Genomic DNA, 112513 nt, shown 5'->3' with positions numbered 1-112513 from the left:
CGCGATCAGCTGCTGTTCGATGAAGGAATTGATGATGGCCGCGAGGATGGGGTTCTTGATGCCGAGCGCCTTCTGCGCCGCCGACGAAATGGTGTCGCGCACAGATTCCAGTTCGCCGATGACGGCTTCCTCTACCGCATCGTTGGCGCGGTCGGGATTCGACAGGTCGCGGCGATAGCGCTGCAATGGTGATTCGTAGCGCTGGTCGATGCCCTGCTGCTCTGCCGTCTGAATGCGATCGAGCATCGCGAGACGGTCACGGGCCCGCTGTTCATCCGCCTTAGTATAGCCGTTCTTCGCGGTGATGGCGGCAAGCGAGGCCCGCTCCTCCTCAAAGGCGAGATCCAGCAGACGGCGTTCGATCGCATGGCGCTCCTCGCGCGTGCCGGCGATGTCGCCCTGCGCCTTGAGCAGGTCCTGATCGTTCTTGAGCGTGGCAACGCGAGCGTCGACTGCTTCCTTCGCGAGCTGGATGTCGCGGTCGCGGATGACCTTGGCCTGTTCGAGCGCGGCAGCCTGATCGACCAGGGCGATGATGATGGCTTTCTGGGCTCCGGTGTACCGCTTCTCGCCCTGGACGTCGGCGACCGTTGCGGCGCGCGCCTGTTCGATTCGGTCGCGCTCGATCTGCGCGCGCGCCTCGGCGTCGACGACCTCATCGCCCTTGAGGCGAAGGATCTGATCGTTGAGGGCCGCCTCCTCGCGCGCGAACGCATCCGGATCGAGCGGCGACTTCTTCGCCTTCTTGGGCTTCCCCGTCGGGCTCGTGGAGCCGCCACCGCCGCCGCCATCGCCACGGTTCTGCGCACCCTCAAGGATGCGGATCTGTCGGTTGAACTGCCGCTCCATGTCGGCGGAGGCGACGCGGGAATTGAAGCGGCCGAGAAGGTCGGTCCCGGTGCGCGGCTTGTCGTTCAGGTAGTTGTCGAAATTGCCGGTAACCGCGGCGCCGAGCGCGCCCTGCTTCGCCAGCCATCCCGAAGCCTGGTCGATCGTCAGCAGCAGGTCGCGAATCTGCGCGCGACCGTCACTGAAGATATCGCTGAACTTGATGCCCAGCGCTTCGAAAAGCGAGGAGGCCGTATCGAACATCGGTTCGAAGGCATCGGCCAGGCCTTCGATGGTGCCGCGCACGCTGATGCCGAAATCTTCCGCCTTGCGCTCGAGGTCGGCGAACCCGTCTGCGCCATCGCCCACGAAGTTCGCCAGCGCCGTCGAGAACTCGCCGCCACGATCGAACGCGCCGAACGTGATCACCGCGGCATTCCGGACGCGGGTCATCGCCTGGTCGAAGGTGACGGGAAGCTGCTTGAACTCGGAGTCGATCTGCGCCGTGAAGCGCGTATCGGTGAACGCCTTGGTCAGCGTCTGCGCCGTGAGCTCGCCCGCTTCGGCCATCTTGCGCAGCTGACCGACCGGCACCCCGAGGCTATCGGCAAGCAGGCGCGACAGACGGGGCGCCGCTTCCATGACCGAATTGAACTCGTCACCGCGCAGCACGCCGGATTGCAGCGCCTGGACGAGCTGGCGGGTGGCGCCAGATGCTTCCGCGGTTGAGGCGCCGCTGATCTTGAAGGTCTTCGATACCGTTTCGGTGGCCCGGGCTACCTGATCCTGGGTGATGCCGAGCTGTCGGGCATTCCGCTGGAAATTGCCGTAGAGCCGGCTCGTCTCTTCAAGCCCGCTCCGCGTATCGTCGGCGATGCGGCGAACGTCATCGGTCGCCTGCGCGAACGAGCCCGACGACTGGGTGGCGAGCTTGAGCTGCGCGTCGAGGTTCTTCGCCTCGTCTGCGATCTCCAGAAATGCCCGCGCGGCGGCGATCGCCGAGATGCCAGCCAGCGCGCCGGCCATGACCTTGACCGAGCGCGACACGAACGCCTCGGTCCGGCCCGCGCTCTTTTGGATGTTGGACATGGCGCTGTCGAACTTGCGCTCGGCATTGGCGACGTTCGCGTTGTAGGCGCCGAGCTTCGCCTCGAGCTCGACGATGACGCGATCGGTTACGACGTCTACCATCAGTGCACCCTTGCGATGCCGGCGCGCTCCATGCGGGCGAACGCGGCGTTGACCTCATCGATGTCCGGCGGCGGGCCATCGTCGTCGGCGCTGGCGGCCAGTTCGTGGTGATGGATGAGCGCCAGATATTCGGGCATGGTGAGCCGCTCGGCGTCGGCCAGCGTCAGTCCGATGGTGACGCAGTTGTGGAGGACGAGGCCCCAGTCGATTCGCTGGAGCTCTCCTGATCCTCCTCCGTCACCGGGCTTTTTTTTTGACCCTCGACGGGCTCGTAGCCAACGTAGAGCGCCATGAGCACGGCCTTCGCGGTGATCGCGTGCGGTGCGAGCGGCTTGCCGTCGATATAGGTGTCGACGAGGAGGTTCGCCTTGAGGTCGCTGATCGAGACGTCGACCTTGTTGACCATCCCCCGGCCGCCGCCGATCAGGCCATGGCGGATCGTCTCTACGACGTCGAGCACCGACCATCCGCCGTTGATCAGCCGGTGCTTGACCAGGTCGATCGGGCCCGCCTTGGCTTCGAGCGCCACGATCTGCTTGATCGGCAGGGCGAAGACATATTCACCGTCGGCGAACGGGAGGGGGATGCTGATTTGCATGACGTGCCTGATCAGCTGCCGGAGATGAACTGCACCGCGTCGGCGCCCGAGATGGTGATCGAGATCTGGACGAACTGGCCATTCTCGCCGGTGACGTTGAAGTCGGTGATGATGCCCGGGCCCTGATAATAGCCGTCCACGATCTCGTCGGAGGCGGGTTCATCGAACACGAAGCGGAAATTGGTCGGGTTGCCGGCATCGAATGCGGCCTGCACGTCGGCGAGCAGGCTGCGCGCCAGGAGGCCCGATCCGGTCATCGACCAATCCTTCGCGCCCATGTCGCGGATGGTGATCGGCGAGGCGTCGGGATCGGCGCAGTCCCAGTCGGTCGTGTCGTTGGTGGCGCGGGTCTGCTGGAAACCCTTGGTCGTGATGCCGCACAGCGCGGAGAAGACCTCGGGATCGGCGCCGTCGCCCATCGCGAGATAGACGCGGGTGCTTTTCAGCTTCGACGTGGTATATGCCATTGCCCGGAAACCTCCTTCGATTTCGGGCACGCTATGGCGGCGACCTTGGGTGCTCTACGGACGCCAGCTAGAGCGCCAGCGCCTCGTAGCGCACGACGCCGTGGAAGGCGTCCGCCTCGGCCGGGTCGGGAATGACCTGGGACAGCCGGGCGTGGACGGCGAGATCCGTATCCCCGGTGAGCGCGACGGCATCCATCGCTTCGATGATCCGGACGACATGGCTGTTGATCGTGGCGCAGGTCGCCTCGGGATCGAGGATCGAGCCGCCGCCCTTGACGAAGCAGTGGATCAGGCCGGTCACTTCGCCGCCGGCCCCGCCATCGGCGCGGAAGGGCGAGGAGCTGGCGCCGTCGAGCCGCATGAACGGCCACGTCACCGGATCTGGCTCCTTGGCCGGGTAGATCCTGGCGCCGACGATCGCGACAAGCGGCGCGTCGCCCTTGAGCGCCGCGATCAGCTTACGGCGGACCGGCAGTATCGGGTCCAGCATCGTTGTCATGCAGCATCGCCCACGGACTGATCGCCAGCGCCGGCAGGATCATGACCAGCAGCGTCTCGGCGACGGCTTCCTCGAGGTGCTCGGGGACGTCGAACAGCAGCAGGTCGCTGATGCGGTCCGCCCATATCTCCAGTCCGTTCAGAATGTCCGCTCGCATCGGACACATCGCTATCATCGTCGGCGATCAATGTCGCCCGGCCTTTGGCTTTCGCCCCTTCCCAGACCTCGCGCTTGACCCGGCCGGACCAGCCAGCCTTGAACGCCGTCATGGCGCGGGATGGCCATCGGTGGTCGTAGTCGGCAGTGAAGCGGATCTTCATAGCGCACCTCCTCTGACGACGCGTTTCACAGCTTCGGCGACGAGGCGGCGCGCCTTCGGCCGGGTGCGCTGCGCGGCCGGCGCCATGAAGGGCCGGGCGGCCATCTTCGACGTGCCAGCCTCAAGGGCGACAGCATAGGGTGCGTCGGCCACGCTCAACGCCTTGAGCGGCCCTTCGCGCTCGGTGTGGACGCTTCGGTCCAGAACATGCGTGTCGGCGTTCGGGGGCTCCCCGGGGGCGCTTGGGACGTGATTCTTGCCTGATACCGCGCCGGTCGTGATCGAAATCGCAGCATCGACGGTGAGGATGTCGGCCGCGACATAGATCGCCTTGCCGACCTCGCGGACCATGGCGGGACTGCGCAACCGCTTGAGCCGGGCCGCGTGTGCCTTGGCGCCCACCACCCGGGCCATCAGGCTTTCCGCCCGCGCAGCACATAATGGCTTGCCGCCGCGTCCAGTTCGACGCTCTGGATCAGCCAGGTCGCGCCGCTGACGGTTATCCGCTGCTCGGTGGTGATGGTGCTCGCGAGGCCGGCGGTGAGCACGATGATCCGCATGTCGCCGTCGACGAACCCTTCCGATTGGCGCATCGCCCAGCTCGCGGCATCGATCTGGCATTTGATCGCGATCGGGTCGCCGCCGGCATAGCCGGTGATGTTGCCTTCCCCGTCGTATATGGGCCCGGCGCTGCTGCGAACGAGCTGCCCGTCGAGATAAAGCCCGCCCAGCGCCGCGCCGAAGATCGCCGCGATGCCTCCGCCGAGCAGGCTCACCTGATCGGACCTTCATAACCGTATGGCCAGGTCCCGCAGACCGGGACGCCGGTGCCGGTGACGCGCGGGCCGCCGAGGCAGCTCTTGAGCATCGGGTAGACCCGCTTGCCGTAGCTGGTCGCGCCATATTCGCCCATGGCCGCGTCGGCGCTCGAATCGTCGCGCTCTAGGTCGATCGACCCGGACTTGATCCGCTTGAAGCCGCTCGCCCCCTGCGCGGACGCCACCGCATCGGCGCCTGTGCCGATACCCTGCTGCGTCAGGTAATGGGCGGTCAGCAGCATGCAGGCGAGATCGGCGTCGTCGGCAAGGCACGCCTGAATAGGATCGACGATGCGCCCGGCGCGCGCCGACCAGAACGCATATTGATCGGTCGTCACCGCGGCGAAGGCGGGAAAGAGGCCCGTGAAGGTGGCCTTGTCGGGGACGGTATAGGCCATCAGACGATCAGATAGACCTTGGTCGCGGTCCCGATCGCGGTGATGCGACGCGGCACGAATGGCGGGCAGAACACACCCTTGACCGGAACGGCGGTCCGCGTGACCAGGGCTTTATTCTTGAACGTCACGGTGCCGTCCGCGTCGAGGAAGAAGCCGCGCGTCCCGCTGGGCAGGTCGGTGTCGGCCGGGGTCCATTCGATCACATCCGACCCGAAGGCGGTTATGTCGCTGGCGCGCTTGAGGGGGAAGCTCCTTGACATGGCATGATCCTGCTACCGGGGGTCGGCATGACCATTCCGCCCGGCGCCGCCCGGTCGCTACGGACGCCACGTCAGCCGCCGCAGACGGTCAGCCTGTCGAAGCCCAGCATCCGCGCGAAGGTCGCGACTTCGGCCTTGCTCTCGACGATCGCATCGACCGGGCCGTGCCATTTCTCGGCGGCGGCGGGATAGGCGATCACGCCGTCGAATCGGTCGCGCGCCATGGCCTCGCGCGCCTCGTCCCACACCGCGCGCTTTTGCCCCAGGACGAGACCGTGCCGGCCACCGGTCATGCGGTAATGCTCGCTGACCCAGGCATCGGCGAGTTCGTCCCACGGCTTCACATGACCAGGGTAGAAGCGGATCCGGCCCATCTCGCTATCGCTGGCGCGCGTGACGCCATCGGCGATCGACCATGTCGCCTCGCCAGGACCGAGCGCATAGCCGAGCCACGCCTGATCCGAGCCCACGAACAGGCGGCTCGCCTCCTCGGCTCCGGCCAGGCTGAAATCGTCATAGACGTGCGGCCGGGCGCCCGCGGTCATCAGCAGCATCGAACCGTTGTAGCGCCAGCGCGGTCCCTCCTGGGATGGGCCGCAGATCACGAGGTCCTCGGGCCTGTCGAGGATGGCATCGATGTTGCCAGCGATCACGACGTCGAGGTCCATGCACACGAAGCGCTCGCCGAAGATGCCGGCCGCGTCGCTGCGGAACATGGCGAGGCGGCGGTAGCAGTTCGGCCGCTGCCCGCGCCAACGCCGCGTCTGCAGCCCGACGAACTCGCCGGGCGGTGTGATGATGCGGATCGAGGGATCGATACCGTCGGGCATGTCGGTGACGCACGCGATCTCGATGTCGAGCGTACAATGCCGGCGCACCATCGCCGCCCATATATTGACATGCATGGCGGTAAAGCTGGTCCGGCTCTGCGGCTGCCGCCACAGCCAGGTCAGGATTGTCAGCTTCACAGCACGCGCTCCCACGGGAAGTCGAGGACGGTGATCGTGCCGGCTGCGCCCCGCGCCGCCTTCGCCGCGAGCACGGCCCGCTTCGCGCCCGGCATCCGGCCGTCCTTGCGCGGCAGGGTCGACGTCGATGCATCGGGCATCACGTCGCGCGAATAGCGGACCAGGGCGACATGCTTGAGGAAGCCGCGCCCGGCCGTGTCGAACAGGCGGCTCTTGAACAGGCCATCGGTGCCGTAAATGCCGCAGAAATCCTCGTCATAGCCGCCGACGCGCCAATAGAGGTCTCGCGTCATGACGAAGCTGTTCGGGTGAGGCTTGGGCTGCCCGTCTCGCCCCAGCGTCGGGGTTCCGGTGTCCGCATCGATCCGGTTGAGGAAATAGGCGGTGCCCGCCTCGAGCCGGTGCATGCGGCGGAACAGCGCGTGCGCGGCGTCGGCGGTGAGCACATGATCCATGTCGGTCAGCAGCAGCCATGGCTCTTTCGCGACATGCGCGCCGAGGTTGCGCGCGGCATGCTGATGCCAGGGCCGGTCCTCGGTGACGCGGTAGATCGACAGGGGCGGCAGGCCGGCCGGGCGGGCGACGTCGGCCGCGGGCTCGGGGGAGCCGTCGTCGACGATGACGATCTCGGTCTGCGCCTTCATCTCCGGACCCCATGCGGCCCATGTCGCATAGTGGAGCGCGAGCTGCCCGGGATTGCGGTAATAGGGCATGATCAGGCTAAGCATCGAATGGCCTCCTGGGTGTCGGTGCAGAAGACGGGGATGCCGGCCTCGCGCGCGATCGCGGCGCCCTGCTTCGCGCTGCTTTCGATGAACATCTCGACGCCGAGCCGGCGCGCCTGTTCCGCCTTCCACCCGCCGCGGTTGCCGGCCGCCATGCGTTCCGCCTTGGTGGCATAGGGCATCATCGTCAGGCTCTCGTACTGGACGCCGTGACGCCGCAGCCATGCCTCGGTCTGGGGCCGATAGCGTTCCAGGCGGCCGGTGACGATATGCCCGATCGCGCGCGTCGGCAGGAACAGCGGCTCGGCATTGGCGAGGAAGTCGAGATAGCGCGGCCCGTCGTCATTCTCGACCTTGAGATTGTCGCGGCACAGCACTCCGTCGAAGTCGAAGCCCCAGCGCGGCAGCCGGATATGCTTGGTCCAGTTCCAGGCGAAGACGCGCGGGCCTCCGACCTGTTCGAACCAGATATCGCACACCGTGGCCGGATCGACCTGATAGGGCCCGAAGATGGCGAGGCGGATGACCTTGGTTCCACGGGGAAGCAGCTGGACGGCACGAGCGAAGGCGCGGCCCTTGTTGCAGCTGTCGTCGACCAGCAGGACGCGATCGCCGCGCGCGACCGGTGCGCCGCTGCGCCCATGGACGATGCCGGCGGCATAGCCCGCAGGATCCGCGAGCGGCATTTGCAGGTGGGTGGCGATGATCGACGCCGGCAGCATGCCCGATCGAGGCAATCCCACGACGACGTCGAAGGCGGACCGGTCGATTCGGTGAAGGTTGCGGGCGATCGTAGCGGCCATGTCGCCGACGGTGCGGATATTGATCACGCGCGGCGGCCCCGGAGCCCCATGTTGATGCCGCGGTGCCTTTTCTCTCCCTTGGGCTCCTCGACCGATTCGATATCGACGATGCCGGCGGCGTCGAGGCAGCCGCGCAGATAGGCGGGGGTGAGGATGGCGCGGTGCATCCAGGATGATCCGGCCTCGCCGCGCTTGGCGTAGTTGAGCAGCCGGCCGGCGGCCCATTTGTACGGGTCGCCGAGGTGGAGGTCGCGCTTCCATTCGCCGGGATGGACCTCGATCTCGCCGAGCATGGCGCGCATCATGCGCTCGCCATCGACGGTATGGATTTCGAGGATGCCACCGGGGCGCAGGATCCGCGCCCATTCGACGATCGTCGCCTCGACCTCGAACCATTCGACATGTTCGATGCAGTGCGAGGAATAGACCTCGTCGAAGGTCGCGTCGGGGAAGGGGGGACGGCGGCAATCGCCGATATGGTCGGTGGAGGGCGTGCGGATCAGGTTGAGCGTCTCATAGCCGGGCAGACGCTGCCTACCCGGCCCGATCTCCAGTCGCCTCACGCATCACCCATCCGGCGCCTGAGTTCGGCAACATCCCAGGCCGGAAAGAAGTTCTTGCCCATCTTGGCCTTGTATTCGGCCCGGACCGCTTTCAGCTCGTCGGACGCGGAGGGCGACGTGGAGCCGCCCGGCTCGCCGTCCTTGTCATGATCGAGCTGCGGGAGGTCCTTCGGGGCCTCGGGGAGGTCGACGACATTCCCCTCGTCGTCGACCTCCATCACCCCGGCCGGGATGCTGGCGACCTTCGATCGCTGCGCCTGGGCGGTCTTTCCAGCGTCGACCAGAACATAGCTCCGGTCGATAAGCCGGATCATCCGAGCGCCAGGCGCATCGTTGCGATAGAAGGCCATGTCCGTCTCTCCGGCTTACGACGCGTCGGTCAGGTCGACCGCGGTCTTCGCCTTGGGGATGCGGATCTCGTAGCCGCCGATCGCCATGATCCCCGGAACTTCCCACGAGAACGGGCCTTTCTGCCACGCCGGGAAGAACTGGTGACCGCCGCCGGGCAGGTGGAAGCGGTGAACCTCCATCGTGTTGGCATAGGCGATGATGCGCTTGGAGCCGCCGGCACCGGCCGTCTCGAGGTGCCGCGTCCGCTTGAGCGTGACGGGGCCGAGGACCGAGTTGTCGGCGAGATAACGCAGCACCGAGACGCCGGTGTCGGTCACCCGCTTCGACGCCAGGATGTTCCAGATCGAGGTCGGCAGCGCGAGCGTGTCGGCCCGATAGGTCTCCAGCGTGTTGGTCTCGACCGAGGTCAGCGCGTCGTTGATGACCGCGACGTCATCGTCCGGGTCGGACGAGGCGGTGATCATCAGGCCGGTCGTGGTCGTCATCAGCGGGTCGTTGATGAAGCCGGTCGCGAACTTGAGGCCGTCGCCGGTCATGCCGGTCTTGTGGATGAAGCGCTCGGCCGTCTTGGTCGCCGCGTCCGCCTTGTCAGCGATCACGTTGATGCCGAGCTGCTGGCCTCGCTCCAGGTCGCCACGGTTCCACTTGTAGCCGATGCCGGCGATGTGGTTTTCCTGCAGGAACTGGGTCCGGCTGACATCCGCATAGGGCATGTCGTCCGCCGCCACGTCGAACCATTCCGGCTTGCCGGCGATGTCGCCCGAGTAGAACAGCGAACCCGCCGTCCAGACCGAGCCGGCGGTGTCGACCGGCATGAAGTCGGCATAGTCGGCGGTCGGGTACTTGACCATGTAGACGCCCTGCTCGACGCGCAGGAGCTGCGGGGCGAGGAAGGCCATGGTCTGCTGGGCATCGCCGAAATCGACGCCACGAACGGCGTCGAGCCAGGCCATGCCATGGTCGTTCGCCTCGAGATGCGCGACGGCGGCGACGACCGAGTCGAAGAACACGGCCACCGAGCCGTCTTCGAGGATAGCCATCTGGTCGCGGGTGATATGCTTGGTCATGGAAATGGCCCCCTGTTAGCGGCGGACGATGCGGACGAGGCCCGGCGCGCTGGCCAGGGTGTCCTCGAAGAACCAGCCCGTCGCGGCGGTGTTGCCGCCCGAGGAGCTGGTGACGGCGCCAGCGCTGGTGACATAGACCTGCGCACCATCGGTCGTGGTGGCGGCCGACGTCACCCAGATCTTGCCGCGTTCCTTGATCGGAACGTTGTCGCCCGGCGCGAAGGTGTCGGCGGCGCGGCCGGACGTGACCGGCAGGCCCTTGCGGGCGATCGCGAAGCCCATCAGCGCGGCCGAAACCGTCAGGGTCACGCCCTTGTCCGCCGTGCCCCGGTAGACCGGGCGGCCGAACGCGCAGGCGGTGTCGCCTTCGAGCGTGCGGGTGATGATGTTGCTCAGCTCGCCATCGGCTTCCATACCGGCATAGCCGTAGGGAATGTCCTCGCTGAAGCTGTTCTGAAGTACGGCCATGTCGGGATCTCCTTAGGCGCGGGGCTGGATGCGGTGGGCGTTCGCCTTGTCGGCGAGCCAGCGGCGGCGCTGCGAGTCGACCGCCTTGGCGCCGTTGGCGGGCTGCCGGATGCCGTCGCGGAACACCTCGCGCAGCGGGTCGGCCGGCGCGGCGTCCTTCGACAGGACCGCGAACGAGGCGGCGACCTGGTCGGCGGACCAATCCTTGGCAGCGTCGCCCATCTTGGCGTCGACGACCGCCTTCATGATCGCGTCGGCGTCGGCGTCCTCGGCGAACTGGACGCCGAGCGCCTTCGCCTTGTCGCAGACCAGCGCATAGGCCTTTGCAGCGTCGCGCAGTTGGGCGGCGGTCGGCTTCGCGTCCTTCGCCTGCTGCTCGAGCGTCTGGATCTGCGCGTCCTTGGTGGCGCCCTCGGTGGTGAGGGTGGCGACCTTGGTTTCGAGATCGGTGACCTTGACGTTCGCTGCGTCGCGCGCGGCCAAGATGGTGGTGATGGTCTTCTCCGCCGTATCGGCATTGGAGATGTCGACGGTGAGACCGTCGATGAGCATGGTCTTCACGAGCTTCTCCTTGGTAAGACCGTCGAGGAAATGGGAGGGCAGGGCGTCGCACAGCGCGAAACCATCCTTGATGGCGCAGTCGCCGCCGGCCCGGCCGTATTTGACCAGGGCGACATGGTTGCCGTCGGTGATGCGGGACTGGCGGGCCTGACAAGCGGTGCCGTCTGCGGCCTTGAAATCGCCGAACTCGATATCGGCCACATAGCCGTTCGAAAGCTCACGCTTCCCGGCGTTGACCTTGTCGATGGTCGACTGGTCCATCAGGAGCAGATCGAACGCGAGATATTCGCCATCCCGCATAGCGCCCATGATGGTACCGCGCGCGTGGTCGCGCCAATTGGACGACGTCACGCTCTCGTGGGGATGGTCGTCGGTAACCGGCTTGCCGATGAAGCTCTGAACCGCCGCTGTGTCGAAAACCGTCGCTTCATCGCGCAGGACATTGACCACCGCGGTATCGCGCAGACCGTGCTTGTTGTCGGGGTCCACTTCCCGGCCGGTGTACTGATAGACCCCAGTCCGGGCCGCCTTGGCGCGCACGGCAAGGAAGCCACCCTGGACTTTCTTCGGCGCATCGAGCGTGAGGCGATCGGTGAACAGCATGGGGGATGGATGCCCCGATGCTGGTTAGGCGCTCTACGGACGCCAGATTTTCAATCGATCTCATCCAGCAGCGGAATCCAAGCCTGCGCGCGGCACCCGCAGAACGGCGCCTGCCCAGGCGTATCCCCCGCCGGCTCCCCCAGCTTGAATAGCTTCCCGTCCCGCGCCTTGTGCACGGCTCGCGGGTGGGCCTTGTGGCTGTGCCGCCACCGATATTGGTCAAGGCCCGCCTCCGCCTGACGCTGCAGGTCGAGCGCGGCTGAGAGCTTGGCGTTCTGATCCCCGGCGATTCTCACGGCTCGAGCCCGGCCCATCCCGGTCGCCTCGCGGACCTCCTTCGCCACCTCGCGTGCGGGCGTCCGGTTCTGATACCCCCGAAACACCGCATCGGAGATCCGCGACTGCGCCTGGTCGGAGACGTTGCGGACGAGCGCGACATTGCGAGCGACGAAGGCCTCGACGGTCTCCCGCGTCTCGCCCGCGAGCAATACGGTGGAGAGATCGACGCCAGTCCCGGCCTCTATCGCGGCGGCCCATTTCTCGCGGTGGATCTGTTCGGCTCGCACAGCCCAGCGCCGCAGCGCGGGTGTGATCTCGACGATCAGGCGGGAGAGGAAGTCGCGGGCGGTGCTTTCGATCTCGCTGGCGGCCTGGTCTGGGCTGTCATGGATGGTGGCATCCATGGTTAGCGGGGCGCCATCCATGGCAAGCGGCGTCGGATCATAGGCCGCCATGATCGCCGCAGAGTGATCGCGCCACACCTGCCATGCCGGCGCGTAGACGGCCGCGAGGTCGGTCGCCATCGCTTGCGTCGGGACGATCGGGCGGAGGGTGACGGCGCGGCGCAGACCCTGCCCGCGGGCAATGAGGGGGAGATTGAAGGCCACCGCTATGCCTCGGTGATCTTCCGCTTCCACTCCAGATCAAGCGGCTCGAACAACTCCGGCCCGAACAGCAGCCGCCCCGTGAACGGCTTGACCGTGTCGAGGTCCAGTCCGGCCGGCACCTCATACGACAGCGTCACGTGCGGATGAAAATCCTCGAAATCGTGGCTCCCGCCCGCCGCGACCATATCCCGATGGCGCGATTCGATCTCATAGGACGAGAACAGCAGCACGACGGCACTCTCGCCGAGGCGCTCGACGGCGCGCGGCCCGCCCGGCTTGACGGTGATCTGGCCCTTGTCGTCGCCAGCCCAGCTTTCGCCCATTTTCATCGGATCGACCGCGGTGCGCGAATAGAGGACGGTGACGTGCATGTCGCCGGCCGGGAGCGTCGAGGTGAAGCCGGCCGACTTTGCCCAGGCGATCAGATCGGCTGCGTTGAGCAACTTGCGCTGGACATAGAGCGGGCGCGGCTTCGCATCGGCGAAGAACATGGCCGCATCGTTGGCAGCGCGGCGCGCGCGGGCAGGCGGGTTGGCGCCCGGGGCGTTCGGGTTGGCGCCCGGCACCGGCACGACGCCGAGTTCGGCGGGATCGACCTCGCCCGACAGGCCTTCGCCCGCCGCATCCGCTTCGTCGATCGCATCCTGGAGCCCGGGCCAGCGCTGGCTTTCGATCATCCTGTTCTGTACCGCCTTTGCCAGCGCCGATTCCGGCACCAGCCCGGCATTGGCGTATTTCGTGACGGTGTCGGCTTCCTTGTTCTCGACCTCGGCCTGGTCCTTCTCGGACAGCACCATCAGCGGTGAGAACGACCACGTCAGGTCCGCCTTGAGCCCGGCCGACGGCAGCATAACCGCATCGATCCGCTCCATCATCGGGCGCAACTGCTTCTCCTGCTTCGACCCGACCGACTGGAAATAGTTGGTCAGGTCGCTGTCGCCGGTCGCGTTCATGCCGTCGGGCGACTTCCCGAACAGGCGGGTCGCGGGAATGTCCGCGGCGCCGGCCACGCGGGCGTCATAGGTGACGATCACGTCGCGCACCCCGGTAAGCGCGAGCTGCCGCTGCTCCCACTCGTCTTCCTTGTCGAGGACGACGGCGCGGTGGACCGACTTGCCGGTGTTGGTCATCTCCACGCGCTGCAGCAGCCTGTCTTCGCCGCCGGGTTGCAGGAGCTGTTCAGCCATGCCAGCCAACCGGAACACGTCGATCTTCGCCTCGTCGATCAGGGCGGCGAAGCCCGCGCATGCGGTGGTGGCCTGCTGCACCGCCTCGTCGACCGCCTCCACCACCGACATGCCCCAGAATCGGTCTTCCCAGGTCATGCCCGGGAAGGCCGGAATGGGCAGGCCGCGAAAGCAGACCACGCGCGATGGGTGTATATCGACCTGGCGCGACGTACCGGGCAGGCGATAGAACTTCGGCTGCTTGAACGTGTCGCTCTCGGGGTCGCGGTCCTCTTCGCCGAGATTCAGTTCCCAGCGCGACAGCACCGTGAGATAGCGGATCTGGCCCGGCCGGATCGTGACGGGGAGCGGGTTCGCCGGGTTGTCGCCCAGCCCGATCAGGATGGCACCACCGCCGAGACGACCGAGGAGCAGCGCTTCGAACAACTTCTCCCAATAGCCGAGCCGCTTTTCCTCCGCCTCGATCTTCGCGATCTCGTCATCGGTCGCGTCCCAGTCGCGCCCGGCGCGGGTCATGTCCTCGGCGGGGATGTCGACGATCTTGCGGTGCAGCCACGAGCCGAGATAGGCGAATGAGACCTGTTGGACGTCCTGGAACCGGCGGTACCAGAAATTGCGCACCGTCCGGTCGATCGACGTGCCCCGGCCGGTGAGCACATTGCCCAGGCCGTCGCGCAGCGGGATGACGTTGGGTGGGGCGGGGACGATGGACTGGCCATCGAACATGAAGCCGGGCTTCGGGCGGACGTTTGCGATGCGGCCTGACATGGGAGCGAACCTGTGCCGCACGGCCGATGGCGGCTACGGACGCCAGTTCACAGGACGTCGAAGGCGGTGAGCTTCCTGGAGACCGTGCCCATCGCCATCACGAAGGCGTCGGCCAGATTCGGCGATGGCTTCGCGCCGCCCTTGCGATTGGCCCGGGCGAGATCCTTCTTGCTCTCGACCTTGACCTTGCCCGCATTGTCGAAATCGCGCTTGGGCGTGCACAGTTCGTCGATGAGCAGGGCGAGATTGTCGATCTCGGAAGATATGAAGATGAGATCGGCGGGATCGAACTCTACGCCGCGCTCCACCGCGTTGAAGGTGTTGCGGAACCGGTCGGCGATGTTCCACCACGCCTGCGCCTTGGCGTTGGCGAACATATCCTTGTTGGTTTTCGCAGGGTGCGACCGGGCGTAGATCGCGTCGGGATTGGCGACCGCGCCGCCGGCATTGAAGCCGATATGGCGGATATGGATGCCATCCTCGTTCAACTCGTTGACCTTGGCGCCCACCCCGGCGCCGACGCCGATGCTGTCATAGACCAACTCGGCCTCGCGCTGGACCGCGGCGTCACGGGCGCGGGTCGCGGATTTCAGCAGCTCGTCCTCGCCCGCCTTCCACATGTCGGTCCAGGTGGCGAGCGACCCGGTCGCGGCCACGAGCGCGTTCTTGTCGGCGCCGCTGTCCGCGACGTCGAAGCCGACCCGCCTGGAACCGCTCGGATCGATACCCAGCCCGATATGCGCGTCGATCGCGGCCATCACCCAGGACCGCTTGATGACCACGCTGTCATCGTCGTCGCGCGGGATGCCGAGATAGATATGCTGATATTCGGCCTCGTCCTCCTCCCAAGCCGCCTCGATCACGCGCAGCATCGTGTCGGAGAGGAACGGGTTTTCGAGATAGTTGATCTGGCGGGCGAGCGTCCCGGGCGGCGGATTGAGGACGAAGCGGCGCCAGGCGAAGTCGGTCGACAGGATCGGGTTGAAGATGATCCAGAACTGCGACCCCTGCTTGCGGATCGTCGGCTCGAGCACCTTCCATTGTTCCTCGGTCAGCGCGTGCGCCTCCTCGAGCCAGCATATGTCGATGCCTTCGAGCGACTTGATTTCGGATATGTGCCGCCACAGGCCGTAGAAGATGAACTCCGACCCGGTCCGCTTGTGGATGATCTTGTTGTCGAGGATCCGGAACTGCCGGCGCAGCCCGAACCGCTCGATCTGGGTGACCAGCAGCGAATAGACCGATTCCTCGATCTTGTTCTGGAACTGGCGGGCGCAGAGCACCTTGATCTTGACGTTGCAGGCCAGGAAGACCGCGAACCCGGCGGCGTCCCAGGACTTCGACGAGGCGCGGCCACCATAGAGCACGCGGTTTCGGACCGGCTCCTGGTTGTCGTTGACCGGGGTAAGCCAGAAATCCTGCAGGATCGGATTGAGCGTCGGCCCGCCGTTGTGGCCTATTCCGGCGATCGCCTCAGTCGCCATCGGCCTTCGCGGGCGCGCCGCGGTAGAAGTCGGCGAGGGACGGCGGCGTCATGCTGCCGTCGGACGAGGTGAGGTCGGCGCGAAGTCGCTCCACAAACTTTTCTGGCCGGTGCGCCTTAAGCAATATCTCCATGAGCCGATCGGAACCAGCTATGGCTCTCTGGCGGGCAACCTGCTCAAGATTATCAGCCGCGATCTCCTCGGCGTCTTCCCATCTGGCGGCAAACTTCGGATCGGCGCCACGCCAATCGTAAGCGGTTCGGCGGCCGATTCCAGCCTGTCGCGCTGCCTCGGAAACGTTGCAGGTTTCCTCGAGCACTTGGAGGAATGTTTCGCGCGCGCGATTTGTGCGGGATGTGCGGCGACTAGCCATAATGCCTATGCTCTTCCATGTGACACGGGCGGCAGAGCGTGATGCCGTTATCGACGTTCAATCGCTGCGCTGGATCATCAACCCAGCGGATTATATGATGGGCCTGCAGGTCGTCTGCCTTCCCGCAATTTCGACATTGGTACTCATCTCTCGATAGTACCGACGCGCGCCACCGACGCACTGACGGGTCATCGCGATCAACGACAAACCCTAAGATTTCCTCGCCAACGGTCTCACGCCAATCGACTGAAATTAGGTCGAGGATAAGGATTGCTGCTGATCGCTTCCACGGCGGTGCGCCTGATAGGATTACCTGGATGGCCCATAGGACTTGCAGATCAGATAATTTCGCGCGGTGCGCAGCCGCTTTTTCGGGGGTGATTGGCAACATACCGACATGGCGGCAAATCATGCGCATGGCGTTATACTTGCGGCACATCACCTGATTTATGTGTATGTCGAGCGAGATCGGCCTCACAACAACCGCCTCCGTTCCCGCTTCGACAGAACGGTGACGACGCATCCGTCGCGAACTGCCGCCCGATGCCCCGAACTGAGGATCACGAATGGCGCGCCGATGCGGTCCGCGAGCGCCGCCGTCGGCGAGGACAGCTCGGCACGAATCCGCTCGATGTCGATCCCATAGACCCGCTCCATGTAGCGGACGATCGCGTGATCGGTAACGTGGATGGGGTTGGTCGCCATGGCTATTCCGCCGCGATCAGGTGCGCGGCAACGCCGTGAGTGAACCCCTTGCGCTTGGCTTTCTCGACGATCTCGGCGCCGGTCAGCCGGGTAGCGCCGAAGAAGAAATCCCCGGTGCCAGTCGCAGTGATCAGCCACGCTCCACCTTTCGGGCCCCGCATGAACTCGATCGCTGCGCGAACGGCGGCGCTCGTCTCCTGGATTGGTTCGACCTTCTCGTGTCGTGGTTGGACCGATTTGCGCAGCTTGCGGACCTGGGCGAGGTAGGCCCTGCGCTTCCGCTTTAGCATTTCGCCGCCAGCCTCTTCGACGCAGCGGCGCTCGGTCTGCCAATGCAGGCCGAACTCGGCACGAACCGCTGCCCATCCACCGCGGATGAACACGTCGGCGAAATCGATCGGGCAGACCCGGACCTGGTGCGGCCGGACCGGCGATCGGTTGAACGGGAGATGCTTGCCCATGAAAACCCTATCGTCCCCCCGCCTGCTGCGCCCACCGCGCTTCATCGGCAGCTTGCGCCGCATCCGCAGCCGCCTGTGCCGCCGCATCCCGCCGCAAGCGTTCCGCGGTCCGGTTCAACCGCTGGACCTCGGCATCGTCGTTGGCCAGCTTCTCGCGGATCGCGGCGTCGAATGCCTTGAGCTTGAACGGTCCCCGGCCAGCGTCGATCATCCGCTGCGAGACGGTGCGGACGATCGGGATCACATCCCGGTCGAAGTCGGCACCGGCCGCGAGCCATTCGTCGATGAGCTTCCCGTCATTGGGCGGGGATGTGAACCGGCCCTCCTCCATCACCCGGTGAAGGCGATCGGTGATCGGTGGCGTAGACGGGGCTTTCACGGGGGTAGGGGGTATTGTCCCTGTCCCTGTCCCTGTCTTACGCATCTCTCCCGTGTCTACGGTAGACGGGCATGTAGACGGCTTGGCGTCTACATCGCTGTCTACATGTGCGTCTCCAAGTAGACGCTCAAGCGTCTCAAGCGAGGCGCCCTTGGGAGGCGTTACGCCGCGCTCGCGGAGCAGTTCGGAAAGCTCCTTTTGCCGGGCGCGCCAGCGTTTCTGGCGTTCCGCGCGCGTGTCGTTCTTCTCGTTCCATTCGCCGCGGCGGCCGCCGGCTTCGATGGCTTTTTCCGCGATGACGGGATGATATAGTCGGCCGTCGCTGCACTTCACGAACTTGTGCAGCGCCCATGTTCGGATTTTTTTCCACTCTTTTTGCGCGAAACCATAACCGCAAAGGTGCGCAAGTTCCTCGTCATCGTCCGGAAGACTGGCCGCGGGCACCTGCTGCCAGGCGGCGCACCACAGGATCACAGCCGCGCGAAATGCTTCCGTCGGGGCCTTGGCGGTGAGCGAGCTGTCGCGCACCATTTGGACGTCGAGCGGCATGAACTTGAGCCCGCGCAGGTCGCAGTCGGGCGGTGTCAAGGGCGCGGGGAGATCCGTCATACATTCATGTCCTGATAGAAACGCGAACCACGCACCGCCTGATGAGCGGCGAAATACCAGCATGTCCGCCTGCCGATGCTGCCGTTGCGGCGCTTGGCGGAGATAAGCTCCACGCGGTCGCGCGCCGCATCCATGGATGTTTCCCAGGCCGGATGCTTCTTCATGTCGGACGGGTCCGGCTCGGCGCGCTCGAGATAATATTGCTCGCGGTAGAGGAAGATGACGTTGTCGGCGTCCTGTTCGATATCGCCGGCGTCGCGCAGGTCCGACAGCATCGGCCGCTTGTCCTCGCGCTGCTCGACCTGCCGGTTCAGCTGGGCAAGCATCACGATGTGAACGCCGCATTCCTTTGCGATCTGCTTCACCGTGCGGCTGATCACCGAGACCTGTTCGTAGCGGCTCGCCTTGGGATTATCGGGCTGGATCAAGCCGAGATAATCGATCACGACCACCTTGAGCTGCTGGCCTTTGCCGGCCATGCGGCGCTGATAGCGGCGGATCGTCATCGCGAGGCGCCCGATGCGTAGCGTCGACGGGTCGTAGAATTGCACGGGCCAGTTATCGATCGCGGCGCGGGCATCGGCGATGCGCTGCCGGTCGAAGGCGTTGAACTTGCCCTTCTGGACATGGTCGAAGCTGGCGGATTCGCCGTGCTTGTAGATCAGGTCGGTGATCGCCCGCTTCATCAACTCCTTCTTTTCCATTTCCAGGCTGATGAAGAGGGCTCCCGCGGATGCCTGGCCGGCTCCTAGCGTCACGGCGAGCGATACGGCCGTCTTGCCCATGCTGGGGCGGCCGGCGAGGATAGTGACCTCTCCGCCGCGCATCGGGCCGACGACGTCGTTCCAGTCGGGGAGGCGCTGGATCTCGATGCCTCGCGGCGCGCGGCCGGCGGCCTCGTCCTCGATCTCGCGCATCGTGGCGTCCCATGCCTCGGCGATCGACGCGGCCGTGGCGCTCTCGTTCTTTTGCAGGGCGTCTGCCATGGCACCGTCGAGCCCGTCGATGAGCTCCTCAACCGGCTTGTCGACCTGCGTCATGACGTCGTCGGACAGGAGGCGCATCTGGTCGATCAGGCGGCGGCGCTTGGCCAGGTCGGCGATGCAGCGGGCGAAGTCCTTCGCACCGACGATCGCCGCGCCGGATCCTGTCAGGTTGGTGAGGTAGCCGGGGCCGCCATAGCCTGCGATCTCGGGGTCGTCGACGAACTGGTTGCGCAGCAGAATCGGTGACGGCTGGCGGCCGTTGGCGACCTCGTTCAGCACGGCGGCGAAGATCCTGCCGTGCAACGGGTAATAGAAGTCGGCCGGGGCCACCATCTCACCGATCATGTCGGCCATGCGCGCCTCGAGCATCACAGCGCCGAGGAGCGCCGCCTCGGTGTCGTAGCTGTACAGCGTCTCGGGATAGGGTTCGCCGTCGTTCGACGGCACGGCCTGCAGGTTCCTCATGCGCGCCTCTCGCTGGCCAGGAAGGCGGCGCGCCATTCATCATGGGCGCGGGCCATCGCCTGCATATGATCGCGGTCGATCAGCTTGGTCTGGTCGGACATGATGGCGCGCGCGAGCACGGCGTAGCGCTCCCAAAGCCGGTCGGGATCGGTGGAGGGGAAGAGGGCCACGCGGCTCACAACCGCCCCTCGCGCACGGTCCGCCCGCCGAAGAGATGCGCGTCGCGCCACGGCGGCGAGAGGTTGAGCTGATCGCAGGCATAGGAGAGCCCGCCGATCGCTTCGGCTTCGTCATGCGTGGCCGGCTTGAACCCGAGCTGGCGGCAGCGCTGCATCGACATCAGCTTGAGGTCGGCCGACTTCGTCGCCCGCGGCATCGCGCCGATGAAGAAGCGGCGCCAGACGGTCATGTTGACCGCCTTGACGATCCGGCAGCCCATCGCCTCGCCCCAACTCGCGGCATGCGCGGCGAGGCCGTTCAGCACGCGCAGGCTATCGATATTGGTGTGGCCGCTAAGCACGCGCGCGTCGAGCGGCTCTTCCCAGAAAATGGCCTCGATCCGCCCAAGCGCGTGCAGGTCCGAGAGGTTCTCGTGCAGCTTGCAATAGACGAGCCCGTCGGAGGTGAATTCACTGCCCAGGATCCACGCGCCGGAGACGCACCGGGGATCACCCGGGCCCCAGCACGCGTACCCTGCCGAGCGCTTGGACAGATCGAGGAAGATGGTCCGCATGGGCTATTCAGCCGCCTCGGACACGAGGGGACCAGGCAGCGGGCCGGCGGAATCGACGATCTGCAGCCCGTCGGCGTCGTCACCGAAGCTGTCGATGATCTCCTGGGCGCGGGCCTTGGTGAACCGGCCGCAATCCGCGAAGGCGGACCAGTCCTTGCCGGTCTGGTCGATGTAGAGCTGCGCCTCGGGATCGAACACGACCCAGGCTTCGTCTTCGTCGGCGCTGGCCTTGGGCTCGTCGCCACCGGCGAGGTCGGAATCGTCGATCGGGTGCGCAGTGCCGCCGACGGTCGCCAGCTTCGGGCGCGGCCGCTCGCCGGTCGGGATGACGTCGCCGCCGGTGCTCTTGCCCTCCGCCGCGTCGACCAGGTCTGACGGCATGAAGATCTTGAGCTCGGTCAGGAGGCCGCGCAGGCAGCGCAGATAGTCGTCGCGCTTGCTCTCTTCCATGCCGTCGAGCTTGAACGCGAGCTTGGCCGCCTGGGGCTGGATATGCGCCTGCTTCTTGATCGCCTTGTAGGCGGTCGATTGCTCCTGCGCATATTCGCCCACACGGGCCTGCGCCGGCTTGATGTCCTCGCGGTAGATCTTCACCGCGAGCGCGGGATCGGGCTTGGGCACTTCGCCATTCACCGTTCCGCTCTGCTTCTTCGGTCTCGCCATTTCTGGCTCCTCTGTGATGGTGCCGGCGGTCCCGGCCGGCGCGGGTATCGGTTCGTAGGCCTCAGGCGGCGGCGGGTTCTTCGCGTCATCCTGGTCGTGCAGCCGCGCCTCGCCGATCGAGATGCCGGCGAGGGTCGCGGCTTCCTCGGTCGCGAGGCCGTCGCGGCGCGCGCGCCGGTAGGATCTCAATTGGACGGAGCCGCCGATCATGCGGCAGCCTTTCGGCGCAGGGCGGCGAGCCGGCCCTCACCGGATGCCGTGATCCTGATCATCAGCGGCACCTTGGCGCCGGGCGCGGGATAGCGCTCGACATGGCCCTGGTCCTGCAACCGATCGATCACCGGCTTGAGACGCGGGAACCGTTGCGACCAGTCCGGGCCGCGCGCCAGGCGCTTGAGGATATGGAGTTCGAACCCCTCGTGAGGTGAGATGCCAGTCATCAAGCGGCTACCTCCGGATAATCGCCATCGCGCTCGAGGCGCTTCCGGCATGGCGCTATCCATCTCAGCCGCGTGTCGTCTTCGCCCTCGATCCAGACCAGCCAAGCATAGGCGGTCGCGGTCGATCCCTCAGGCGCGAGCCGTCCCTTGTGCATGACGACGCGCTCACTGAACTGCAGCACGAAGCTTGGCGGGTTCTTCGAGAACAGCGCCTCATAGCGGCCGACCGACTCCAGGAAGGCGGCGCGGACGATGACCGCAACTCCGACTAGGCTTGTTGCGCAGGCGCACTCGATGAACTGTTCGGCCAACCGGAACGGCGGATTGGTGATAGTCCAGTCGACCGGGAAGGCATCCGCACCGGGGAAGAGATAATCTTCGACCGGAAACCCTACGCCATAGTCGTGGACGTCGGCCGCTTCGACATGGCCGAACACTTCTCGCAGCGGCGCCACCATATGCCCCCGGTTCGCCGCCGGCTCGCGGCAGGTCATCCCGGAGAGGTCAAATCCCTGCTCGTCGAGGAACGTGAGTAGCGCGCGCGTTGCCCACGGCGGAGTGGGGAAGTCGTCGAGCGAGTCGTGCGCCTCGTGGCGCTGCTGCATCACGGCGGAGGAGCGGTTCTGGCTCATCAGTACGCCTGCACTTTCCGGCGCGCATCGCGCATGTGCATCTCGATCGTGATGCGATCGACGATCCGGCGCCCCTCTTCTTCGGGCGTGAAGATGCCGAGCTCGGCCTCGATCATCCGCCGCGCTTCGGCCGCGGGGATATGTTTCCATTTGACGAGGCGCATGTACTCGGCGCGCTTCTCGGGCGGGCACCATGAAAGGACAGTTTCGCTGCGCGTGCGACCCGCGCGGGCGCGAGCTTCCGGCGACTGGCTCTTGGCGCGGACGTCGGGCCGGCTGAGAACCGTCGCGTGGATATGCTTGCCATGCTCGACCCGGCTCGCCCGGATCTCCGGCCGCCTGTTGACCTCGCAAAGCCGCGCGATATGCGCCGCGCGATATTCAGGGTCTTCGTACAGCGCGCGGACGCGATCGAGGCGGCGCTGCTCCATCGCCGGGTCGTTGGCGATCCGCATGATCGAACAGCGCCGGCAATGCGTGGTCGGCTTCTTCGCGACGCAGGCGTCGACGTTCTGGCAGTGGGGGCGAGGATTGTCAGGCGTCACGCCGGCAACCCCAATTCCGGACGCAGCGACCGCGCGGCCGCGGCAGCGCGCGATCGCCGCGTCGACCATCCCTCGCGCCGCTTCTCGGCAGCCTGCTCCCGGATGTCGCGGACGGCGCCGTCGGTGAAGCTCCACGATCCGTCGCGCTCGCGGCGGTGGGTGGGCTCGTGGCGGACGATGGGGCCGCTGCGGTGGTGGTCGATGTGGTGGGTCACATGTGCCTCCCGTCGATCTGCGCCAGGCGTTGGCGCCATCCGTCGAAGACCGCGCCAGCGGCCTCGATCCATTCCCGGTCCTCGACCAGCTCGTGGTCCTCGAGCACGCCGTCCTCGAGATTTTCGGCCATCGCGACCTGCGCGCGCATGACGATCGTCATGGCCTTGCGGTCGCAGAGATGCTCACCGTCGAGGGGGACCAGCTTGAGCCCGAGCATCGCGAAGGTGGCGTTGGCGAAGCGGCCATTCCAGCGCTGGCAGCCGCGCAGGAAGGTGGTCATCGACATTTCGGACGTACCGTGGCGATAGGCTTCCGCCATGTCGCCGCTCTTGCCCAGTTCCTCGCCGAGCTCGGCATAGGTCAGGCCATCGGCGGCCTTGATCGCCTTGAGCGATTTGCCGATCGTCTCGATCAGCTTAGATCCGGAAACGCTGCGGTAACGGGGGTGGATGTCCGGTGTGGCCATGGCTTAGGCAGCCTGCCCATGAAGCGAACGATCACCCCATTCCGCGCAGGTCCGGTGCGACAGAAACGGATAGCGGTCCGTGGCGGCGGTCGGCCGGGCGTCCAGCGCGTAGATCGGGATGACGCGCTCGGCTTCCGTGGGCGGCGCGACGGTGGCGCTGGGCAGTGCAGGCGCCGGGCGGAGGACTTCAATGCTGCGAGCCCGGTTCTTTACACGGCGGATGAAGCCGCGCTCCTCAAGGGCGTCAAGCAAGCGAATGGCATTGCTCTTCGCGACCAGGCCCAAGGCGGCAGCCATCTCGCTGCAGCTCGGCGATATCCCGCCATTTCGTTCCTGATAGCCGGCGACGAAGACCAGCAGCTCGCGTTGACGCCGGGTCATTCAATCCTCCTGTCGAACATGGTGAAGCTCGGCCGCCTCGGCGTCGGACAGGCCATCGGCGTCGTCGAAGTGCAGCTCGGTGGCGAAGTTCAGCAGCCAGCAGCATGCGGCACCGAGGATGGTGGCGAGCGCGAAGGCGGCAACGAAGATCCAGGCGAGGGTGGTCATGCGGACAGCCCTCGCCGGCGGCGGGAACTGGAACCCGCCGCCGGTTCGGCTATCGTGTTGGTTGCGACTCCGACACGAAAGGAATGGACATGGCTGCGCCACTGGAACAACGAATGGCACGCGTCGAGGGGCTTGCCCTCGCACACGGCGTCGCGATCCGCGCGCTTGTGTCCCATCTGGTCAGGAACAAGAATAGTCGAGCTGAGATGCGATCTATCGTGTGTGACAGCATCGAAAAGGTCTATTCCGACCGAAGAACCAACGACCTCATTCATCAGGTTCTCCAGACCGCGATTGATGAAGCGGAAAAGCTGTTCGCTTGAGGTTGTCTACGTGGTCGCGCGCATAGTCCGTGATCACGCCGGCCAGTTCTTGGGCCATACGGGCGCCGTGGATAGCCAATGCGGAATGACGCCCGCTGGCGTCGACCTTCGCCACGCCCACACCGTTTTCAGTGATGTCGAGCGCGATGAGCTCGGCGGGAGTGTCGCGCGGGGTGAGCTCCAGGCGCACCCCCTTGCTGTTGATCAGCTCGCGCCACGACCGACGGCCGACATGGCGCGGAAGCCGCGCGAGCCCCGGCTGCTGGCGGAGGATCGGGTGCACGCTCATGCCGCCGCGCCTTGGGCGGGTGCGGCCGCGTTCTGCGCAAGGCGTTCGAAAGAGATCGACTTGCCCTGCTCAGAGGCGATGGCGGCGATATGCACCCAATATTTCGCCGGGATGGATCGGCCCCTAAGGGTCCAGGATCGAACGGTGACATCGGCGACATCAACCGAGCGGGCGCGCATGGCTTCGGCAACGCATTTCGCGCCACCAAGCTCATGAATGATGTTGGAAGTGTCCATAGCGCCGATACGCTATCAAACGTAGCACGCCATAGCAATATGATTTGTAGCGCGGCTTCGTGCGATGTCCTGCACATGAGGATCAACGAATTCGAATCGGCGGGGTCTCGTCTTCGGTGGGCTCGCTTGCAGGCCGGCTATGAAGACGCCGGAGATTTCGCGGATGTCGCGAAAATCAAGCGGGTGACCTACCGTGCATATGAGAACAACCAGAACGGTTTCGCCAAGCATGCCTCGCATTTTGCTGGGCTCTTGGGCATCCCTACCGACTGGTTATTGAGGGGTGGCGTCGCACCGACTGTTCCGAAGCGGAAGGGTGGCCGGGAACCAGACCTCCCTGCAATGATCAATGCTTCACAAGGAGAAACTGCCCCCATAACCTCTCTCGATCTCTCGCTGGCTATGGGGCCAGGTACGCCAATCGAGGACTTCGTCGAAAGCGAGCCGGTCGAATTCGATATAGGACTTCTCCGCTCGATCACTCGCGCCCCATATCATCGGCTCCGGATGGTTCGGGGCATCGGCAGTAGCATGGAGCCGAAGTTCTATACTGGCGACCGCATCTTGGTCGACACCACGGACCGAACATTAAGCCGCATCGACGGCTACTATTGGATTACGCTATATGGTGCTCACGGGCTCAAGAAATTGCGGCCCGCCGGCCGCGATAGGGTGCTTGTGATATCGGAGAATCCGAACGACACACCGATTGAAGTAGATGCCGAAGACATCACGATTGAGGGCAGGGCAATATGGTTCGCAAGGGATTTATAGTTATAGCGGCGCTTTTGTGTTCAGAGGCGTTTGCTAAACCTAAGCCGCGTGCCAATCCCAATATGGCGATCATTGCGGAAGCTAAGGCCGCTTTAGCTGAAACTCTTCTAGATCCAAGCTCAGCCCAATATCGCAACGTTGGTGTCCACCGTAGTCAGATCGGGCCTCTCGTATGCGGAGAGTATAACGCTAAAAATCGGTTTGGAGGCTACGTCGGATTCCAAACTTTTGTTTATGGTGACGGCTCTCTTCTTGACGAAGAGGCGGCAGATTACGGAGAGATTTCGCTTAACTGCTATAGAAAGTAGTTGGCACCGGTCTACTGCCATTCCAAAATATCCTGAACAGTCACGAAAAAGCCATCGCCGGCTTTTCGGCTCAACCACCAATCCAATCGTGAAGCTGGCTCATCCAGCGCAGTCCGCGCTCTGCGCGCTGCCGCGCCCCATGAAGGGATGGTACAAAATATAGCGCCACGCTACATTTGTTGTTGACGCGCTACGAAACATAGCTATTTTCATCCTCAACGCCGATCGATCCAACCCCTTGGGATCGACCGGCGCTCCAGGCGCCGCGACCCATGCCCCCTCGGGTCGCGGCGCCGCATCGAGGATGAGAGATGGCCCACACTCCGAAGACCGCCGCCCCGACAAAGCGCTACGAGCTCGTCAAGGACGACACCGTCAAGACATGGGACGGTCGCACGCTGTTCCGCATCCGCGCACTGGTGGCGATCACCGCGCTCGGTATCGCTGCCGGCGACACCGGCGGCTATGTCGAGAAGGAGGAGAACCTTTCGCAGGTCTCCGGCAACGCGTGGGTCTACGGCAACGCGCGGGTCTACGGCAACGCGTGGGTCGACGGCGACGCGCGGGTCTACGGCGACGCGTGGGTCGACGGCAATGCGCAGGTCTCCGGCAACGCGTGGGTCTACGGCAACGCGCGGGTCTACGGCAACGCGCGGGTCGACGGCGACGCGCGGGTCTACGGCGACGCGCGGGTCTACGGCGACGCGTGGGTCGACGGCAACGCGTGGGTCTACGGCAACGCGTGGGTCGACGGCAACGCGTGGGTCGACGGCGACGCGCGGGTCTACGGCGACGCGTGGGTCTACCGTTGCAACCATCTCGGATGGTTCTCCTGCGTCGGCAGCGAGAACGGCACACTCTGCTGGTTTCTCCAGAAGGACCGGACCGTCATGGTCTCGCGCGGCTGCTTCTCGGGCTCGCTCGAACAGTTCGGTGCTGCGGTACAGGATCGGCACGGCGACAGCCCCGATGGCCAGCAATATCGCCTGCTGATCCAGTTCATCGAGCTTCGTTCGACCGAGGCGCTGAAGGATTATGCGCCGGTCGAGGATGAGTCCGAACACGCTGCCGAGAAGGTGGCCTGATCATGAACGCCCAAACCAAACTGATCGCCGCCGATGGCTGGATCGCCCACCATGGCGGCCCGTGCCCCGAGCCGTGGTCGACCATGGTCTGGGTCCGGTTCGCCGACGGTTCCGAGCCCCAGCACCCCTACGCCGCCGGATGGAGGGCGCAGTTCTGGACGCCCGGTCTCGATAGCGCCGGGCGGCCGCGCAACACGATCGTGGCGTATCGCTATGACGTCCCGCTGACCGACGTCGTCGACATGGGGCCGGGGAGGGTAGCGGCATGAACGCGCCCTTCGCCCTCACCGAGACCGAGCGCGCCCGGCTCAACCTCGCGGCCCACATCGCCGACATCGCGCGGATGGACCGCGAGCTGCTGTCCTGCACGACCGCGAACGATCCGCACGGCTACCGCGGCGCGGCGCTGGAAAACTCGATCCTCGAAGCGCAGGCGATCGTCCTCGCCGAGGAGCGCGAGTTGACCGGCAAGTCGCTGGACCTGATCGCGAAGGCGTGCGGGCTGTGACGCTCGCCCAACTCCCCAGCCTGCTCGTCTCGCTCGGCATCATCTCGCTGTGTCTGTGGGCGGTGCAGATCACCTTGCGCGACCACCGGGCGCGAACTTCCCCGCCGGCCGCTCCGATCAAGCCGAAAACCCCCAGCGTCGTCGCTTCGGAGCGCGACGACGCCAACGGGGCGCAGGGCCGGTGAGCCGCCCCGACCTGATCTACGCCGCGCCCGTCGCGCCCGCCGCGCCCGTCGCCGGCTTCGATCCGGACATGCCGATCGCCGGCTATTACCGCATGCGCTTGCGATCGGGCGCGGTCTGGGTGGCTATTCGGGTCTGGTTCGGCCCGCCGCTCAACCACGAGCATGCGGACGATCCGACGACGGCGCGAGTCCTCGATCGGTCCCACCGCTGGCAGGCAACCGCGAACGGCGAGATCATCCCGCTCGATCGCGTCTGGCCACAGTGCGCCGATGATCCGATCGACAAAGCCGAGGCGCGCCGCCTTGTGGAGTTGCAGCGCTGGGGCGCGGCGGAGGGCCACGACGTGGTCGCCGATCCGACCCGTCGCGCCGATCCCAACCACACCCCGATCCCATTCTGAGGAGAGCCACGATGCTCAAAGTGAAGAACGTCGCCATCGGCACCGAGAAATACGGCGAAGGCTATGAATGCTCCGTCACGTTCCAGATCGGTGACCTGTCGTACAACAACGTCACGGTGAAGCTGACGCCTGAGGCGACCCGCGAGGTCGTCGAAATGGCGATCGCTCGCGCCGCCATCATGCTCGCCGTCGTCGATACCGACGTGGTGATCGCAGGCGAGTTCAAGCCCCTGCCGATGATCGCGCAGCCCGAGCCGCCTGAGTTCGCCGAGGTCGACGAATATGTCGCGCCCGCCGCTGCGCCCGATGGCGACGACACCCTTCCGACCCCCGTTAGCGCAGAGGAGTCAATCTGATGGCCACGAAGTTCGATGATGTGAAGCCCTGGCCGACGAAGCCCGCCGCCCCGCAGGCCGCCGGCAGCGTCCAGGGTCACAACCGCCCGCCGCTCGATATCGAGGCGCGCGCAGCCTTCGACGAGGTGCTCGATCAGCGCGACGGCTTCCGCGACCGGGTCAAGAACCTGATCGCCGCCAGCGATCGCGCCGTCGCCACCGACGAGGTGACCGCCGGCAAGTGCGGCGACCTCGTGAAGCAGATCCGCGCCGCGCAGAAGGTGGTCGACGACGCGCACACGACGACGAAGGCTCCGTACCTCGCCGCCGGCCGCGCGGTGGACGCCGCGAAGAACGAGCAGGCCGGCCCCCTCAGCGCTGCCAAGGCGAAGGTCGAAGCAAAGCAGGCCGCGTTTCTGCGAGAGGAGGACCGGCGCCGGCAGGCTGAGGCTCGCCGGGCGCGCGAGGCGGAAGAGGCGCGCCGCCGCGAGGAATGGGAGCGGCAGAAAGCGGCCGCCGAAGCATCCAGCACCGAGACCGAGGCCGTAAGCGTCACGCCGTTCGAGCCTGCGCCCCCTCCGCCGCCAGCCATAGAGCCCGAGCGCGAAATCATCCGTGGCGACTTCGGCGCGGCCGTGTCGGGCACCAAGGTATGGCTTAGCCAGGTCACGGATTACGAGGTTGCGTTCATCGCCGCCGGCCTCGCCAAGAACGAGAAGGTCCGCGAGGCGATCGACAAGGCCGTCGCCAACCAGGTGCGCGGCGGCGTCCGCGAGATCGAGGGCGTCCGCGTCTGGTCGGACATCAAGGCGAGCAATCGCTGATGGTCAACTTTAGCCTCACCCCCGTCGCGGCAAACCACAAGGTCCGCATCGGCTGCTCCGATCATGACCTGCTCGGCGACATTCCGGCGTGGCTGTCTGAGCACAGTCCGTTGGGCGCCGCGGCTCAGATCGATCGCTGGTATCAGCATGGCGGTGGCTGGCGTGAGTTCAAGGGCTTCGCGGTCGATCTCGACAAGATGACGATCACCTATCCCGGCGACCCCGCCATTCCTGCGATCGCCGAAGCCAGCCTGCGCGAAGAGCGCATCATCATTTTCAACGGGGCTTGGGTCGCCGTGATCCAGCCCGATGGCTCCCATTCAATCGCGAGGATCGACTGATGACCAAGTTCGTAGCCGTCAAGTTCAAGGACACCGACACCCGGTCCTATACCTATTCGTGGGACGGGCCCGACCTGTTCCCCGGCGATCGCGTGAAGGTGCCCGATAATCGCTCGGATGGCTGGAAGCGCGTCACCGTCGTCTCGGTGAGCGACGAAGCGCCGCCCTTCGCCTGCAAGCCGATCATCGGCCGCGTCGAGGATGTCGCCGATCCGGCCGACCTCGGCGCGCTCGGCGACGCGGCGGCGAGCACCAGCGTCGACACCGACGCCATCCCGTACTGACCCCGGAGATATCCATGAACCAGCTTGCCACCCGCCAGCAGCCCGGCGCCGTCGCGCCGCAGCGCATGCCCAACGAATATGACGTCCTGCGCCGATCGCTCACCAACCGGACCGACGACTTCAAGATGGCGCTGCCGGCGCATATCACTCCCGAGAAGTTCCAGCGCACCATCATGACCGCGGCGCAGTCGAATCCCGACCTGCTCAAGGCCGATCGCGGCAGCCTGATCACCAGCTGCATGAAGGCGGCGCAGGACGGCTTGCTTCCCGATGGCCGCGAGGCCGCGATCGTCACGTTCAACACCCGGAAAAAGGATCCGGGCGGCCAATGGATCACCGTCGTCCAGGCGCAATACATGCCGATGGCGTTCGGCCTGCGGAAGAAGATCCTGCAATCGGGCGAGATCAGCTCCCTCGAAACCAACGTCGTCTATCGGCGCGAGGCGGAGGAGGGGGCCTTCATCTTCGAAGCCGGTACCGAGGCGATGCTGCGGCATAGGCCGATGCTCGAGCTTTCGGACGAGGACCTCGCCGACGAGAACATCGTCGCCGCCTATTCGGTCGCGACCATGAAGGACGGCACGAAGTCGTTCGAGGTCATGCGCCGAAGCGAGATCAACAAGGTCCGGCAGGCCAGCCAGACGGGCGCGGTCAACAAGACCACGCGCGATGGCAAGGCTATCCCGCCGAAGGGGCCTTGGGTCGATTGGTTCGGTGAAATGGCCCGCAAGACGGTGATGCGTCGCCATTCGAAGACGCTTCCGATGTCGGGCGATCTGATCGACGTCGAGGCGACCGACGAGAGCATCGCGGCCCGATCGGCGGCGCATGTTCTCAGCGTCCAGCCCGATGCGCCGCAACTCGCCGGCCCGACGCAGCAGGAGATCGATGCGGCCGAAGCCGGTGCCGACCCGCAGACCGGCGAGCTTCCGACCGATGAAGACGACGACCAGGTCCAGCAGGGCCCCGCCGACGACCAGCGCGGCGAAGCGCACACCACCGTCGACGCCGCCGACGACCTGATCGCGGAGATCAACAGCAAGGAGCTGCTCGCCGACCTCGACGCCTTCATGCGCGACACCGACCTTGCGTTGCTCGACGACGACCAGGCCGCGCGGGTGGAAGAGGCTGCGGACCGGCGGTCGGCGGCGCTGCGGAAGGGGAAATGACCCAAGCCTATCCCCTTCACTGGCCGGCAGGCTGGCCGCGCGCCCGCTCGCGCCGTGACGCGGCTTTCAAGGTCACGCCGGTCCAGGCGAAGCTGGAGATGATGGACGAGTTGTCCCGGCTCGGCGCCCGCGAGGTCATCGTGTCGACCGATCAGCCGCTGAACCGAGACGGCTCTCCGTCGATGACCCGACGTTGGGGCGATCCGGGCGTCGCGGTCTATTTCAAACGTAAGGGCAAGCCCGTCGTGCTCGCCTGCGACCAGTTCTACCAGCTGCACGACAACATGCGCGCCATCGGCAAGACGATCGAGGCGATGCGTGGGATCGAGCGCTGGGGCGCCTCCGACATGCTCGATCGGGCCTTCACCGGATTCGAGGCGCTCCCGGCGCCGGAACAGTGGTGGCAGGTGCTGGGCTTGACGGCCGACGCCGATCTCGAAGCGATCGAGTTGGCCTATCGGCGGCTCGCTCCATCCTTCCATCCCGATAGGGGCGGCAGCGACGCGGCGATGGCCCGCCTCAACGCAGCGCGGGACGCGGGGAGGGTGGCTCGTGCGTAATCGCCGCCCCCCGCTCCCGATCGCCTACCGCGCCCGCGACCTGCTGACGCCGCCCCCGGCGATCGACGAGTGCTCGGTGATGCACTGGCGCTGGATCGGGCTGCTTGGGGTGGCGGCGCAGAAATATCGGGAGATGAAGCATGGGTGAGAACAGCAAGATCGAATGGACCGACGCCACCGTCAATTTTTGGTGGGGCTGCACCAAGGTCGGTCCCGGCTGCGATCACTGCTATGCCGAGGCGTGGGCCAAGCGCACTGGCCTGGCGTGGGGCCTCGGGGCCGTGCGCCGGAAGATCAAGGGTGCGGTGAAGCTCCTCTACAAGCTGCACAACGGCTATTCGTGGTGGGCTGCCGATCACCATATCGGCGGGTTCAATGTGACGCCGCGCCGTCGCGTCTTCATCCAGTCCATGTCGGACCTGTTCGACACCGAAGTTCCGATCGACTGGTTTGCCGAGGCGTGGGGCCATATCGTCGCTTGCGACAGGCTTGCCATCCAGATCGTGACGAAGCGGATATCGGTCGTCGAGAAGCGCTTGGCGGCGATCGGCGCCGGCGCGTGGCCGAAGCATGCCGGCCTGATGATTTCCGTCGTGAACCAGGACGAGGCCGATCGCGACATTCCGCGCCTGATCGAGCTCAAGCGCAAACTGGGCATCCCATGGATAGGCCTGTCGATGGAGCCGCTCCTGGGCAGGGTCGTGCTGCGCGACGAATGGCTTTCAGCCTTGGACTGGGTCATCGTCGGAGGCGAGAGCGGTCCCGGCGCGCGGCCGATGCATCCGGATTGGGCGCGGAGCCTGCGCGACCAGTGCGCGGCGGCGGGGGTGCCGTTCCTGTTCAAGCAATGGGGCGAATGGGCGCCGACCGGATCGGTAGATATTTACCGCCATGGACCGGAAAAGCGGGAGCGCCAATTCCCCCGGTCGCGCGGCCTCGGCCTACTCGCAGACGGGCGCATTTGCATGGAGGATTTCAGCGTCGCTGAACACGCCCGCCGCGTGGCAAGCCGCCAAGCGCATAACTCGCGAGCGATTGAGGTCGATCGTGAGGCCCTCGCCGCGTTCCACGCCACCTTGGACGATCCAGATGCGGCGCCGGTGGGGTACCAATGGATGTATCAGATCGGCAAGAAGCGCGCCGGCCGCCTGCTCGATGGCGTCCAGCACGACGGGATCCCGGCATGACGGACCGCCCCATCATCTTCTCGGGCCCGATGGTCCGCGCGCTTCTCGACGGCCGGAAGACGCAGACGCGCCGGCTCGCGTCGTCGCCGCTTCGTCGGTGCGAGGTCGGCGATCGGCTCTATGTGCGGGAGAGTTGGCGCGTATCGCCAGAAGCGGCTCAAGGTTGGGACGAGGCCGACATGCTCGGTTGGATCGACTTTCAGGCCGGCGGATCCGCGCAGGTGGTCGCGCCATCATTCCAAGCGGTCGAAGCTGCCGCGTTCACGAAGCACGATGATCGTGATTGGGATTTCCTCCCCAGCCGCTATCGCCCCTCCATTCATATGCCCCGCTGGGCCTCGCGCCTGACGCTGATCATCGAGGAGGTTCGCTTCCAGCGGCTGCATGACATAGACCAGGTCGACGCGATCGCCGAAGGCATCGAGCCGGTCGACGTGCACGGCGAGCGAGCTTGGAAAAGCTATGAGACCTATGCGGACGGCAAGCCGCATCCGCATGCGTCCGTGCCGAACCGATCGCCCGTCACCAGTTATCGCGAGCTGTGGGACAGCCTCCACCCGGCCGATGGCGAGCGCTGGCAGGACAACCCAGAAATCCTTGCCCTTACCTTCCGTGTCGTCCGCCAGAACATCGATCGGATCGCAGCATGACCGACGAACCCCTCCTCTCCACCAAGGACCGCCCCGGCGAATATGACGCGTTCGAGACGCTCAAGCCGGGCGAGCCGTTCTTTCTCCTTCAGGGCGGCGACAGCCTCACCCCGCCGACGATTCTGCATTGGGCCGATCTCGCCCGACAGGCCGCGCGCCGGGAGAAAAAGCCCGAGCACAGGAAGGCGCTGCTGATGAAGTCGACCCATGCCGAGTGCGTCGCCTGGGCGATGGAGGAATATCAGCGCGGCGGCGACTTCGACGCGCAGCAGCGGCAGCTCGCGCTCGACGAACAGACCATGGCGGTCGACGACAACATCGTCCTCGCGCGCGGCTGCGACCGGCTCAACAACGCGATCGCCGAGGCGCTGGACCTGGCGGACGCGGCGGCCATGGCAGCGCACGTTCCCCAGCGCGGCAAGCTGCGCGAGGCGGCCGAGATCCTGCGCGGCGTGACGCGGGCGATCGAACCGCGGCGGCATATGCAGGGAAGGACCGAAGCATGACTAACCGCCCCTCAGACAACGCGCTTCAGGCTGCGGAGATCGTGCCCGCAGTGGCGAACCTCTATGCCCTGATCTGCCATAGCGATGAACCGCTTGATGCCATGGCTGAAGCGGCTGCGGCAGCCATCGAAGGATGGAAGCGGAACGATGAAAACGCCATCGACAAGGCATTGAGAGGAGCGCTTGAGCGAATAGGTCGCTTTGCATCATCGCATGTGGCCGAAGCCTTTGACCGCTTCGAAGCCGACCTCCGCATCGATACCCAGGCGGCGAAGGTGGGGGATGACGTTGACGATCGAGTTCAACGCATAGCTGCGAGGATGGGCGCTCGGTTCGTGCCGAACGCCCCCACCCCACAACCAGCGGTAGCGGAGGCGGTGGTGGAGCTTCTCAGGAAATATCAGATATTCGCAGGCGAGACGGCCGGGAAGTGTCTTGGCCTCGCTATGTCGACCGATCACCCCGATCCCGATAGCGTCCTTATGGGCATCTTCCACGCATCGCAGGAGCTTGCCGCAGAGGCCGCCGCCATCCGCCAGGGGCAGAGCGCTGGGGAGGGTCGGTGATGGGCGGCTATAGATGCGCTCAATGCGGACAGTTCTCTCCTTATGGAGGCTCTTACCGGCCCTGCTGGCGGCATCGCCTGATCTTTTGGTTGCGGGCTATTGCGGGGAAAAACCATGACCGGTGAAGAGAAGGCGCGGGATCTGCGAAAGCAGATCGGTTCGGCGATAGCTGATCCGGGTGCGACACAGGGCTACAAGGGTGAGCGGACGCTGACCGAGTGGCAAGTCGATGCGGTGATGCCGATCGTTCTCGCCGCCCTGCAAGGCCCTTCCTCCGGTGAGGGGGATAGCTGCGAAAAGTGCGACGACAGCGGCTATATCGAGAGTGTCGGCGGCGGTATCTGGACCGGAGAGAACGTCACGACGACGCGGTCAATCTGCGACTGCGCATGCGGCGATGATGTTCGGCGGGAGCTTGCCGGCCACCCCACCCCAGCAGCCGCGACGGGCGGGGACGAAGGCCAGCTTCGCATCGCGATCTGGAACGTGCTGCGGAAGGAAGGTATGTCCGATACCCGCTGCTATCGACTGATCAACAGCGTGATCGAGAACCTCGCCACCCTCTCCCCTCCAAGCGATCCCGATGTGTGGCAGCCGATCGAGACGGCGCCTTACAAGACCGTTGTTCGCGTCCGCGTCGGCGACATGACGTTCCTCGCTCGGTTGGAGCCGGGCGCCTCGATGAGCGACCTCGATACGTCATGTGATCAATGGCAGGCCGCAGTCGAAGGTCAGCACCCGCCTTGCTGGTCAGGCGGATGCTGCTGGGAATCAAACGAAGATGGGACGATGAGCCTCCAGCCAGAGGCGTGGCAACCCGCCCCTCCCGCCCGAACCGGCAAGGAGGCGTAGGCGATGGGCGCTGTCGACCTTCGACCAATCACGCGTGACGAAGCGCGCAGCTATGTCCGCGAACACCATCGTCACCATGGCTGGCCGGTAGGCTTTCTCTGGCTGCATGGCCTGCATGACGAGACCGGGGACGTTCAAGGCGTGGCAGTGATCGGCCGGCCGGTTGCCCGCGCGCTCGACGACGGGCTTACAATGGAGGTGACGCGGCTCTGCACGCATGGCCATCCGAACGGGTGTTCGATGCTCTACGCAGCGGCACGGCGAGCTGCAATCGCCAAGGGCTACCGACGCGGGATCACCTACATTCTATCGAGCGAAGACGGCGCGTCGCTGCGTGCGGCAGGCTGGTATCACTTGTGGTCGGTCAAGGGGCGCAGCTGGGACACGCCCGGTCGCCCCCGTACCGACAAGCACCCTACCGAGGACAAGGAAGCCTATGGCTGGGGCGCATGGCCGCAGCTTTCGGAGATCGCAGCATGAACCCCATGACCACCGACATCGCGGCCCTGTGTGCCGAGCTGACCGCGTTGCTGGAGAAGAGCACGCCGGGACCATGGGAGGCGTTCAAGGGGATCGTAGAATCTGACGAGCTTCGCTGTGGCATTTCTGCCATGCGTGGAAAGGTTGGGTATCTGGTCGCCACCATTGAAAACGGCGCGCCCGGCGATTTTTGTGAAACAGAATTCTCTAACGCTCTCCTGGTCGCAGCCGCACGCACGCACCTCCCCACGCTCCTGACCGCCCTCACCGCCGCCCAAGAGACTATCCGGCGGCAGGGGGAGGCGTTGGAGGGCATTTCGACAATGTATTCGCGCAAGGGCTACTCTTCCGGAGACCTTTTCATGGAATGCGTGGGGATAGCCCGCGCCGCCCTCGGACCAGCAGGAGATGAGCGGTGAGCAACCCGCTCCTGACCATCCCGCACGCCGACGCCCGCCGCCGCATCCATATCCGCTCCGTCGGCGACCGCGCCAGCTATTCGCTCGGCGTGACGGCCCGGCCCATCATGGCCGACAGCGTCGCCGAAGCGGTCGACCAGGCGCTCGCCGGCATCGGGTACGAAGAGGCTGTGATCATCTATGAGGGGAGGGCATCTTGACCTCGCTACCCGATCTCGTCCGCCGGCTCAGCCGTAAGATCGACCGGCGCAGCGGCATCCAACTCACACCTGAAGACATCGACCTCCTCATCGAGAGCGGCGCTTATGCCGTGCTCACCGAACGCGCCACCGAATATCAGAGGGACCAATGCCGCGCACGAAACGCCCGAAGCCGCTCTACCAACGCGGAGACTTCAAACTCTACGCCCGGCCTGGCCGAAACCATGAAATCGTCTGGTACGATGCCACCGCAGGACGCGAACGAAGCGCTTCAGCGGGTACAGTCGATCTTGGGCAGGCCAAATTAGAGCTCGACCGGCTCTACCTGAAGGACAATGGCCAGCGCTTCTGCGAGACCTGCGGCCGTCCCTTCGATGGCGATACCAGCCCCATGCTGGTCGCTGCGATCGGGGACTATCTGCTGTTGAGCGAGGCGAAGGTAGGCTACAGGGCCACGAGGAACCGCCTCGCGCACGCGGTCGACTATGCCATTGCGACCAACCCGACCGTCACCTGCGCGCAGATCGACCAACGCTGGATCGACGGCTTCCGCAAATGGCTGGCCGACAAGCCGGTCGTTCAAGGGAGCACCACCCGCCCGCGCTCGCTCGGATCGATCGAGGGATGCGTGCTGCAACTCGCCGCGGCGATCAACGCGACGCCGGGCCAGGACGCGCAGTTCTCCAACGAACAGCCGAAGAACGTCGCCGCCTCGCCGACCTATCGGGCCGACGTCGCCACGATCGCGGCCATGTTCCGTTTCTGCCTCGACCCGGTCGGGAAGCACATCCGGAGCCCCAAGGAACGGGAAGTGTATATCGGCTACCGCGCCAACCTGCTGGCATATCTCCGCGCGGCGGTGGCGACGTGGGCACGACCCGAGGAAATATTCGACCTGGGCAAGGGGCAATGGGTCTCCGCCGCGGGCGTGCTCGATCTCAATCCGCCGGGGCGCCGGCAGACCCGGAAGTATCGCGGCCGCATCCCGGTCGCGAAACAGTTCGCGCCGTTTCTCGACGCCATGGGTGATCGCTACATGGCGGTCGATTCCATCCGAGCCACCTGGGAAGCGATGCGCGCCGAGTTAGGCCTTCCCGGCGACCGCGAGGCCGGCCCCAAGCTGATCCGGCGATCGATCTCGACGATCGTCCGTCGGCGCATCGGCGAGGAGCGCTGGCGTCAGGGCGAGATGATGCTAGGCCATGTGAAGAGCAGCATCAGCGACATCTACGCGATCCCCGATCCGGCGAATCTGGGCCTCGCATTGGCCGCGACGGAATCGATCATAGACGAGATCGAGAAGCTGACGCCCGGAGCGTTCTACCGCACTTTTACCGCGCAGGCCCCTGCGCTACTTATCGTGGAGGGTGGAAAAAATGGCTGATTATCAAGGCGAAAGCGCTGGAGCGGGTGAAGGGAATCGAACCCTCGTCGTAAGCTTGGGAAGCTTCTGCTCTGCCATTGAGCTACACCCGCCCGGTTCGTGCCGATTGCCACAGCGGCGGCGTCCCGGTCAACGACATTAAACATCGGTAAGGGCCGCGACTTCCTGCTTCGCGCCGGGCGGCGATCTGCTATGGGGGCCGCATGAACCAGTCACCTTCGATCGGCGAGCGCGATCTGCGTTCGGCGCTGTTGCGCGGCCTGCGCGGCGAATGCCCGGCCTGCGGCGGGGCGAGGCTGTTCGGCCGCTTCCTGAAACCCGTTTCGCATTGTCCGGCCTGCGGGCAGGACTGGACGCTGCACAGCGCCGACGACATGCCAGCCTATCTGGTCGTGCTGATCCTCGGCCATGTGCTCGTGCCGATCCTGGTCGCGGTCAACATGCGCTACGACCTGCCGATGTGGCTCGACATGAGCCTCTGGCCGGGTCTGGCGCTGATCATGGCGCTGGCGATGATCCAGCCGGTCAAGGGGGCGGTGATCGGCTTCCAATGGGCGAAGCGCATGCACGGCTTCGCAGGCGGGCGCTGACAGGCATGGCGTAAGGGGTACGGAGGGGGCACATGAAGACGATTCTGCTGTTTCTGCTGGCGATCGCGGCGGTCGTCGCGGCGATACCGTTCATTCCGCTCAAGACCGCGGTCGAGCTGCTCCAGCTCGATCGCGTCGGCTTCGAAGCCGCGCAGGTCGAAGGCAATCTCTGGGAGGGCCAGCTCTATGACGCGCGGCTCGCCAAGATCGAGCTGGGCGACATGACGAGCAAGCTGTCGCTCGAGGATGTCAGCAAGGGCCGCATCCGCCTGAACATCGCCGGCACCGACGAGGTGTCGCGGCTCAAGGGCGTGTTCAGCTACGGCCTCGGCGGCGCCGGGATCGAGGATTTCACGATCGGCATGCCGGCGGTCGCGGGTCCGCAACCCATCGGCAACGTCACCCTGATTGCCGACGGGCTCAAGGCGCGATTCCCGGGCGGCGAATGCGCAGACGCGAGTGGCCAGGTTCGGGCCTATATGTCGGGCGCGCTGCCGATGGTCGGCCTGCCGAGCGAAATGAGCGGTCCCGCATTGTGCCGCGACGGCAAGCTCGCCTTCGACCTGGCGAGCCCCAGCGGGCGCGAGCAGGAGGAGGTGACGATCCTGTCGCCGCGCAAGTTCAAGGTTCGCCTGTTCCTTCGGCCGACGATGCCGCGGGTCGAGCAGATCCTGCAGGCGAAGGGCTTCCGGCGGGTCGACGACGGCTATGCCTATGAGGAGGAACGCTCGATCTGACGGTGCTTCCCGCGCGCCGCCGATGGGGCCATAAGCCGGGCATGACATCGATCGGCCGCCTGATTCATCTGTGCATCGCCCTGTTGCTGGTCGCGGCCGGCGCGACGGCCGCCCCGGCGGCGCATATTCGCGCCACGCTGGAGGCGGAGACCCTGCGCCCGGCGGCCGGCAGCCGGGTCACGCTGGCGCTCAGCATGGCGCCGGAGAAGGACTGGCACGGCTATTGGCAGAACCCCGGGGATGCGGGTGCGCCCGCCGATATCGCCTGGACGCTGCCGCGTGGGGCCGATGTCGGGCCGCCGCGCTATCCGGTGCCGCAGCGGCTGATCGTCGCGGGGCTGATGAACTATGTCTATGAGCGGCCCTATGCGCTGCTGATGACCCTGACCGTGCCGAAGGGGCTGCCTTCCGGCACGCCGCTGCGCATCGCGGGCAAGGCGCGCTGGCTGGCCTGCTCGCCGACGATCTGTGTCCCCGAGCAGGGGCCGGTCGCGATCGAGCTGACGGTCGGCGACGGCGCGGTGACGGCGGCATCGCGCGCGCGTTTCGACCGATGGCGCGCCAGGCTGCCGATGCCGCTCGGCCAGGCGGCGAGCTTCGAGGCGAGCGCGGGCAGGGTTCGCCTCGCCATTCCCTTCCCGAAAAGTCGCCCGATCGCCGATCCCTATTTCTATCCCGCCACCGACGGGGTGATCGACTATGCCGCGCCGCAGGCGATCAGCCGGCGCGGCGACCGGCTGATCGTCGACCTCAAGGCGGCGCGGAGCCCGCAGCAGGTGCCCGCGATCGAGGGGCTGATCGCGATCGGTCCCGACCGGGGACTGATGCTGACTGCCCGGCCCGGCAAGGTCCCGGCGGCCGGCGTGCCGATCGCGGGACCGGGCGACGAGTCGAGTGGGGGAAGCCTGCGGACCTTCCTGCTCGCGGTGGGCGGGGCCCTGCTCGGCGGATTGCTCCTCAACGCGATGCCCTGCGTCTTCCCGATCCTCAGCCTCAAGGCGCTCAGCCTCGCCCGCTCGGGCGAGACCGACGCGCAGGCGCGGATCGAGGCGGTGGCCTATTCGGTGGGGATCGTCCTTAGCTGCATGGCGCTGGGCGCTGCCCTGCTGGCGCTGCGCGCGGGCGGCGCCGCAGCGGGCTGGGGCTTCCAGCTACAGGACCCGCGGATGGTGTTCGCGCTGTTGCTGCTCGTCACCGCGATCAGCCTCAACCTCGCGGGTCTGTTCGAGCTCAGGGTGGTCGGGATCGGCGAGGCGATGACCAAGGGGCGGGGCGCCGTTCCGGCCTTCTGGACTGGCGTCCTGGCCGCGCTGATCGCGACCCCGTGCAGCGGTCCGTTCATGGCGGGCGCCGTCGGTGCTGCGCTGCTGCTGCCGCCCGCGGCCGCGATCGCGGTGTTCGCGGGCCTCGGGCTCGGGCTGGCGCTGCCTTTCCTGCTGATCGGCTTCGTGCCGGGGTTGCGCCGTCTGCTGCCGAAACCCGGGGCGTGGATGGACCGGCTGCGACGTATCCTGTCGGTGCCGATGTTCGCCACCGCGCTCGGTCTCGCCTGGGTCCTGGGGCAGCAGGCGGGGGTCGATCGCCTCGTGCAGGGGATCGGGGTGGCGCTGCTCCTGGGCCTTACGCTCTGGTGGGTCGGCATGCGGCAGGCACAGGGCAAGCGGCTGAGCTGGATACCGGTACTTCCGGCACTGGCGGCGGCGGGCGCGGTGCTGCTGCTGACCCCTGCCGCGGGCAGTCCGGCCATGGCGGCCGCAACCGACAAGGATGCGGGCGAGCCGTTCAGCGAGGCCCGTCTCGCCGCGCTCCAGGCCGAGCACAAGCCGGTGTTCGTCTATTTCACCGCCGACTGGTGCCTGACCTGCAAGGTCAACGAGAAGGCGGCGATCGAGCGGCCGGCGGTGCGCGAGGCCTTCGCCGAGGGCGGGGTCGCCGTGCTGGTCGGGGACTGGACCAATGGCGATCCGGCGATCGGCCGTTTCCTGGAAGCGCAGGGCCGTTCCGGCGTGCCGCTCTACCTCTTCTATCATCGCGACGGTCGGGTGGAGACGCTGCCGCAGGTCCTGTCGACCGGCTTGCTTAGGGGGCTGGCCGCCTGAATCGCTTCCTCGCTGTTCCGGTGCTCGCGGGACCTCTGCACATTGTCGTCATGCCAGCGCAGGGAGACGGATCCACGCAAGTGAATTTCGGGATGCCGATCGCGTCGGGCTTGTCCAACCTTGGCAGATCGCCGATGGCACTGCCATGGCGGTTGAATCCCCCTGCAACCAGGTCTGCCAGATCGATCCGGCGAGCGGTTATTGCCGGGGATGCCTGCGCACGATCGAGGAGATCATCGACTGGCCGACCGCCGACGATGCCTGGAAACGGGGCGTGCTCGACCGGCTGAAGCGCCGCTCCGTCAGGAGAGGCTGATCGCCGTATTGCTGCGCTCGACGGTCGCGGTGGCGAGGGTGGCGATGTCGCCACCAGGCGTCGTCACCCGGTCGACCCCTCGGAACTGGGTTTGCCACCGGTCGCGGGTGACTTCGCACAGCGCATAGCCGCGCCTGTCGCTCATATATTGGAGCGTCGGATTATGGGCGCGCATGCGGGCTTGGATCTCGGGCTTGACCCATCCATCGCCCCCCGAGCTGATCGAGCTGACCACGAACTCCGGCGCGGCGACATCGCCCTTGCCGCCATGGCGGCGCAGTTCGCCCGCGAAATTCTGATGCTCGTCGCCGGTCATGACGATCACGTCGCCGCGTCCCGCGAAGGTCGCGGCCATCCGCTCGCGCGCGGCGTCGTAGCCGGCCCAGCTGTCGAGGTTGCGGATCTCGCCGCCGCCCGCCTCGGTCTGCCGGTCGAGCGGCATCATCATCACCTGTTGCGCGATCAGGTTCCAGCGGGTGCCGCCGTCGCGCAGGCCGCGATCGAGCCACTGTTCCTGCGCGCCGCCCAGCACCGTCCGCCTGGGATCGGCGACGTCGGGGCAGGCCGGTTCGAACCCGCCCTTGCACGGCAGGGGGCTGCGATATTGGCGGGTGTCGAGGAAATGGGTGGTCAGCAGGTCGCCGATGCGTGCCCGGCGATAGAGCTGCATCGCGCCGCCATCGGGCATCGAGCTCCTCCGCAGCGGCATATGCTCGTAATAGGCCTGCATCGCCGCGGCGCGTCGGATCGCGAACAGCGCCGGATCGGGCTGGTAGGGGCTGACGGTCGAGGTCCAGTTGTCGGCGATCTCATGGTCGTCATAGGTGGTGAACCAGGGCGCGATCCGGTGCGCGGCCTGCAGGTCCGGGTCCATCTTGTACTGCGCGTAGCGACGGCGGTAGTCGCCGATCGTATAGCAGTCGGTGCCGATATGGTCGCGGACATGGACGCGCGGGCTGCCGTCGCGTTCGTAGTTCACCTGCCGGGGCCGGTCCTCGTAGATATAGTCGCCATAATGCCAGACGAAGGCAACGTCCTCGCGCGCCAGATGGGCATAGGCGGTATACAGGCCATCCTCGTAATTCTGGCATCCCGCGGCGGCGAAGCGCAGTTGGCCGAGCGGGCCGCCGGGGACGGGCAGGGTGCGTCCGCGTCCGAGCTGCGTCCTGTCGCGGCCGATCGCGAAGCGGTACCAATAGGGCCGGTCGGGCTGGAGGCCGCCCAGCTCGACATGGACCGAATGACCCAGTTCGGGGCGGGCGGTGGCGACGCCCTTCTGCGCGACCCGCTTCATGCCCTCGTCCTTATAGACGAACCAGTCGACATCGACCGGGCCGGTCGGCATGCCGCCATGCTCCTCGAATGGATCGGGGCAGAGCCGAGTCCAGATCACGAAGCCGTCATGGCTCGGATCGCCCGAGGCGATACCGAGCCGGAACGGGAAGGCGGTGAACAGCTGCTGGGCGCGGAGGATCGCGGGTGCGGCGATCAAGCCCGCGCCGGCACCGGCGAGAATCTGGCGACGTGAAAACATGACCATCTCCTGCAACCTCGGCGTTGCAGGTTTATGACGCGGTGCGGCATGGCCGCAAGTCGCTCCTCTCCACCGTCATGCCGAACCGGTTTCGGCATGACGGTAGGGAATGACTAGAAGCCGATCCGTGTCGTGATGCGGAAATCTCGACCGGCGAGCGGGGCGAAGTCCTTCAGGTAGCTGGCATGGCGCCGCGCGTTGACGTCGAAGATGTTGTGCGCGCCGAGGACGATGCTGGTTCCGGGGTGGTCGTCGAACGGCCGGAAGGTCAGCGATGCGTTGACGAGCGTAAAGCCATCGGTCGGTGTCTCGAAGGCGGCGAGGTTCCGGGCCTTGTCGGTCCACTCGACCTCGATCCGGCCGTCGACCTTCGCGCTTTCGGCGCTGAGCCCGCCCAGCAGGCGCAGCGGGGGAATGCGCGGCGCGGGGCCGAAGGTGATGATCTTCGCATGGACGAAGTCGCCGAGCGCATCGGCCTTGATCGCGAAGCTGCCGACCTGGGCGAGATCGGCGGTCGCCTCCAGTTCGGCGCCATAGAAGCGCGCCTTCGCCTGGGCGTAGCGGAATACGGGCAGGCCGTCCTCGAGCGTGCCGTCCGGGCTGTCGTAGATGAAGTTGTCGAACCAGTTGTGATAGATCGACGCGTGGATGGTGAAGCCCGGCCCCTTGCCGTGCAGCACGCCTTCCAGGCCCCAGCTGCGCTCGGCCTTGAAGTCGGGATTGCCGATCTCGAATGCCTCGGTGCCGGCGTGCGGACCGTTGGCGAAGAGCTCCTCGGCCGCCGGCGCGCGCTGGGTGCGCGACAGGTTCACGCCGATCCGCCAGTCGTCGGTCACCCGGTAGGAAGCGCCGAGCGAGCCCGAGAAGGTGTCGAAGGTGCGGCCGCCATCGAAGAACTGGGGCTGGACGGCGAAGGGATTGGCCGACAGCCAGCTCTTTTCGTAGCGCAGCCCGCCCTCGACCTTCACAATGCCATAATCGAGCTGCTGGAGGGTGAAGAGACCGATCTGCTGGGTCTGATTGCGTGGCAGGAACGCCTCGTCGCCGACGACGTCGAAGTCGCGCACGAAGAACTGGGCGCCGGTGGCGCCGTGCCAGATGCCGCGATCGGCCTGAACCAGCTCGATCCGGCCCTCCATCCCGTTATTGTAGAAGGCGGTACCGACCGAACCGTCCTCCTCCAGTTCGAAATGGCGGTATTTGGCATAAGCGAGGCGCGCGCGGATCGTCTGGATCACGGACCCGCCGGTGACGATCTCGGCGCGCGCGTCGAAACGGTTCTGGACGAGGTCGATGCGCGGCGCCTCCTGCTCCTGGCCTGGCTCGGTCGCGAAGCGGATCGGTACGCCGTAGCGGCTGTCATAATGGGTGTAGGCGATGCCGTAATGGCTGGCCCCGTCGATATAGGACAGGCCTCCACCGACCACCCAGGTTTCCGACTGGCTGTTGGGCAGCTTGTTCTTGACCCCGGCATTGGCGGCGAAGTCGATCTCCTCCCCGGCATCCGGATCGCCGGGAAGCTGGGCCGAGGCGAGCGCGCGGGCGCGGGCTTCGGGGCTCAGCGCATAGCCGCCGATCCGCAGGTTGCCGGTCTTCTGGTAGCTGCCGTCGACATGCGCGACGAAGCCGCCCGCGATCGGCGCGTCGATCGAGACGCCGCCCGAGCGTTCGTTGGCGGCGCTGCCATAGGTGGCGATCGCGTCGACATGGACTGCCTCGTCGGGGATCGCGCGGGGAATGCGCTTGTCGATCACGTTGACGACGCCGCCGATCGCGGCCGATCCGTAGAGCAGCGCCTCGGGACCGCGCAGCACCTCGATCCGCTCGGCGAGCAGCGGGTTGATCGCGACGGCATGGTCGACGCTGGTGTTCGACACGTCGACCGAGCCGATCCCGTCGGTCAGCATCCGGACGCGCTCGCCCTGCAGGCCGCGCAGGATCGGGCGCGAGGCGTTGGGACCGAAGGAAGTCGCCGATACGCCGGGGGTATGCTCGATCGTCTCGCCGATCGTCGGGCGCAGCGCGGTCGTCAGCTGCGCGCCGGTCAGCACCGACGTGCCCGCCAGCACGTCCATGCGGTCGCGCTGGATCGGCGCGGTGACGATGATGTCGGAAGACTGGGTCTGGTGGTAATCCGTCTCGTCGGCGAGGGCTGGGGCTGCCGCAAGGGCGAGCATCGATATCGAGACGGAAAGCCGGACCTTTGATGACATGATATACTATTCCCTTACCTTGTAGGGCAGGGTTAGCGTCGATGTAATGTTATATCAAGTGTGTTGTTGCAGTGCAGGAAAAGAGGTCGTCCGCCGGGATCAGCGGGCGCGGAGAAATGCCCAGGACAAGGCAGGCAAGCGTGCCTTCTTGCGGTTGAGGGTGATGCCTGGTGCCGACACCGACTCGACCAATGCCGTTGCGTAGCCTTCAGGCAGAGGCCAGTCGGTCGGCTCATGGCCCATATTGTATAGACATAATAGCGACCTGCCCGCGCAGGTCCGGGTGAAGGCCAGGATCGTCGCTTCGGTGTCGAGAAACTGGATGTCGCCGCTGCGCAGCGGCAGGCTGTCGCGTCGGAAGGCGAGCATGTCCCGGTAGAAATGGAGCGGGGAGCGATGGTCGGCTTCCTGCAGATCGACGGCGCGCGCCTTGTGCGCGGCGGGGATCGGTAGCCAGGGCGTGCCATCCGAAAAGCCCGCATTCCTGCTGTCCCTCGACCAGGGCATCGGCGTGCGGCAGCCGTCGCGTCCCTTGAAGGACGGCCAGAAGCGGATGCCGTAGGGATCGCGCAAGTCCTCGAAGGCGATATCGGCCTCGGGCAGCGCCAGTTCCTCGCCCTGATAGATGCAGATCGTGCCGCGCAGGGCGGCCAGGATAGCGAGCGCCAGCCGCCCGATCCGGTTGAGATCGTCGCCGGGCTGCGCGAAGCGGCTGACATGGCGCATCACGTCGTGGTTCGAGAGCGCCCAGCACACCCAGCCATCGCTCGACGCATCGATGAACTTCGTCACCGTCGACCGGAAGAAGGCCGGGGAAAATTCGGCGCCGAACAGGTCGAAGGTATAGCAGAAATGGAGCGTGTCGCCGCCCGATGTGTAGAGACCCACCGTCGCCGGGGAGCGATCGCCATCGCCGACTTCGCCGACCGCGACCGTGCCCGGATATTCCTCCAGCAGCGTACGGATGCGTTTCAGGAAGGCGATATTCTCGGGCTGGGTCTTGTCATATTTATGTTCCTGGAAGCCATAGGGATTGGTGTCCGGGATATCGTTGGCCGAGGCGCGCTTCGCGGGCGGGTTGTCGCGCAGCTTGGCGTCGTGGAAATAATGGTTGCAGGCGTCGAGCCGGAAGCCGTCGACGCCGCGATCGAGCCAGAAGCGCATCTCTTCGATCAGCGCGTCGCGCGCCTCGGGCGAATGGAAGTTGATGTCGGGCTGCGAGGCGAGGAAGCTGTGCATATAATATTGCATGCGCGTCCCGTCCCATTCCCAGGCGGGCCCGCCGAAGATCGACAGCCAGTTGTTGGGTGCGGTGCCATCGGGCTTGGTATCAGCCCAGACATAGCGGTCGGCCATCGGATTGTCGCGGCTCGAGCGGCTCTCCTGGAACCATGCATGCCGGTCGGAGGTGTGGCTGAGCACCTGGTCGATGATGATCTTGAGGCCCAGTTCGTGCGCGCGCGCCAGCATCGCATCGAAATCCTCGATCGTGCCGAACATCGGATCGACCGCGCGATAGTCGGACACGTCATAGCCCATGTCGGCCATCGGCGACTTGAAGAAGGGCGAGACCCAGATGGCGTCGACGCCCAGCGAGGCGATGTGATCGAGCCGCGCGGTGATGCCCCTGAGGTCGCCGATGCCGTCACCGTCGCTGTCCTGGAAGGATCGGGGATAGACCTGGTAGATGACGGCGCCGCGCCACCAGTCGCCATCGCCGATGCCGTTCATGATAAGCCTTTCTTCTCAATAAGATAGCCGACCGAGCGTGGACCGATTATGAGCTTTGCCTGGTCGCTGTCCACCCTGTGCCAATGATGGCCGGGCTTGGCGGCGAGGGTAAGCTCGATCGCTCCGTCGGTGCGGTTGAACGCCACGGCGACGCGGTCGGGCTGCTCGGGAAGGTGGAGCAGCATCACGACCGCGGCGGTCTTGGGATCGTGCCAGTCCTCGTCCTCGAAGACGCGGCCGTCGAAGGTCGTCCAGTCCACGTCGGCGCCGCCGAGCAGCACCGGATCGGATAGCACCGGATGCGCGGCGCGGATCGCGGCGAGCCCGGCGACATAGGCCTCCAGATCGGTGTCGCGGCCGGCCCAGTGGAGCCAACTGATCGGATTGTCCTGGGCATAGGCGTTGTTGTTGCCCTGCTGGCTCCGGCCGAACTCGTCGCCGGCGGTGATCATGATCGTCCCGCGCGAGGCGAACAGGGTTGCCAGCAGCGCGCGGATGTCGCGCCGGCGGGCGGCATTGATGCCAGCATCGTCGGTCGGGCCCTCGACGCCGTTGTTCCAGCTGTAATTGTCGTTGTGGCCGTCGCGATTCCTCTCGCCATTCGCCTCGTTGTGCTTGGCGGCATAGGCAGTGACATCGGCCAGGCTGAAGCCGTCATGCGCGGCGACGAAGTTGACGCTGCGGCTGTGGATGCGGCCGTGGCGGCCGAAGATGTCCGATGATCCGGCGAGCCGCGTCGCGAGGTCGCCGACGCTGTGCGGGTCGCCGCGCCAGAAGCGCCGCACGTCGTCGCGATAGCGGTCGTTCCACTCCAGGAAGGGCTCGCGAAAATTGCCGAGTTGATAGCCGCCCGGGCCGATGTCCCAAGGCTCGGCGATCATGATCCGGTCGGACAGCACGGGGTCGCGGCGCAGTTCGCGGAACAGCGCGGCATCGGGTTCGAACCCGTCGCGCGCCCGGCCGAGGATCGGCGCGAGATCGAAGCGGAAGCCGTCGACTCCGGCCTGCTCGACGAAGTGCCGCATGGCGTCGAGGACCAGCCGCCGGGTCGCGGGATGGTCGCAGTCGAGCGTGTTGCCGCAGCCGCTGTCGTTGGCGAGGGTGCCGGGCTCATCGTGGAAGGTGCGGAAATAGGCGTGATTATCGATACCGCGCAGCGACAGGGTTGGTCCCTGAGCGTCGCTTTCGCCGCTATGGTTGAAGACGACGTCGAGCAGAACGGCGATCCCCGCATCGTGGAGCCTCGTCACGGCGTCGCGCAATTCGGCGAGCCCGCCGGGCGCCAGCCGCGGATCGAGCGCCATATAGCCTACCGGGTTGTAGCCCCAGCTGTTGGCAAGGCCGAGCGGACCGAGGTGGCGCTCGTCGATCCAGGCGGTGATCGGCATCAGCTCGATCGCGGAAACGCCGATCCGGCGCAGATGATCGATGATCTCCGGTCGTCCGAGGGCACCGATCGTACCGCGCTCGGCCTCGGGAATGGCCGGATGGAGCTTCGTGAAACCGCGGACATTGACCTCGTAGACCAGTCCGCCCGGGGCGAAAAGCGGCGCGCGGTGCGGCAGCGGCGCGGGCAGGGCGGTGACGATCGCCTTGGGCATCAGCGGCGCGGTGTCGAGTGCCGCCGAGCGCGGCGCCGCCAGCCTCGGATCATAGGCATAGGGCCGGTCGATCGCGACGGCATAGGGGTCGGTCAGCAGCTTGCTGGGGTCGAACCAGCGACCGGCGGCGGGATCATAGGGCCCGTCGGTGCGGAAGCCGTAACGGGTTCCCTCGCCAATGCCGGGAACGATCGCCTGGAAGATGTCGGCAGGGCCCCTTTCGAGGGAGACCCGGTCGACTTCCGCTTCGCCGTCTGCATCGAAGATCGAGACCCAGGCCGCCTCGGCGGTCTCGGACCAGAGCGCGAAGCCGACGCCCCCCGGGACGATAGTCGCGCCGAAGCGGGGCGGCGGAAGGCTCGTCATCGTCTCGCGCCGCATAGTCTTTTCGTCCCGCCAACGGAGGCGGGGCCCCGGCATTCGCTGGAACGGCGGTAAGAACGAAAAGGCCGGAACGGGGTTGCCATCAGGTCACGACGTCCGGCGCCGTCCGCCCGGTGTGCCGCGTAATGCCCGCGATCGCCTCGACCGCCGCGATCAGGTCGGCGATCGCGTCGCCGGTCTGGCGGCCGAGATCGCCGTCGGCGGGCTCGTAGCGTTCGATATAGACGCGGATCGTCGCGCCCGAGGTGCCGGTGCCCGACAGGCGGAAGACGGTGCGCGATCCGCCTTCGAACAGGATGCGGATGCCCTGATGGCGGCTCTCCGATCCGTCGACCGGATCGAGATAGGCGAAGTCGTCGGCCGCCTCGATCCTGAGCACGCCGATCGCGGTGCCGGGCAGCCCGGCGAGGCGGGCGCGCAACTCGGTCATGAGCGCATCGGCGGCGGCGGCGTCGACGCCCTCATAGTCGTGGCGGGCATAATAGTTGCGGCCGAAGCGCGCCCAATGCTCGGCGGCGATGGCCTGCACGCTCTGCCGCCGTACGGCTAGGATGTTGAGCCACAGCAGCACCGCCCACAGCCCGTCCTTCTCGCGGACATGGTCCGAACCCGTACCGGCGCTTTCCTCGCCGCAGATCGTCGCCTTGCCGGCATCGAGCAGGTTTCCGAAGAACTTCCAGCCCGTCGGCGTCTCGAACAACGGGATGCCCAGCGCGTCCGCGACCCGGTCGGCCGCGCCGCTGGTCGGCATCGAGCGGGCGATTCCGGCGAGACCGCGGGCATAGCCGGGGGCGAGATGCGCATTGGCGGCGAGCATCGCCAGCGAGTCCGACGGCGTGACGAAGATGCCCTTGCCGACGATCAGGTTGCGATCGCCGTCGCCGTCCGATGCCGCGCCGAAATCGGGCGCGTCGGCACCCATCATCTCGTCGTACAGCGCCTTGGCGTGGATCAGGTTGGGATCGGGATGATGGCCGCCGAAGTCGGGCAGGGGAACGCCGTTGCGCACCGTGCCCGCCGGGGCGCCGAGCCGACGCTCCAATATCTCGGTCGCATAGGGACCGGTCACGGCGCTCATCGAATCCATGGCGATGCGGAAACCCGACCCGATCAGCGCGCGGATCGCGTCGAAGTCGAACAGGCTCTCCATCAGCCCGGCATAGTCGGCGACGGGATCGATGACCCTGACGGTCGCTCCACCAACGATCGTCTCGCCGTCGCGATCGAGATCGACGTCGGGCGCGTCGAGGGTCAGGTAGCGGGCGATCGCCGTGCTGCGCGCGAAAATCGCGTCGGTGATCTTCTCGGGTGCGGGGCCGCCGTTCGAGATATTATACTTGATCCCGAAATCCTCGGTGGGCCCGCCGGGATTGTGGCTGGCCGACAGGATGATCCCGCCGAACGCACCATATTTGCGGATCACATGGCTGGCGGCAGGCGTGGAGAGGATGCCGCCACGCCCGACGAGGATCAGGCCGAAGCCGTTGGCGGCGGCCATGCGGATCGCGGTCTGGATCACCTCGCGGTTGTAGAAGCGGCCGTCGCCGCCGATCACCAGCGCCTTGCCGGAGAAGCCGTCGAGCGAGTCGAAGATCGACTGGACGAAATTCTCGGCATAGCCGGGCTGCTGAAAGACGGGGACCTTCTTGCGCAGACCGGAGGTGCCCGGCTTCTGGTCGGGGAAGGGCGTGGTGGCGACCTCGCGGATCGTCATGTGGTCTTGCTCCTGTCGACGAGCGAACGATAGAGGGCGGCATAGCGCGCGCTGCTGCGGCCCCAGCCATAGTCCGCCCGCATGCCCTGCCGCCGCATCGCCTGCCAGAGGTCCGGCGACCAGTAGAGGTCGATCGCGCGACTGATCGCGGCCTTGAGGGCGTCGCCCGAGGCGGGCTGGTGGAGTATGCCGGTCGCGCAGCCGCTCGTCAGCGCCGCCTCGTTCGCGTCGACGATGGTGTCGGCCAGGCCACCGGTGCGCGCCGCGACCGGGATGGTGCCATAGCGCAGGCCGTAGAGCTGGGTCAGGCCGCAGGGCTCGAAGCGCGACGGAATGAGGATCGCGTCGCAGCCAGCCTGCATCAGGTGGGCGAGCGGTTCGTCATAGCGGTTGACCACGCCGACCAGGCCACGGTGTCGATCGGCGGCGGCGAGCAAAGCGCCCTCGAAGGCGCTGTCGCCCGAACCGAGCACGGTGAGCCGGCCGCCATGCGCGACGATATGCTCGACCGCGTCGACGATCAGGTCGATGCCCTTCTGCCAGGTCAACCGGCTGATCAGGGCGAAGACGGGGCCCTTGCCGCGCTTCAGCGCGAAGCGCTTCTCGATCGCGCGGCGGTTGGTGATGCGCGGACCGAGCGACCGGGCCGAGAAATGGCCGGCGATATGGGGATCGGTCGAGGGATCCCATTCGATGCTGTCGATACCGTTGACGATCCCCTGCACCGCACTGCCGCGTCCGCGCAGCAGTCCGTCGAGCCCCATGCCGAAGGCAGGGGTACGGATCTCGTCGGCATAGGTCGGGCTGACGGTGGTGATCGCGTCGGCATATTGCAGCCCGGCCTTCAGGAAGCCGACGCCGCCATAATATTCGACCCCGTCGACGGCGAATGCCGATGCAGGCAGGCCGAGGTCGGGGAAGATGCCTGCGTCGAAACGGCCCTGAAAGGCGAGGTTGTGGATCGTGACCACGACCGGCGTCTCCGGCGCGCGGCCGTGGCGGACATAGGCGGCCGCCATGGCCGCCTGCCAGTCGTGCGCATGGACGACGTCGGCGCGCCAGCCCTTGACCGCACCCGCCGCGACATCGGCGGCGACGGCGGACAGCGCCGCGAAGCGCCGCCAATTGTCGCCCCAGTCGTGCCCCGACAGGTCGGAATAGGGGCCGCCGTCGCGGGCGGCGAACAGATGCGGCGAATCGAGCAGCAACAGGTCGAGGCCGTTGAGTTTCGCGGCGAGCAGCCGGGCGGGGCCGCCGAACAGCGCCTTGTAGCTGTGGACCGGCTTCGCCTTCACCTGGGCGGCGGCGATTGCGCGCAGCACCTGCGGATAGGCGGGGAAAAGCGAGCGGACCTCGACGCCGTGCCCGGCCAGCGCGACCGGCAGCGCGCCCGCGACGTCGGCAAGGCCGCCGGTCTTGATCAGGGGGTGGAGTTCGGAGGTGACCGACAGGAGGCGCAGCGACATGATGGGACGTCTATGCCACCAATCGGTCGATCATGTCCTGCGTGATCAGGCATACGCCCTTCTCGGTACGGCGGAAGCGCTGGGCGTCGGAAATAGGATCCTCGCCGACGATCAGTCCCTTGGGGATCTGCACCCCCTGGTCGATGACCACCTTGTGAAGCCGCGCCTCGCGGCCGATCTGGCAGCCCGGCATGATCACCGCTTCGGTGATCGACGAAAAGCTGTTCACGCGGACCCCGGTGAACAACAGGCTGCGGTGGAGCGAGGCCCCCGAGACGATGCAGCCGCCCGCGATCAGCGACGATGTCGCGGCACCGCGCCGGCCTTCGTCGTTATGGACGAACTTGGCGGGCGGGGTGACCTCGGCATAGCTCCAGATCGGCCATTCGCGCTCGTACAGGTCGAGCTTGGGGACGACGTCGGTCAGGTCGACATTGGCCTCCCAATAGGCGTCGATCGTGCCGACGTCGCGCCAATAGGCCTCGGGCTCGCTTTCGGCGCGGATGCAGCTCTGCGAGAAGAGATGGGCGACCGCCTTGCCGTTCTTGACCACATAAGGGATCAGGTCCTTGCCGAAATCATGGCTGGAGTCCGGATCGGCGGCGTCGCGGCGAAGCTGCTCGGCAAGGAACCGCATGTTGAAGACGTAGATGCCCATCGAGGCGAGCGCGGTATCGGGCTTGCCTGGCACCGCTGGCGGATCGGCGGGCTTTTCGACGAACTGCTTGATCCGCGCCTTGGCGTCGATATGCATCACGCCGAAACCCGTCGCCTCCATGCGCGGCACTTCGAGGCAACCGACGGTGACGTCGGCGCCCGCATCGACATGCTGGCGGAGCATCAGCTCATAATCCATCTTGTAGACGTGATCGCCGGCCAGGATGATCATATATTCGGGGCCGTAGGACTCGATGATGTCCAGATTCTGGAAGACCGCGTCGGCGGTCCCTTCGTACCATTGGTGCTCGGAGACGCGCTGGCTTGCCGGTAATATGTCGAAGCTCTCGTTGCGCTCGGGCCGCAGGAAGTTCCAGCCGCGCTGGAGGTGGCGGATCAGCGAATGGGCCTTGTACTGGGTCGCGACGCCCATGCGGCGGATGCCCGAATTGAGCGCGTTCGACAGCGCGAAGTCGATGATCCGCGCCTTGCCGCCGAAATAGACCGCGGGCTTGGCACGCCGGTCGGTCAGCTCGTAGAGCCGGCTGCCACGGCCCCCGGCCAGCACATAGGCCATCGCGTCGCGTGCCAGCGGCTGGCTGCGCCGATCTCCGGTTGTCGCGTTTCCTGGCATCGGGTTCCCCGGCATCATTCGGCCTCCAGCATGATCGTCGCGAGCGGCGGCAACGTCACGCGGGCATAGCCATCGGCCTCGGCGGTGATGGACCCGGCGTTCCCCATATTGCCACCTCCATAGATATCGGCATCGCTGTTGAGGACCTCGCGCCAGCGGCCGCCGCGCGACAGGCGCAGGCCATAGTCGGGGCGCGGCGCCGGGGTCATGTTCGCAATGACGGCGATCGGCGCTTCACCCGGCGCATGGCGTTCCCAGGCGAATACCGAATTGGCGGCATCGTCGACCACCAGCCAGCGGAAACCCTCCGCCTCGCAATCGCGGGCGTGCAGGGCGGGACGGTGGCGGTAGAGATGGTTGAGATCGCGGACAAGGCGGCGGACGCCTTCGTGGGCGGGAGCGTCGAGCAGGTGCCAGTCGAGTGCCCTTTCCTCGCTCCATTCGGCGCGCTGTGCGAATTCCTGACCCATGAACAGAAGCTTTTTCCCGGGATAGCCCCACATCAACGCGTAATAAGCCCGCAGGTTCGCGAATTTCTGCCAATCGTCACCGGCCATCTTGCCGAGCAGCGACCCCTTGCCATGGACGACCTCGTCATGGCTGAGCGGGAGGACGTAATTTTCGCCGAAAGCGTAGAGCAGGCCGAAGGTGATGTCGTCATGATGATGAGGGCGGTGCACCGGATCGCGCGCCATGTAGCGCAGCGTGTCGTGCATGAAGCCCATGTTCCACTTGAAGCCGAAGCCGAGCCCGCCCTCATGGACCGGATGCGAGACCTTCGGCCAGCTGGTCGACTCCTCGGCGATCGTCATGACCCCGGGGTGCTGGCCGTAGATCTCGCGGTTCATCCGCCGGAGGAACTCGACCGCCTCGAGATTCTCGCGCCCGCCATGCTCGTTGGGGATCCATTCGCCCTGCTTGCGCGAATAATCGAGGTAGAGCATCGACGCGACGGCATCGACCCTGAGCCCGTCGAGATGATATTTCTCGGCCCAGAACAGGGCGTTGTTGATCAGGTAGGCGGCGACTTCGCGCCTGCCGTAATTGTAGATCGCGGTGTTCCAGTCGGGGTGGAAGCCCTTCCTGGGATCGGCATGCTCGTAGAGCGCGGTGCCGTCGAACCTCGCCAGCCCATGGTCGTCGGTGGGAAAATGGGCGGGCACCCAGTCGAGGATCACGCCGATCCCGGCACGGTGCGCGCCGTCGACGAACCGGGCGAAGGCCTCGGGCGGGCCGAAGCGGGCGGTCGGCGCGTAGAGGCCGGTGGTCTGGTAGCCCCAGCTCGGATCATAGGGATATTCGCTGATCGGCAGCAGCTCGATATGGGTGAAGCCCATCTCGGCGACATAGGGGATCAGCCGCTCGGCCATCGCGTCCCAGTGCAGGAACGCACCATGGTCGTCGCGTTGCCACGATCCGGCATGGAGCTCGTAGATCGAAACCGGCTGGCGACGGATATCGGCCCGTTTCCAGAAGTTTCGATGCGCATCGTCGCCCCAGTCGTGAACCAGCGGCGCGGTGGTGATCGAGGCGGTGGCGGGGCGCAGTTCGGAGCGAAAGGCGAAGGGGTCGGCCTTGAGCGGGAGAAGCGTGCCGTCGGCGCCGACGATCTCGAACTTATAAGGTTCGTCCTCGCCCAAGTCCGGGACGAAGATCTCCCAGATGCCGGTGTCGCGCCGCAGCCGCATGACGTGGCGGCGGCCGTCCCACCGGTTGAACAGCCCGACGACCGAGACCCGCCGCGCATCGGGCGCCCAGACCGCGAAATGGATACCGTCGGCGCCCTCGTGACGGATCTTGTGGGCGCCCATCTTGTCGAACAGGCGCAGATGCGATCCCTCGGCGATATAATAATCGTCCATCGGGCCGAGCACGGGCCCGAAGCTGTAGGCGTCGCCCGTCGTCCATTCGCCCTCGGCATTGGCGGCGCGATAGCGGAGCGGCTGCGCCTTCCGGATCGACAGCCCGCCCTCGAACAGGCCCGCCCCGTCGACCATGGCGAGCGTGCCGGCGGATCTGCCGGCGAGGGTCAGGGCCTCGACCGTCTCCGCACCCGGCACGAAGGCGCGGGCGAGCAGGCCCTTCTCGGCGAGATGGATGCCGAGGACCGCGAAGGGATCGGCATGGGTGCCATCGACGAGCGCGGCGATCTCGGCGGGGGGGAGGGTGGAGCTGGCTGTTATTTCTTATCTCCGTTCGCCCCGGACGCAGTCGAGGAACTTCACTGCCGATGCCTGTCTCGGCCTCGCTCGACATGCATCGGGCGTGAAAGCACTATATCAAAGGACACCCCAGATTTCAGCGGCATATTGCCGGATCGTACGATCCGACGAGAACCATCCCATGCGCGCGACGTTCCGGATCGCCTTGGCGTTCCAGTCGGCCTTGTCGCCCCACAGCCGGTCGATCCCGCGCTGGGTAGCGGCATAGCTGTCGAAGTCGGCGGCGACCATGAACCAGTCATGCTCGTAGAGGCCCGACACCAGCGCCTTGTAGCGATCGCGGTCGTCGGGCGAGAAGACGCCGCCGGAGATGGCGTGCAGTGCCTGGGCAAGCTCGCGCGACGCCTCGATGATCGCTCGCGGATCATGGCCCTCGGCGCGGGCCTTGCCGACCTGGTCGGCCGTCAGGCCGAAGATCATGATGTTCTCCGCGCCGACATGGTCGCGCATCTCGACATTGGCGCCGTCCAGCGTACCGATGGTGAGCGCGCCGTTGAGCGCGAACTTCATGTTGCCGGTGCCCGACGCTTCCATGCCCGCGGTCGAGATCTGCTCGGACAGGTCGGCGGCGGGCATCATCACCTCGGCCATCGAGACGTTGTAGTTGGGGACGAAGGCGACCTTGAGCAGGCCCTGCACCGCCGGATCATGGTTGATCACGCGCGCGACGTCGTTGGCCAGCTTTATGATCAGCTTGGCGTTGTGGTAGCTCGGCGCCGCCTTGCCGCCGAACAGCTTGACCCTGGGCACCCAGTCGCGCTCGGGATGCGAGCGGATCTGGTCGTAGAGCGCGACCGCCTCGATGATGTTGAGCAACTGCCGCTTATATTCGTGGATGCGCTTGATCTGGGTGTCGAACATCGCCGAGGGGTCGATCTTCAGGCCCATCCGCTCGCGCAGCAGGTTCGACAGCGCGACCTTCTTGCCGCGCTTGACCGCCGCGAACTTCTCCTGGAAGGCGGCATCCTCGGCAAACCGATCGAGCGGGCGAAGCTGCTCGGCATCGTCGAGAAAGGCGTCGCCGATCGCCTCGCGGATCAGCCCGGTCAGCTCGGGATTGCACTGCATCAGCCAGCGGCGCGGGGTGATGCCATTGGTCTTGTTGTTGATCCGGTCGGGATAGAGCCGGTGGAAGCTGGCGAAGACCGTTTCCTTCATCAGCTCGGTGTGCAGCGCCGAGACGCCGTTGACGCTGTGCGAGCCGGCGAAGGCGAGATTGCCCATCCGCACCCGCCGCTCGCCGCCCTCGTCGATCAGCGAGATCGCGCCGATCGCGGCGTCGTCGAAACCGTGGCCTTTGCGCGCCTCGATCAGCAGCTTGGCGTTGATCGCATAGACGAGCTGCATATGGCGCGGCAACAACTGCTCGAACAGATGGACCGGCCAGCTTTCCAGCGCCTCGGGCAACAGGGTGTGATTGGTGTAGCCGAAGGTCCGGCGCGTGATATCCCACGCCTCGTCGAACGAGAGGTTGTGCAGGTCGAGCAGGATCCGCATCAGCTCGGCGACCGATACCGCCGGATGGGTATCGTTGAGCTGGATCGCCGCCTTGTCGGGCAGGGTGCGGATGTCGCCGAAATACTGGATGTGGCGGCGGACGATGTCCTGCAGCGAGGCCGAGGAGAAGAAATATTCCTGGCGCAGCCGCAACTCCTGGCCGGCCTGGTGGGAATCGGCGGGATAGAGGACGCGGGTCAGCGATTCCGCCTTGTTGCTCTCGCGCAGCGCGCCGATATGGTCGCCGGCGTTGAAGGCATCGAGGAGGATCGGGTCGATCGGCTGGGCGGTCCACAGCCGCAAGGTGTTCACCCGCTCGCCGCGCCATCCGACGACGGGCGTGTCGAAGGCGGTGGCGATGAAGCGGTCCTGCGGCTTCCAGCGCCGGGCATCGTCGCCGCTGCCGTCGGCCGCGGCCAGTTCGACGGTGCCGCCGAAGCCGATCTCGTAGCTGGCCTCGCGCCGTTCGAACTCCCAGGGGTTGCCATGGGCCAGCCAGGTTTCCGGCAGCTCGACCTGCCACCCGTCGGAGATCTCCTGCCGGAACATGCCGTTCACATAGCGGATGCCGTAGCCATAGGCCGGGATGTCGACCGAGGCGAGCGACTCCATGAAGCAGGCGGCGAGCCGGCCGAGGCCGCCATTGCCGAGCGCGGCGTCGGGCTCCAGCTCGCGGATCATGTCGATGTCGACGCCGAGCGAGGACAGCGCCTCGCGCATCTCGTCCATCAGGCCGAGGTTCGACACCGCGTCGCGCATCAGCCGGCCGATCAGGAATTCGAGGCTGAGATAATAGACGCGCTTGCCGCCCGCCTCATAGGTTTCCTGGGTGCTGGCGATCCAGCGGTCGATGATCCGGTCGCGAATGACGAGGATGGTCGCCGCCAGCCAGTCGTGGCTCTTGGCGGCGGCAGCGTTCTTGCCGATCCGGTAGGTGAGCCGCTCGACGATCTCCTCGGCGAGATCGGCGGGCGCCGTGCTCCTGAGAGCGGGTTTCGGAAGGACTGCGCTGGCGCTGGTGCGGTTCATGGTCGCGACTCCCCCGACAAACCCTAGGATGGCACGAGTGTATCGTGGCCCTAGCCGCGTGCAAGCGTCATGTTGCGGTGCGGCAAAGCGAGCCATGCTTGCCCTTCGCGACCGATCCGGGCAGTCTGCTGACAGAGATGTTTACGGAAAGTTATTCGCCGACGTCATTCCCGCGAAAGCGGCGATCCACGGGACGGCGGGCGATCAGATGAGGCGCGGGCGATGACCTTGCAGGTGGTGAAGAAAGTGGGGTCCGCCGTCGATCCCGACGCGAATTTCGGGCTGCCGGGCTGGATCTATCACGATCCCGAGATATTCGCGCTCGAGCAGGAGCGGATCTTCCGCCGGTCGTGGCAGCTCGTCTGCCATCTCAACGACATACCTGCGAAGGGCAACTGGCAGTCGCTCGAGATCGGCAACGAGGCGATCGTCGTCGTGCGCGGCGAGGATGGCGGGGTGCGGGCGCTGTCCAATGTCTGCCGCCACCGCGCGGCGCGGCTCGTCGATGGCGCAGAAGGCTGCGCGCGCAAGCTGATCTGCCCCTATCACGCCTGGACCTACGAGCTGGACGGCCGCCTGTCCGGCGTGCCTGGAAAGCGCGACTATCCGGCTTTCGACATGGCCGATTACGGGCTGCACCGGTTCGCGGTCGAGGTCTGGCGCGGCTTCATCTTCGTCAACATCGAGGGGGCAGGGCCCTCGGTTGAGGAGATGATGGCGCCCTATGAGGATGAGGTCGCCCCTTACCGGTTCGAGGACATGAAGGCGCTGGGCCGGGTGGTGATGCGGCCGCGCACCGTCAACTGGAAGAACATCGCCGACAATTATTCGGACGGCCTCCACATCCCGGTCGCGCATCCGGGGCTCAAGCGGCTGTTCGGCCCCGGCTACGGGATCGAGGCGGAGGCCTGGGCCGACAAGATGTGGGGACCGCTGCTCGAAGGCGTGCCGGGCAGCTCGTCCGAGGCGCTCTACCGGAAATATCTGCCGAAGGTCGATCATCTGCCCGAGGAGCGGCAGCGGCTCTGGATCTATTTCAAACTGTGGCCGAACACCGCGTTCGACATCTATCCCGACCAGATCGATTTCATGCAGTTCATCCCGATATCGCCGACCGAGACGATGATCCGCGAGATCGCCTATGTCCTGCCCGACGAGCGGCGCGAGATGAGGGCTGCGCGTTATCTCAACTGGCGGATCAACCGTCTCGTCAACGCCGAGGACACGAAGCTGGTGGCACGGGTACAGGACGGCATGGCGACGCAGAGCTATACGCAGGGTCCGCTCGGCAACGGCGAGGTCTGCCTCAAGAGCTTCGCGCACAAGATGCGGATCCTGATCCCCGAAACGCGCCTGCCGAGCAGGCCGTCGACGGGCTGGAGCGCTCGGAGCGTCGCGGGGCATATCGCATGACGACACGGCAGGACGTCGTCATCATCGGCGGCGGGCATAACGGGCTCGTCTGCGCCTTCTACCTGGCGCTGCGGGGCCTGAAGGTCCGGGTCCTCGAACGGCGGGGGACTGTCGGCGGCGCGGCGGTGACCGAGGAGTTCCACCCAGGCTTCCGCAATTCGGTGGCGAGCTATACCGTCAGCCTGCTGCAGCCGCGCGTCATCGCCGACATGAAGCTGCACCAGCACGGCCTGAAGATCGTCGAGCGGCCGATCTCCAATTTCCTGCCGCTGGAGAAGGGCGGCTATCTCAAGCTCGGCGGTGGGCTGGAGCGCACCCAGGCCGAGTTCCGGCGCTTTTCCGCCAGGGATGCCGAGGTGCTGCCGGCCTATTATGACGCGCTCGACGGAGTGGCCGACGTGCTGCGCGATCTCGCGCTCCGAATTCCGCCCAATGCCGGCGGCGGTATCGGCGCGTTGATCAAGGCTGCGCTGCAGGGGCGCAGGATGGCAATGGCGGGCCTGCCCGCGCAGCGCGACATGCTCGACCTGTTCGTCAAGAGTGCGCGGACCTTCCTCGATGGCTGGTTCGAGCATGACGCGATCAAGGCCGCCTTCGGTTTCGACGCGGTGGTCGGCAACTATGCCAGCCCCGACACGCCCGGCTCCGCCTATGTCCTGCTCCACCATGTCTTCGGCGAGGTGAACGGCAAGAAGGGCGCCTGGGGCCACGCCATCGGTGGGATGGGCGCGATCACCCAGGCGATGAAGGCCGCCTGCGAGGACCATGGCGTCGTCATCGAGACCGACTGCGCGGTCGAGAAACTGCTGGTGGACAACGGTAAGGCCGTCGGCGTGCGCACCGAGAGCGGCGTCGAGCATATGGCGCGCGCGGTAGCCTCCAATGTCGGGCCGGGGCTGCTCTATCGCAAGCTGGTCGACGAGGCCGATCTCGACGCCGATTTCAAGCGGCGGATGAAGGGCTTCAAGGCCGGTTCAGGCACCTTCCGCATGAATGTGGCGCTGTCCGAGCTGCCGAGCTTCACGGCACTGCCCGGGGAGGGAGAGCATCACAAGAGCGGCATCATCATCGCGCCGACCCTCGACTATATGGACCGCGCCTTCACCGACGCGCGGGCCTTCGGATGGTCCAAGCAGCCTATCGTCGAGATGTTGATCCCGTCGACCGTCGACGATAGCCTCGCGCCCAAGGGCCAGCATGTCGCCAGCCTGTTCTGCCAGCAATTCGCGCCCGAACTGCCCGATGGGCGGAGTTGGGACGACGAGCGGGAAAAGGCGGCCGATCACATCATCGCGACCGTCGAGGCGCATGCGCCGGGCTTCGCCAGATCGGTGGTCGGGCGGCAGATATTGTCGCCGCTCGATCTCGAACGGACCTTCGGCCTGGTCGGAGGCGACATCATGCACGGGCACATGTCGCTCGACCAGCTCTGGTCGGCACGGCCGATCCTCGGCCATGGCGATTATCGCGGGCCGGTGAAGGGCCTCTACATGTGCGGGGCGGGCAGCCATCCCGGCGGCGGCGTCACCGGCGCGCCCGGGCATAATGCCGCGCAGGCGATACTGAGCGACCGGGGGCTGGGGCGGTTCTTCGGCTGAAGTGAGAAGGTCGCGTTATGGGGTGACGTCAAATGTTGCTCGCCGATAGGCCGCGTTTGCGCCGCATCACCCACCAGACCGGCACCCCCGCGAGGATCAGGATCGCCCCCCACAGATTGGCTTCGGCGCCCGCGCCGTACAGCGCCCACACGGCGTAGATCCCCGCCGCAACCGCGATCCACGGGCGCACCACGCGAAGCTTGATGGCGGCCGCTGCGACCGCGACGTACATCACCAGCGACGCCGTCGTCGCCAGCACCGCGACGAAGGTGAACAGGCTGACCGTGGTCCGGCTCGCGTTGAGCAGCAGCAGGATGGTGACGAGGCTGCTCGACAGCAGATGCGCGCGCACCGGAATGCCCCTGGCGCTGAGCTTGCCGAGCGCCCTGGGGAAGACGCCGCCGACCGCCATGGCGGCGGGCATCTCGCCCTGGAGCAGGATCCAGCCGTTGAGGGCGCCAATCGCGCTGATCATCGCGAACGCGGCGACGACATGCGCGGCGCCGGGCCCCCAATAGCGGCCTATCACCTCCGAGAAAGGCGCAGCCGAATGGGCCGCGACCTCGGGTGCCAGCAGCAATATGACGGCGCTGCAGGCCAGCAGGTAGATCACCCCCGTCAGCGCGGTGCCGCCCAGCGTCGCGCGCGGGATGGTCTTCTCGGGTTCGACGACCTTGCCGGCCGGGACGGTCGCGGATTCGAGGCCAAGGAACGCCCAGAGGGTGAGGGTGCCCGCCGTGGTGATCGCCGCGAGGCCGATCTCGGGCCGGTGCGGATCGGGGAAGGCGAGGTCGCCATGGGGCGCCGCCATCGCCGCGATCATCACCACCGCCGCCAGCGGAATGACCTTCAGGACGGTGGCGATGAGCTGGACCCAGCCGGTATTGCGGGTACCGCTGATGTTGATCGCGGTCATCGTCCAGACCAGCGTGATCGTCGCCGCCGTCGACAGGCGGGCGTCGGTCGCGAAGAGGGGCATGAAGGCCGAAAGATAGCTGATCGCCGCCACCGCGATCGCACCATTCCCGACGAACAGAGAAACCCAGTAGGCCCAGGCGACATAGAAGGCGAGGTCGCCGCCGAACGCCTCGCGCACATAGACATAGGGCCCGCCGGTCTTCGGATGCGCGCGGCACAGGCCGGCGAAGACGGTGGCGATGGCGAGACTGCCGGCGATGGTGATCCCCCAGGCGGGGATCACGTTCCAGCCATAGGGCGCCAGGCTGGCGGGCAGCATGTAGACGCCCGAGCCGATCATGTTGCCGACGACCAGCGCCGTCGCCATGACCAGCCCGAGCGGTCGGGCGGCGGCGCTGTCGTCGCCGCCCTGCTTCGGATCCTCCCTCAATATTTCCAGCCGATGCGCATGCCGATGGTCTGCGGAACGTTCGGGAAGACGTAGGGCCGGTCGAAGCATTGTCCACAGGTGACAAGCCGGGTCTTTTGCGCGCGCTTGTCGAACGCGTTCTCGACATAGGCCTCCCAGGTCCAGCGGCCGAATTTGGCACCGGCGGAGAAATCGAAGATCGCGTAGGAACGCAGCTTGCCGGTCAGTGCGGCCGGATTGACCGCGTTGCCGTTGGGATCGAAGATCAGCGTGCGGACATCGGACGAGGCCGAACTGGCATAGGTCATCGTGCCCTGGACATAGGGCTTGTAGCTGCCGTTCATGGCGAAGTCGTAGCGCGCGGTGCCGCCATAGCGCCACTTCGACGTGATCGGCAGACGCGTGCCCTTCGGCGCGGATATGAAGTTGCCAGCACCCGTGCAGCTATAGGTCGGATCGTCGACCCCGCACAGGTTCTGACGCGTCTTGGCATCGGTGTAGGCGCCGCTGCCGATCAACGTCAGGCCCTCGATCGGTCGGAAGGTGAAATCCAGCTCGACACCCTTGCTGCGCGCATTCGGGCCGTTGTGGATCTCGGTGAAACTGTTCGCGCCAAGGAAGGAGAACTGGAACTTCTTCCATTCCTCCCAGAACAGCGCGCCATTGATCCTGAGCTTGCCGTCGAGCCAGGTCGTCTTCCAGCCCAACTCGTAGTTGGTCAGATAGTCGGGACTGTAGGGCGGGATGGTGGCGCGCCGGTTGATGCCGCCCGGGCGGAAGCCGCGCGACCAGGTCGCGTAGACCATCAGGTCATCGGTCGGTTTCCAGGTCAGGTTGAGGCGGTGCGTGGTACCGTTGCCCTTCACCCGCTTGGGTACGACGTCGGTGCCGACGAGGGTGCCGAGATTGTTGCACGGCGCGCCCGGCAGCAGTTTGCCGAGATATTCGCCGCCCGGTCCCTGGAAGCAGGCGGCGACGCCTGTGCGACCCGAATATCCGTCACCGAAGCCGAAGAAGCCGATCAGCGAGTTGTTGTACTTGAACGCGCGCAGGCCGCCCGTGATGGTCAGCTGGTCGGGTATGATGTCGAACGAGGCTTCGCCGAACGCAGCATAGTCCTTGTCGACGCGGAACTGCTTGGTCAGCCAGATCGTGCCCGGGCGCGTGTTGACAGACGTGGCGTCGGCGAGCCCGAAGATCTGGTAGTCCTGCAGGATGTCATGCGTCTGGCGCTGGTAGAACAGGCCGGCCAGCACGCGAATGCGCTTGTCCGACGGCGAGGAGATACGGAACTCCTGGCTGTTCTTGGTGAAATGGTCGCGGCCGGCGATATGCTGGCTCGGATCGATGTAGTTGCCCGCATTGTCGGTGAAATAGCCCGAAAAACCCCCCGCGTAGAGATTGTCGTAGGTGACGGCATAATCGGTATAGTCGCTGACCGCGTCGATATGCCGGTCTAGATAGGCGCCGGCATAGGTGATGTCGAAGTCGGCGATCTTGCCCTGGACGGTCAGCGCGGCCTGCCAATAGCGGTCGTGGAAGCGCTCCCGGCCGAAATGCTGGACCTGAAGGTCGCCCACGCTCGGATCATAGCCGAAGAAGCCGTGGTTGAGCTGATCCTGGTAGAAGACGGTGGGCGTCACCGTCCAGTTGTCGTCGATCTCGATGCCGAGCGCGGCGCGTCCGCCGACGACGGTCGAGCGGTTGTAGTTCTTTTTCACGTCGGCGGCGTTGTCGATCGTGACGCCGGTGCCGAAGGTCCGCGTCCCGGGAACATTGTCGATGAAGCCCGCATCGCGCTGATACCAGCCGACCACGCGCAACGCTGCATAGTCGGACAGAGGCTGGTTGACGAATCCCTCGAGCTTGCCGCCGACATCGCCATGGCTGACCTTGTTGAGATCGGCGTCGAAGCCGGCCGAGAAGCCACTGGGATCGGGCTTGTTGGTGATGATGCGGATCGTCCCCGCCTGCGACGAGGCGCCGTAGAGCGTGCCTTGCGGGCCCGACAGCGCCTCGATCCGGGCGATGTCGTAGATGTGGATGTCGAGCGCGCCGTCGATCGTCGTGATCGGCTGTTCGTCGAGATAGATGCCGACCGAGGGTAGCGAGCCCGAATGGTTGCCGTCGCCGCCGCTGGTCACGCCGCGGAAATAGACCTTGGCGTTGCCGGGTTGGCCGGACTGGAAGGAAAGGCTGGGCAGCAACTTGGTATAATCGGCGAAATTGCTGACATTATATTGTTCGAGCTTGGCGGTGCCCAGCGCCTGCATCGGGATCGGCACCTTCTGCATATTCTCTTCGCGCTTCTGGGCGGTGACGATGATCTCGTCCCTGTAGCCACTGTCCTCGTCGGAGGCCGTCCCCTGGGCCAATACCGGTGTCAGTGCCGTTCCCGCCATGATCAGTGCGACCGCGCCGGTCAGCTTCGTCATTCGAGCTCGCATGTCTTTCCCCTTTGCTTATGTCGTTCGTCGGTCAGGCATCCTCTGTAATTCTTGTCGTTGGGTAATCGGACAGCGCGCTCTCGAGCGCGTCGGTCAGGGTCGAAAGCCGGGGTGCGAAGCGCTGCCAATGATCGACCGCGTCGCGAAAGATGGGCTGGCGAACCTGCTCCGAACTCGGCGTGCGGACCGCGCGTTCGGTCTTGTGGAAGGCGAGACAGGCCGGATCGAAGCCGAGGCCGGCGGCCGCGAGCAGAGCGCGGATTCCGGCCTCCGGATCGTCGACCAGCGCCTCGTAGAAGACATGGTGGACGGATCCGGGCTGGGCCGCGTCGAATGCCGTCATCGCGCGGACATAGTCGGCATAATAAGCGCCGAGATCGGCAAGGTCGTAGCTGTAAGCCTGGCCCCGGGCGAAGTTCTGTTTGAACACCGACCAGCAGCAGCCGAGCGGATGTCGCCGGGTGTCGATGATCGTGGCATTGGGCAGGATCAGGCGGATCAGCCCCACATGCGCCCAATTGTTGGGCATCTTGTCGATGAAGCGAGGGTGATCGCCATGGCGATGGACGCGGGTGCGCTCGATATATTCCTCGCCCAGCGCTCGGACCTGATCGGCCGATAGCGCGGCAAGCGCCTCGGGATAGGGCGAGCGCTGGTCGCGGCGGCTGTGGCCGCTCAGTCGCCGGGCGATCTGGCCGATGTCATGGAGTTCGCCGGTGCCTTCGACCTGCGGATGGCTCGCCAATATCTGTTCGACGAGGGTGGATCCCGACCGGGGCATGCCCAGCACGAAGATCGGATCGGGATCGGGGCAGCCCCATCCGGCACGATCGGCGAAGAAAGCGGACGTGAAGAACGCCACCATCCGATCGACATGCTCGGCATTGTCCTCGGCATGATAGGGGACCATGCGACGGCGGATGGCATTGGCCTCGACAAAACGGTCGAACGCCTTGTCGTCCTCGCCGCGATCCTCGTGCGCCTTGCCGAGCGCGAAGCCGATCTGGGCACGATCGTCGATCGTCAGTTCGTCGCTCGCCCGCACCCGTTCCATCGTCTGGACGTCGCCCTCGGTGAAGCGGAACGTCTTGAGGTTCGCGAGGCTCCACCACGCTTCCCCGGTCTCCGGGCGTAGTGCCACCGCGCGGCGATAGGCGGCGATCGCCTCGGCGGTGCGGCCGACCGTCTTGAGGCCGTGGCCGTAGCTCATCCATAGCCAGGGATGGCCGTCATGGTCCGCGATCAATTCCTCGTAGAGAGCGATCGATGCCGCATGCTCGCCGATCTGGCCGAGCGCGGCGGCCTTGAGGTTGCGGGCGGCGCGGTCGGCGGGGTCGCGGGCGAGCAGCCGCTCGATCTCGATCAGGGCATCCGCGTGACGCGTCTGCCGGACGAGCACCAAGGCGAGATTCTGCCGCGCGCCGTCGAACTCGGGCGCCAGCTCGAGCGCGCGGCGCAGCAGCGTCTCGGCATCGCGATAGCGACCGATTCGCCCCGCCACTTCCGCCAGCATGCGGATCGCGGCGATGTCGAAGGGGTCCTCGCGCAGTGCTTCGCGCAACAGCCCCTCCGCCTCCGGTATCCGGCCAGTGACCAGGGCATGGCCAGCGCGGGCGAGCCGGGGATCATCAGCCGCAGCCGCCAGTGCGCGCGACGTCGCGGCTTCGGCCGCGCGCTCATGGCCGGCGGCACGCTGGAGATCTGCGATCAGGCGCCAGGCTTCGGCATTGCCTGGGGCCCGCGCCGCGAGGTGCTCCGCGGTCGCGAGCGCCCGGGCGGGCTCGCCGCTCCGCTCCTCGGCGCGCGCCAGCAGCAGCAGGGCATCGGGTTGGTCGGGATGGGCCGCGATGAGCTTGCGAGCCTGTTGTGCAGCGAGGGCAGGCTGTTCGGACAGCAGGCCGTAAGCATGGGCCAGCGCCGCGTGAAGAGTATCAGTCGCTGCCTGTCCGCCTGAACCCACTATTCGCCCCGGTTCGCGATATATCCGGAGAAAACGCCTTTGTACCGTCCTGTGTCAACAGAGATGTCAGCAGTTGCGTCGACGATCATGTCGCAGCACAGTAACGTTGTTGAAAAGCCACAGGTAGGGAGAGGCGGATGCGTGGGGCATGGATGGCAGGCGCAGCACTGCTGCTGGCGGGTGCGGGCCAGGCACAGGCGCAGGACCGGATCGTCGCGATCAAGGCGGGCCGGGTGATCGATACCGCGCGCGGCACGGTGCTGACCGACCAGATCATCATCGTCACCGGCGACCGCGTTACCAGCATCGGGCCGGCGGCCAGCACCACGGTTCCGGCGGGAACGCCGCTGATCGACCTGTCGGGCAAGACCGTGTTGCCGGGCCTGATCGACACGCACACCCACATCACCGGCGACCCGACGACCAGCCCCTATGAGTCTTATCACCTCTCGGTGCCGCGCCAGACGGTGACCGGGGTCGCGAATGCGCGCCGCACGCTGCTCGCCGGCTTCACGACGATCCGCGACGTCGGATCGTCCGGCTATGCGGACGTGGCGTTGCGCGACGGCATCAACGCCGGAGAGATCGCCGGGCCCCATATCCTCGCATCGGGCCCGGCGCTGGGCATCACCGGCGGCCATTGCGACGACAATCATCTGGCGCCCGAATATCATCATGAGGGCGAGGGCGTGGCGAACGGTGCCGATGCGGTTCGGCTCGCCGTGCGGCGCAATATCAAATATGGCGCCGACCATATCAAATATTGCGGCACGGGCGGCGTCTTCTCGCGCGGAGACAAGCCGGGAGCGCAGCAATATACGCAGGAGGAGGCCAACGCGCTGGTCGCCGAGGCGCATCTCCACGATCGTCCGGTGGCGGTACACGCGCATGGCGCGGACGGTATCAAGGTAGCGATCCGGGCTGGGGCGGATTCGATCGAGCATGCCAGCCTGATCGACGAGGAGGGGCTGAAGATGGCGAAGGCTGCGGGCACCGTCCTGTCGATGGACATCTACAATACCGACTACACCCAGGCCGAAGGCAAGAAGAATGGCGTGCCGGAGGAATCGCTGCAGAAGGATCGCGATGTGGGCGACGTCCAGCGGGAGAATTTCCGCAAAGCGGCGAAGATGGGTATCAAGCTTAGCTTCGGCACCGACGGCGGGGTCTATCCCAACGGCGACAATGCGAGACAATTCGCGGTTATGGTCCGTTACGGGATGTCTCCGATGCAGGCGATCCAGGCGGCGACCGTCGTCGGTGCGGCGCTGGTGCGCCACCCCAAGGACCTGGGCCAGGTGGCGCCGGGCTTCTATGCCGACATCATCGCCGTCGATGGCGATCCGCTGACCGATGTCCGGGCGCTGGAGAAGCCGGCCTTCGTTATGAAGCAGGGAGCGGTCTATCGCGCCGATGGGGAGCAATGCGGCGCGGCGCCGTCTGCCTGGGGGTGCGCCGCTCCGGCGCGTTAAGACTATGCCGGCACGCAGCGTCGCATCGGCGGCAATGATCGACCTTGAAACAAAACTGACCTATTAGCGTCGCTTTGGCGTCATCAGCCGCTGTCACTCGGCCCCCCAACCACACAGGGAGGTCGGAATGACACGGATGATGTTCGGCGCGAGCCGGGCCGCGATTGCACTTGGGCTCGCTTTTTCCACATCGGCGATCGCCGGTACGCTCGTCGGTACGATATCCGACGCATCGGGCACGCGGGCGTTGGAAAGCGCCGAGGTCCGTATCGTCGAGCTCGGCCGCGCCACCGAGGCGTCGCGTGACGGCCGTTATCGCTTCCCCGACGTTCCGGCGGGCACCTATACCGTCGAGGCACGCTATATTGGCGCAGAGACGGTGCGGACCAGCGTCCAGGTTCGCGAGAGCGGCGATAGCTATGCCGACATTGCCATGGGCGGTGGCGAAAGCGGCTCGATCATCGTGATCGGCCAGGTCGCGAACCAGGCGAGCACGCTGTCGCGGCAGCGCGCTGCCGACGGGGTCGAAAGCGTCCTGACCCGCGACGCGATCGGCCAGTTTCCCGACCAGAACGTCGCTGAATCGCTGCGCCGCCTGCCGGGCATCAACATCCTCAACGACCAGGGCGAGGGCCGCTTCGTCTCGATCCGCGGGCTCGATCCGGAGCTCAACGCCTCGACCGTCAACGGCGTGCGCCTGCCGGCCCCCGAATCCGACGTCCGCTCGGTCGCGCTCGACGTGATCTCGAGCGACATCATCGAATCGATCGAGGTCAAGAAGTCGCTGACCCCCGACATGGACGCCGACACGATCGGCGGATCGATCGACATCAAGACGACCAGCGCGTTCGACCGCAAGAAGGACCTGTTCAAGATTTCGGCCGAGGGGAGCTACAACGACCTGACCGACAAGGTCTCGCCGAAGGGCAGCTTCGATTTCTCGACCAAGCTGAGCGATGCGGTCGGCGTCTCGGGCGGCCTGTCCTATTATCGGCGACGCTTTGCGACCGACAATATGGAGATGGATGGCTGGGATATCGACGACAACGGCAACGCCTTCGCCGACACCGTCGAATATCGCGACTATGACGTCACCCGCAAGCGGATCAGCGCCTCGCTGTCGTTCGACTTCAAGGTCGGCGACAGCACCACCCTCTATGCGCGTGGCCTCTACAGCCAGTTCGACGACCAGGAATATCGCCGCCGGCTGACCTTCGAGATGGACGAAGCGCCTAGCAGCAGCACGGGCACCACCGCCAATTTCCTGTCCGAGGACGGCGAGATCAGCGTCCAGCGCGACCTTAAGGATCGCTTCGAATCGCAGAAGATCCGCTCGCTCGTCGTCGGCGGCGAGACCGACGCCGGTCCGTGGAAGGCGACGTATTCGGCGAGTTGGGCGAAGTCGTCCGAGCGTGAGAACGGCTCGATCGACCCGGTCAAGTTCGAGCGCAAATTCGAGGATCCTGGCGAGTTCGGCGTGACCTTCGACTATAGCCGGCCGAAATATACCGGCTATGCAGTCACTGCCGGCCAGGCGCTGTTTCTCGATCCGAGCGAATATGGGTTCGACAAGGTCGAGCGGACGTCGCTCAGCGACTCGCAGGACGAGGAGTTCGCGATCAAGGCCGATATCTCGCGCGAGTTCGCGATGGATGGCGGCGTCTTCACCGTCCAGGCCGGTGCGAAGCAGCGCTGGCGCAAGAAGACCTATAACGGGCAGTTCGACATCTACGACGGCTATGATGGCGACCTGACCCTGGCCGATTTCCTCGGCAAGCAGGATTATGGCCTGGCGTCGATCGATCCGGTTCCGGCCAAGACGTCGTTCCGCTCCTTCTTCCGCGACAATCTCGGCGATTTCGAGCTCAACCCGTTCGACTCCGCCTCGGCGTCGGCCGAATCCGACTATCGCGTCGACGAGGACGTCAGCGCCGGTTACCTGCTGGGCCGCTGGGACAGCGATCAGGTTCGCATCATCGGCGGCGTCCGCGTCGAGCGGACCCGCAACAAGATCACCGGTAACCAACTCACCCTGGTCGAGGAGGGCGACGAATATCAGGGCGTCGACGTCGACGAGGACACGGTGTTCATCCTGCCGCAGACCTTCAAGCGCAGCTATACCGACTGGCTGCCGAGCCTCACCGTCCGCTACGAGCCGGTCCGCAACCTCGTGCTGCGCGCCGCCGGCTACAAGAGCCTGGTGCGTCCGAAGCTGTCCAACCTCGCGCCCCGCGCGGTGATCGAGGACAATGAGGGCGAGTTCGGCAACCCGGCGCTGAAGCCCTACAAGGCTTGGAATGCCGACCTGTCGGTAGAATATTATTTCGGGCGCAACGCGGCGCTTTCGGCCGGGTTCTTCTACAAGGACATCAAGGACTATGTCGTCCAGGTCGTGAACGAGGACGTCGCCTATAACGGCGTGGTGCTCGACGAGGCGACGACCTACGCCAACGGTCCCAAGGCCACGGTAAAGGGTTTCGAATTCAGCTACAGCCAGGTCTACGACTTCCTGCCGGCACCGTTCGACGGGCTGCTGACGCAGGTCAATTACACCTATACCGATGCCAAGGGGCGTGTGTTCACCGACGGCGACATCACCGACCCGCGCCGTGTTCCGCTGCCGGCGTCGTCCAAACACACGCTGAACCTGGTGCTGGGCTATGAGAAGGGTCCGCTCAGCCTGCGCGCGGCCGGCACTTTCCGCGGCAAATATCTGGACGAACTGGGCGACGACCCCACCGGCGATCGCTATGTCTCGAACCACTTCCAGCTCGACCTGAGCGGCAAATATCGGATCACCGACAATATCCGCGTCTTCGCCGAGTGGGTGAACGTGACCGATCGTCCCTACTTCGCCTATCAGAACCTCGCTTCGAGCCGCCGCCTGCTCCAATATGAAGAATATAGCTGGACCGCGAAGTTCGGCGTGACGGCGAACTTCTGATGCGGCGGATCACGATGGTCGCGGCGGCGGCTTCCCTGGGAATTTCCCTTGGAGGCTGTGCCGCCAAGGAAATGTCGGTCGAGCGGCGCATCGCGCTTGCATCCCCGGCGGTGTCGGTCGCGGCGCGTGGCGAGACCGCGCCGGTGGGTACGTCCAACGCCGACGCCGCCGACGATCCCGCGATCTGGCGGAACGCCGCCGATCCGGCCGCGAGCCTGATCGTCGGCACCGACAAGAAGGCGGGGCTCTATGTCTACGGCCTCGACGGCAAGGTGCGCGACTTCCTCGACGCGGGCCGGGTGAACAATGTCGACCTGAAGGACGGCGTGCCGATCCGGGGCGAAACGGGCGTGCTCGTCGTCGCCAGCGACCGCAACGATGTCGCCCAGTCGAAGCTGGCGCTGTTCCGGCTCGACACCGCGACGGGCAAGCTGACGGCGCTCGGCACCGTCGCGGCGGGGGCAGGCGAGGCTTATGGCGTCTGCCTGTACCGCGATGCGGCGGGGACCTATGCGTTCATGGTCCTCAAGGACGGCACGATCAACCAGGTCGCGCTCGATGCCGAGGGCGCGACGCCGTCGGGATCGAGCGTCCGCACGATGAAGCTCGGCACCCAGTCGGAAGGCTGCGCGGCCGACGACCGGACCGGCACGCTCTATGTGGCCGAGGAAGATGTCGGCGTGTGGAAGTTCGACGCCCGGGCGAACGGGTCTACGGCCCCGATGAAGATCGCGGCGGCCGACGGCCGGGCCATCGTCGCCGACGCCGAGGGCGTCGCGATCGCCATGACCGGCGAGAAGGACGGCTATGTGCTGGTGTCGAGCCAGGGTGACAATGCCTATGCCGTCTACCGGATCGCCGACGACAGCTATGTCGGCCGCTTCCGGATCGCGGCGGGGGCGGTCGGCTCGACCGAGGAGACCGACGGAATCGAGGTGATGACGGGCGATTTCGGTCCCGGCTTCTCCGGCGGACTGTTCGTCGCGCAGGACGGCCAGAACGGTGCGGGTGCCCAGAACTTCAAGCTGGTCGCCTGGGACGATATAGCGAAGGCGCTGGGATTGCCGAACTGATCGGTCATCCCGACGAAGGTGAGTTCTTTGCAACTGCGGTCATGCCGGCCTTCGCTGGCATGACGGAGTGTGGGACCGTACTTACGACAATCCTCGCTCCGCCAGGCGGAGCATGACGAGCGTCGAGAGCTGCGCCCGTTCGGGCAGGCTCTCGACGATCAGATATTCGTCGGAGGAATGGATCGCGCCGCCGCGCGCGCCCATCGTGTCCACCACGGGCACGCCGCAGGCGGCGATGTTGTTGCCGTCGCAGACGCCGCCGCTGGCCTTGTGGGTAATCGGCCGGCCCAGCAGCGCGGCGCTTTCCTCGACCAGCGCGAACAGCCTCGCGGCCTTGTCGTCGATCGGCTTGGGCGGCCGGCCGAAGCCGCCGTGGACATGGATGGCGACGTCATGCTCGACGGCGACCGCTCGGACGATATCGTCGATCAGCGCCTGGGCGGCGATCTGGTCGGCGGGCAGGGCGGGGCGCAGGTTGACCCGGACGATCGCCCGGTCCGGCACGACATTGTTCGGCCCGCCGCCGTCGATCCGCGCCGGGTTGATCGCAAGCCCAGCGCGGCGGGCGCGGGCGAGCCGGAGCGTCAGGTCGGCCGCCGCGACGACGGCGTTGCGGCCGTCCTCGGGGTTGCGGCCGGCATGCGCGGAACGGCCGGTGACGACGATCGAGAAATTGCCGCTGCCCGGCCGCGCACCCGCGAGCGTGCCGTCGGGCAGTGCCGAGGGCTCGTAGGTCAGGGCGGCGAGCTTGCCGCGCGCAGCCTGGGCGAGCAGCGCGGCCGAACCGGGCGAGCCGATCTCCTCGTCGGAATTGATCACCACCTCATAGCCGATGCGCGAGCCGAGCGGCGAGGCTTCGAGCGCGGCGAGAGCGGCCAGCATCAGCGCGATCCCGCTCTTCATATCGGCAACGCCGGGCCCGTTGAGCACCGCGCCGTCGTCGACGTCGGTCAGGACCTGGAAGGGATGGTCGGCCGCGAACACCGTGTCCATATGCCCGGTGAGCAGCAGTTGCACCGGAGCCTCGGGCCGGACCCGGACATGAAGATTGCGGCCATAGCCGAGCGCCTGGACGTTGCCGGCCGCATCGACCGCCTCGCCCGGTAACGCGTCGCGCAACACGACATCGCCGGGCAGCGCCGAGAAGGCGTCGGCAAGCTCGCCCGCCATCACCGCCAGCCCGTCGAGGTTGCGCGAGCCGCTGTTGATCAGGCTCCACCGCCGCACCAGCGCCAGCATCGGGGCTGCGGCGGCCGCCGCTAGGGCAGGGCGATGGGTCTCGATCGAAGCGCTCATATCTCCAACCCGTTCGTGTCGGAGAAGGCCAGGGTCATAACAGCCGCTCGCCCAACTCGCCGGTCAGGTCGGCGATCCTGTCGGCTTCGAAGCTGGCGACCGGATAGGCGCAATAGTCGGCGGCATAATAGGCGCTCGGCCGATGGTTGCCCGATTGGCCGAGCCCGCCGAACGGCATGTTGGCGGCGGCGCCCGTCGTCGGCCGGTTCCAGTTGACGACCCCGGCGCGCGAGCGGGCGAGGAAGCGGCGCCATAGCTCGGGATCGTCGGCGAGCAGGCCCGCCGAGAGGCCGAAGCTGGTATCGTTGGCGGCGGCGATCGCGGCATCGAAGTCGGGCACGCGAACGATCTGCAGGACCGGCGCGAAGATCTCCGCGTCGGGGACGTCGAGGCCGGTTACGTCGTACATGCCCGGCATCACGAAGGCGTCGCTGCGCTCTAGCCGTTCGAACGGGAGCAGCGTCTTCGCGCCCTTGGCCTTGAGCGCGGCTACCGCGTCGAGCGCGTTCTGCGCCGCGCGGGGCGAGATCAGCGGCCCCATATAGGCTTCCTCCGGATCGTCCCAGGCGCCGATCCGCAGGCGGGCGGCAAGAGTATGGACCGTCTCGATCGTCGCGTCGCCCTCGCTTCCCTCGGGCAATATCAAGCGGCGCGCGCAGGAGCAGCGCTGCCCGGTGGTGATGAAGGCCGACTGGACGATCGCCGCCGCCGAGGTCTCGGCATCGCCCCAGGCGATCAGCGGATTGTTGCCGCCAAGTTCGAGCGCGAGGATGACGTGCGGCCGGTCGATCATCGCGCGGCGGAAATGCGCGCCTGTGCTGGCCGCGCCGGTGAATAGCAGGCCGTCGATGTCGGCGGCGATCAGCGCCGCGCCCTGGTCGCGCCCACCCTGGACGAGTTGGAAGACAGGCTCGGGCACGCCCGCGTCGCGCAGGGCCTGCGTCATGTGCTGGCCGGTCAGCGGGGTTTCCTCGGACGGTTTGAACAGCACGGTGTTGCCAGCGAGCAGGGCGGGGACGATGTGGCCGTTGGGCAGGTGGCCAGGGAAGTTGTACGGCCCCAGCACCGCCATCACGCCGTGCGGCTTGTGACGCAGCACGGCTCGGCCGAACGCCGTGTCGGCCTGGCGGGATCCGGCGCGCTCGGCCTGCGCCGCGATCGACACCGCGACCTTGCCGATCATCGAGCCGAGTTCGGCGCGGGTCTCCCAGAGCGGCTTGCCGGTCTCGCGCGACATGTCGCGGGCAATGTCCTCGGTCCGCTCCTTGAGGATTGCGGCATAGCGCTGGACGATGGCGACCCGGTCCTCGACCGATCGGTCGGCCCAGCCGGGCAAAGCGGCGCGCGCCCGCTCGACCATCGCCGGGATCGCCTCGACCGCGACCTCCTCGCCCTCCCAAATAGCCTGGCCCGTGGCGGGATCGATCGACCGCATCATTGCCTCACCCTCACCATCTCGCCCGGTTTCAACCGCAGCGCGTCGATCGCGCCGCTGTCCAGAACCGCCCGGCCACCGTCAACCATCACCCTGGCCCGGGTCGCGCGGAAGCCCTTGATGGAGGTGGTGGAGACGAGCCTTTCCGGCGCGTCGCCCGGATCGCCGCCGGCGATCGGCAGGGTATCGCTCCGGTCGATCGTGCGAATGCTGTCGCGCGGCACCGAATAGGTCGGTCCGCCGTCGAAGATGTCGATCAGCCCCGACCCGCGAAATCCCTCATGCTCGAGCATCGCTCGCGCAGCCTCGCCCTCGACATGAACCCGTCCGATCGCGTCCTGCGCCGCTTCGTCGATCAACTCGACATAGATGGGGTGGCGGGGGGCGAGATCGAGGATGAACTGCCCATCGGTCGACATCACCATATGGTCCGCTTCGTCAAATGGCAGGCGAAAGAATTTGCTCGCGACCCCCTGCCAGAAGGGACAGGTGCCGTCGGGCGCGAAATAGCCGCGCAGTTCAGCCATCACCGTCTCGGAGAAGCGCTGCCGCTCGGTGCCGATCAGCATGTAGCGCGACCGGGCGAGCAGGCTGCCCGCGCCGCCCGAGCGCCGCTCGGGCCGCAGGTAGAGCGATCCGACCTCGGTCCAGCCCGCGCATTCGTTGACCAGCACCAGCGCCTTATGGTCGAAGCGCGTGTTGATGGCCGAGGAGAATTGCGCGAGCGTCATCACCCGGAAGGAGAAATGCGGCCGCGTGACGCCGACCGCCGCGCGCACGCCGGCGAGGCCTTCGATCCGTCCGGTCTCGCTGTCCTCGAGCATCAGCGTGTACCAAGCCTCGCGCGGGGCGATCGTCCCGGCGAAGCTGGCCTCCGACAGTTCGAGGCGGGTGAGCAGGGTCGCCTCATCCTCGGGAAGGCTGGTGAAGCCCCGGCCCGACAGGACGGCGAGTTCCATGAGCGAGGCGAGATCGGCGGGGCCGGCCGGGCGGACGATCAGCATCGGCGGGTCCACGGGACGATCTGGAGACGGGATGCCATCGTCATCTTGTGCGCCATAAGTGGTCCAAGTTCAAACCCGGGCGAGAAGCGCGTCGAGCGCATCGTGCGCGGCCGAGGCCGCCGACCATAGCGCCGGATCGGCCAGTCCGTTCGCGTCGATGCGCTCGGGCCAGTGGCGCTCGACCAGGGTGCACAGCGCCTCCCACCGGCGATCGTCGAGCAGGAAGCGTGGGTCGATCCCCCGCCGCGCCTCGTCGCCGACCGGGACGCGCAGCCGCAGGCATGCAGGACCGCCGCCGTTGCGCATGCTTTCGCGCACATCGACGACGATCGCCTCGTTGATCGGATTGTTGCCGGCGACGATCGTCTCGACCGCGCGCCAGACCCGTTCGTTCGCGCGCGCTTCGCCGGGCAGCACCAGCGCCATGCCGCCCTCCGGCAGGGTCAGCAGCTGCGAGTTGAACAGATAGGAGCCGATCGCATCGTCAAGTCCGATGCTGTCGACCTCGACCGCGACGAAATCGGGCACGGCGCGCCCGGCTGCGGCGAACAGGCCGTCCCTGTCTTCGAATGCCGCGGCATGGGCGAGGAGGACATGTTCGTTGGCGACGGCGACGACATCGTTATGGAAGGCGCCCGCCTCGATCGCCGCCTGCGACTGCAGCGTGTGGAAGGCGTCGGCACCCGCGAGCCGGGCGACCGCCTCGCCCGCGCGGCGCGCCTGGCGTTCGGGGAAGCGGCTGCCGCGCACCGCGCCGTGGACGAAAATGTTGAGGCCACGATCGCCGTGGCGCTGGGCGATGCGCATATGGTTTGCTGCGCCCTCATCGCTGAAATGCTGCGTGCCCGGAAGGGGCGGGTGGACAGCGAAATGGCGGTCGTCGGCGAAGATGCCGCGCAGCATGCGCCAGGTGTCGGGCGCCTCGAAGCTCCGGTGCAGCATCGTCGCCAGATTGGCGGTGACGAGATGAACTCTTCCGTCGGCGCTGTCGGGACCGGCGATCACGGTCGCGGCATTGGCCGCCCACATCGCCGAGGCCGAGCAGGCGTTGTTGAACAGCACCGGATCCTCGGCGGCAGCCCGCGCCAGCACCGAGCGGTCGTCGCCATCGAAGCCGAGCGCCCGCAACGCGGCGATGGCGGGGCGGCGGGGCGGCGGGATGAAGCCCTGGGCCAAGCCGCGATCCATCAGCCGCTTCATCTTGGCGAGCCCCTGAAGTGCGGCGGCGCGGGGCTGGGAGATCGCCCCGGCGTTGCTGGCGCTGGCGATGTTGCCGGGCGAAAGGCCGGCGTAATTGTGCATCGGGCCGATCAGCCCGTCGAAGTTGATCTCGGTGGCGGTCATATCGCCAGATAGCCGATCCGGTCGCCGTCCGACAGGCCCAGCAGCCTTGCGCTGGCGGGATCCGTCACCGCCTGCGCCCCCGCCGCCTCGATCGATCCGGGCACACAGCAGAAGCCGGCGCCGCTGCCATGCGCGATCAGATGGTCGCGCAGCGCATCGTCGTCGGCGGTGCCCGCGAACATCGCATGGTGGAGGTTCCTGATCGCCTTGAGATCGTCGATCATGGCGATCATCGTCGGACCGGCGTCGAAGATGTCGACATAGCCGTCGTCGCGGAACCCTTCCTCGACCAGCAGGGCATGGGCGCCGCGGCCGTCGTCATGGACGCGGCCGATCGCCCGCTGCGCTTCGTGCGACAGCATGTTGACGTAGATGGGCGCTCGCGGGCCGAGATCGGCGATGAACTGGTTGCCGGTGGTGCCGTTGATGTGATCGGCCTCGGCGAAGCTCATAGCATAGAAGCGGCCGCCGACCGCGTCCCAGAAGGGCGATTCGCCGCGGTCGAGCCAGCCCCTGAGATCGGCGATCACCCGCTGGCCGAAATTCGCGCGGTGGCAGCCGATGAACAGATAGCGGCTGCGCGCGATCAGACGGCCATAGCCGCCGCGTCGCAACGTCGGATCGACGATCAGCCCGCCGACCTCGGCGCAATCCTCGAGATCGTTCGTCAGCGTGAGGACGGGAAAGCGCACCATGCGGCCATCGATGCTCGACCGCTGCGTCGTGTAGCTGATCCGGTAGCTATAGAAGGGCCAGTCGACCCCGATGCGGGGAAAGACCATCCCGCAGCCCCGGATCCGCCCATTCAGCTCGAGGCCGAGGATGATCGCGCCGCCGAGCTTCTCGCCGGCCAGCAGGGCATCGCTGCGCTCGATTCTTTCGCGCAGCACGCCGCGGTCGGACGGCAGGTTGGTGAAGCCTGGGCCGGTGCCTTCGGCCAGGACGAGCAACGCGTCGAGATCGTCGGTGCGGACCGGACGGATGCGGATGGAATCGGGTTCGGCCATGCAACGATGTTCCACCCTTCGCCGCACGCTTTCAAGGGAGGGGAGGGATGTGCGCCGGGACATGGCTTGAACCGGCGCGGAAAGCATAGGAAGGGAGGGCGATGCCGCTGCCCGACCTCATGATGGTTCGAACCGTCCTTCCCTGGTTCGATATCGCCGGAATCGCGATCTTCGCGATCAGCGGCGCGCTTGCAGCGGCGCGGCGCGAGCAGACGATCGTCACTTTCACCTTCTTCGCGGCGGTCACCGGTACCGGCGGCGGCACGATCCGCGACCTGCTGATCGGCGCGCCGGTCTTCTGGATCCACGACAATCGCGCGCTGGCGGTCTGCCTGCTCGCCGCGCTCGCGGTCTGGATGACGCCGCGCCGGATCTGGCCGGTCAAGGCGCTCGAATGGTTCGACGGCGTGGGACTGGCGGCTTATGCGGTGTTCGGAGCATGTAAGGCGCTGGCCTATGGCGTTCCGCCGCTGGGAGCTGCCGCGATGGGGGTGTTCACCGCCTGTCTCGGCGGCATCATCCGCGATGTTCTGGCCGGCGAGCCGTCGATCCTGCTCCGGCCTGAACTCTACGTCACCGCCGCGGCGCTGGCCTCCGGGCTTTTCGTCATGCTGACCCTGCTCGGAGCACCGCTGCTGCCCGCCGCGGGGCTGGCGGCGCTGGCCGGTTTCGCGCTGCGGGCGCTGGCGATCCACAAGGGCATCGCCCTGCCGAGCTATCGCGACTGATCGTCGCGCCGGCTCCGGCCGTTCACCTTCACGTCACCTTCATTCCCCAACGGGAAGGAACCGCAGCGCTCACGGCGCGTAGACTTGTGGACGGTAGTGAAGGAAATGTTGTGATGCGTAACGGGATTTTCACGGCCTCCGCCATGGCGCTGCTACTCGCCGGTTGCGGCCCGAAGCAATTGGCGCTGCCCGGCGATCCGATCGACAAGGCGGCGACCTGCGCGGTCGTCAGTGCGGCGTCGGCGCGCGCCGGCGCGCCCAACGTGAAGGGCGATCTCGGCTTCGACGCGCAGACCCGCATCCTTCATTATGCGATGCTCGCGGCGTCGGAAGGCGGTCCCTTCTCGGCCAAGAAGGCGTCGGAAGTGGTCGGGCGGATGGGCGAGGTGGAGAAGGCCGTAACCGACGGCAAGTGGCAGGCGTTGATGGCGCCCTGCGACCAGGCCTATCCCGAGGTGAAGAAGACAGCTGGCATCGAGCTGCCCAAAGGCAAGTTCGACGCCGAGATAGGCTGCTATTCGCTCGGTGACTTCCTGGTGAAGACCGTGACGACCAGCGACCCCAAGGCGCAGGAACAACTCGCGGCGTTGATGAAGATGCGCCGCGATCTCGACGGCTCGGTGGGCAGCCAGCTCAAGGCGCGCGGCGCGGCCGGCTACGAACGGACGCTGGAACTGAAGCAAGGCGCGCTCGGCCGGATGACGAAGCTCGGCGCGCCGGCCGAAACCGCCAGGATCTGCAAGAACCGTTTCGCCTGAGATCCGCGCCGGGCGACGCTCAGCGGGTCGCCCAGGCCAGCAGGCTGCGCGCCGCGCGGATATCGTCCGGACGCGGCTGCGTTGCGGACGATACGCATTCGAGGCAACGAACCTGGATCGCCGGGCCGGTCAGCACGCGCTGCGCATTGGCGAGGGCGGCGATCAGCACTCGGTCGGGTCCGCCGGCGAGGCTGCCCCAGAAGGCTCGTCCGCTGGCTTCGCCATTCCCCTGGTCGGGGTCGAGCAGCGTGCGGATCATTTCCTTCCAGGGACTCAACGGCTTCTCGATGTAGAGCGGACGCACCTTGGCGGGATCGAGCTTGGCGAGCCGCGCGGCTTCGGCGACCGCGTCGTCGACCGACCCGAAGCCGTCGACCAGCCCGATCTGCCGCGCGCTGCTACCGGCCCAGACGCGGCCTTCGGCGATTTCCCGGACCCGCGCGATCGGAAGCTTGCGCGATTGCGCGACCAGCCCGGTGAAGCGGCGGTAGATATCCTCGATCGATCCCTGCATCATCGCGTCGAACTGCGGCGAGGTGCCGCGGAAGACGTCGGGTTCGCCCGACAGAGGGGTGGTCTTCACGCCGTCCGCCGACAGGCCGAGCTTGGCCAGCGAGCCTTCGAAGGTCGGCAGGATGCCGAAGACGCCGATCGAGCCTGTGATCGTCGCAGGATCGGCGATGATCCGGTCGGCGGGCGTCGAAATCCAGTAGCCCCCGCTGGCGGCAAGGCCGCCCATCGACACGACCACGGGCATGCCGAGGCCCTTCGCCTCGAGGATGGCGGACCGGATCGTCTCCGCTCCGGTCACGGATCCACCGGGGGAGTCGATCCGGACGACCAGCGCCTTGATCCGCTTGCGGCCGAGCTCGTCGAGCAGCAGATTCGAGATGGTGGTGCCGCCGGCCGCCCCGGGCGGGGCTTCGCCATCGATGATATCGCCGGCGACGGTCAGGACGCCGATCGGCGTGCCGCTCGCTTTCTCGGGGTTTGCGTTCGCCCACCGATCGAGCGGAATTGCCTTGAAGCCGTTGAGGCTGGAACCGCCGGCCGCGCCCGCGATCGCCGCCACCCGCGAATTGAAGGCGTTGCGGTCGCCCAGCCGGTCGACGAGGCCGGCGTCGATCGCGGCCTGCGACATCTTACCATTGGCCGCCGCGATCATCGCGACGGGCTGCTCGACATAGGCGGCGAGCTTGGCCCGCGGCCTTGCCTTACCGACATCGCCCATCCACGTCGACCACAGCGCGTTGGCGAGCGCCTGGTTGGCCTCGCGCGCCTCGGGCGACTGATCGGACCGCATATAGGGTTCGACCGCCGACTTGAACGCGCCGACCCTATAGATCTTCGCGGTAATGCCGAGCCGGTCCATCAGCCCCTTGAAATAGAGCCGCGAGCCGCCGGGGCCGGCGAGGATGACCCCGCCGAGCGGATTGAGCCATATCTCGGTAGCGTGCGCGGCGAGCTGGTAGCCGTCGTCGCTGTAGCCCGTGGCATAGGCGAAGATCGGCTTGCCCGCGGCCCGCGCCTTGTCCAGCGCATGGCCGGCGGCCGCGATGGTCGCCTGTTCGCCTCCGGCGAAGGCGTCGAGATCGAGCACGATCGCCTTGACGCCGTTCGAGGCGGCAGCCGACTGCAGCGAGCGTTCGAGATCGCGCAGCCGCGTCTCGCGCGCCATGCCCGAATTGCCGGCGAGCAAGGTCAGCGGATCGGTCTCGGCGGGTTGTTCGACCAGCGTTCCGGTCAGGTCGACGACGAGCGCGCCGGACGAGGGCAGCGTAGGGTTGGGCTTGATCGACAAAGCGAGGAACAAGGTCCCGAAGAAGATCAGCATCGCGATCAGGACGAGCCCGTCCTTGATCCCCACCAGCAGTTTCCAGAGCCCCCGAACCAACGTCATGATATGATCATACCCCGCCTATGCGGCTCACAGATAGGTATGCGACGGCCCGCCGTCCACCGGATCGGCCGAGATTCAGGACTGATATTGATTCTGCGACAGGCTGATGTCGACGCCGACGTTCAGCGCCTCGTGCCCGCCGCCGACCCGCGCCCCCGAGATCGGTGCCGCGTCGCGGAAATCCAAGCCCTTGGCGACGCGGACATAGCGCTCGTCGGGGCACATGTCGTTGGCCGGGTCGAACCCGATCCAGCCGAAGCCGGGCACGTCGACCTCCGCCCAGAAATGCGGAGCCTGGCGATCCCCCTGTCCGGGATCGTCGCGATAGATGTAGCCCGTCACGAATCGCGCTGCAAAGCCGCTGGCGCGAGCCGCCGAGATCAGGACATGCGCGAGGTCCATGCTGCAGCCCGAGTGCGCGGCGAGGACCTCGCCGACGGGGCGGACCTCGGTGCTGCGATGCTCCCTGCATGGAAACAGTCGATAGACGGCGGTGTTGAGCGTATGCATGAGGCTCAACGCATCGCCCGTTTTGGCGGACTGTTCGCGCAGCAATTCGTGCAGTCGGTCGCACGGCGCGGTCAGGTCGGTGGTGCGGGTATAGACCATGGAGGGCAGGGTCTCGATCGCGCCCGATATCGCGCCGGCCCGATCCTCGGTCAGCACCTCGCCCGTAACGCGCAAACCGATCCGCTCGACCGGCCCGGCGAGATAGAGCATCGAGACGATATTGCCGAAGCCATCGGTCGAGCGTTTCAGCCGGGCATCGCAATCGACGTCGATCCGCCAGTCGACGATGTTCTGCCCGATATGGCTCGACGGCGTCATGCGCAGTAGCTGGACGACCCGGGCCTGCGGCTGCGTATAGCGGTATTCGGTCTGGTGATGGATCAGGAGGCGCATCTCATCCGAACCGGAACTGTTGCCCTATGGCGTGATGGATCCTGGTATTCTCATAGATGAAGGCGGTCAGCCATTCGTGCAAACCCTGAGCGAAGATGGCGTCGATCGTCGTCCGCTCGAGCGCGTTGTGGCGCAGGCGGGAAAGCCGGTCGGCCTCGCCCTGTAGCCCGGTGCGCTTGCCGATCGCATTGAGATGCATGATCACCTCCTCCGACGAGGCGATGAGCGAGCGGGGCAGTTCCGGCTTGAGGCAGAGCAGCTCCGCGACGAGCCAGGGCTTGAGCCCTTCGCTGAAGAGCCAGCGATAGGCGGTGTTGGCCGAGACGGTGTGAAGGATCGTCGTCCACTGGTCGCGGTCGATCGGCCCGCCGACCTTCTCGCCCTCGGGCAACAGCAGGTGATATTTGACGTCGATCAGGCGCGCGGTGTTGTCGGCGCGCTCCATGGCCGCGCCGAGGCCGAGAAAGCTGTAGGCCTCGTTGCGCAGCATGCGGTGCAGAGCGCCCTCGAAGCCGCGCGTCTCGGCGCGGATCTGCTCGACGAGGCCGAGCGTGGTCTGGCTGCCACCGGTCGATGCCCGACCGCGCAGGCCCAGCCAAGCGCGGTTGATCGCCTCCCAGGCGTCACGGCTCAGCGCGGTGCGGACCGACTTGGCGTTGCTGCGCGCGGCATCGAGGCAAGAGCGGATCGAATTGGGATTGGCCGCCGACAGGGTCAGGTAGCGGCTGATCGCCAGCGGCGAACGGGTTTCGCCGGTCAGGCTGAAATCGTCGTCGGCGGCAGCGACGAGCAGCGCGCTATCCCACGCGCCTTGGCCGGCCGGGCGGGCGGACAGCGCGTCGAGCCGGATCGTCGCCTCGATCAGCCGGGCGGTGAACTCGGCACGCTCGACATAGCGGCCGATCCAGTAAAGCGAGTTGGCGGTGCGCGACAGCATCAGGCGCGCTCCTCCGGGCCGGTCAGGATCAGGCTGTCCTTGGTACCGCCGCCTTGGCTGGAATTGACGACCAGCGATCCCTCGCGCAGCGCCACCCGCGTCAGGCCGCCCGGCGTGATGGTCACGCCCCTGCCGCCAGACAGGACGAACGGCCGGAAGTCCACATGGCGCGGAGCGACGCCGCTTTCGGTCAGGGTAGGCACCGTCGACAGGGCGAGGGTGGGCTGGGCGATGTAGCGATGCGGCTCGGCCACCAGCGCCGCGCGGAACTCCTCGATCTGCGCTCGGGTGGCGGTCGGGCCGACGAGCATGCCGTAGCCGCCCGACCCGTCGACCAGCTTGACCACCAGCTTGTCGAGGTTGTCGAGCGTGTATTTCAGGGCGCCGGCCTCGCGGCAGCGATAGGTCTCGACATTGGGAAGCCTGGCGTCGCCGCCCGAATAATATTTCACGATCTCAGGCATGTAGCTGTAGATCGCCTTGTCGTCGGCGATGCCGGTGCCGGGTGCGTTCACCAGCGCCACATTGCCCGCCATATAAGCGGCGACGATGCCGGGCACGCCGAGCAGCGAATCGGGCTTGAACACCAGCGGGTCGAGATAGTCGTCGTCAATGCGGCGATAGATCACGTCGACCTGAACCCGCCCCTCGATCGTCCGCATCCACACCTTGTCGTCGTCGACCTCGAGGTCGGCGGCCTCGACCAGTTCGATGCCCATCGAGTCGGCCAGAAAGCTGTGCTCGTAGAAGGCCGAATTGAAATGGCCGGGGGTCAGCAGCACGCAGGTCGCGCCGGCGCCCAGGTTGCGCGGCGATACCGACTGAAGCGTCTCCAGGAGCGCGTCGGGATAGGAGTCGATCGGGGCGACGTCGAACTGTTCGAACAGCTCGGGACAGAGCCGCAGCATCGCCTCGCGATTCTCGAGCATGTAGGAGACGCCCGAGGGCGTGCGGGCATTGTCCTCGAGCACCCAGAAATCGTCCGGCCCGGTGCGGACGAGGTCGATGCCGCAGATGTGCGCGAACACGCCGTGCGGCGGTTTCGCGCCCGCCAGCATCGGTCGGAACTGCGGATTGGCGAGGATCAGTTCCTCGGGCACGACCTTGTCGGCCAGAATGCGGCGCGCGCCGTAGAGGTCGGCGAGGAAGGCGTTGATGGCTTCCACGCGTTGCACGAGCCCTGCCGAAAGATTGGCCCATTCGCGCGCGGTGAAGACGCGCGGCACGATGTCGAAGGGGATGATCCGCTCGGCCGACTCCTCTTCGCCATAGACGGCGAAGGTGATGCCCAATTGTCGGAAGGCTGCCTCTGCGGCTTTTTGCCGGCGGTCGAGCTCGCCGGACGGCGTCGTTTCGATCCATTCGGAGAGCTGCGCAAATTCGGGCCGTCCCGCCGGGTCGCCCGGTTTGCCACGGATCTCGTCGAAAGCGTCTGCCCCTGCCATAGCGCTCCGTCATGTCCTGATCGACGAGCCGATCGTGCAACGCTTCGCTGCGCTGCACAAGAGGCTTTGCAAAGGGGGTATGCGATATGCTGCCGGACGGCTCCCCCCGTCGTTGCAGAACGCGGAGTGCCAGCCCGCGTTCCGCGACATTTCATGTCCTTGTTTTTCCTTTGATATTAACCTGACGGCCACCGTCATCCCGACGAAAACCGGCCTTGCACTTCTGCGTCTGGGGCTCTCGACGCTAAAGGCAGAGAGACCCAGCTTTCGCTGGAATGACGGGGTGGGCGCCGGGATCAGCCTGGCTGGATCTTGCCGAGATAGGACGAGAGGCGGTTCTTCGTCATGCCCCGCGCGCGGGACGGGTTGAGGAGATCGTAGACGACGGCGTTCTCGAGTACTTTCTGCACATAGCCGCGCGTTTCGGCGAAGGGGATAGCCTCGATCCAGTCGATCACGTCGACCCCGCGAAGCCGCGGATCGCCGTTGGCGCGGATGAACTTGTTCACGTTGCCCGGCCCCGCATTGTAGCTCGCGATGGCGAGGACGTAGCTGCCGCCATAATAGTTGAGCATCCGGTCGAAGAAGGACGACCCGAGCATCACGTTATAATCGATGTCCGCGAGACGGGCAGGATCATAGCCCAATCCCATCTTGCCGGCCTGTTCGCGCGCCGTCGCGGGCATGAGCTGCATCAGCCCGCGCGCGCCGGTGCGGCTCGTCGCCTGCCGGTCGAACTGGCTTTCCTGCCGGCTGATCGCATGGATCAGGGTCCAGTGCTCGTTCATCGCGGGAGGCACGGGCACTTCGGGGAAGCCGATGCGGAGCGGATCGGGCGTGCCACTGGTCCGCGCGGCACGCGATACCATCACGCCCAAATCGGGCCGGTTCATCGATTTCGCGAGCTCGCCGGCCAGGATGTGGTCGCTGTCGGTCTTCGCATTGGCGGCGATCAGGCGGATGAAGGCCGTCTGGTCCTGCCACTGGCCGTTCCGGCCGAGCAGGCGCGCTGCACGTACGACCTCGCTGGCTTCGAAGGAGGCGCGCTCGGTCGCGGGAACGACGTTGCGCGGCGGTTCGGCCGGAACGGCAAGCTCCCGGCCCAGTCGTTCGGCGGCGAGCTGGCCGTAGAACTGGTCGATATGGGCGGCCGCCTGGCCCAGATAGCTTCTCGCCCAGTCGGGCTTGCCGCCGCGCTCGGCCGCGCGACCTGCCCAGTACCAGCCTTTGGTCTGCGTGCCCGGCGTCTGCGCCGCGCGGGAATAGCGGTCGAACATGGTGACCGCGTCGTCGTAACGGCCGATCTTCTGGAGGGCGATGGTGCCCGCCAACCACATCAGACTGGTATAGTCGTCACGCTCGGCATAGGGCCGGTCGCGGATGCGCGTGCCGGGCGGAAAGGCCTGTTCGGCGTGCTTGGCGATCGCCAGCGCGACGTCATACTGCTTGTCGGCATCGGCCGCCTGCGCGAAGCTCAGCAGATTGTCCAGGAAGTAGGCGGTGTCGAACGGCGGGCTCGTCAGGTTGCGCGACTGACCCAGCCAGATGCGCGCGCCCATGCTGTCGCCCCGATCGCGCAGATAGCGTGCGCGCTCGATCATATAGCCCGGATCGTGATTAACCGCGTCGCCGGCGGAGGCGATCCGCGCGTCGACGTCGGGATCGTTGCGCAGCAGGGCGAGTCGCGCCGCGAACAGCATTCGCTTGGCGGGCGACACGTTGGCGATCTGGCGCGAGGCCGGGGTCGTTGCCCGATCGAGCAGCAGGCGCTCCATGCGCCGGTCATGATCGGCCGGGGTCATGCTGGCACCGAAGCGGGCGAGCAGCCGGATCTCGTCCTCTTGCGAGAGGCCTTTCGTCACCCAGGCGGCGGCGGCGTTGCTGCGGGCTTCTACCGGATGTCCGGTGGCGGCGAGCGCCTCGGCGTAGCGCGCCTGCCCGGCGGCGGTCAGCGGCGGAAAGCGAGTGAAGAAGGTGACGACCGACCCGCGATCGAGGCCGTTCGGGTCGATGCGCCGCTCGGCCGCTCGACGCATCGCGGCTTCGCCGGGCCAGCCGGGATGCGCGATCAGAAAGGCTGAATAATCCTGGAAAGGGAGCGAATCGCTCTGCTGCAGCCGTCGCCATTCGGTGACGACGCCCTGCAGGACGTCGGTCCGCCACGCCGGCGCACCGGGCGCCGGCGACCGTACCGCCGACGGCGGCGCCGGTTCGGGCGTCATTGTCGCCGCGATCGCAGCCGTGGAGACGAGGACGGACATGGCCGTAAAAAGACGCCGGGAGCGGCTGGACAGGAAAGGGGTGCCGAACCTATTGGGCGCATTCGTTTCTGGGACGAGCTTCATGGCGCCATTATGGCCTGCTAAGCTCTCGAGGTGAAGGGAGAGCGTGATGTTCAGTGGGTCGATACCAGCCCTGGTGACGCCGTTTCGCGGTGGGGCGTTCGACGAGAAGCTGTTCCGCGGCTTCGTCGACTGGCAGATCGCCGAAGGATCGAGCGCGCTCGTGCCCTGCGGAACGACAGGCGAAAGCGCGACGATGTCGATCGCGGAGCACAACCATGTCGTCCGCGTCTGCATCGAGCAGGCGAAGGGCAGGGTGCCGGTGATCGCGGGTTGCGGATCGAACGACACGGTCGTCGCGCTGGAGCATATGAAGGCGGCGCAGGCGGCCGGTGCCGATGCCGCGCTCGTCGTGCTGCCTTATTACAACCGGCCCAACCAGGACGGCCTGCTCGCGCATTTCCGTTATCTGGCCGACAATTGCAGCCTGCCGATCATCGTCTACAACGTGCCGACCCGCACCGTGACCGACATCCTGCCCGAGACGCTGGGCAAGCTGGCCGGAATCGGGAGCATCGTCGGCATCAAGGATGCCAGCGGCAAGGTCGAGCGCGTGTCGGCGCAGCGCCAGCAGTGCGGCCCGGATTTCTGCCAGCTGTCGGGCAATGACGACATGACGCTCGGCTTCATGGCGATGGGCGGCGTCGGCTGCATCTCGGTGACCGCCAATGTGCTGCCCGGCCTTTGCGCCCAGTTCCAGCGGGCCTGCGCCGAGGGGCGCTGGGCCGATGCGCTGACGCTGCAGGACAAGCTGTTCCCGCTCCATGCCGCTCTGTTCAGCGACGCCTCGCCAGGCCCGGTCAAATATGCGTTGACTCGAACCTATGCCGATTTCCCCGACGAACTGCGCCTGCCGATGACCTGGCCGTCGGCCGCGAGCCGCGCCGCCGTCGATGCGGCGCTCGCCCATGCGGGTGTCGCATGATCCTTTTCCGGCTTCCGGCCGTGGTACGGAGTTTTCCGTGCCACGCGACGAAACCGATCCTTTTGCGTTAAGTAGAGTCCATGGCCCGCCCGCGACCCGTAGAATTCGAAAAGAAGAAGGTGGTCGCCGAGAACCGGCGGGCGCGATACGACTATTTCCTCGAACAATTTTTCGAGGCCGGCATCGCGCTGACCGGGACCGAGGTGAAATCGCTGCGGTTCGGTGAGGGATCGATCGCCGAAAGCTATGCCGAGCTGAAGGACGACCAAGTCTGGCTGATCAATTCGAACGTTCCCGAGTTCAGCCATGGCAATCGCTTCAACCATGAGCCGAAGCGGGCCCGGAAGCTGTTGCTGCACGGGCGCGAGATCGACAAGATGCGCAACGCCGTCTCCCGCGAGGGGATGACGCTGATCCCGCTGTCGATCTATTTCAACAGCCACGGCCGGGCGAAGGTCGAGCTGGCGCTGGCCAAGGGCAAGAAGCTGCACGACAAGCGCGACACCGAAAAGGCCCGCGACTGGAAACGCGAGCAGCAGCGCCTGCTGCGCGATCGCGGCTAAGCCGGCTATGTTCGATAGTATCGGCAAATGGTGGCGCAAGAACGCTCCGACTCGCGAATCGCTGGAGGAGGTGCGCTGGCTGCGGCCCTTCGCGCACCGCGTACTCGAACCGTCGCTATGGCGTTTCACCCGCCGGTCGGTCCCGCGCGGCGTCGCACTGGGCCTGATCGTCGGCATCTTCCTGATGATCCCGGGCCTGCAGATCATCGGAGCGGCGCTGCTGGCGCTGCCGTGCCGCGCAAATGTGCCGATCGCCGTGGCGATGACCTTCCTCAGCAATCCGGCGACGACGCCCTTCATCCTCTATCTGTCGATCATCGTCGGCAATCGCTTCATCCATTCTCCAGTCGACGTTGGCACCGTCATGACGATGATCAATCAGGGCGCGAGCCTGGCCGAATGGGCCGAATGGCTTGCCTCGGCCGCTGCGCCCGCACTGGTCGTCGGCCTGTTCGTGATCTCGGTGATCACCGCCGCGGTCGGCTATCTGCTGTCGGGCTGCCTCTGGCGCGCATGGGTTTCGCACAAATGGAACCTGCGCGAACGGCATCGGTCGGTGCAGGCGGGGGAAGAGCGGGGTTGATCCTGACAGCCTTGATGGTAAGCCGACCGTCATAGTCAGATCATACACCGAGGTTTCCATGAAGATTTTCCTGATCGCCCTCGCGGCGAGCAGCATGCTCATGCCCGTGGCGGGCAACATCGCGCGGGCGGCGCCGGCCGGGACGGCGACGAAGCCCGTCTATGGCGATTTCGGCTTCGACACCGCCGGGATGGACAGAGGTGTCCGCCCCGGCGACGATTTCTACGCCTATGCCAACGGGGCCTGGGCGAAGAATACCCCTATCCCGTCAGATCGCTCCAACTTCGGCATGTTCACGGTGCTCGACGAGCTGTCGATGTCGCGCAGCCGCGCCATCCTCGACAAGATCTCGGCGACCCCCGGTACCCGCATCGGTGATTTCTACGCCAGTTTCATGGACGAAGCTGCCGTCGAAGCCGCCGGCATCGCGCCGCTGCGACCGACGCTCGCCGCCGTCAAAGCGCTCGAGGGCAAGCCCGCCGTCGCGGCGAAGATGGGCGAATATCTGCGCCTCGGGATGCGAACGCCGTTCCGATCCTTCGTCGACCAGGACGATAAGGATCCCGAACATTATATCGCGATCATGCGGCAGGGCGGGCTCGGCCTGCCCGACCGCGACTATTATCTGAAGACCGACGCCGAGATCGCGAAGACCCGTGCCGCCTATCGGGCGTATCTGGCCCAACTGCTGACACTGGCCGGCGAGCCGCGGGCCGAGCAACGCGCGGCTGCGATCCTGGCCTTCGAGACCGATTTGGCCAAGGTCCAGTGGACCCGCGTCGATTCGCGTGACAGCACCAAGACCTACAACAAATGGACAGGGGCGGATTTCGTCCGGAACGCGCCCGGCTTCGACTGGGACGGCTTCCTGAAGGCGGCGGGCCTCGATCGCCAGGCGGCCTATCTCGTCGGACAACCGAGCGCCTTCGCCGGCATGGCGAAGGCGATCGAGGCGGCACCGGTCGACGTGCTCAAGGACTATCTGCTGCTGTCGGCGATCAACGCCGAGGCACCCTATCTGTCCCGCAACTTCGTCGACGCCGAGTTCGCCTTCAACCAGACGGTCCTGTCGGGCACGCCCCAGAATTCGGAGCGGTGGAAGCGCGGCGTGACCCTGATCAAGGAACAGGTCGGCGAGGATCTCGGCCAGGAATATGTGAAGCTCTACTTCACGCCGGAAACCAAGGCGGCGGCGGACGAACTGGTGCGCAACATCATCGCGGCGATGGGACGGCGGATCGACGGGCTGAGCTGGATGTCGCCCGAGACCAAGGTCAAGGCACGCGCCAAGCTGGCGGCCTTCACGCCCAAGATCGGCTATCCGAGCAAATGGCGCGATTATTCGGCGCTGGAGATCCGGCGCGGCGACCTGCTCGGTAACGTCCTGCGCGCCAACGCCTTCGAATGGCAGCGCAACCTGAACAAGCTCGGCAAGCCGATCGACCGGACCGAATGGGGCATGACCCCGATGGAGATCAACGCCTACGCCAATTTCGGCATGAACGAGATCGTCTTCCCGGCGGCGATCCTGCAGCCGCCCTTCTTCGATCCGCACGCCGATCCGGCGGTCAACTATGGCGGCATCGGCGCGGTGATCGGGCATGAGATCAGCCATCATTTCGACGACCAGGGCGCCAAGTACGACATGCACGGCCGGCTGTCCGACTGGTGGACTGCCGACGACGTCAAGCGCTTCGGCGTGCTGACCGACGGGATCGTCCGCCAATATGACGCCTATGAACCGCTGCCCGGCATGCATATCCAGGGCGCGCTGACCCAGGGCGAGAACATCGCCGACCTTGCCGGGCTTACCGTGGCGTACGAAGCCTATCAGATGGCGTTGAAGGGCGCGAAAGCGCCGGTGATCGACGGCTTCACGGGGGATCAGCGCTTCTATCTGGGCTGGGCGCAGGTGTGGCGGCGCAACTATCGCGAAGCCAATCTGCGGCAGCGGCTGCTGACCGACCCGCACTCGCCGTCGATCCAGCGCGCGTGGGTCGTCCGCAATCTAGACCCCTTCTACAAGGCCTATGACGTGAAGGCCGACGAGAAGATGTACCTCGATCCGGCGGCTCGCCTGCGCATCTGGTGAGGCATCCCGCTTGACGAAGCGGGGAGGGCGGAGAACAAGCGCGCATGGTCACGCTGTTCCCCGCCGCCCCGATGTCCGCGAGTTCGGGTCGCTTCGTCCTCAACGCGCTGCTGGGGGTGCTCGGCTTCATCGCGTCGATCGGCATGACCGGGATGATCTGGGGCGCCACCGACAATCTTCTGGTCGCGGGCCTGTTCATGCTCGCCTTCTGCCTCGGTATCGGCATGATCCTGCTGGTCGCGATGATCCGCGCGCAGATCCACACGCGGCCGGAACGGCAGCTCGACATCGAACTGATGCTTGGCGCGATCGAGGATTCGATGTCGGGCGTCGCGATCACCGGCCCGCACGGCGACCTGGTCTGCGCCAACCGGCAATATGAAGCCTGGTTCGGCGGGTTGCCGACACCGCCGGGCCTGCCGCTGGATGCGGCGGCCCGGATGCAGCTGTCCACCGCTGCGCTCGCCGCGCGGCGCGATGGCCGCGTCCAGATCGCGAAGCTGTCGACCGATCGCGGTCTCGTCGACGTGGTCGTGCGGCGCGCCGGCAACGGCGACGACCATCTCGTCTGGCGCTTCCGCCGGTCGAGCGAGTTCGACGGGCTCGGCGACATCATGCGGATGCTGGGCAGCGAGATCGGCCGGCGGATCGGCAGCGCGGGGGTGATGACCGCGCTGGTCGACGGCAATGGCATCGGCCTCGTCGGCAACCGGGTCTTCCTGCAGCGTGCGCTGGGCTCGGTCGATGCACCGAGCGCGGGCTGGGCCTTCGCCGAATTGCTGCGCAGCGATGGCGAGCTGATCCGGCTTGCCGCCGATCCCCCCACTGCCGACCCGATCCGCCTGATCCAGATCCCGCTCGACAACCAGGGAGGGGCCGACGCGACGCTGTTCCTTCTGCTCGACGAGCCCGCAGGCAATGGCAGCGAGGCACGTGCGGTGGCGACGGGCGATCTCCACGCGCTGCTCGGCATGCTGCCGATCGGCCTGGCCGTGGCCGAGCGCGACGGCCGCGTCCTGTTCATGAACGCCTCGTTCCGCCGCGCCGCGGGGCTGGGGGCCGAGGCGACGATCGTCTATCCGAGCGACCTCGTCGTCGAGGAAGACAAGGCAGCCGTATCGGACGCGGTGCGGCGCTTCTCGGCGGGGCGGGGATCGGCGAGCGACCTGTCGGTACGCTTGAAGGAGCGGCCCGAGGAGAATGTCTCGCTGACGATCGCCGCCGCCAAGGGGCTCGGCAAGGCATCGGTGTTGCTCAGCCTCAAGGACAATAGCGAGGAATCGAAGCTCAAGCGCCAGGTCGCCCAGGCGATGAAGATGCAGGCGGTCGGCCAACTCGCCGGCGGGGTCGCGCACGACTTCAACAATATCCTGACCGCGATCATCGGCCATTGCGACCTGATGACCATGCGCCACATCCCGGGCGACAGCGATTATGACGACATTCAGCAGATCAAGCATAATTCGAACCGCGCGGCGGCGCTGACCCGCCAGCTGCTGGCCTTCTCGCGGCAGCAGACGCTGCGTCCGCAGATATTGCAGATCCCCGACGTCATCTCCGAGATCTCCAACCTGCTGAAACGGCTGCTGGGCGAGACCGTGCGGCTCGAGGTCAGCCACGGCCGCAACCTCGGCACCGTCCGCGCCGATCCGGGCCAGCTCGAGCAGGTGATCGTCAATCTGGCGGTCAACGCGCGCGACGCGATGCCCGACGGCGGTACGCTGACGATCCAGACCTATGCGGTCTCGCAGGCCGATGTCCGCCGTATCGGTATCGAGATCATGCCGGTGACCGAATATACCGCGATGAAGGTGATCGACACCGGTAGCGGCATCCCGGCCGAAAATCTCAACAAGATCTTCGAGCCCTTCTTCACCACCAAGGAGGTCGGCAAGGGTACGGGCCTCGGCCTTTCCACCGTCTATGGCATTGTCAAGCAGACCGGCGGCTTCATCTTCGCCGAAAGCGAAGTCAGAGTGGGGACGAGCTTCGTCATCTACCTGCCGGTCCACGAAGCCCCCGCCACGGTCGCCGCCGCGCGAGCGCCGGTCAAGGAGGCGAGTACCGAGCTTTGGGGCACCGGCACGATCCTGCTGGTCGAGGACGAGGCGATGGTTCGCGCCGTCGCCGAACGCGCGCTGGCGCGACAGGGCTATACGATCCTCACCGCGACCAATGGCGAGGAGGGCCTCGAGATGCTCGAATCGGCGGCGGAGCCCATCGACCTCGTCATCTCGGACGTGGTGATGCCGTCGATGGACGGCCCCACCATGGCCCGCGCGGCACGGGAAAAGCGGCCCGATCTGCCGATCATCTTCATGTCCGGCTATGCCGAGGAACAGCTGCGCAAGTCGATCGACCTCGACAATATCGGCTTCCTGCCCAAGCCTTTCTCGGTCCAGCAGATCGGACAGGCCGCGCGCGAGGCGCTGGCCGACCACGCCCGCACGGAGACCGTGGAAGGATGAAGGAGTGCCTCAATCCCGCTTACGCAGAAGCCGTTCCGGCCTGATGGCGGAGGCCTGAGAACAAAAGAAGAAAGTTCACCCCTTGTTCCAATGGAACGTTTGGAGTACAAAAGTTCCAGTTTGAGGTTTCGGGCCACCCGATCTACGAGGGAGTGACGCACATGTCGGCGCAATTGAAGCTCATCGGATCCGAAAGGGAAGCAGCGAATATGGATAGGCAGAAGGCCCTTGAAGCCGCGCTGGCGCAGATCGACCGCGCCTTCGGCAAGGGCTCGGCGATGAAGCTCGGAAGCCGCGAGACGATGCAGGTCGAGGCGATCTCGACCGGTTCGCTCGGGCTCGATATCGCGCTCGGCATCGGCGGCCTGCCCAAGGGGCGCGTCGTAGAGATCTTCGGGCCGGAAAGCTCGGGCAAGACCACCTTGGCCCTGCATGCGATCGCCGAGGCCCAGAAGACCGGCGGCACTGCTGCCTTCATCGATGCCGAACATGCGCTCGACCCGGTCTATGCCAAGAAGCTCGGCGTCAATATCGACGAGTTGATCGTCTCGCAGCCGGATACGGGCGAGCAGGCGCTGGAGATCGCCGACACGCTGGTCCGCTCGAATGCGATCGACGTGCTGGTGATCGACTCGGTCGCCGCGCTGGTACCCCGCGCCGAGATCGAGGGCGAGATGGGCGACAGCCATGTCGGTCTCCAGGCCAGGCTGATGAGCCAGGCGCTGCGCAAGATCACCGGATCGATCAGCCGGTCGAAGTGCCTCGTCATCTTCATTAACCAGATCCGTATGAAGATCGGCGTGATGTACGGCTCGCCCGAGACGACGACGGGCGGCAACGCGCTGAAGTTCTACGCCTCGGTCCGCCTCGACATCCGTCGCACCGGCGCGATCAAGGATCGCGACGAGGTGGTCGGCAACGCGACCCGCGTGAAGGTCGTCAAGAACAAGGTCGCGCCGCCGTTCAAGCAGGTCGAGTTCGACATCATGTACGGCGAGGGCGTGTCGAAGGTCGGCGAGCTGATCGACCTCGGCGTCAAGGCGGGCTTCGTCGAGAAGTCGGGAGCCTGGTTCAGCTATGACTCGGTCCGCATCGGCCAGGGCCGCGAGAATTCGAAAACCTTTCTCCGCGAGAATCCCGAACTGGCGACGAAGCTCGAAGCGGCGATCCGCGGCAAGTCCGACGATGTCGGCGAGGCGCTGATGGCCGGTCCGTCCGAGGACGACGACGTCTGATCGGGGAGGCGGAGAGCGTTCCTCTCCGCCGTCGTTCCAGCGGAAGCTGGACTCTGCTCTTATCCTTCGTGCCCTCGGCATGGCCTGGTAGAGGCGGTGAGATCCGGGCTTTCGCCGGGATCACTGCATTGGATATGGATGAAGATGATGACTGCGCGTCTCAACTATGTCGAGCTGCCCGTCGGCGACACCGCCGCCTCGAAGATTTTCTTCGAGAAGGCCTTTGGCTGGTCGCTGACCGCCTTCGGGCCCGACTACGCCGCAACCATGGGGCAGGCGGGCGCCGATATCGGTCTCAATGGCGATGCGAGCGATGCCACCAAGGCGCCTCTGGCCGTCATCGAGACCGACGATCTCGAAGCCGCGCTGGCCTCGGTCGAGGCGGCGGGTGGCATGGTCACTCGCCCGATCTTCGCCTTTCCAGGTGGCCGCCGCTTCCACTTCTGCGAACCGTCGGGTAACGAAATGGCGGTTTATGTGAACGAGCCGGGCTGACGGGGGAAGTCGGGGCTGGTTCCGCCGGAGCCTCTACCATGGCGATCATCGTCCATCATCTCGAAAACTCCCGATCGCAGCGCATCCTGTGGATGCTCGAGGAGCTGGGTCTGGCCTATGAGGTGAAGCGCTATGCGCGCGACCCGAAGACCATGCTCGCGCCGCCCGAGCTCAAGCAGGTCCATCCGCTCGGCAAATCGCCGCTCTTGGAGCATGATGGCCGGATCGTCGCTGAGACCGCGACGATCATCGAATATCTCATCGCGCTCTCGGGAGGCCCGTTAGGTCCACCAGAAGATGCCGACGGCGCGCTGCGCTGGCGCTATTTCCTCGACTATGCCGAAGGCTCGCTGATGCCGCCGCTGTTGCTGTCGCTGGTGATCGCCAAGATGGGACCGTTCGGATGGCCCGCCCGGGGCTTCGTCTCGAAAATGGCGATGACGCATATCGATTATGTCGAAACCGAGCTCGGCCGGCACCCCTGGTTCGCCGGCGCCGCGTTCAGCGCGGCCGACATCATGATGAGCTTCCCTCTCGAAGCCGCCCGCCAGCGCCTCAAACTCGATGGCCGCCGCCCGGCCATCGTCGACTGGCTCGGCCGCATCCACGCCCGCCCGGCCTATCAGGCGGCTTTGGAGAAAGGCGGCCCCTACGCCTATGCGTGACGAGGCGTCGCCTTCGGGGCGCGGTCTGACGCAATGGGTGGCAGGTCCTATACGTGGCCGTTCTCCCCGAGAGCGGACCCTCGTGTCCGCTGGCAGTCCTGTTCGGATCGATGTGGGCGACCTGAGGAATTCGCCGACCTCATCCCGGGGATCTGATCGTGATTGGAACAGGCGTCATCGCCCCTTGGCGGGCTTCGGACCGATGTCTTTCAGATAGGCGATGAACCGCTCGATATCGTCGGGTTCCCACGGGTCGGACGGCATGTCGGGGTGACCGACCGTGATTCCCTCCGCCAGGGCCTCGTCGAGGGTTTCCACCGGATAGCGATAGGCCAGCGAGCGGAACGGGGGGGCTGCGGCGAGAGGACTGGCCCCGGTCTTCTCGGTAGCGTGGCAGGCGCCGCACCGCTTCACCGCCAGGGTATGGCCTTCGCGAACGAGCTTGTCGGGCCGCGCCGCGGCGGCCTGCGATGCGGCTAGGCAGGTCAGGCCGAACAGGAGGGCCAAGGATCGCTTCGACAGGTTGGACGTCATCGAGCCATATTCCGCGCCGGCGATGCCTTCGACCATACGCATTACGCCGTAGATGGCGGAGATATGCCATGATCTCGGCCGAACCGCTTGAGAAGCGGCCCTCTCTCGCCTAAGTCGCTCCCATGACCTCGACCAACGACATTCGCCGCTCGTTCCTCGACCATTTCGCGCAGGAGGGGCACGAGCCGGTGCCGTCGGCGCCGCTGGTGCCGCACAACGATCCCACGCTGATGTTCGTCAACGCGGGCATGGTGCCGTTCAAGAACGTCTTCACCGGGCTGGAAAAGCGCCCCTATTCGACCGCGACGTCTTCGCAGAAATGCGTGCGCGCCGGCGGCAAGCACAATGATCTCGACAATGTCGGCTACACCGCGCGCCACCACACCTTCTTCGAGATGCTCGGCAATTTCTCGTTCGGCGACTATTTCAAGGAACGCGCGATCTCGCTGGCGTGGAGCCTGCTCACCGGCACCTGGGGCATTCCTGCCGAAAAGCTGACCGTCACCGTCTACCACACCGACGATGAGGCTTATGGCCTGTGGAAGAAGATCGGCATCCCAGAGAGCCGGATCATCCGCATCCCCACGTCCGATAATTTCTGGTCGATGGGCGACACCGGCCCCTGCGGCCCCTGTTCCGAAATCTTCTACGATCATGGCGCGCATATTCCCGGCGGTCCTCCGGGCAGCCCCGACGAGGATGGCGACCGCTTCGTGGAGATCTGGAACCTCGTCTTCATGCAATATGAGCAGGTGGACAAGGAGACCCGGATCGACCTGCCGAGGCCCTCGATCGACACCGGCATGGGGCTGGAGCGGATCGCGGCGGTGCTGCAGGGCGTCCACGACAATTACGATACCGACACCTTCAAGGCGCTCATCGCCGCCTCGGGCGAACTGACCAAGACCGCGACCGACGGCGCGAACAAGGCGTCGCACCGCGTCATCGCCGACCATCTGCGCGCCTCGGGCTTCCTGGTCGCCGACGGAGTGCTGCCCGCCAATGAGGGGCGCGGCTATGTGCTCCGCCGCATCATGCGCCGCGCCATGCGCCATGCGCATCTGCTGGGCGCGGCCGAACCGCTGATGCACCGCCTCGTGCCGAGCCTGGTCGCCGAGATGGGCGCCGCCTATCCCGATCTCGTCCGCGCGCAGCCGCTGATCGAAGAGACGCTGAAGCTGGAGGAGACGCGCTTCCGCCAGACCCTGGCCAATGGGCTGCGCCTCCTCGACGAGGCGACCGGGGGCATGAAGGCCGGCGACGTCCTGCCCGGCGCGGTCGCGTTCAAGCTCTACGACACATTCGGCTTTCCTTACGACCTGACCGAGGACGCGTTGCGCGCGCAGGACCTGGGCGTCGACCGGGCGGGCTTCGACGCGGCGATGGCCGAACAGAAGGCGGCCGCGCGGGCCGCGTGGAAGGGGTCGGGCGAGAAGGCTTCGGACGAAATCTGGTTCGACATCGCCGAGGAGTTCGGCGGCACCGAGTTCACCGGCTATGTGAGCGAGGAAGGCGACGGCCAGCTCCTCGCCATCGTCAAGGACGGCCAGCGGGTCGATGCCGCCACCGCGGGAGACGAGGTGGTGCTGATCACCAACCAGACGCCCTTCTACGGCGAGAGCGGCGGCCAGATGGGCGATGCCGGCCGGATCACCGGCGACAATGGGCTCGATATCGCGGTGGAGGACACAGCCAAGCCGCTCGGCCGGCTCCACGCGCATCGCGGCAAGCTGGTGAGCGGTACGGTCAGGACCGGCAGCGCGCTGCACCTGAGCGTCGATGGCGATCGCCGCGCCCGCATCCGCGCGAACCATTCGGCGACCCACCTGTTGCACGCGGCGCTGCGCCATCGGCTCGGTGGTCATGTCACCCAGAAGGGCAGCCTCGTCGCCGCCGATCGCTTCCGCTTCGACTTCTCGCACCCCAAGGCGCTGACACACGAGGATATCGTCGCGATCGAGGCCGAGGTGAACCGCCATATCCGCGAGAATGAGGAGGTCACCACCCGGCTGATGACCCCCGACGCGGCGATCGAAGCCGGCGCGATGGCGCTGTTCGGCGAAAAATACGGCGACGAGGTCCGCGTCCTCTCGATGGGCAGGGCCGATGCCCGGACCTATTCGGTCGAGCTGTGCGGCGGCACCCATGTCTCCGCGCTGGGCGATATCGCGCTGTTCAAGATCATATCGGAAAGCGCGGTGTCGAGCGGGGTCCGCCGCATCGAGGCGCTGACCGGCGAAGCGGCGCGCCAGTGGCTCAACCAGCGCGACGAAAAGCTCAGGGAAGCCGCCGCCGCGCTCAAGACCTCGCCCGACGAGGTGCCCGCCCGGATCGCCGCGCTGGTCGAGGAGCGGCGCAAGCTCGAACGCGAGCTGACCGAGGCGCGAAAGGCGCTGGCCCTCGGGGGGGGCGGCAAGGCCGAAGCGGCAGGCCCGGAGGACGTCGCGGGTGTGAAGTTCCTGGCCCAGGTCGTCGATGGCCTCGATCCCAAGGGTCTGCGCGGTCTGGTCGACGACGCCAAGGCGTCGCTCGGATCGGGGGTGTCGGTGATCGTCGCGGTCAACGAAGGCCGGGCGAGCGTCGCGGCGGGCGTCACCGGCGACCTCGTCGACCGGATCAGCGCGGTCGATCTCGTCAAGGTGGCGGTGGCGGTGCTGGGCGGACAGGGCGGCGGCGGCCGTCCCGACATGGCGCAGGGCGGCGGCCCAGACGGCGACAAGGCGGCCGATACCGTCGCGGCGGTGCGCGACATGCTGGCGAAGGTACCGGCCTGACAGCTATTGGGCGGACTTCGCCAGTGCCGTCCGGACATTGGCGATCAGCATGTCGTGGTTCCGCTCGGCGATCGCGCGGGCGGTCTCATCGTCCATGTCGACCGGCATGAAGCTTGTCCGCAAAGAGAGGATCGACGAGGCCGGGCCGGCGGGGATGATGCGGGCATAGCCGCTGTGGCAGGCGAAGGGCACGATGTCGCCCGTGTCGACGATGCTCAGCCGCATTTCGAGGGTGGCTTCGTCGCACAGCTCGAGCCGCTCCTTGACGACGATGTCGGGCGAATGGCCCTCGAGCCGCATATGGCGGATCATTCCGATGCCTTCTCCCTCGAAATCGATCGAGGCGACGATGCCGCGCTCGAGCCGGCATTGCCCCTCGCGGCTCGACAGCAAATGCCACAGCCGTTCGGCCGGCGCGGCGATGCGGGTGGCCTTCTCGACGACGATCATGCGGCGGGCTCCTTGTTCGTGAGCGCCAGCGACCGTCCGATCAGCCGATCGACGGCGCGATCGCCCAGCAGGCGCGGCAATGTCCAGTGCATCAGCCGCCCGCGCATGAGCGCCTGGCGCGGACGCGGATTGCGGATGGTGAGGGCGCGATGGATCAGCTCGGCGAAGCGCTCGGGCGGAAGCGCGGCGCGGCCGGCGGCGGCGAAGGCTGCCTTGAAACGGGCGAACGGCGGGCCGAAATCGCTGTCGGCGAAGCGCTCGTCTTCGGCCCGATCGATCTTGTCCCATATCGGCGTACGCACCGCGCCGGGCTGCACGACGACCGTCCTGATGCCATAGATCGCCAGTTCGCGCCGCATCGCATCGGACAGCGCCTCCAGCCCGTGTTTGGAGGCGGCATAGCCACTGGTGAAGGGCAGCGCGATCCGCCCGCTGACCGACGATATGTTGACGATCCGGCCGGGCGGCCCGGTTCGCGACGGATCCGCGCCGAGCAGCGGAAGCAAGGCCTGGACGACGCGCAGTGTGCCGCACAGGTTGACCTCGATCTGCGCCTGCCAGTCCTCGATCGGCTGTAACGCGAGCGGGCCGAAATGAGCGAGCCCGGCATTGTTGACCAGTCCGTCGAGGCGCCGGCCGTCGAGCGCGGTCGCGATCTCTGCCGCAGCCCGCCCGATCGCTTCGCCGTCGCGCAGATCGAAGATGAGCGGCGTCACGCCCGGGCCGATCGCGGCAGCGAGCTTGTCCGCCGCCGCGCTGCTTCGGACGCTACCGAAGACCTGCCATCCACGCTCGACGAGCAGGGCGGCGGTGGCCAGGCCGATCCCGCTCGAGGCCCCCGTGACGACCGCCGCCCGCATTGGCCTAGAAATTGAACCGGCCGGTCAGGCCGTAGCGGCGCCCCCAACTCCTCTGGTTATAGTCGCCGAGCGGCGCGCCGCTGAAGCGCTGCGCGACGACGTCGATCAGATATTCCTTGTCGAACAGGTTCTCGACATAGGCGGTCAGGGTCACCGGGCCGGTGCGCAACGACAGCCGCGCATTGACGAGGTTGACGAAATCGAGCCGGTCGCGATTGTCGACCTCCCAATAATAATGGCCGCCCTTGCCGTTCGCCTCGACGCGCGGCGTCAGCTCCATGTCGTCGCCGAGCGGGATGCGGTACTGGACCGCCGCCGAATAGGACCAGCGCGGTACCTGTGGAAGCTCGTTGCCCGTGAAGTCGCCTGCGGCCGGCAGCCCCGCGAACAGCGTCGTGTCGTAGCGCGTGATCTTGGTGTCGAGGAAGCCGCCCGATAGCGAGACGTCGAGGCCGTCGGCGGGCCGCGCGGTCATCTCCAGCTCCGCGCCCATGATCCGCGATCGCGGTATGGGATTGGTGATGATCTGCGCCCCGGTGAGCTGGTCGAACAGATAGATCTGCCGGTCCTTGACCCGCGTGTAGAACATCGCGCCGTTGAGGGTCAGCTTGCGGTCGAGCCAGGTCGACTTGAAGCCTCCCTCGAAGCTCCAGTTCTCCTCGGCCTTATAGGCGCGGGTGATGCGGGCGTTGGGATTGAAGCCGCCGCTGCGAAAGCCCTTGCCTGCGGAGGCGTAGAGATTGGCGTCCGGCGTCAGCTTGTAGGTGATCGCCAGCTTGGGCTGGAACGCCTTGAAGGTCTTGTCGTAGCGCGGGAGGCCGGGCAGAGCGCGGTCGGTCTGTTTGCGCTCGTCGATGTCGTAGCGCAGCCCCAGCGACAGATCGAGCTTGTCGGTGGCGCTGTAGTTGGCCTGGCCGAAGAAGGCATAGGCGAGATTGTCGTCGGTCGACCGGGTCGCGGTGAACACCGTCGGCGCGGGGATGGGGAAGGGGAACAGCACCCCGCCGGCCCCCGGGCGCACGAACAGGACGCTGTCGAGCTTCTGATCGGTCTTGATCAGATAGGCGCCGGCCATCCAGTTGAACCTGCCCGGGCCCGAGGCGAGCCGCAGTTCCTGGCTCCACGCGTCCGACTTGAAGCCCTGCGTGCCCGAAAGATAGTCGAAGGGCAGGAAGTCGAAATCCTCGTTCAGGAAGAATTTGGTCCGCGTGTAGGCGCTGACCGAGGTCAGGGTGACGCCCGGAAATTCATAGTCGATCTTCACCGATGCGTCGTGGAGATAGCGATCGACCTTGCCGGGAATGTCGGCGGTGATCGGCAGCAGGTCGGTCCGCTGCGCGCCGGGCGGCACGAAGCTGTACCAGGCGGCACCGCTGTGGTTCTCGGTCCGCGACCCGCGGACATCGATGGTCAGCGCCTCGGTGGGCTTGGCGATCAGGCTGCCGCGGAAGGCGTAGGATTCGTCGTCGTTGACGTCCTTGTTCAGGGTGACGTTCTTGATGTCGCCATCGAAGTCGCGCACCGAGCCCGACAGGCGGAACAGCAGCTTGTCCTCGACGATCGGCCCGCTGATCGCGGTACGGGCGCGCAGGTCGCGGCCGGTGCCGATCGTACCCTCGACCATGCCTTCCAGTTCGTTGGTGGGCTGGCGGGTGACGATGTTGAGCGCGCCGGCGATCGCGTTGCGGCCGTAGACCGCGCCCTGGGGCCCCTTCAGCACCTCGATCCGCTCGATATCGAACAGGTCCTGGGTGAACTGATTGACGTTGTTGAGCTGGACTCCGTCGATCACCACCGCGATCGGCGGTTCGCCGTTGCGGACCTGACCGACGCCGCGAATGTTGATCAGCACGATACCGGGCTGTTCCGCCGACGAGATGCTGAAGTTCGGGACATTGAGCGCTACGTCGCGGATATTGTCGATATTGGCCGCCTCGATCGTCGCCGAGGTGAAGGCGGTGATCGCTTCGGGAACGTCCTGCAGCCGTTCTTCCCGCTTACGCCCGGTGACGACGATCTGGTCGGGTGCCTCGCTCGCTTCCGCTACCGCCGGCCCTCCCGTTTCGGGCCGCTGCGCCACGGCGACGGTTGCCATTGAAAATACTGCAGTTCCAATGGCCCAGCGGGCTATCTTCAGTTTCCCTGTCATGATTTTCTCCACGTCCCCTTTTGGCGGTCGGTGCCGCCTCCCTCGTTCAGATGAAATCGCGTGACGGATGGGCGCGCGGATAGGCGCGCATATAGTCGAAGAAGCGGGCGAGCGTCTTGTCGCTCCTGGTCAGCGTGCCCGGACGGAACTTGAGCGACGACATGACCATCAGGTCTTCGGAGACCACGCCGCGCTCGAGTTCCTCGACGAAATCGAGGAAGCGCTCGACCTCCTCGGGGGTGCCGCTGTCGCGACGAGCGACGAGCACCATGTAATTTTGCGCCTGGCCAGGCTGCGGCATCCCCATCGGGTTGAGGAACCCGAACCAGCGCCCCGCATAGTCGGTGGTCTGGTAGTAGAGCGACGTGCCGTAGATGCCGACGACATTGTCGACCGGAGATCCGTCGGTGTGGATGCCCGAGAAGCTGTAGAGCATCGAATGGTCGGTCCAGGCGATGTCCTCGGGATCCTCCTGGGTGAACTTCACGTTATGCAGCGCCTTGATGTGCTGCATGTCGGGCGTGTTCGCGCACTGGATCCAGGGGTCGACGCCGTTGGGCTCGCCGTTGACGATCGTCCGGATGACCAGTTCCTCCTCCGGATAGGGGAAGTCGGGCAGGTCGTAATGGGGCTCGTCGCCGTTGAAGGCCCAGACGATGCCGAACTTTTCCTGGCTGACGAACTTGTAGAGGCGCGCCGAGGGCGGCGGCGGATCGCCGATCGCGGTATGGACGCAGCGGCCATCGCCATCATAATTCCAATGGTGGAAGGCGCAGCGGATCGTATTGCCGATGACGTCGCCCGAACGAAGGTCGGCGCCGAGATGCGGGCAGAAGGCGCTGGTGACGTTGGCGACCCCATCCTCGCCGCGGAACACGACGATCCGGCCGTCGAGGAAACCATAGCCCTTGACCGTGCCGACCGGCACGTCGCTCGACAGGCAGATCGGGAACCAGGACTGGGTGAAGAGGCCGTCCTCGCCTTCGAGCAGGATCTTCTCGCCCTGGACTCGGCTTTTCGGGTTGCCGGCGGCGGGTCGGTTGATGGCGGTGGTAGACACGAATTACTCCTTTGGAACGTCTGGAACGGCGGGATGAACCCCGGCGACATCGGTCACGGCACCGCGCCGGCCAGGATGGCAGCCAGGTGGCCGGGATCGAGGTGCCCGCCCGATACGATGCACACGACCGGCCCGGGATCGGCCCGCGCGATGGCGGCCGCCACCGGCGCGGCGCCGGCCCCCTCGGCGATCAGGTGATGGCGCTCCGCCAGCAGCTTCACCGCGGCGGCGGTTTCGGCGAGCGAGACGAGCGCGGCGTCGTCGACCAGCGCGCGGACATGCGGCCACATCGCCGGGATCACGGCGGGCCCGCCCATGCCGGTGACGAAGCTGCCGGAATCGAATGGGACCGTGACCGGCTTTCCGGCGGCGAACGCCCCGCGCAGCGGCGCGCCCGCCTCGGTTTCGCACGCGACGATCATGGCGGTCGAACCGCGGGCCTTCAGCCCGGTCGCGACGCCGGTGGTCAGGCCGCCGCCCCCATAGGGGATGACCACCGTCGCGGTCCCGGGCAAATCCTCGGCGATCTCGAATCCGATCGTGGCGTTGCCGGCGATGACGTCGCGGTCGGCGACCGGGTGGATGAAGGCCGGGTCGTCGGAGCCGTCGGCAAGCATCGACCACCAATCCGCATAGGCGAGGCGGACGATCGTGGCATCCATCCGGCGCAGGGCGGCCAGCTTGCTCTCCGCGGCGCTCTCCGGGACATAGGCGGTGACCGCGATGCCGCGCTCGCGGCCGGCATAGGCCAGGCCTTGCGCGAAATTGCCGGCGCTGGCGGTCGATACGCTGACATGTCCGGCTTCCACCCGCTGTAGCAGCGCGTTGGCGGCGCAGCGTATCTTGAAGGAACCGACGGGCTGGAGCATTTCCAGCTTCAGGAAGATGTCGTTGCGTCCATCGCCCTGCAGGCGGATCAGCGGGCTCCGTATGGCCAGGTCCGATATCCGACGCGCCGCCGCCTCGATGGCGTCGGCATCGGGCAGCAGAGGAGTGTCGAGGGCCATGGCTCGGCGGGCTCCAGCCTGGTCGGCGAATGATGGTGCTGGTGACGACATTCCGGTCCCCCCGACCTGGTTGCGGGGTCATGAGACGGCTATCGGTCGATGCTGACAAGCCTCGGGCCCGACCTGCGGGCACTCCCGAAAGTATGTGTCGGGAAGGGGGCGAGGAGGGGGCTGGCCGTTCGGATAGGTATGCCGCCGAAAATGCCGTCCCGCTCGCTGGTCAGTATAGCAAGCCCTGCTGCTGGGCGACGGCGATCGCCTTCACCCGGTTGTGCGCCCCGAGCTTCCGGTAGATGCGCTGGAGGTGGAATTTCACCGTCGCTTCCGAGACGTTGAGGCGCTCGGCGGTCGATTTGTTCGACTCGCCCTGGGCCAGGCTCAGCAAAATCTCGCGCTCGCGCCCGCTCAGATAGGAGCCTCCGGCGTCCTGGTCGATGACATGATCATAGCTTCGCCCGAGCCGTACCGAGAGGTCGGCAAGCAGTTGGGCCGCCTCGGCCGTCAGACCATGCCGCTGCGAATGATGCGATGCCAGCGAGCACAGCCGCGCCATCAGCTCGCCTTCTTCCAGAAAGGCCTGGATCGATGGCTGGAGCGGGCCGGACTGGAGCAACTCGACGAAGCTCGCGATCGCGCGCTGCGGGCTACCCGAGCAGGCGAGCAGGATCGCCCGCAAGATGCCTACCTTAAGGACGAGCCGTCCGATCCCGCGCCGTTCGCATTCGGCTTCCAGCGTGTCGAGCAGCACCGTTGCCCGGCGAAACTGGCGCGAGTGGATCAGCAACCGCGCATTGGCGATGCCGAGGGCCAGCCGCTCGCGCCAGCGCGCATCGTCGTCCCCGGTGCTGCCCAGGCGGATCGCCCGCAGCGCGGCGCCGGCCTGGTTACGGTGGCCGGCGAGCGAGAGCAGTTCGGCGCGCAGGATCTGCATCACCAGCGACAGGCGGGGCAGGCCGGTGCGGATCGCGGCCTCCTCGCCACGCCGGGTCACCGCCAGCGCGCTTTCGAGCCCGCCGTCCTGGAACGCCCGGAGCGCGGCCGTGCGATAGCCGCTGACGAACAGGTCGAGCCAGCCGTCATTGTTCTCGGCGCTCAGCAGCGCGGGCAGCAGGTCGATGCCGAGATCGCCCTGGCCCCGCTCGAACAACAGCTCGGCGCGCAGCAGACGCGACAGGGCGGCCATGTTGGGTTCTTCGGGGAAATATTGGACCGCGATCGATTCCGCGCTGTCGAGATGGCTGCCGACCTGATCGTAAAGCCCCTGCCAGCCGCGCGTCGAGGCGAGATGGAGATGGATGTAGAATTGCCCGTAGCGCGAGTCCGACTTTGCATAATAGCGTTCGGCGGCGAGACCCGCCGCCGCCGCATTGGCGAAATTGCCGAGGCCGAGATGGACGCGACAGAGCAGGTTCTGGACCCAGCCCTGATGGATCATGTCGGCATGCGGGAGCTGGCTCGCGACCTCGGACAGCCGTTCGGCCAGCCCGGTGGGCAGGGGTTGGTCGGCATGGCAGCTGAGCATGACGTCGAGCAGGTCGAGGTCGCCGAGCACACCGGCCGGGACGGGCTGCCCGCCACCGGCCTCACGCAGGCGCTGGATCAGCCTCCGCGCGTCGGAAACGCGCCCTTCCTTCGACAGGATCAGCGCCTCCGAGATGCCCAGCGAGGGTTCATGGTCGAGATAATGGCGCGGAAAAGCGGCAAGCACCGAACGCAATGTCCGCAGCCCATAGCGCATCGACAGATTGGCGGGCCCGAAGCGCCGGACGAGCTGGACGCATTCGTCATAATCCTGGGCGAGGCAGGCATGGAGCACCGCCTCGTCGGTCGCGTCATGCTCGATCATCCACGTCTCGATCGCGCGGTGAACCTGCCGAATGTCGGTGCCGACCCGCGCCTGCAGTCGGCGCATCAGTGCCGCTCTGAGCATCGCATTGCCGTGGTACCAGAGGCCATTGAGCCGGCGGGCCTGGAGCAGGCCGGCCGATCGCCCCAGCCGTTCGATCGTTTTCTCGATCGACGCGTCGGGAGCGAGGAGCCGCGCCAGATCGAGCGTGAAACGCGAGACGACCGCCGTCCGTTCGAGAAAGTCGACATCCTCCGCGGCCAAAGGCGCCAGGATCTGTTCGTCGAGAAAGTCGGCGATCAGGCCGGCCGACAGCGATCCCATCTCGCCGGCCAGCGCGGGCGGGTCGCCCGCCTCGAGCCCGTCGCGGACGAGCTTCAGCAGGATCGGCCATCCTTCGCACCGCTCGACGAGCCGCGCGATGTCGGCATCCTCGCCGGTGTTGAGAAAGGCGATCGCCTCCTCGCGGGTGAAACTCAGATGGTCTGGCCCGATCAGCGCGACCCTGTCCTGGGCGCGAAGCTTGGCCAGGCCGGGCAGGGCTGCCTCGCGGGAGGCTATGACGAAGCGAAGGCCGGGGGTGAACAGGATCAGGTCGGACAGGGCCTCGGGCAGCCCTTCGCCAGCTTCGTCCATGCCGTCGAGGAACAATATATCGGCGCGGTCGTCCGAAACTTTCTCCAAGGCTTCGGCGATCGCGGCGGCGGTGGCGGCCGGCGGATCAAGGCCGACCGCTCCCGACACCCGGCGGAAGAAGCGATCGAGATCGGCGTCGCGCTTGTCGAGGACGAGCGCCGCGCATCGCCGGCCATCGGCTTCCAGCACGTCGCGCAGCCGATCGAGCGCGATGCTCTTGCCATAGCCGGCCGGCGCCCGGAGCAAGGCGACGTCGTGGCGCAGGATCCGCGGCGCCAGTTCAGCCATACGTCGGGACCAGCCGTCCCCGGCGTTCATCATCGTCCTCCCGCCCTCGCGCATGTCACGACCGCCAGCTTACCCCTCCGGGCCCGAACGGAAAGCCTCTATCGCGCATCGGGATTGCCTCAGACCAGCTCGGCGGGAAGCGGCTTGCCTTCGTCCTCGCTGTCCCAGCCCATGGCCGCGATCTGCCAGTCGCCTTCATTGCGGACGAACAGGAAGCCGTTCGCCCCCCGGCCGACCGAGCCGCCGTCGATCTGCGCCTGATAGCTGCCGATCGCCACGGCGAGATTGCCGAACACCTTGACGATCGTCTTGTTCGCGCGTTCGTCGAAGGTTTTCATGCCGCCGCTTTCGTACAGGCCGCTCATCCGGCCCACGAAGCTGTCGATGTCGGTCGGACCTGCCGGCCTGGCGGCGGGAACGAGCACCGCGTCCTTGCGCACCGCACCCGAAAAGGCGCCGAAATCGGGTGCCTTCTCGCCCGACCAGCTGATTGCCTCGAACATCTGCTCGACGATCTCGCGGATGCGTGCCTCGTCTTTCGCATAATCGGCCATGGGAAAATCCTTTCAGGGTTGCAGCAGGTTTTCGGGACGGATTGGCAAGCGGTTGACGAGCTCCGCCGCGCTATCGCCCAGAGCGTCGCGGATCGCGTTGGCGATCGCCGCAGGAATCGGGATCGTGCCGCTTTCGCCGACGCCCTTGGCGCCGTTCGGGAAGAAGGGCGAAGGCGTCTCGAGGTGGACCAGCGTTATCGGCGGCACGTCGGCGGCGAAGGGCAGGGGATAGTCGCGCATGCAGCGGGTCAGCGGTTGGCCGGCGGCGTCATGATCGAGTCCCTCGTAGAGCGCCGCCCCGATGCCCTGGACGATGCCGCCCACCACCTGCCCCTCGACGAGAGCGGGATTGATCTGCCGCCCGCAATCATGGCCGAACACGATCTGCCGGATATCGACCAGTCCGGTCTCGCGGTCGACCTCGACGCGGGCGAGGGCGACGCCGTAGGTGATGGCGAGCGTCGCGGGATCGAAGCTCGCGCGTGCGTCGATGCCCGGCTCCATCCCGGTCGGCAGGTTATGGGCCAGATAGGCGGCGCGCGCGACCTGCGCGATCGAGACACGCCGCGCGGCATCGCCCAGGACCTGGACGCCGCCCTGGCTGAGTTCGACCGCCTCGGGGTCGGTGCCGAGCAAATGGGCACCGATCAGGCAGAGCTTCTCGCGGATTCGACCGGCGGCGAGCATCACCGCCGATCCGCCGATACCGGTCCCCCGGCTGCCGCCACTGCCATAAGCGGTGTAGGGACAGGCGTGGGTGTCGCCATGGACGACGGTGACGTCATCGTCGGGCATCGTCAGCCCGGCCGCGCAGATCTGCTGCAGCACGCGCTCGACCCCCTGGCCCATCGGCGTCTGGCCGGTAAAGACGATCACCTGGCCGCTGGGCTCCATGCGGATGGTGGTGTCAACGCCGGTCGGATTCCAGGCCAGCGTGGCGGAGTAAAAGCAGGCCATTGCTGATGCTGGACAACGATATGAAGAGGGCCCCGATCGGGGCCCTCGATCCATGGATCGCCGTTTTCGGCCGGCGTCCTTCTGGAAAGGCGCGACTCATTTCTTTGAACTGAAGATTGTCTCAGCGTGGCGGGGTTGTCAACGCCGGTCGGATTCCAGGCCAGCGTGGCGGAGTAAAAGCAGGCCATTGCTGATGCTGGACAACGATATGAAGAGGGCCCCGATCGGGGCCCTCTTCATATCGTTGTCGTCGTCGTCGATCAGGCGGTGGTGATCTCGCCGGTGTCCGGATCGATGATCTCGATGGTCCGGTTTTGCTCCTCCTTGTTAGCGGAGCGGCGGCGGCTGGTGGACTGCTTCAGCCGATAGCTGTCGCCATTCATCGTGAGGATACTGACGTGATGTGTGAGCCGGTCGAGCAGCGCGCCGGTCAGCCGCTCGGATCCGAGCACTTGCGTCCAGTCCTCGAACGGCAGGTTGGACGTGACGATGGTCGAGCCGCGCTCATATCGCTGGGAGAAGACCTCGAACAGCAGCTCTGCCCCGGTGGGGGACAGCGGCACGTAGCCGAGCTCATCGATGATCAGCAGCTTCACCGCTGCGAGGTCACGCTGGAGCTTGAGCAGGCGTCGCTCGTCGCGTGCCTCCATCAACTGGCTGACCAGCGCCGCCGCGGTCGTGAACGCGACCGTAAGCCCCTTCTGGCAGGCCGCCAGGCCGAGCGCGAGCGCGACATGGGTCTTGCCCGTGCCGCTGTTGCCAAGCGCGATCACATTCTCGCGGCGCAGGACATATTCGCAGCGTGCGAGCTCCAGCACGAGCATCTTGTTGAGGCTGGGGATGGCGGCGAAGTCGAACGTGTCGAAGCTCTTCACCGCCGGGAACCGTGCTGCCCGGATGCGCCGCTCGATCGTGCGCCGTTCGCGATCGATCAGCTCGAGCTCTATCAGCCGCAGCAGGTAGCGGGGATGATCGGTGCCGTCGCGGGCGCACTCACGTGCAACCTTGTCATACTCGCGCAGCACCGTTGGCAGCTTCAGTTGCTTGAGGTGGTGGGCCAGCAGCACCTGTGGCGTGCCGCTCATTGTGCCCGCCGGCATCGGGTCGGGTGTGCCGCTCATGCCGCCAACACCGCGTAATCGGCAGCGGCGGTCGTCTTCACCGACGTTCTCGGCAGATGCGGATAGGCCGCCATGTCCAGCCGGGCGGGCCGCCGCTCCACGCGCGCCAAGGCGATCAGCTTGACCGCGTCGAAGCCGATCGCACCGATGTGGATCGCCTGGGTCACGGCAGCGGTGACGATATCGAGCGGCAGCGCCTCAAGCAGTCGCAGCACCTGGATAAACTCGCGCTTGCCCCGGTTGCCCATCCGCGCTTCAAGCAGGTGCCGCATGTGCTGGAACACCTCCGGCAACTCCCAGCCCTGCAACGCCGCGGCTTGGTCGAGCGCACCTGGCTTGGTCTCGATCAGCGCCAGATAGTGGAGCGGATCGGCAACGAACGTGCCCTCGCTATAGCAGCGCTGGTGGCGAGCGATCTCCCTGCCGCCACACAGGATCACAACCTCGGCGACGAAGCCCTTCACCACCACGTCCTGGAATCCATAGGTGGTTGGCACCGAGTAGTCGTTCGTCCGGTAGCGCACGAGCGACATCGATGAGACCCGCGCCGCCCGCTTCTCGCACGCCTCCAGCGGGACCGCCGGCAGCGGCCGCAACACTGCACGGTCGGCCGCCAGCCGTTCGCCGATCGTCTCGACATGGCGACCGGCGTGATCGTTCTGTCGAGCGCGGCAGCGATCGGCGAGCATGGCGTTCAGATCGTCGAAGCTGGCAGCGTGCGGGACTGGCACCATGAAGTTGGCGCGCGAGAACTTGACCAGCCCCTCGACCTTGCCTTTATCGTTGCCCTTTGCCGGCCGCGCGAAGCGATCGCGGAACAGGTAGTGGCTGCATAGCTCGGTGAAGGCGCGGGTACGCTCCCGCTTCCCGTCGCCGCAGATCTTCGCCACCGCGATCGTGGTGTTGTCATAGAGGATCGACAGCGGCACGCCGCCGAAGAAGGCGAACGCCGACACATGCCCGTCGAGGAACGCTTCCGTGGTCTCGCGTGGATATGCTTTCACAAAGCAGGCATCCGACTGCGGCAGATCCATACACAAAAAGTGTATCTTCTGGCGCACGCCGCCGATCACGCCGATCGCCTCGCCAAAATCGACCTGCGCATGGCCCGGCGGGTGTGCCAGCGGTACGAACGTCTCGCGCCCGCGCGCCCGCCTGATCCGGACATGATCCTTCACCACCGTGTAGCCGCCGGCAAAGCCATGCTCGTCGCGGAGCCGCTCGAAGATGCGCTTGGCCGTATGACGCTGCTTCACCGGTGCTGTCTGGTCCGCCTCCAGGATCGCATCGATCACGGGCAGCAGCGGTCCCAGCTTCGGCTTCGCCGCCGGCTCCTTGCGCGTATAGCCCGGCGGCAGAGAAAACCGGCACATCTTGGCCACCGTCTCCCGGTTCAGCCCGAACACACGTGCCGCCTCGCGGCGGCTGTGACCCTCCACGAACACGAAGCGCCGAACAGCGGCGTAGCTCTCCACGGCAAACATCCCCGGCCGCTCCCAAAAGGGATCAGCCTAACCACTGGCCGGATTTTACTCCGCCACGCTCAGCACAACGCCGGCGTTCCGATGGCCTGCTTTGTCACCGGCGCATCCA

Annotated in this window: 115 protein-coding genes and 1 tRNA gene (1 of these 116 cut by a window edge); 43 read left to right on the top strand and 73 right to left on the bottom strand. The window is 66.3% G+C overall.

From position 1 onward, the window contains the following. The 39 genes from ASE22_RS00550 to ASE22_RS27095 all read right to left on the bottom strand — a co-directional run. On the bottom strand, positions 1-1854 hold the 5' portion of the coding sequence (locus tag ASE22_RS00550; protein ID WP_162248274.1) for a tape measure protein. Its footprint begins 408 nt before the window's first position; only the first 1854 of its 2262 coding nucleotides appear in the window; its start codon is at positions 1852-1854; its stop codon lies beyond the left edge, outside the window. Between the two features lie 164 nt (positions 1855-2018). Continuing rightward, positions 2019-2156, bottom strand: coding sequence for a hypothetical protein (locus tag ASE22_RS26525; RefSeq protein WP_156397426.1), 138 nt, complete (start codon positions 2154-2156; stop codon positions 2019-2021). Between the two features lie 26 nt (positions 2157-2182). Next, positions 2183-2617 (bottom strand): gene transfer agent family protein, encoded by a 435-nt coding sequence (locus tag ASE22_RS00545; protein WP_056353519.1) that lies wholly within the window; start codon positions 2615-2617, stop codon positions 2183-2185. An 11-nt stretch (positions 2618-2628) separates the two neighbouring features. Continuing rightward, positions 2629-3084 (bottom strand): phage tail tube protein, encoded by a 456-nt coding sequence (locus ASE22_RS00540; protein ID WP_056353516.1) that lies wholly within the window; start codon positions 3082-3084, stop codon positions 2629-2631. Between the two features lie 67 nt (positions 3085-3151). Next, positions 3152-3583 (bottom strand): tail completion protein gp17, encoded by a 432-nt coding sequence (gp17, locus tag ASE22_RS00535; RefSeq protein WP_082545745.1) that lies wholly within the window; start codon positions 3581-3583, stop codon positions 3152-3154. Beyond that, complete coding sequence (locus ASE22_RS00530) at positions 3543-3740, bottom strand: hypothetical protein (RefSeq protein ID WP_056353511.1); 198 nt, start codon at positions 3738-3740, stop codon at positions 3543-3545. Before ASE22_RS00530 ends, gp17 begins: the two co-directional genes overlap by 41 nt. Positions 3741-3899: 159 nt before the next feature. Beyond that, positions 3900-4316, bottom strand: a complete 417-nt coding sequence (locus ASE22_RS00525; RefSeq protein ID WP_056353507.1) for an HK97-gp10 family putative phage morphogenesis protein — start codon at positions 4314-4316, stop codon at positions 3900-3902. Next, positions 4316-4678 (bottom strand): hypothetical protein, encoded by a 363-nt coding sequence (locus ASE22_RS00520; protein ID WP_056353505.1) that lies wholly within the window; start codon positions 4676-4678, stop codon positions 4316-4318. The genes ASE22_RS00525 and ASE22_RS00520 overlap by 1 nt, the downstream gene beginning before the upstream one ends. Beyond that, positions 4675-5118 (bottom strand): DUF4054 domain-containing protein, encoded by a 444-nt coding sequence (locus ASE22_RS00515; protein ID WP_056353503.1) that lies wholly within the window; start codon positions 5116-5118, stop codon positions 4675-4677. The genes ASE22_RS00520 and ASE22_RS00515 overlap by 4 nt, the downstream gene beginning before the upstream one ends. Beyond that, positions 5118-5378 carry a hypothetical protein gene (locus tag ASE22_RS00510; protein ID WP_056353498.1) on the bottom strand — a complete coding sequence of 87 codons (261 nt, stop codon included), beginning with the start codon at positions 5376-5378 and terminating at the stop codon, positions 5118-5120. Before ASE22_RS00510 ends, ASE22_RS00515 begins: the two co-directional genes overlap by 1 nt. A 71-nt stretch (positions 5379-5449) precedes the next feature. Next, positions 5450-6346, bottom strand: a complete 897-nt coding sequence (locus ASE22_RS00505) for a hypothetical protein (protein ID WP_056353496.1) — start codon at positions 6344-6346, stop codon at positions 5450-5452. Continuing rightward, on the bottom strand, positions 6343-7074 hold the full coding sequence (locus tag ASE22_RS00500; protein ID WP_162248273.1) for a glycosyltransferase family 2 protein: 732 nt from the start codon (positions 7072-7074) through the stop codon (positions 6343-6345). Before ASE22_RS00500 ends, ASE22_RS00505 begins: the two co-directional genes overlap by 4 nt. Continuing rightward, a complete protein-coding gene (locus ASE22_RS00495; protein ID WP_056353491.1) occupies positions 7062-7901 on the bottom strand; it encodes a phosphoribosyltransferase family protein in 840 nt (279 codons plus the stop codon). Before ASE22_RS00495 ends, ASE22_RS00500 begins: the two co-directional genes overlap by 13 nt. Next, complete coding sequence (locus ASE22_RS00490) at positions 7898-8437, bottom strand: class I SAM-dependent methyltransferase (protein WP_056353487.1); 540 nt, start codon at positions 8435-8437, stop codon at positions 7898-7900. Before ASE22_RS00490 ends, ASE22_RS00495 begins: the two co-directional genes overlap by 4 nt. Beyond that, on the bottom strand, positions 8434-8787 hold the full coding sequence (locus ASE22_RS00485; RefSeq protein WP_056601365.1) for a hypothetical protein: 354 nt from the start codon (positions 8785-8787) through the stop codon (positions 8434-8436). The genes ASE22_RS00490 and ASE22_RS00485 overlap by 4 nt, the downstream gene beginning before the upstream one ends. Positions 8788-8802: 15 nt before the next feature. After that, positions 8803-9855, bottom strand: coding sequence for a major capsid family protein (locus ASE22_RS00480; RefSeq protein ID WP_056353481.1), 1053 nt, complete (start codon positions 9853-9855; stop codon positions 8803-8805). A 15-nt stretch (positions 9856-9870) separates the two neighbouring features. Continuing rightward, the gene (locus ASE22_RS00475) at positions 9871-10323 is read right to left on the bottom strand and encodes a structural cement protein Gp24 (protein WP_056353478.1); all 453 of its coding nucleotides are present in this window, start codon (positions 10321-10323) and stop codon (positions 9871-9873) included. Positions 10324-10335: 12 nt separating this feature from the next. Then, complete coding sequence (locus tag ASE22_RS00470; RefSeq protein ID WP_056353475.1) at positions 10336-11487, bottom strand: DUF2213 domain-containing protein; 1152 nt, start codon at positions 11485-11487, stop codon at positions 10336-10338. 50 nt (positions 11488-11537) lie between these two features. Continuing rightward, positions 11538-12374 (bottom strand): minor capsid protein, encoded by an 837-nt coding sequence (locus ASE22_RS00465; protein WP_056353472.1) that lies wholly within the window; start codon positions 12372-12374, stop codon positions 11538-11540. 2 nt (positions 12375-12376) lie between these two features. Continuing rightward, the gene (locus ASE22_RS00460; RefSeq protein WP_056353469.1) at positions 12377-14329 is read right to left on the bottom strand and encodes a phage portal protein; all 1953 of its coding nucleotides are present in this window, start codon (positions 14327-14329) and stop codon (positions 12377-12379) included. 47 nt (positions 14330-14376) lie between these two features. Next, positions 14377-15813, bottom strand: a complete 1437-nt coding sequence (locus ASE22_RS00455; protein ID WP_056353466.1) for a PBSX family phage terminase large subunit — start codon at positions 15811-15813, stop codon at positions 14377-14379. Continuing rightward, positions 15803-16132 (bottom strand): hypothetical protein, encoded by a 330-nt coding sequence (locus ASE22_RS00450; RefSeq protein WP_056353464.1) that lies wholly within the window; start codon positions 16130-16132, stop codon positions 15803-15805. The genes ASE22_RS00455 and ASE22_RS00450 overlap by 11 nt, the downstream gene beginning before the upstream one ends. Before the next feature lie 46 nt (positions 16133-16178). Continuing rightward, a complete protein-coding gene (locus ASE22_RS27955) occupies positions 16179-16577 on the bottom strand; it encodes an HNH endonuclease (protein ID WP_414894448.1) in 399 nt (132 codons plus the stop codon). An 83-nt stretch (positions 16578-16660) separates the two neighbouring features. Continuing rightward, positions 16661-16891, bottom strand: coding sequence for a hypothetical protein (locus tag ASE22_RS00445; protein WP_056353462.1), 231 nt, complete (start codon positions 16889-16891; stop codon positions 16661-16663). A 2-nt stretch (positions 16892-16893) separates the two neighbouring features. Then, positions 16894-17352: a hypothetical protein gene (locus ASE22_RS00440; protein ID WP_056353459.1), complete on the bottom strand. Its 459-nt coding sequence runs from the start codon at positions 17350-17352 to the stop codon at positions 16894-16896. 7 nt (positions 17353-17359) lie between these two features. Then, on the bottom strand, positions 17360-18340 hold the full coding sequence (locus ASE22_RS25940) for a DUF1376 domain-containing protein (protein ID WP_082545742.1): 981 nt from the start codon (positions 18338-18340) through the stop codon (positions 17360-17362). Further along, positions 18337-19791 carry a replicative DNA helicase gene (locus ASE22_RS00430; RefSeq protein WP_056353453.1) on the bottom strand — a complete coding sequence of 485 codons (1455 nt, stop codon included), beginning with the start codon at positions 19789-19791 and terminating at the stop codon, positions 18337-18339. The genes ASE22_RS25940 and ASE22_RS00430 overlap by 4 nt, the downstream gene beginning before the upstream one ends. Continuing rightward, positions 19788-19970, bottom strand: coding sequence for a hypothetical protein (locus ASE22_RS00425; protein ID WP_056353451.1), 183 nt, complete (start codon positions 19968-19970; stop codon positions 19788-19790). Before ASE22_RS00425 ends, ASE22_RS00430 begins: the two co-directional genes overlap by 4 nt. Then, on the bottom strand, positions 19967-20524 hold the full coding sequence (locus ASE22_RS00420; protein ID WP_056353449.1) for a hypothetical protein: 558 nt from the start codon (positions 20522-20524) through the stop codon (positions 19967-19969). The genes ASE22_RS00425 and ASE22_RS00420 overlap by 4 nt, the downstream gene beginning before the upstream one ends. Before the next feature lie 3 nt (positions 20525-20527). Further along, positions 20528-21397 (bottom strand): hypothetical protein, encoded by an 870-nt coding sequence (locus ASE22_RS00415; RefSeq protein WP_056353444.1) that lies wholly within the window; start codon positions 21395-21397, stop codon positions 20528-20530. Then, a complete protein-coding gene (locus tag ASE22_RS00410; RefSeq protein WP_056353443.1) occupies positions 21394-21627 on the bottom strand; it encodes a MarR family winged helix-turn-helix transcriptional regulator in 234 nt (77 codons plus the stop codon). Before ASE22_RS00410 ends, ASE22_RS00415 begins: the two co-directional genes overlap by 4 nt. Further along, positions 21627-22259 (bottom strand): hypothetical protein, encoded by a 633-nt coding sequence (locus ASE22_RS00405; protein ID WP_056353440.1) that lies wholly within the window; start codon positions 22257-22259, stop codon positions 21627-21629. Before ASE22_RS00405 ends, ASE22_RS00410 begins: the two co-directional genes overlap by 1 nt. Then, the gene (locus ASE22_RS00400; protein WP_156397421.1) at positions 22259-22804 is read right to left on the bottom strand and encodes a hypothetical protein; all 546 of its coding nucleotides are present in this window, start codon (positions 22802-22804) and stop codon (positions 22259-22261) included. The genes ASE22_RS00405 and ASE22_RS00400 overlap by 1 nt, the downstream gene beginning before the upstream one ends. Further along, positions 22801-23019, bottom strand: a complete 219-nt coding sequence (locus ASE22_RS00395; protein ID WP_056353435.1) for a hypothetical protein — start codon at positions 23017-23019, stop codon at positions 22801-22803. Before ASE22_RS00395 ends, ASE22_RS00400 begins: the two co-directional genes overlap by 4 nt. Beyond that, entirely contained in the window at positions 23016-23486 is a 471-nt protein-coding gene (locus tag ASE22_RS00390) for a hypothetical protein (RefSeq protein WP_056353432.1), read from the bottom strand. Before ASE22_RS00390 ends, ASE22_RS00395 begins: the two co-directional genes overlap by 4 nt. 3 nt (positions 23487-23489) lie before the next feature. Beyond that, positions 23490-23867 carry a LexA family protein gene (locus ASE22_RS00385; protein ID WP_056353429.1) on the bottom strand — a complete coding sequence of 126 codons (378 nt, stop codon included), beginning with the start codon at positions 23865-23867 and terminating at the stop codon, positions 23490-23492. Continuing rightward, positions 23868-24035, bottom strand: a complete 168-nt coding sequence (locus ASE22_RS26520; protein ID WP_156397420.1) for a hypothetical protein — start codon at positions 24033-24035, stop codon at positions 23868-23870. It abuts the gene before it with no gap. Between the two features lie 267 nt (positions 24036-24302). After that, complete coding sequence (locus ASE22_RS26515; RefSeq protein ID WP_156397418.1) at positions 24303-24647, bottom strand: hypothetical protein; 345 nt, start codon at positions 24645-24647, stop codon at positions 24303-24305. After that, positions 24644-24883 carry a carph-isopro domain-containing protein gene (locus ASE22_RS27095; RefSeq protein ID WP_162248271.1) on the bottom strand — a complete coding sequence of 80 codons (240 nt, stop codon included), beginning with the start codon at positions 24881-24883 and terminating at the stop codon, positions 24644-24646. The genes ASE22_RS26515 and ASE22_RS27095 overlap by 4 nt, the downstream gene beginning before the upstream one ends. Positions 24884-24958: 75 nt before the next feature. Here ASE22_RS27095 and ASE22_RS00370 point away from each other — a divergent pair, with 75 nt between their 5' ends. The 23 genes from ASE22_RS00370 to ASE22_RS00270 all read left to right on the top strand — a co-directional run bounded on the left by ASE22_RS00370 (position 24959) and on the right by ASE22_RS00270 (position 37901). Then, a complete protein-coding gene (locus ASE22_RS00370) occupies positions 24959-25657 on the top strand; it encodes a LexA family transcriptional regulator (RefSeq protein ID WP_162254006.1) in 699 nt (232 codons plus the stop codon). Further along, complete coding sequence (locus ASE22_RS26510; protein ID WP_156397415.1) at positions 25636-25965, top strand: hypothetical protein; 330 nt, start codon at positions 25636-25638, stop codon at positions 25963-25965. Before ASE22_RS00370 ends, ASE22_RS26510 begins: the two co-directional genes overlap by 22 nt. 311 nt (positions 25966-26276) lie before the next feature. Further along, positions 26277-27050 carry a hypothetical protein gene (locus tag ASE22_RS00365; RefSeq protein ID WP_056353417.1) on the top strand — a complete coding sequence of 258 codons (774 nt, stop codon included), beginning with the start codon at positions 26277-26279 and terminating at the stop codon, positions 27048-27050. Positions 27051-27052: 2 nt separating this feature from the next. Then, complete coding sequence (locus ASE22_RS00360) at positions 27053-27319, top strand: hypothetical protein (protein WP_056353414.1); 267 nt, start codon at positions 27053-27055, stop codon at positions 27317-27319. Further along, positions 27316-27558 carry a hypothetical protein gene (locus ASE22_RS00355; RefSeq protein WP_056353412.1) on the top strand — a complete coding sequence of 81 codons (243 nt, stop codon included), beginning with the start codon at positions 27316-27318 and terminating at the stop codon, positions 27556-27558. The genes ASE22_RS00360 and ASE22_RS00355 overlap by 4 nt, the downstream gene beginning before the upstream one ends. Then, positions 27555-27743, top strand: a complete 189-nt coding sequence (locus ASE22_RS00350) for a hypothetical protein (RefSeq protein WP_056353409.1) — start codon at positions 27555-27557, stop codon at positions 27741-27743. The genes ASE22_RS00355 and ASE22_RS00350 overlap by 4 nt, the downstream gene beginning before the upstream one ends. Then, positions 27740-28144, top strand: coding sequence for a hypothetical protein (locus ASE22_RS00345; protein ID WP_056353407.1), 405 nt, complete (start codon positions 27740-27742; stop codon positions 28142-28144). Before ASE22_RS00350 ends, ASE22_RS00345 begins: the two co-directional genes overlap by 4 nt. Before the next feature lie 11 nt (positions 28145-28155). Beyond that, complete coding sequence (locus ASE22_RS00340; RefSeq protein ID WP_056353404.1) at positions 28156-28500, top strand: hypothetical protein; 345 nt, start codon at positions 28156-28158, stop codon at positions 28498-28500. Further along, positions 28500-29303 (top strand): hypothetical protein, encoded by an 804-nt coding sequence (locus ASE22_RS00335; RefSeq protein WP_056353399.1) that lies wholly within the window; start codon positions 28500-28502, stop codon positions 29301-29303. Before ASE22_RS00340 ends, ASE22_RS00335 begins: the two co-directional genes overlap by 1 nt. Next, positions 29303-29644, top strand: coding sequence for a hypothetical protein (locus ASE22_RS00330; protein ID WP_056353395.1), 342 nt, complete (start codon positions 29303-29305; stop codon positions 29642-29644). Before ASE22_RS00335 ends, ASE22_RS00330 begins: the two co-directional genes overlap by 1 nt. Beyond that, positions 29644-29928 (top strand): hypothetical protein, encoded by a 285-nt coding sequence (locus tag ASE22_RS00325; protein ID WP_056353393.1) that lies wholly within the window; start codon positions 29644-29646, stop codon positions 29926-29928. The genes ASE22_RS00330 and ASE22_RS00325 overlap by 1 nt, the downstream gene beginning before the upstream one ends. 14 nt (positions 29929-29942) lie before the next feature. Continuing rightward, entirely contained in the window at positions 29943-31097 is a 1155-nt protein-coding gene (locus ASE22_RS00320; protein WP_056353391.1) for a recombinase RecT, read from the top strand. Further along, positions 31094-31657: a DnaJ domain-containing protein gene (locus tag ASE22_RS00315; RefSeq protein ID WP_056353388.1), complete on the top strand. Its 564-nt coding sequence runs from the start codon at positions 31094-31096 to the stop codon at positions 31655-31657. Before ASE22_RS00320 ends, ASE22_RS00315 begins: the two co-directional genes overlap by 4 nt. Further along, the gene (locus ASE22_RS26505) at positions 31650-31805 is read left to right on the top strand and encodes a hypothetical protein (RefSeq protein WP_156397412.1); all 156 of its coding nucleotides are present in this window, start codon (positions 31650-31652) and stop codon (positions 31803-31805) included. The genes ASE22_RS00315 and ASE22_RS26505 overlap by 8 nt, the downstream gene beginning before the upstream one ends. After that, entirely contained in the window at positions 31798-32844 is a 1047-nt protein-coding gene (locus ASE22_RS00310; RefSeq protein ID WP_056353386.1) for a DUF5131 family protein, read from the top strand. The genes ASE22_RS26505 and ASE22_RS00310 overlap by 8 nt, the downstream gene beginning before the upstream one ends. 29 nt (positions 32845-32873) lie before the next feature. Next, positions 32874-33494: a hypothetical protein gene (locus ASE22_RS00305; RefSeq protein ID WP_200933256.1), complete on the top strand. Its 621-nt coding sequence runs from the start codon at positions 32874-32876 to the stop codon at positions 33492-33494. Then, entirely contained in the window at positions 33491-34000 is a 510-nt protein-coding gene (locus ASE22_RS00300; protein ID WP_056353378.1) for a hypothetical protein, read from the top strand. Before ASE22_RS00305 ends, ASE22_RS00300 begins: the two co-directional genes overlap by 4 nt. Continuing rightward, positions 33997-34566 carry a hypothetical protein gene (locus tag ASE22_RS00295; RefSeq protein WP_056353374.1) on the top strand — a complete coding sequence of 190 codons (570 nt, stop codon included), beginning with the start codon at positions 33997-33999 and terminating at the stop codon, positions 34564-34566. The genes ASE22_RS00300 and ASE22_RS00295 overlap by 4 nt, the downstream gene beginning before the upstream one ends. Positions 34567-34680: 114 nt before the next feature. After that, entirely contained in the window at positions 34681-35418 is a 738-nt protein-coding gene (locus ASE22_RS00290; protein WP_056353371.1) for a hypothetical protein, read from the top strand. 3 nt (positions 35419-35421) lie between these two features. Then, positions 35422-35898, top strand: a complete 477-nt coding sequence (locus ASE22_RS00285; protein WP_056353369.1) for an XF1762 family protein — start codon at positions 35422-35424, stop codon at positions 35896-35898. A gap of 5 nt (positions 35899-35903) precedes the next feature. Continuing rightward, a complete protein-coding gene (locus tag ASE22_RS00280; protein WP_156397410.1) occupies positions 35904-36317 on the top strand; it encodes a hypothetical protein in 414 nt (137 codons plus the stop codon). Further along, positions 36314-36517, top strand: coding sequence for a hypothetical protein (locus tag ASE22_RS00275; RefSeq protein WP_056353363.1), 204 nt, complete (start codon positions 36314-36316; stop codon positions 36515-36517). Before ASE22_RS00280 ends, ASE22_RS00275 begins: the two co-directional genes overlap by 4 nt. 148 nt (positions 36518-36665) lie before the next feature. Next, the gene (locus ASE22_RS00270; protein WP_056353358.1) at positions 36666-37901 is read left to right on the top strand and encodes a hypothetical protein; all 1236 of its coding nucleotides are present in this window, start codon (positions 36666-36668) and stop codon (positions 37899-37901) included. A gap of 18 nt (positions 37902-37919) precedes the next feature. On the opposite strand, the gene ASE22_RS00265 is transcribed toward ASE22_RS00270, so the two are convergent. Then, positions 37920-37993 (bottom strand) — tRNA-Gly (locus tag ASE22_RS00265). Positions 37994-38104: 111 nt separating this feature from the next. On the opposite strand from ASE22_RS00265, the gene ASE22_RS00260 reads away from it, so the two are divergent. The 4 genes from ASE22_RS00260 (at position 38105) to ASE22_RS25935 (ending at position 41643) form a co-directional block, all read left to right on the top strand. Continuing rightward, the gene (locus ASE22_RS00260; protein ID WP_056353355.1) at positions 38105-38491 is read left to right on the top strand and encodes a DUF983 domain-containing protein; all 387 of its coding nucleotides are present in this window, start codon (positions 38105-38107) and stop codon (positions 38489-38491) included. Positions 38492-38523: 32 nt separating this feature from the next. Next, positions 38524-39228 carry a type II secretion system protein N gene (gene gspN, locus ASE22_RS00255; RefSeq protein WP_056353352.1) on the top strand — a complete coding sequence of 235 codons (705 nt, stop codon included), beginning with the start codon at positions 38524-38526 and terminating at the stop codon, positions 39226-39228. A 41-nt stretch (positions 39229-39269) separates the two neighbouring features. After that, on the top strand, positions 39270-41327 hold the full coding sequence (locus ASE22_RS00250) for a protein-disulfide reductase DsbD family protein (RefSeq protein WP_056353349.1): 2058 nt from the start codon (positions 39270-39272) through the stop codon (positions 41325-41327). A 145-nt stretch (positions 41328-41472) separates the two neighbouring features. Further along, positions 41473-41643 carry a DUF1289 domain-containing protein gene (locus tag ASE22_RS25935; RefSeq protein ID WP_082545740.1) on the top strand — a complete coding sequence of 57 codons (171 nt, stop codon included), beginning with the start codon at positions 41473-41475 and terminating at the stop codon, positions 41641-41643. On the opposite strand, the gene ASE22_RS00245 is transcribed toward ASE22_RS25935, so the two are convergent. The 9 genes from ASE22_RS00245 to ASE22_RS00205 all read right to left on the bottom strand — a co-directional run bounded on the left by ASE22_RS00245 (position 41630) and on the right by ASE22_RS00205 (position 58325). Continuing rightward, positions 41630-43177 carry an alkaline phosphatase D family protein gene (locus tag ASE22_RS00245; RefSeq protein ID WP_056353345.1) on the bottom strand — a complete coding sequence of 516 codons (1548 nt, stop codon included), beginning with the start codon at positions 43175-43177 and terminating at the stop codon, positions 41630-41632. The two genes, ASE22_RS25935 and ASE22_RS00245, sit on opposite strands and share 14 nt — an antisense overlap. A gap of 113 nt (positions 43178-43290) precedes the next feature. Then, on the bottom strand, positions 43291-45390 hold the full coding sequence (locus ASE22_RS00240; protein WP_056353342.1) for a TonB-dependent receptor domain-containing protein: 2100 nt from the start codon (positions 45388-45390) through the stop codon (positions 43291-43293). Positions 45391-45489: 99 nt separating this feature from the next. After that, positions 45490-47121, bottom strand: coding sequence for an alpha-glucosidase (locus ASE22_RS00235; RefSeq protein WP_082545739.1), 1632 nt, complete (start codon positions 47119-47121; stop codon positions 45490-45492). After that, positions 47118-49088 (bottom strand): glycogen debranching protein GlgX, encoded by a 1971-nt coding sequence (gene glgX / locus ASE22_RS00230; protein WP_056356151.1) that lies wholly within the window; start codon positions 49086-49088, stop codon positions 47118-47120. Before glgX ends, ASE22_RS00235 begins: the two co-directional genes overlap by 4 nt. Before the next feature lie 100 nt (positions 49089-49188). After that, a complete protein-coding gene (locus ASE22_RS00225; RefSeq protein ID WP_056353339.1) occupies positions 49189-50820 on the bottom strand; it encodes an alpha-D-glucose phosphate-specific phosphoglucomutase in 1632 nt (543 codons plus the stop codon). Beyond that, positions 50817-52286 carry a glycogen synthase GlgA gene (gene glgA / locus ASE22_RS00220; RefSeq protein WP_056353336.1) on the bottom strand — a complete coding sequence of 490 codons (1470 nt, stop codon included), beginning with the start codon at positions 52284-52286 and terminating at the stop codon, positions 50817-50819. Before glgA ends, ASE22_RS00225 begins: the two co-directional genes overlap by 4 nt. A 10-nt stretch (positions 52287-52296) precedes the next feature. Beyond that, entirely contained in the window at positions 52297-53577 is a 1281-nt protein-coding gene (gene glgC / locus ASE22_RS00215; RefSeq protein WP_056601375.1) for a glucose-1-phosphate adenylyltransferase, read from the bottom strand. A gap of 14 nt (positions 53578-53591) precedes the next feature. Then, on the bottom strand, positions 53592-55760 hold the full coding sequence (glgB, locus tag ASE22_RS00210; RefSeq protein ID WP_056353328.1) for a 1,4-alpha-glucan branching protein GlgB: 2169 nt from the start codon (positions 55758-55760) through the stop codon (positions 53592-53594). Positions 55761-55856: 96 nt separating this feature from the next. Next, positions 55857-58325, bottom strand: coding sequence for a glycogen/starch/alpha-glucan phosphorylase (locus tag ASE22_RS00205; protein WP_056353327.1), 2469 nt, complete (start codon positions 58323-58325; stop codon positions 55857-55859). A 222-nt stretch (positions 58326-58547) separates the two neighbouring features. On the opposite strand from ASE22_RS00205, the gene ASE22_RS00200 reads away from it, so the two are divergent. Together ASE22_RS00200 and ASE22_RS00195 are read left to right on the top strand one after the other, a co-directional pair. Beyond that, the gene (locus ASE22_RS00200) at positions 58548-59738 is read left to right on the top strand and encodes an aromatic ring-hydroxylating oxygenase subunit alpha (RefSeq protein WP_056353325.1); all 1191 of its coding nucleotides are present in this window, start codon (positions 58548-58550) and stop codon (positions 59736-59738) included. Further along, a complete protein-coding gene (locus tag ASE22_RS00195) occupies positions 59735-61336 on the top strand; it encodes a phytoene desaturase family protein (protein WP_056353322.1) in 1602 nt (533 codons plus the stop codon). Before ASE22_RS00200 ends, ASE22_RS00195 begins: the two co-directional genes overlap by 4 nt. Before the next feature lie 28 nt (positions 61337-61364). On the opposite strand, the gene ASE22_RS00190 is transcribed toward ASE22_RS00195, so the two are convergent. From ASE22_RS00190 to ASE22_RS00180, 3 genes are read right to left on the bottom strand one after another with little or no spacing between them, the layout of a single operon-like run. Continuing rightward, entirely contained in the window at positions 61365-62684 is a 1320-nt protein-coding gene (locus tag ASE22_RS00190) for an APC family permease (protein WP_056353320.1), read from the bottom strand. Beyond that, entirely contained in the window at positions 62681-65098 is a 2418-nt protein-coding gene (locus ASE22_RS00185; protein WP_056353318.1) for a TonB-dependent receptor, read from the bottom strand. Before ASE22_RS00185 ends, ASE22_RS00190 begins: the two co-directional genes overlap by 4 nt. Positions 65099-65141: 43 nt before the next feature. After that, the gene (locus ASE22_RS00180) at positions 65142-67070 is read right to left on the bottom strand and encodes a tetratricopeptide repeat-containing sulfotransferase family protein (protein ID WP_235536191.1); all 1929 of its coding nucleotides are present in this window, start codon (positions 67068-67070) and stop codon (positions 65142-65144) included. A gap of 137 nt (positions 67071-67207) precedes the next feature. On the opposite strand from ASE22_RS00180, the gene ASE22_RS00175 reads away from it, so the two are divergent. From ASE22_RS00175 to ASE22_RS00165, 3 genes are all read left to right on the top strand, one after another. Further along, the gene (locus ASE22_RS00175; protein WP_056353317.1) at positions 67208-68542 is read left to right on the top strand and encodes a Xaa-Pro dipeptidase; all 1335 of its coding nucleotides are present in this window, start codon (positions 67208-67210) and stop codon (positions 68540-68542) included. A gap of 127 nt (positions 68543-68669) precedes the next feature. Continuing rightward, positions 68670-71486 carry a TonB-dependent receptor gene (locus ASE22_RS00170; RefSeq protein ID WP_082545738.1) on the top strand — a complete coding sequence of 939 codons (2817 nt, stop codon included), beginning with the start codon at positions 68670-68672 and terminating at the stop codon, positions 71484-71486. 14 nt (positions 71487-71500) lie between these two features. Beyond that, positions 71501-72559: a phytase gene (locus ASE22_RS00165; RefSeq protein ID WP_414886098.1), complete on the top strand. Its 1059-nt coding sequence runs from the start codon at positions 71501-71503 to the stop codon at positions 72557-72559. An 81-nt stretch (positions 72560-72640) separates the two neighbouring features. On the opposite strand, the gene ASE22_RS00160 is transcribed toward ASE22_RS00165, so the two are convergent. From ASE22_RS00160 to ASE22_RS00140, 5 genes are read right to left on the bottom strand one after another with little or no spacing between them, the layout of a single operon-like run. Further along, complete coding sequence (locus tag ASE22_RS00160) at positions 72641-73855, bottom strand: hydrolase (RefSeq protein WP_056353311.1); 1215 nt, start codon at positions 73853-73855, stop codon at positions 72641-72643. Positions 73856-73889: 34 nt separating this feature from the next. After that, positions 73890-75293, bottom strand: coding sequence for a succinylglutamate-semialdehyde dehydrogenase (astD, locus tag ASE22_RS00155; protein WP_056353309.1), 1404 nt, complete (start codon positions 75291-75293; stop codon positions 73890-73892). After that, a complete protein-coding gene (locus ASE22_RS00150) occupies positions 75290-76306 on the bottom strand; it encodes an arginine N-succinyltransferase (protein WP_235537491.1) in 1017 nt (338 codons plus the stop codon). Before ASE22_RS00150 ends, astD begins: the two co-directional genes overlap by 4 nt. Before the next feature lie 57 nt (positions 76307-76363). Beyond that, a complete protein-coding gene (locus tag ASE22_RS00145) occupies positions 76364-77638 on the bottom strand; it encodes an N-succinylarginine dihydrolase (RefSeq protein WP_056353304.1) in 1275 nt (424 codons plus the stop codon). Then, a complete protein-coding gene (locus tag ASE22_RS00140) occupies positions 77635-78645 on the bottom strand; it encodes an arginine N-succinyltransferase (protein WP_056353299.1) in 1011 nt (336 codons plus the stop codon). The genes ASE22_RS00145 and ASE22_RS00140 overlap by 4 nt, the downstream gene beginning before the upstream one ends. 101 nt (positions 78646-78746) lie before the next feature. Here ASE22_RS00140 and ASE22_RS00135 point away from each other — a divergent pair, with 101 nt between their 5' ends. Next, positions 78747-79373: a trimeric intracellular cation channel family protein gene (locus tag ASE22_RS00135; protein WP_056353297.1), complete on the top strand. Its 627-nt coding sequence runs from the start codon at positions 78747-78749 to the stop codon at positions 79371-79373. A 113-nt stretch (positions 79374-79486) separates the two neighbouring features. Next, positions 79487-80131 (top strand): hypothetical protein, encoded by a 645-nt coding sequence (locus tag ASE22_RS00130; protein WP_235536193.1) that lies wholly within the window; start codon positions 79487-79489, stop codon positions 80129-80131. A gap of 19 nt (positions 80132-80150) precedes the next feature. Here the strand turns inward: ASE22_RS00130 and sppA are convergent, their stop codons facing one another. The 5 genes from sppA to ASE22_RS00105 form a co-directional block, all read right to left on the bottom strand. After that, a complete protein-coding gene (gene sppA, locus ASE22_RS00125; protein WP_056353286.1) occupies positions 80151-82031 on the bottom strand; it encodes a signal peptide peptidase SppA in 1881 nt (626 codons plus the stop codon). 75 nt (positions 82032-82106) lie between these two features. Then, positions 82107-82934: a transglutaminase family protein gene (locus tag ASE22_RS00120; RefSeq protein ID WP_056353283.1), complete on the bottom strand. Its 828-nt coding sequence runs from the start codon at positions 82932-82934 to the stop codon at positions 82107-82109. Position 82935: 1 nt separating this feature from the next. Next, on the bottom strand, positions 82936-83871 hold the full coding sequence (locus ASE22_RS00115) for an alpha-E domain-containing protein (RefSeq protein WP_056353281.1): 936 nt from the start codon (positions 83869-83871) through the stop codon (positions 82936-82938). Then, positions 83871-85316, bottom strand: a complete 1446-nt coding sequence (locus ASE22_RS00110; RefSeq protein ID WP_056353279.1) for a circularly permuted type 2 ATP-grasp protein — start codon at positions 85314-85316, stop codon at positions 83871-83873. Before ASE22_RS00110 ends, ASE22_RS00115 begins: the two co-directional genes overlap by 1 nt. 296 nt (positions 85317-85612) lie before the next feature. Next, on the bottom strand, positions 85613-87538 hold the full coding sequence (locus ASE22_RS00105) for a lytic transglycosylase domain-containing protein (protein WP_235536194.1): 1926 nt from the start codon (positions 87536-87538) through the stop codon (positions 85613-85615). A gap of 169 nt (positions 87539-87707) precedes the next feature. Between ASE22_RS00105 and dapA the strand changes: the two genes are divergently transcribed. The 8 genes from dapA to ASE22_RS00065 all read left to right on the top strand — a co-directional run bounded on the left by dapA (position 87708) and on the right by ASE22_RS00065 (position 96684). Beyond that, positions 87708-88583 carry a 4-hydroxy-tetrahydrodipicolinate synthase gene (dapA, locus tag ASE22_RS00100; protein WP_056353274.1) on the top strand — a complete coding sequence of 292 codons (876 nt, stop codon included), beginning with the start codon at positions 87708-87710 and terminating at the stop codon, positions 88581-88583. Positions 88584-88663: 80 nt separating this feature from the next. Continuing rightward, positions 88664-89146, top strand: a complete 483-nt coding sequence (gene smpB / locus ASE22_RS00095) for an SsrA-binding protein SmpB (RefSeq protein ID WP_056353269.1) — start codon at positions 88664-88666, stop codon at positions 89144-89146. Positions 89147-89153: 7 nt separating this feature from the next. Then, positions 89154-89729, top strand: coding sequence for a DUF2062 domain-containing protein (locus ASE22_RS00090; protein ID WP_056353266.1), 576 nt, complete (start codon positions 89154-89156; stop codon positions 89727-89729). Positions 89730-89787: 58 nt separating this feature from the next. Next, positions 89788-91821, top strand: a complete 2034-nt coding sequence (locus ASE22_RS00085; RefSeq protein ID WP_056353265.1) for a M13 family metallopeptidase — start codon at positions 89788-89790, stop codon at positions 91819-91821. Between the two features lie 44 nt (positions 91822-91865). Further along, the gene (locus ASE22_RS00080; RefSeq protein WP_056353264.1) at positions 91866-94289 is read left to right on the top strand and encodes a hybrid sensor histidine kinase/response regulator; all 2424 of its coding nucleotides are present in this window, start codon (positions 91866-91868) and stop codon (positions 94287-94289) included. A 161-nt stretch (positions 94290-94450) separates the two neighbouring features. Beyond that, the gene (gene recA / locus ASE22_RS00075) at positions 94451-95524 is read left to right on the top strand and encodes a recombinase RecA (protein ID WP_056353260.1); all 1074 of its coding nucleotides are present in this window, start codon (positions 94451-94453) and stop codon (positions 95522-95524) included. A gap of 147 nt (positions 95525-95671) precedes the next feature. Beyond that, the gene (locus tag ASE22_RS00070) at positions 95672-96019 is read left to right on the top strand and encodes a VOC family protein (protein ID WP_056356146.1); all 348 of its coding nucleotides are present in this window, start codon (positions 95672-95674) and stop codon (positions 96017-96019) included. Between the two features lie 38 nt (positions 96020-96057). Then, positions 96058-96684, top strand: coding sequence for a glutathione S-transferase family protein (locus tag ASE22_RS00065; protein WP_056353258.1), 627 nt, complete (start codon positions 96058-96060; stop codon positions 96682-96684). Positions 96685-96858: 174 nt separating this feature from the next. Here ASE22_RS00065 and ASE22_RS00060 read toward each other — a convergent pair whose 3' ends face one another. Continuing rightward, positions 96859-97260, bottom strand: a complete 402-nt coding sequence (locus ASE22_RS00060; RefSeq protein ID WP_235536195.1) for a c-type cytochrome — start codon at positions 97258-97260, stop codon at positions 96859-96861. 80 nt (positions 97261-97340) lie between these two features. Between ASE22_RS00060 and alaS the strand changes: the two genes are divergently transcribed. After that, on the top strand, positions 97341-99992 hold the full coding sequence (alaS, locus tag ASE22_RS00055; protein WP_056353256.1) for an alanine--tRNA ligase: 2652 nt from the start codon (positions 97341-97343) through the stop codon (positions 99990-99992). A gap of 3 nt (positions 99993-99995) precedes the next feature. On the opposite strand, the gene ASE22_RS00050 is transcribed toward alaS, so the two are convergent. The 10 genes from ASE22_RS00050 to istA all read right to left on the bottom strand — a co-directional run bounded on the left by ASE22_RS00050 (position 99996) and on the right by istA (position 112404). Then, positions 99996-100442: an SRPBCC family protein gene (locus tag ASE22_RS00050; protein ID WP_056353254.1), complete on the bottom strand. Its 447-nt coding sequence runs from the start codon at positions 100440-100442 to the stop codon at positions 99996-99998. Next, positions 100439-101302: an SDR family oxidoreductase gene (locus ASE22_RS00045; protein WP_056353251.1), complete on the bottom strand. Its 864-nt coding sequence runs from the start codon at positions 101300-101302 to the stop codon at positions 100439-100441. Before ASE22_RS00045 ends, ASE22_RS00050 begins: the two co-directional genes overlap by 4 nt. Before the next feature lie 4 nt (positions 101303-101306). Then, on the bottom strand, positions 101307-103397 hold the full coding sequence (locus ASE22_RS00040) for a TonB-dependent receptor (protein ID WP_235536196.1): 2091 nt from the start codon (positions 103395-103397) through the stop codon (positions 101307-101309). A gap of 100 nt (positions 103398-103497) precedes the next feature. Beyond that, on the bottom strand, positions 103498-104511 hold the full coding sequence (locus tag ASE22_RS00035; protein ID WP_235536197.1) for a Rieske (2Fe-2S) protein: 1014 nt from the start codon (positions 104509-104511) through the stop codon (positions 103498-103500). Positions 104512-104564: 53 nt separating this feature from the next. After that, complete coding sequence (locus ASE22_RS00030) at positions 104565-105518, bottom strand: threonine ammonia-lyase (protein ID WP_056353248.1); 954 nt, start codon at positions 105516-105518, stop codon at positions 104565-104567. Positions 105519-105738: 220 nt separating this feature from the next. Next, positions 105739-108288, bottom strand: a complete 2550-nt coding sequence (locus ASE22_RS00025; RefSeq protein ID WP_235537490.1) for a LuxR C-terminal-related transcriptional regulator — start codon at positions 108286-108288, stop codon at positions 105739-105741. A 119-nt stretch (positions 108289-108407) separates the two neighbouring features. Further along, on the bottom strand, positions 108408-108842 hold the full coding sequence (locus ASE22_RS00020; protein WP_056353245.1) for a DUF4440 domain-containing protein: 435 nt from the start codon (positions 108840-108842) through the stop codon (positions 108408-108410). A 12-nt stretch (positions 108843-108854) separates the two neighbouring features. Beyond that, complete coding sequence (locus tag ASE22_RS00015; RefSeq protein WP_235538110.1) at positions 108855-109799, bottom strand: xanthine dehydrogenase family protein molybdopterin-binding subunit; 945 nt, start codon at positions 109797-109799, stop codon at positions 108855-108857. Between the two features lie 260 nt (positions 109800-110059). Further along, on the bottom strand, positions 110060-110899 hold the full coding sequence (gene istB, locus ASE22_RS00010) for an IS21-like element helper ATPase IstB (RefSeq protein WP_321163638.1): 840 nt from the start codon (positions 110897-110899) through the stop codon (positions 110060-110062). Between the two features lie 17 nt (positions 110900-110916). Next, complete coding sequence (gene istA, locus ASE22_RS00005) at positions 110917-112404, bottom strand: IS21 family transposase (RefSeq protein WP_056353239.1); 1488 nt, start codon at positions 112402-112404, stop codon at positions 110917-110919. Positions 112405-112513 lie beyond the last annotated feature (109 nt).

Origin of the sequence: Sphingomonas sp. Root720 (assembly GCF_001428605.1) — a bacterium.
In the GTDB taxonomy this organism is placed as follows: Bacteria; Pseudomonadota; Alphaproteobacteria; order Sphingomonadales; family Sphingomonadaceae; genus Rhizorhabdus.
This window is presented reverse-complemented; position numbering and strand designations above follow the sequence as displayed.

Excerpts from the sequence above, each read along its gene's own strand:
- ASE22_RS26525 (WP_156397426.1), bottom strand. The coding sequence starts at position 2,156 with ATGCCCGAATATCTGGCGCTCATCCATCACCACGAACTGGCCGCCAGC.
- ASE22_RS00545 (WP_056353519.1), bottom strand. The coding sequence starts at position 2,617 with ATGCAAATCAGCATCCCCCTCCCGTTCGCCGACGGTGAATATGTCTTC.
- ASE22_RS00540 (WP_056353516.1), bottom strand. The coding sequence starts at position 3,084 with ATGGCATATACCACGTCGAAGCTGAAAAGCACCCGCGTCTATCTCGCG.
- gp17 (WP_082545745.1), bottom strand. The coding sequence starts at position 3,583 with ATGACAACGATGCTGGACCCGATACTGCCGGTCCGCCGTAAGCTGATC.
- ASE22_RS00530 (WP_056353511.1), bottom strand. The coding sequence starts at position 3,740 with ATGCGAGCGGACATTCTGAACGGACTGGAGATATGGGCGGACCGCATC.
- ASE22_RS00525 (WP_056353507.1), bottom strand. The coding sequence starts at position 4,316 with ATGGCCCGGGTGGTGGGCGCCAAGGCACACGCGGCCCGGCTCAAGCGG.
- ASE22_RS00515 (WP_056353503.1), bottom strand. The coding sequence starts at position 5,118 with ATGGCCTATACCGTCCCCGACAAGGCCACCTTCACGGGCCTCTTTCCC.
- ASE22_RS00510 (WP_056353498.1), bottom strand. The coding sequence starts at position 5,378 with ATGTCAAGGAGCTTCCCCCTCAAGCGCGCCAGCGACATAACCGCCTTC.
- ASE22_RS00500 (WP_162248273.1), bottom strand. The coding sequence starts at position 7,074 with ATGCTTAGCCTGATCATGCCCTATTACCGCAATCCCGGGCAGCTCGCG.
- ASE22_RS00485 (WP_056601365.1), bottom strand. The coding sequence starts at position 8,787 with ATGGCCTTCTATCGCAACGATGCGCCTGGCGCTCGGATGATCCGGCTT.
- ASE22_RS00480 (WP_056353481.1), bottom strand. The coding sequence starts at position 9,855 with ATGACCAAGCATATCACCCGCGACCAGATGGCTATCCTCGAAGACGGC.
- ASE22_RS00475 (WP_056353478.1), bottom strand. The coding sequence starts at position 10,323 with ATGGCCGTACTTCAGAACAGCTTCAGCGAGGACATTCCCTACGGCTAT.
- ASE22_RS00470 (WP_056353475.1), bottom strand. The coding sequence starts at position 11,487 with ATGCTGTTCACCGATCGCCTCACGCTCGATGCGCCGAAGAAAGTCCAG.
- ASE22_RS00460 (WP_056353469.1), bottom strand. The coding sequence starts at position 14,329 with ATGTCAGGCCGCATCGCAAACGTCCGCCCGAAGCCCGGCTTCATGTTC.
- ASE22_RS00455 (WP_056353466.1), bottom strand. The coding sequence starts at position 15,813 with ATGGCGACTGAGGCGATCGCCGGAATAGGCCACAACGGCGGGCCGACG.
- ASE22_RS27955 (WP_414894448.1), bottom strand. The coding sequence starts at position 16,577 with ATGTTGCCAATCACCCCCGAAAAAGCGGCTGCGCACCGCGCGAAATTA.
- ASE22_RS00445 (WP_056353462.1), bottom strand. The coding sequence starts at position 16,891 with ATGGCGACCAACCCCATCCACGTTACCGATCACGCGATCGTCCGCTAC.
- ASE22_RS00440 (WP_056353459.1), bottom strand. The coding sequence starts at position 17,352 with ATGGGCAAGCATCTCCCGTTCAACCGATCGCCGGTCCGGCCGCACCAG.
- ASE22_RS25940 (WP_082545742.1), bottom strand. The coding sequence starts at position 18,340 with ATGACGGATCTCCCCGCGCCCTTGACACCGCCCGACTGCGACCTGCGC.
- ASE22_RS00430 (WP_056353453.1), bottom strand. The coding sequence starts at position 19,791 with ATGAGGAACCTGCAGGCCGTGCCGTCGAACGACGGCGAACCCTATCCC.
- ASE22_RS00420 (WP_056353449.1), bottom strand. The coding sequence starts at position 20,524 with ATGCGGACCATCTTCCTCGATCTGTCCAAGCGCTCGGCAGGGTACGCG.
- ASE22_RS00415 (WP_056353444.1), bottom strand. The coding sequence starts at position 21,397 with ATGATCGGCGGCTCCGTCCAATTGAGATCCTACCGGCGCGCGCGCCGC.
- ASE22_RS00410 (WP_056353443.1), bottom strand. The coding sequence starts at position 21,627 with ATGACTGGCATCTCACCTCACGAGGGGTTCGAACTCCATATCCTCAAG.
- ASE22_RS00405 (WP_056353440.1), bottom strand. The coding sequence starts at position 22,259 with ATGAGCCAGAACCGCTCCTCCGCCGTGATGCAGCAGCGCCACGAGGCG.
- ASE22_RS00390 (WP_056353432.1), bottom strand. The coding sequence starts at position 23,486 with ATGGCCACACCGGACATCCACCCCCGTTACCGCAGCGTTTCCGGATCT.
- ASE22_RS00385 (WP_056353429.1), bottom strand. The coding sequence starts at position 23,867 with ATGACCCGGCGTCAACGCGAGCTGCTGGTCTTCGTCGCCGGCTATCAG.
- ASE22_RS26520 (WP_156397420.1), bottom strand. The coding sequence starts at position 24,035 with ATGACCACCCTCGCCTGGATCTTCGTTGCCGCCTTCGCGCTCGCCACC.
- ASE22_RS26515 (WP_156397418.1), bottom strand. The coding sequence starts at position 24,647 with ATGAGCGTGCACCCGATCCTCCGCCAGCAGCCGGGGCTCGCGCGGCTT.
- ASE22_RS27095 (WP_162248271.1), bottom strand. The coding sequence starts at position 24,883 with ATGGACACTTCCAACATCATTCATGAGCTTGGTGGCGCGAAATGCGTT.
- ASE22_RS00370 (WP_162254006.1), top strand. The coding sequence starts at position 24,959 with ATGAGGATCAACGAATTCGAATCGGCGGGGTCTCGTCTTCGGTGGGCT.
- ASE22_RS26510 (WP_156397415.1), top strand. The coding sequence starts at position 25,636 with ATGGTTCGCAAGGGATTTATAGTTATAGCGGCGCTTTTGTGTTCAGAG.
- ASE22_RS00365 (WP_056353417.1), top strand. The coding sequence starts at position 26,277 with ATGGCCCACACTCCGAAGACCGCCGCCCCGACAAAGCGCTACGAGCTC.
- ASE22_RS00360 (WP_056353414.1), top strand. The coding sequence starts at position 27,053 with ATGAACGCCCAAACCAAACTGATCGCCGCCGATGGCTGGATCGCCCAC.
- ASE22_RS00355 (WP_056353412.1), top strand. The coding sequence starts at position 27,316 with ATGAACGCGCCCTTCGCCCTCACCGAGACCGAGCGCGCCCGGCTCAAC.
- ASE22_RS00340 (WP_056353404.1), top strand. The coding sequence starts at position 28,156 with ATGCTCAAAGTGAAGAACGTCGCCATCGGCACCGAGAAATACGGCGAA.
- ASE22_RS00335 (WP_056353399.1), top strand. The coding sequence starts at position 28,500 with ATGGCCACGAAGTTCGATGATGTGAAGCCCTGGCCGACGAAGCCCGCC.
- ASE22_RS00330 (WP_056353395.1), top strand. The coding sequence starts at position 29,303 with ATGGTCAACTTTAGCCTCACCCCCGTCGCGGCAAACCACAAGGTCCGC.
- ASE22_RS00325 (WP_056353393.1), top strand. The coding sequence starts at position 29,644 with ATGACCAAGTTCGTAGCCGTCAAGTTCAAGGACACCGACACCCGGTCC.
- ASE22_RS00320 (WP_056353391.1), top strand. The coding sequence starts at position 29,943 with ATGAACCAGCTTGCCACCCGCCAGCAGCCCGGCGCCGTCGCGCCGCAG.
- ASE22_RS00315 (WP_056353388.1), top strand. The coding sequence starts at position 31,094 with ATGACCCAAGCCTATCCCCTTCACTGGCCGGCAGGCTGGCCGCGCGCC.
- ASE22_RS00310 (WP_056353386.1), top strand. The coding sequence starts at position 31,798 with ATGGGTGAGAACAGCAAGATCGAATGGACCGACGCCACCGTCAATTTT.
- ASE22_RS00305 (WP_200933256.1), top strand. The coding sequence starts at position 32,874 with ATGGTCCGCGCGCTTCTCGACGGCCGGAAGACGCAGACGCGCCGGCTC.
- ASE22_RS00300 (WP_056353378.1), top strand. The coding sequence starts at position 33,491 with ATGACCGACGAACCCCTCCTCTCCACCAAGGACCGCCCCGGCGAATAT.
- ASE22_RS00295 (WP_056353374.1), top strand. The coding sequence starts at position 33,997 with ATGACTAACCGCCCCTCAGACAACGCGCTTCAGGCTGCGGAGATCGTG.
- ASE22_RS00290 (WP_056353371.1), top strand. The coding sequence starts at position 34,681 with ATGACCGGTGAAGAGAAGGCGCGGGATCTGCGAAAGCAGATCGGTTCG.
- ASE22_RS00285 (WP_056353369.1), top strand. The coding sequence starts at position 35,422 with ATGGGCGCTGTCGACCTTCGACCAATCACGCGTGACGAAGCGCGCAGC.
- ASE22_RS00280 (WP_156397410.1), top strand. The coding sequence starts at position 35,904 with ATGACCACCGACATCGCGGCCCTGTGTGCCGAGCTGACCGCGTTGCTG.
- ASE22_RS00270 (WP_056353358.1), top strand. The coding sequence starts at position 36,666 with ATGCCGCGCACGAAACGCCCGAAGCCGCTCTACCAACGCGGAGACTTC.
- ASE22_RS00260 (WP_056353355.1), top strand. The coding sequence starts at position 38,105 with ATGAACCAGTCACCTTCGATCGGCGAGCGCGATCTGCGTTCGGCGCTG.
- gspN (WP_056353352.1), top strand. The coding sequence starts at position 38,524 with ATGAAGACGATTCTGCTGTTTCTGCTGGCGATCGCGGCGGTCGTCGCG.
- ASE22_RS00250 (WP_056353349.1), top strand. The coding sequence starts at position 39,270 with ATGACATCGATCGGCCGCCTGATTCATCTGTGCATCGCCCTGTTGCTG.
- ASE22_RS25935 (WP_082545740.1), top strand. The coding sequence starts at position 41,473 with ATGGCGGTTGAATCCCCCTGCAACCAGGTCTGCCAGATCGATCCGGCG.
- ASE22_RS00245 (WP_056353345.1), bottom strand. The coding sequence starts at position 43,177 with ATGTTTTCACGTCGCCAGATTCTCGCCGGTGCCGGCGCGGGCTTGATC.
- ASE22_RS00240 (WP_056353342.1), bottom strand. The coding sequence starts at position 45,390 with ATGTCATCAAAGGTCCGGCTTTCCGTCTCGATATCGATGCTCGCCCTT.
- ASE22_RS00235 (WP_082545739.1), bottom strand. The coding sequence starts at position 47,121 with ATGAACGGCATCGGCGATGGCGACTGGTGGCGCGGCGCCGTCATCTAC.
- glgX (WP_056356151.1), bottom strand. The coding sequence starts at position 49,088 with ATGACGAGCCTTCCGCCGCCCCGCTTCGGCGCGACTATCGTCCCGGGG.
- ASE22_RS00225 (WP_056353339.1), bottom strand. The coding sequence starts at position 50,820 with ATGACGATCCGCGAGGTCGCCACCACGCCCTTCCCCGACCAGAAGCCG.
- glgA (WP_056353336.1), bottom strand. The coding sequence starts at position 52,286 with ATGTCGCTGCGCCTCCTGTCGGTCACCTCCGAACTCCACCCCCTGATC.
- glgC (WP_056601375.1), bottom strand. The coding sequence starts at position 53,577 with ATGCCAGGAAACGCGACAACCGGAGATCGGCGCAGCCAGCCGCTGGCA.
- ASE22_RS00205 (WP_056353327.1), bottom strand. The coding sequence starts at position 58,325 with ATGAACCGCACCAGCGCCAGCGCAGTCCTTCCGAAACCCGCTCTCAGG.
- ASE22_RS00200 (WP_056353325.1), top strand. The coding sequence starts at position 58,548 with ATGACCTTGCAGGTGGTGAAGAAAGTGGGGTCCGCCGTCGATCCCGAC.
- ASE22_RS00195 (WP_056353322.1), top strand. The coding sequence starts at position 59,735 with ATGACGACACGGCAGGACGTCGTCATCATCGGCGGCGGGCATAACGGG.
- ASE22_RS00185 (WP_056353318.1), bottom strand. The coding sequence starts at position 65,098 with ATGACGAAGCTGACCGGCGCGGTCGCACTGATCATGGCGGGAACGGCA.
- ASE22_RS00175 (WP_056353317.1), top strand. The coding sequence starts at position 67,208 with ATGCGTGGGGCATGGATGGCAGGCGCAGCACTGCTGCTGGCGGGTGCG.
- ASE22_RS00170 (WP_082545738.1), top strand. The coding sequence starts at position 68,670 with ATGACACGGATGATGTTCGGCGCGAGCCGGGCCGCGATTGCACTTGGG.
- ASE22_RS00165 (WP_414886098.1), top strand. The coding sequence starts at position 71,501 with ATGGTCGCGGCGGCGGCTTCCCTGGGAATTTCCCTTGGAGGCTGTGCC.
- ASE22_RS00160 (WP_056353311.1), bottom strand. The coding sequence starts at position 73,855 with ATGAGCGCTTCGATCGAGACCCATCGCCCTGCCCTAGCGGCGGCCGCC.
- astD (WP_056353309.1), bottom strand. The coding sequence starts at position 75,293 with ATGATGCGGTCGATCGATCCCGCCACGGGCCAGGCTATTTGGGAGGGC.
- ASE22_RS00145 (WP_056353304.1), bottom strand. The coding sequence starts at position 77,638 with ATGACCGCCACCGAGATCAACTTCGACGGGCTGATCGGCCCGATGCAC.
- ASE22_RS00140 (WP_056353299.1), bottom strand. The coding sequence starts at position 78,645 with ATGGCCGAACCCGATTCCATCCGCATCCGTCCGGTCCGCACCGACGAT.
- ASE22_RS00135 (WP_056353297.1), top strand. The coding sequence starts at position 78,747 with ATGCCGCTGCCCGACCTCATGATGGTTCGAACCGTCCTTCCCTGGTTC.
- ASE22_RS00130 (WP_235536193.1), top strand. The coding sequence starts at position 79,487 with ATGCGTAACGGGATTTTCACGGCCTCCGCCATGGCGCTGCTACTCGCC.
- sppA (WP_056353286.1), bottom strand. The coding sequence starts at position 82,031 with ATGACGTTGGTTCGGGGGCTCTGGAAACTGCTGGTGGGGATCAAGGAC.
- ASE22_RS00120 (WP_056353283.1), bottom strand. The coding sequence starts at position 82,934 with ATGCGCCTCCTGATCCATCACCAGACCGAATACCGCTATACGCAGCCG.
- ASE22_RS00115 (WP_056353281.1), bottom strand. The coding sequence starts at position 83,871 with ATGCTGTCGCGCACCGCCAACTCGCTTTACTGGATCGGCCGCTATGTC.
- ASE22_RS00110 (WP_056353279.1), bottom strand. The coding sequence starts at position 85,316 with ATGGCAGGGGCAGACGCTTTCGACGAGATCCGTGGCAAACCGGGCGAC.
- ASE22_RS00105 (WP_235536194.1), bottom strand. The coding sequence starts at position 87,538 with ATGACGCCCGAACCGGCGCCGCCGTCGGCGGTACGGTCGCCGGCGCCC.
- dapA (WP_056353274.1), top strand. The coding sequence starts at position 87,708 with ATGTTCAGTGGGTCGATACCAGCCCTGGTGACGCCGTTTCGCGGTGGG.
- smpB (WP_056353269.1), top strand. The coding sequence starts at position 88,664 with ATGGCCCGCCCGCGACCCGTAGAATTCGAAAAGAAGAAGGTGGTCGCC.
- ASE22_RS00090 (WP_056353266.1), top strand. The coding sequence starts at position 89,154 with ATGTTCGATAGTATCGGCAAATGGTGGCGCAAGAACGCTCCGACTCGC.
- ASE22_RS00085 (WP_056353265.1), top strand. The coding sequence starts at position 89,788 with ATGAAGATTTTCCTGATCGCCCTCGCGGCGAGCAGCATGCTCATGCCC.
- ASE22_RS00080 (WP_056353264.1), top strand. The coding sequence starts at position 91,866 with ATGGTCACGCTGTTCCCCGCCGCCCCGATGTCCGCGAGTTCGGGTCGC.
- recA (WP_056353260.1), top strand. The coding sequence starts at position 94,451 with ATGTCGGCGCAATTGAAGCTCATCGGATCCGAAAGGGAAGCAGCGAAT.
- ASE22_RS00070 (WP_056356146.1), top strand. The coding sequence starts at position 95,672 with ATGACTGCGCGTCTCAACTATGTCGAGCTGCCCGTCGGCGACACCGCC.
- ASE22_RS00065 (WP_056353258.1), top strand. The coding sequence starts at position 96,058 with ATGGCGATCATCGTCCATCATCTCGAAAACTCCCGATCGCAGCGCATC.
- ASE22_RS00060 (WP_235536195.1), bottom strand. The coding sequence starts at position 97,260 with ATGCGTATGGTCGAAGGCATCGCCGGCGCGGAATATGGCTCGATGACG.
- alaS (WP_056353256.1), top strand. The coding sequence starts at position 97,341 with ATGACCTCGACCAACGACATTCGCCGCTCGTTCCTCGACCATTTCGCG.
- ASE22_RS00050 (WP_056353254.1), bottom strand. The coding sequence starts at position 100,442 with ATGATCGTCGTCGAGAAGGCCACCCGCATCGCCGCGCCGGCCGAACGG.
- ASE22_RS00045 (WP_056353251.1), bottom strand. The coding sequence starts at position 101,302 with ATGCGGGCGGCGGTCGTCACGGGGGCCTCGAGCGGGATCGGCCTGGCC.
- ASE22_RS00040 (WP_235536196.1), bottom strand. The coding sequence starts at position 103,397 with ATGGCAACCGTCGCCGTGGCGCAGCGGCCCGAAACGGGAGGGCCGGCG.
- ASE22_RS00030 (WP_056353248.1), bottom strand. The coding sequence starts at position 105,518 with ATGGCCCTCGACACTCCTCTGCTGCCCGATGCCGACGCCATCGAGGCG.
- ASE22_RS00025 (WP_235537490.1), bottom strand. The coding sequence starts at position 108,288 with ATGGCTGAACTGGCGCCGCGGATCCTGCGCCACGACGTCGCCTTGCTC.
- ASE22_RS00020 (WP_056353245.1), bottom strand. The coding sequence starts at position 108,842 with ATGGCCGATTATGCGAAAGACGAGGCACGCATCCGCGAGATCGTCGAG.
- ASE22_RS00015 (WP_235538110.1), bottom strand. The coding sequence starts at position 109,799 with ATGGCCTGCTTTTACTCCGCCACGCTGGCCTGGAATCCGACCGGCGTT.
- istB (WP_321163638.1), bottom strand. The coding sequence starts at position 110,899 with ATGCCGGCGGGCACAATGAGCGGCACGCCACAGGTGCTGCTGGCCCAC.
- istA (WP_056353239.1), bottom strand. The coding sequence starts at position 112,404 with ATGTTTGCCGTGGAGAGCTACGCCGCTGTTCGGCGCTTCGTGTTCGTG.